The sequence below is a fragment of the Flindersiella endophytica genome, from assembly GCF_054779015.1.
This window is the reverse complement of sequence record NZ_BAAGYY010000027.1, coordinates 150,643-263,437: the sequence shown is the minus strand read 5'-3', so window position 1 is coordinate 263,437 and position 112,795 is coordinate 150,643. Positions and strand designations below refer to the sequence as shown.

111 protein-coding genes, 1 tRNA gene and 1 pseudogene (1 of these 113 cut by a window edge) are annotated in these 112,795 nt (G+C 69.1%); 69 read left to right on the top strand and 44 right to left on the bottom strand.

The window, feature by feature from the left end:
- Positions 1-1,139, bottom strand: the 5' portion of a protein-coding gene (locus ACYVF6_RS33555) for an aldehyde dehydrogenase family protein (protein WP_460527117.1). 295 nt of this gene lie to the left of the window's left edge; 1,139 of the gene's 1,434 nt are visible here — the first part of the coding sequence; it begins with the start codon at positions 1,137-1,139; its stop codon lies off the left edge, out of view.
- Between the two features lie 150 nt (positions 1,140-1,289).
- Here ACYVF6_RS33555 and ACYVF6_RS33550 point away from each other — a divergent pair, with 150 nt between their 5' ends.
- From ACYVF6_RS33550 to ACYVF6_RS33540, 3 genes are read left to right on the top strand one after another with little or no spacing between them, the layout of a single operon-like run.
- Positions 1,290-2,054, top strand: coding sequence for an IclR family transcriptional regulator (locus ACYVF6_RS33550; protein WP_460527115.1), 765 nt, complete (start codon positions 1,290-1,292; stop codon positions 2,052-2,054).
- A complete protein-coding gene (locus ACYVF6_RS33545) occupies positions 2,055-3,215 on the top strand; it encodes a CaiB/BaiF CoA transferase family protein (RefSeq protein WP_460527113.1) in 1,161 nt (386 codons plus the stop codon).
- Entirely contained in the window at positions 3,208-3,951 is a 744-nt protein-coding gene (locus tag ACYVF6_RS33540) for a citryl-CoA lyase (RefSeq protein WP_460527111.1), read from the top strand. The genes ACYVF6_RS33545 and ACYVF6_RS33540 overlap by 8 nt, the downstream gene beginning before the upstream one ends.
- Here the strand turns inward: ACYVF6_RS33540 and ACYVF6_RS33535 are convergent.
- Entirely contained in the window at positions 3,930-6,011 is a 2,082-nt protein-coding gene (locus ACYVF6_RS33535) for an outer membrane protein assembly factor BamB family protein (protein ID WP_460527108.1), read from the bottom strand. The genes ACYVF6_RS33540 and ACYVF6_RS33535 overlap by 22 nt on opposite strands.
- A gap of 144 nt (positions 6,012-6,155) precedes the next feature.
- Here ACYVF6_RS33535 and ACYVF6_RS33530 point away from each other — a divergent pair, with 144 nt between their 5' ends.
- Both ACYVF6_RS33530 and ACYVF6_RS33525 read left to right on the top strand, forming a co-directional pair.
- Complete coding sequence (locus ACYVF6_RS33530; protein ID WP_460527106.1) at positions 6,156-7,097, top strand: ThuA domain-containing protein; 942 nt, start codon at positions 6,156-6,158, stop codon at positions 7,095-7,097.
- 89 nt (positions 7,098-7,186) lie between these two features.
- The gene (locus ACYVF6_RS33525; protein ID WP_460527104.1) at positions 7,187-9,943 is read left to right on the top strand and encodes a TIM barrel protein; all 2,757 of its coding nucleotides are present in this window, start codon (positions 7,187-7,189) and stop codon (positions 9,941-9,943) included.
- A 27-nt stretch (positions 9,944-9,970) separates the two neighbouring features.
- Here the strand turns inward: ACYVF6_RS33525 and ACYVF6_RS33520 are convergent, their stop codons facing one another.
- Positions 9,971-10,321 carry a hypothetical protein gene (locus tag ACYVF6_RS33520; RefSeq protein WP_460527102.1) on the bottom strand — a complete coding sequence of 117 codons (351 nt, stop codon included), beginning with the start codon at positions 10,319-10,321 and terminating at the stop codon, positions 9,971-9,973.
- A gap of 503 nt (positions 10,322-10,824) precedes the next feature.
- On the opposite strand from ACYVF6_RS33520, the gene ACYVF6_RS33515 reads away from it, so the two are divergent.
- Entirely contained in the window at positions 10,825-11,478 is a 654-nt protein-coding gene (locus ACYVF6_RS33515; RefSeq protein WP_460527100.1) for a dihydrofolate reductase family protein, read from the top strand.
- 302 nt (positions 11,479-11,780) lie between these two features.
- Here the strand turns inward: ACYVF6_RS33515 and ACYVF6_RS33510 are convergent, their stop codons facing one another.
- Complete coding sequence (locus tag ACYVF6_RS33510) at positions 11,781-13,079, bottom strand: MFS transporter (protein ID WP_460527209.1); 1,299 nt, start codon at positions 13,077-13,079, stop codon at positions 11,781-11,783.
- A gap of 415 nt (positions 13,080-13,494) precedes the next feature.
- On the opposite strand from ACYVF6_RS33510, the gene ACYVF6_RS33505 reads away from it, so the two are divergent.
- From ACYVF6_RS33505 to ACYVF6_RS33495, 3 genes are read left to right on the top strand one after another with little or no spacing between them, the layout of a single operon-like run.
- Positions 13,495-13,662, top strand: a complete 168-nt coding sequence (locus ACYVF6_RS33505; protein ID WP_460527098.1) for a hypothetical protein — start codon at positions 13,495-13,497, stop codon at positions 13,660-13,662.
- 33 nt (positions 13,663-13,695) lie between these two features.
- The gene (locus ACYVF6_RS33500) at positions 13,696-14,772 is read left to right on the top strand and encodes a nitroreductase family protein (protein ID WP_460527096.1); all 1,077 of its coding nucleotides are present in this window, start codon (positions 13,696-13,698) and stop codon (positions 14,770-14,772) included.
- A 32-nt stretch (positions 14,773-14,804) separates the two neighbouring features.
- Positions 14,805-15,167, top strand: a complete 363-nt coding sequence (locus ACYVF6_RS33495) for a hypothetical protein (protein WP_460527094.1) — start codon at positions 14,805-14,807, stop codon at positions 15,165-15,167.
- A 98-nt stretch (positions 15,168-15,265) separates the two neighbouring features.
- On the opposite strand, the gene ACYVF6_RS33490 is transcribed toward ACYVF6_RS33495, so the two are convergent.
- Positions 15,266-18,130, bottom strand: coding sequence for an AfsR/SARP family transcriptional regulator (locus tag ACYVF6_RS33490; RefSeq protein WP_460527092.1), 2,865 nt, complete (start codon positions 18,128-18,130; stop codon positions 15,266-15,268).
- Positions 18,131-18,550: 420 nt separating this feature from the next.
- Positions 18,551-19,105, bottom strand: coding sequence for a dihydrofolate reductase family protein (locus ACYVF6_RS33485; RefSeq protein ID WP_460527090.1), 555 nt, complete (start codon positions 19,103-19,105; stop codon positions 18,551-18,553).
- 109 nt (positions 19,106-19,214) lie between these two features.
- Here ACYVF6_RS33485 and ACYVF6_RS33480 point away from each other — a divergent pair, with 109 nt between their 5' ends.
- The 7 genes from ACYVF6_RS33480 (at position 19,215) to ACYVF6_RS33450 (ending at position 27,032) form a co-directional block, all read left to right on the top strand.
- Complete coding sequence (locus ACYVF6_RS33480; RefSeq protein WP_460527088.1) at positions 19,215-19,988, top strand: AraC family ligand binding domain-containing protein; 774 nt, start codon at positions 19,215-19,217, stop codon at positions 19,986-19,988.
- A gap of 307 nt (positions 19,989-20,295) precedes the next feature.
- Positions 20,296-20,835, top strand: coding sequence for an RNA polymerase sigma factor (locus ACYVF6_RS33475; protein WP_460527086.1), 540 nt, complete (start codon positions 20,296-20,298; stop codon positions 20,833-20,835).
- Between the two features lie 14 nt (positions 20,836-20,849).
- Positions 20,850-21,671 carry a hypothetical protein gene (locus tag ACYVF6_RS33470; protein ID WP_460527084.1) on the top strand — a complete coding sequence of 274 codons (822 nt, stop codon included), beginning with the start codon at positions 20,850-20,852 and terminating at the stop codon, positions 21,669-21,671.
- On the top strand, positions 21,668-22,528 hold the full coding sequence (locus ACYVF6_RS33465) for an ABC transporter ATP-binding protein (RefSeq protein WP_460527082.1): 861 nt from the start codon (positions 21,668-21,670) through the stop codon (positions 22,526-22,528). Before ACYVF6_RS33470 ends, ACYVF6_RS33465 begins: the two co-directional genes overlap by 4 nt.
- Entirely contained in the window at positions 22,525-23,334 is an 810-nt protein-coding gene (locus tag ACYVF6_RS33460) for a hypothetical protein (protein WP_460527080.1), read from the top strand. The genes ACYVF6_RS33465 and ACYVF6_RS33460 overlap by 4 nt, the downstream gene beginning before the upstream one ends.
- Positions 23,331-23,981, top strand: a complete 651-nt coding sequence (locus ACYVF6_RS33455; RefSeq protein ID WP_460527078.1) for a hypothetical protein — start codon at positions 23,331-23,333, stop codon at positions 23,979-23,981. The genes ACYVF6_RS33460 and ACYVF6_RS33455 overlap by 4 nt, the downstream gene beginning before the upstream one ends.
- Before the next feature lie 441 nt (positions 23,982-24,422).
- Positions 24,423-27,032, top strand: a complete 2,610-nt coding sequence (locus ACYVF6_RS33450; protein WP_460527076.1) for a tetratricopeptide repeat protein — start codon at positions 24,423-24,425, stop codon at positions 27,030-27,032.
- Positions 27,033-27,100: 68 nt separating this feature from the next.
- On the opposite strand, the gene ACYVF6_RS33445 is transcribed toward ACYVF6_RS33450, so the two are convergent.
- Positions 27,101-27,670, bottom strand: coding sequence for an RICIN domain-containing protein (locus ACYVF6_RS33445; protein WP_460527074.1), 570 nt, complete (start codon positions 27,668-27,670; stop codon positions 27,101-27,103).
- Between the two features lie 264 nt (positions 27,671-27,934).
- Between ACYVF6_RS33445 and ACYVF6_RS33440 the strand changes: the two genes are divergently transcribed.
- Entirely contained in the window at positions 27,935-28,963 is a 1,029-nt protein-coding gene (locus ACYVF6_RS33440; RefSeq protein WP_460527072.1) for a calcium-binding protein, read from the top strand.
- A gap of 58 nt (positions 28,964-29,021) precedes the next feature.
- On the opposite strand, the gene ACYVF6_RS33435 is transcribed toward ACYVF6_RS33440, so the two are convergent.
- Both ACYVF6_RS33435 and ACYVF6_RS33430 read right to left on the bottom strand, forming a co-directional pair.
- Positions 29,022-30,008, bottom strand: coding sequence for an NADP-dependent oxidoreductase (locus tag ACYVF6_RS33435; protein WP_460527070.1), 987 nt, complete (start codon positions 30,006-30,008; stop codon positions 29,022-29,024).
- A 41-nt stretch (positions 30,009-30,049) separates the two neighbouring features.
- On the bottom strand, positions 30,050-30,373 hold the full coding sequence (locus tag ACYVF6_RS33430) for an ArsR/SmtB family transcription factor (RefSeq protein ID WP_460527068.1): 324 nt from the start codon (positions 30,371-30,373) through the stop codon (positions 30,050-30,052).
- Positions 30,374-30,443: 70 nt separating this feature from the next.
- On the opposite strand from ACYVF6_RS33430, the gene ACYVF6_RS33425 reads away from it, so the two are divergent.
- Both ACYVF6_RS33425 and ACYVF6_RS33420 read left to right on the top strand, forming a co-directional pair.
- Positions 30,444-32,396: an HAD family hydrolase gene (locus ACYVF6_RS33425; protein WP_460527066.1), complete on the top strand. Its 1,953-nt coding sequence runs from the start codon at positions 30,444-30,446 to the stop codon at positions 32,394-32,396.
- Between the two features lie 138 nt (positions 32,397-32,534).
- A complete protein-coding gene (locus tag ACYVF6_RS33420; RefSeq protein WP_460527064.1) occupies positions 32,535-33,911 on the top strand; it encodes an ankyrin repeat domain-containing protein in 1,377 nt (458 codons plus the stop codon).
- Here ACYVF6_RS33420 and ACYVF6_RS33415 read toward each other — a convergent pair.
- The 4 genes from ACYVF6_RS33415 to ACYVF6_RS33400 are packed head-to-tail and all read right to left on the bottom strand — an operon-like array spanning position 33,908 to position 36,678.
- Positions 33,908-34,714, bottom strand: a complete 807-nt coding sequence (locus tag ACYVF6_RS33415) for a nucleotidyltransferase domain-containing protein (protein ID WP_460527062.1) — start codon at positions 34,712-34,714, stop codon at positions 33,908-33,910. The two genes, ACYVF6_RS33420 and ACYVF6_RS33415, sit on opposite strands and share 4 nt — an antisense overlap.
- Before the next feature lie 9 nt (positions 34,715-34,723).
- On the bottom strand, positions 34,724-35,566 hold the full coding sequence (gene nadE / locus ACYVF6_RS33410) for an ammonia-dependent NAD(+) synthetase (RefSeq protein ID WP_460527060.1): 843 nt from the start codon (positions 35,564-35,566) through the stop codon (positions 34,724-34,726).
- Between the two features lie 9 nt (positions 35,567-35,575).
- Positions 35,576-36,052 (bottom strand): GNAT family N-acetyltransferase, encoded by a 477-nt coding sequence (locus tag ACYVF6_RS33405; protein ID WP_460527058.1) that lies wholly within the window; start codon positions 36,050-36,052, stop codon positions 35,576-35,578.
- An 11-nt stretch (positions 36,053-36,063) separates the two neighbouring features.
- Positions 36,064-36,678, bottom strand: coding sequence for an HAD family hydrolase (locus ACYVF6_RS33400; RefSeq protein WP_460527056.1), 615 nt, complete (start codon positions 36,676-36,678; stop codon positions 36,064-36,066).
- Positions 36,679-36,699: 21 nt separating this feature from the next.
- Here ACYVF6_RS33400 and ACYVF6_RS33395 point away from each other — a divergent pair, with 21 nt between their 5' ends.
- Together ACYVF6_RS33395 and ACYVF6_RS33390 are read left to right on the top strand one after the other, a co-directional pair.
- Positions 36,700-37,296, top strand: a complete 597-nt coding sequence (locus ACYVF6_RS33395; protein WP_460527054.1) for a helix-turn-helix domain-containing protein — start codon at positions 36,700-36,702, stop codon at positions 37,294-37,296.
- Positions 37,293-37,814: a GNAT family N-acetyltransferase gene (locus tag ACYVF6_RS33390; protein ID WP_460527052.1), complete on the top strand. Its 522-nt coding sequence runs from the start codon at positions 37,293-37,295 to the stop codon at positions 37,812-37,814. Before ACYVF6_RS33395 ends, ACYVF6_RS33390 begins: the two co-directional genes overlap by 4 nt.
- Before the next feature lie 58 nt (positions 37,815-37,872).
- Here the strand turns inward: ACYVF6_RS33390 and ACYVF6_RS33385 are convergent, their stop codons facing one another.
- Positions 37,873-38,418, bottom strand: coding sequence for a P-loop NTPase family protein (locus ACYVF6_RS33385; protein ID WP_460527050.1), 546 nt, complete (start codon positions 38,416-38,418; stop codon positions 37,873-37,875).
- A 13-nt stretch (positions 38,419-38,431) separates the two neighbouring features.
- Positions 38,432-39,409 carry an aminoglycoside phosphotransferase family protein gene (locus tag ACYVF6_RS33380; protein WP_460527048.1) on the bottom strand — a complete coding sequence of 326 codons (978 nt, stop codon included), beginning with the start codon at positions 39,407-39,409 and terminating at the stop codon, positions 38,432-38,434.
- A gap of 188 nt (positions 39,410-39,597) precedes the next feature.
- Here ACYVF6_RS33380 and ACYVF6_RS33375 point away from each other — a divergent pair, with 188 nt between their 5' ends.
- From ACYVF6_RS33375 to ACYVF6_RS33345, 7 genes are all read left to right on the top strand, one after another.
- Positions 39,598-40,377: a phosphotransferase gene (locus ACYVF6_RS33375; RefSeq protein ID WP_460527046.1), complete on the top strand. Its 780-nt coding sequence runs from the start codon at positions 39,598-39,600 to the stop codon at positions 40,375-40,377.
- A 251-nt stretch (positions 40,378-40,628) separates the two neighbouring features.
- Positions 40,629-42,257, top strand: a complete 1,629-nt coding sequence (locus ACYVF6_RS33370; RefSeq protein ID WP_460527044.1) for a CYTH and CHAD domain-containing protein — start codon at positions 40,629-40,631, stop codon at positions 42,255-42,257.
- Positions 42,254-43,027 carry a ParA family protein gene (locus tag ACYVF6_RS33365; RefSeq protein WP_460527042.1) on the top strand — a complete coding sequence of 258 codons (774 nt, stop codon included), beginning with the start codon at positions 42,254-42,256 and terminating at the stop codon, positions 43,025-43,027. The genes ACYVF6_RS33370 and ACYVF6_RS33365 overlap by 4 nt, the downstream gene beginning before the upstream one ends.
- Positions 43,028-43,081: 54 nt before the next feature.
- The gene (locus ACYVF6_RS33360) at positions 43,082-43,261 is read left to right on the top strand and encodes a hypothetical protein (RefSeq protein WP_460527040.1); all 180 of its coding nucleotides are present in this window, start codon (positions 43,082-43,084) and stop codon (positions 43,259-43,261) included.
- Between the two features lie 166 nt (positions 43,262-43,427).
- On the top strand, positions 43,428-44,243 hold the full coding sequence (locus ACYVF6_RS33355) for an ANTAR domain-containing protein (RefSeq protein WP_460527038.1): 816 nt from the start codon (positions 43,428-43,430) through the stop codon (positions 44,241-44,243).
- Positions 44,244-44,314: 71 nt separating this feature from the next.
- Entirely contained in the window at positions 44,315-44,731 is a 417-nt protein-coding gene (locus ACYVF6_RS33350) for an ATP-binding protein (RefSeq protein WP_460527036.1), read from the top strand.
- Between the two features lie 39 nt (positions 44,732-44,770).
- Complete coding sequence (locus ACYVF6_RS33345) at positions 44,771-45,250, top strand: STAS domain-containing protein (RefSeq protein WP_460527034.1); 480 nt, start codon at positions 44,771-44,773, stop codon at positions 45,248-45,250.
- A gap of 48 nt (positions 45,251-45,298) precedes the next feature.
- Here the strand turns inward: ACYVF6_RS33345 and ACYVF6_RS33340 are convergent, their stop codons facing one another.
- From ACYVF6_RS33340 to ACYVF6_RS33325, 4 genes are all read right to left on the bottom strand, one after another.
- Positions 45,299-45,679 (bottom strand): STAS domain-containing protein, encoded by a 381-nt coding sequence (locus tag ACYVF6_RS33340; RefSeq protein WP_460527032.1) that lies wholly within the window; start codon positions 45,677-45,679, stop codon positions 45,299-45,301.
- Positions 45,680-45,796: 117 nt separating this feature from the next.
- On the bottom strand, positions 45,797-47,773 hold the full coding sequence (locus tag ACYVF6_RS33335; RefSeq protein ID WP_460527030.1) for a potassium transporter Kup: 1,977 nt from the start codon (positions 47,771-47,773) through the stop codon (positions 45,797-45,799).
- Positions 47,774-47,870: 97 nt separating this feature from the next.
- Positions 47,871-48,272, bottom strand: a complete 402-nt coding sequence (locus ACYVF6_RS33330) for a hypothetical protein (protein WP_460527028.1) — start codon at positions 48,270-48,272, stop codon at positions 47,871-47,873.
- Between the two features lie 13 nt (positions 48,273-48,285).
- Positions 48,286-48,975: a GntR family transcriptional regulator gene (locus ACYVF6_RS33325; protein WP_460527026.1), complete on the bottom strand. Its 690-nt coding sequence runs from the start codon at positions 48,973-48,975 to the stop codon at positions 48,286-48,288.
- Between the two features lie 71 nt (positions 48,976-49,046).
- Here ACYVF6_RS33325 and ACYVF6_RS33320 point away from each other — a divergent pair, with 71 nt between their 5' ends.
- The 6 genes from ACYVF6_RS33320 to ACYVF6_RS33295 all read left to right on the top strand — a co-directional run bounded on the left by ACYVF6_RS33320 (position 49,047) and on the right by ACYVF6_RS33295 (position 55,309).
- Entirely contained in the window at positions 49,047-49,931 is an 885-nt protein-coding gene (locus ACYVF6_RS33320) for a dihydrodipicolinate synthase family protein (RefSeq protein ID WP_460527024.1), read from the top strand.
- Between the two features lie 14 nt (positions 49,932-49,945).
- Positions 49,946-50,821, top strand: a complete 876-nt coding sequence (locus tag ACYVF6_RS33315) for a helix-turn-helix transcriptional regulator (protein WP_460527022.1) — start codon at positions 49,946-49,948, stop codon at positions 50,819-50,821.
- 48 nt (positions 50,822-50,869) lie between these two features.
- Positions 50,870-51,097: a hypothetical protein gene (locus ACYVF6_RS33310; protein WP_460527020.1), complete on the top strand. Its 228-nt coding sequence runs from the start codon at positions 50,870-50,872 to the stop codon at positions 51,095-51,097.
- Positions 51,094-53,799, top strand: a complete 2,706-nt coding sequence (locus ACYVF6_RS33305) for a beta-N-acetylhexosaminidase family protein (protein WP_460527018.1) — start codon at positions 51,094-51,096, stop codon at positions 53,797-53,799. The genes ACYVF6_RS33310 and ACYVF6_RS33305 overlap by 4 nt, the downstream gene beginning before the upstream one ends.
- An 81-nt stretch (positions 53,800-53,880) precedes the next feature.
- Entirely contained in the window at positions 53,881-54,771 is an 891-nt protein-coding gene (locus ACYVF6_RS33300) for a hypothetical protein (protein ID WP_460527016.1), read from the top strand.
- A gap of 43 nt (positions 54,772-54,814) precedes the next feature.
- Positions 54,815-55,309: a YbaB/EbfC family nucleoid-associated protein gene (locus ACYVF6_RS33295; protein WP_460527014.1), complete on the top strand. Its 495-nt coding sequence runs from the start codon at positions 54,815-54,817 to the stop codon at positions 55,307-55,309.
- Between the two features lie 27 nt (positions 55,310-55,336).
- Here the strand turns inward: ACYVF6_RS33295 and ACYVF6_RS33290 are convergent, their stop codons facing one another.
- Positions 55,337-56,026, bottom strand: coding sequence for a hypothetical protein (locus ACYVF6_RS33290; RefSeq protein WP_460527012.1), 690 nt, complete (start codon positions 56,024-56,026; stop codon positions 55,337-55,339).
- A 92-nt stretch (positions 56,027-56,118) separates the two neighbouring features.
- Between ACYVF6_RS33290 and ACYVF6_RS33285 the strand changes: the two genes are divergently transcribed.
- The 6 genes from ACYVF6_RS33285 (at position 56,119) to ACYVF6_RS33260 (ending at position 60,700) form a co-directional block, all read left to right on the top strand.
- The gene (locus ACYVF6_RS33285) at positions 56,119-56,430 is read left to right on the top strand and encodes a hypothetical protein (RefSeq protein ID WP_460527010.1); all 312 of its coding nucleotides are present in this window, start codon (positions 56,119-56,121) and stop codon (positions 56,428-56,430) included.
- Positions 56,431-56,492: 62 nt separating this feature from the next.
- Positions 56,493-57,800, top strand: coding sequence for an aspartate aminotransferase family protein (locus ACYVF6_RS33280; protein WP_460527008.1), 1,308 nt, complete (start codon positions 56,493-56,495; stop codon positions 57,798-57,800).
- A gap of 52 nt (positions 57,801-57,852) precedes the next feature.
- Positions 57,853-58,284 (top strand): MerR family transcriptional regulator, encoded by a 432-nt coding sequence (locus tag ACYVF6_RS33275; RefSeq protein WP_460527006.1) that lies wholly within the window; start codon positions 57,853-57,855, stop codon positions 58,282-58,284.
- A gap of 88 nt (positions 58,285-58,372) precedes the next feature.
- Complete coding sequence (locus ACYVF6_RS33270; protein ID WP_460527004.1) at positions 58,373-59,350, top strand: aldo-keto reductase family protein; 978 nt, start codon at positions 58,373-58,375, stop codon at positions 59,348-59,350.
- A gap of 40 nt (positions 59,351-59,390) precedes the next feature.
- Positions 59,391-59,891 (top strand): MarR family winged helix-turn-helix transcriptional regulator, encoded by a 501-nt coding sequence (locus ACYVF6_RS33265; protein ID WP_460527001.1) that lies wholly within the window; start codon positions 59,391-59,393, stop codon positions 59,889-59,891.
- A gap of 116 nt (positions 59,892-60,007) precedes the next feature.
- A complete protein-coding gene (locus ACYVF6_RS33260; RefSeq protein WP_460526998.1) occupies positions 60,008-60,700 on the top strand; it encodes a hypothetical protein in 693 nt (230 codons plus the stop codon).
- 25 nt (positions 60,701-60,725) lie between these two features.
- Here the strand turns inward: ACYVF6_RS33260 and ACYVF6_RS33255 are convergent, their stop codons facing one another.
- On the bottom strand, positions 60,726-61,298 hold the full coding sequence (locus ACYVF6_RS33255; protein ID WP_460526995.1) for a TetR/AcrR family transcriptional regulator: 573 nt from the start codon (positions 61,296-61,298) through the stop codon (positions 60,726-60,728).
- A gap of 97 nt (positions 61,299-61,395) precedes the next feature.
- Between ACYVF6_RS33255 and ACYVF6_RS33250 the strand changes: the two genes are divergently transcribed.
- Positions 61,396-62,298, top strand: a complete 903-nt coding sequence (locus ACYVF6_RS33250; RefSeq protein WP_460526993.1) for an SDR family oxidoreductase — start codon at positions 61,396-61,398, stop codon at positions 62,296-62,298.
- Here the strand turns inward: ACYVF6_RS33250 and helR are convergent.
- The 3 genes from helR to ACYVF6_RS33235 form a co-directional block, all read right to left on the bottom strand.
- On the bottom strand, positions 62,285-64,465 hold the full coding sequence (gene helR / locus ACYVF6_RS33245) for a HelD family protein (RefSeq protein ID WP_460526991.1): 2,181 nt from the start codon (positions 64,463-64,465) through the stop codon (positions 62,285-62,287). The two genes, ACYVF6_RS33250 and helR, sit on opposite strands and share 14 nt — an antisense overlap.
- Before the next feature lie 178 nt (positions 64,466-64,643).
- The gene (locus tag ACYVF6_RS33240) at positions 64,644-65,681 is read right to left on the bottom strand and encodes a hypothetical protein (protein WP_460526989.1); all 1,038 of its coding nucleotides are present in this window, start codon (positions 65,679-65,681) and stop codon (positions 64,644-64,646) included.
- A gap of 322 nt (positions 65,682-66,003) precedes the next feature.
- Complete coding sequence (locus tag ACYVF6_RS33235; protein ID WP_460526987.1) at positions 66,004-66,705, bottom strand: hypothetical protein; 702 nt, start codon at positions 66,703-66,705, stop codon at positions 66,004-66,006.
- 123 nt (positions 66,706-66,828) lie between these two features.
- Here ACYVF6_RS33235 and ACYVF6_RS33230 point away from each other — a divergent pair, with 123 nt between their 5' ends.
- Positions 66,829-67,404 carry a TetR/AcrR family transcriptional regulator gene (locus tag ACYVF6_RS33230; RefSeq protein WP_460526985.1) on the top strand — a complete coding sequence of 192 codons (576 nt, stop codon included), beginning with the start codon at positions 66,829-66,831 and terminating at the stop codon, positions 67,402-67,404.
- A 78-nt stretch (positions 67,405-67,482) separates the two neighbouring features.
- Here the strand turns inward: ACYVF6_RS33230 and ACYVF6_RS33225 are convergent, their stop codons facing one another.
- Complete coding sequence (locus ACYVF6_RS33225) at positions 67,483-68,538, bottom strand: Rossmann-fold NAD(P)-binding domain-containing protein (RefSeq protein WP_460526983.1); 1,056 nt, start codon at positions 68,536-68,538, stop codon at positions 67,483-67,485.
- Entirely contained in the window at positions 68,535-68,972 is a 438-nt protein-coding gene (locus ACYVF6_RS33220; protein ID WP_460526981.1) for a MerR family transcriptional regulator, read from the bottom strand. Before ACYVF6_RS33220 ends, ACYVF6_RS33225 begins: the two co-directional genes overlap by 4 nt.
- An 84-nt stretch (positions 68,973-69,056) precedes the next feature.
- Here ACYVF6_RS33220 and ACYVF6_RS33215 point away from each other — a divergent pair, with 84 nt between their 5' ends.
- Positions 69,057-69,485 carry a PPOX class F420-dependent oxidoreductase gene (locus tag ACYVF6_RS33215; protein WP_460526979.1) on the top strand — a complete coding sequence of 143 codons (429 nt, stop codon included), beginning with the start codon at positions 69,057-69,059 and terminating at the stop codon, positions 69,483-69,485.
- On the opposite strand, the gene ACYVF6_RS33210 is transcribed toward ACYVF6_RS33215, so the two are convergent.
- Positions 69,482-69,832, bottom strand: coding sequence for a metallopeptidase family protein (locus ACYVF6_RS33210; RefSeq protein WP_460526977.1), 351 nt, complete (start codon positions 69,830-69,832; stop codon positions 69,482-69,484). The two genes, ACYVF6_RS33215 and ACYVF6_RS33210, sit on opposite strands and share 4 nt — an antisense overlap.
- Before the next feature lie 37 nt (positions 69,833-69,869).
- Here ACYVF6_RS33210 and ACYVF6_RS33205 point away from each other — a divergent pair, with 37 nt between their 5' ends.
- The gene (locus ACYVF6_RS33205) at positions 69,870-71,516 is read left to right on the top strand and encodes a metallophosphoesterase family protein (protein WP_460526975.1); all 1,647 of its coding nucleotides are present in this window, start codon (positions 69,870-69,872) and stop codon (positions 71,514-71,516) included.
- Between the two features lie 85 nt (positions 71,517-71,601).
- Positions 71,602-71,674, top strand: a tRNA-Glu gene (locus ACYVF6_RS33200).
- 137 nt (positions 71,675-71,811) lie between these two features.
- Here ACYVF6_RS33200 and ACYVF6_RS33195 read toward each other — a convergent pair.
- A complete protein-coding gene (locus ACYVF6_RS33195) occupies positions 71,812-73,281 on the bottom strand; it encodes an alpha/beta hydrolase (protein WP_460526973.1) in 1,470 nt (489 codons plus the stop codon).
- A 177-nt stretch (positions 73,282-73,458) separates the two neighbouring features.
- Here ACYVF6_RS33195 and ACYVF6_RS33190 point away from each other — a divergent pair, with 177 nt between their 5' ends.
- The 3 genes from ACYVF6_RS33190 (at position 73,459) to ACYVF6_RS33180 (ending at position 76,366) form a co-directional block, all read left to right on the top strand.
- Entirely contained in the window at positions 73,459-74,256 is a 798-nt protein-coding gene (locus tag ACYVF6_RS33190; RefSeq protein ID WP_460526971.1) for an AraC family transcriptional regulator, read from the top strand.
- Between the two features lie 155 nt (positions 74,257-74,411).
- Positions 74,412-75,350, top strand: coding sequence for a Rossmann-fold NAD(P)-binding domain-containing protein (locus tag ACYVF6_RS33185; RefSeq protein WP_460526969.1), 939 nt, complete (start codon positions 74,412-74,414; stop codon positions 75,348-75,350).
- A gap of 284 nt (positions 75,351-75,634) precedes the next feature.
- Positions 75,635-76,366, top strand: coding sequence for a sulfite exporter TauE/SafE family protein (locus ACYVF6_RS33180; RefSeq protein WP_460526967.1), 732 nt, complete (start codon positions 75,635-75,637; stop codon positions 76,364-76,366).
- A 110-nt stretch (positions 76,367-76,476) separates the two neighbouring features.
- Here the strand turns inward: ACYVF6_RS33180 and ACYVF6_RS33175 are convergent, their stop codons facing one another.
- A complete protein-coding gene (locus ACYVF6_RS33175; RefSeq protein WP_460526965.1) occupies positions 76,477-77,418 on the bottom strand; it encodes a phosphotransferase family protein in 942 nt (313 codons plus the stop codon).
- A 117-nt stretch (positions 77,419-77,535) separates the two neighbouring features.
- Positions 77,536-78,444, bottom strand: a complete 909-nt coding sequence (locus ACYVF6_RS33170) for a phosphotransferase family protein (protein ID WP_460526963.1) — start codon at positions 78,442-78,444, stop codon at positions 77,536-77,538.
- Between the two features lie 132 nt (positions 78,445-78,576).
- Between ACYVF6_RS33170 and ACYVF6_RS33165 the strand changes: the two genes are divergently transcribed.
- From ACYVF6_RS33165 to ACYVF6_RS33145, 5 genes are all read left to right on the top strand, one after another.
- On the top strand, positions 78,577-78,915 hold the full coding sequence (locus tag ACYVF6_RS33165) for a PadR family transcriptional regulator (RefSeq protein ID WP_460526961.1): 339 nt from the start codon (positions 78,577-78,579) through the stop codon (positions 78,913-78,915).
- Positions 78,912-79,910, top strand: a complete 999-nt coding sequence (locus ACYVF6_RS33160; protein WP_460526959.1) for a hypothetical protein — start codon at positions 78,912-78,914, stop codon at positions 79,908-79,910. Before ACYVF6_RS33165 ends, ACYVF6_RS33160 begins: the two co-directional genes overlap by 4 nt.
- A gap of 112 nt (positions 79,911-80,022) precedes the next feature.
- Positions 80,023-81,033 carry a DUF1905 domain-containing protein gene (locus ACYVF6_RS33155; RefSeq protein ID WP_460526957.1) on the top strand — a complete coding sequence of 337 codons (1,011 nt, stop codon included), beginning with the start codon at positions 80,023-80,025 and terminating at the stop codon, positions 81,031-81,033.
- A 134-nt stretch (positions 81,034-81,167) separates the two neighbouring features.
- A complete protein-coding gene (locus ACYVF6_RS33150) occupies positions 81,168-81,740 on the top strand; it encodes a DinB family protein (RefSeq protein ID WP_460526955.1) in 573 nt (190 codons plus the stop codon).
- 146 nt (positions 81,741-81,886) lie between these two features.
- Positions 81,887-83,269, top strand: a complete 1,383-nt coding sequence (locus tag ACYVF6_RS33145; protein ID WP_460526953.1) for an FG-GAP and VCBS repeat-containing protein — start codon at positions 81,887-81,889, stop codon at positions 83,267-83,269.
- A 209-nt stretch (positions 83,270-83,478) separates the two neighbouring features.
- Here ACYVF6_RS33145 and ACYVF6_RS33140 read toward each other — a convergent pair whose 3' ends face one another.
- Positions 83,479-83,838 (bottom strand): YciI family protein, encoded by a 360-nt coding sequence (locus tag ACYVF6_RS33140; protein ID WP_460526951.1) that lies wholly within the window; start codon positions 83,836-83,838, stop codon positions 83,479-83,481.
- Between the two features lie 228 nt (positions 83,839-84,066).
- Between ACYVF6_RS33140 and ACYVF6_RS33135 the strand changes: the two genes are divergently transcribed.
- The 8 genes and pseudogenes from ACYVF6_RS33135 (at position 84,067) to ACYVF6_RS33100 (ending at position 90,664) form a co-directional block, all read left to right on the top strand.
- On the top strand, positions 84,067-86,571 hold the full coding sequence (locus ACYVF6_RS33135; protein ID WP_460526949.1) for a multicopper oxidase domain-containing protein: 2,505 nt from the start codon (positions 84,067-84,069) through the stop codon (positions 86,569-86,571).
- Positions 86,568-87,002 carry a hypothetical protein gene (locus ACYVF6_RS33130; protein ID WP_460526947.1) on the top strand — a complete coding sequence of 145 codons (435 nt, stop codon included), beginning with the start codon at positions 86,568-86,570 and terminating at the stop codon, positions 87,000-87,002. The genes ACYVF6_RS33135 and ACYVF6_RS33130 overlap by 4 nt, the downstream gene beginning before the upstream one ends.
- Before the next feature lie 36 nt (positions 87,003-87,038).
- Positions 87,039-87,215, top strand: a complete 177-nt coding sequence (locus ACYVF6_RS33125; RefSeq protein WP_460526945.1) for a DUF6767 domain-containing protein — start codon at positions 87,039-87,041, stop codon at positions 87,213-87,215.
- Positions 87,216-87,545: 330 nt separating this feature from the next.
- Positions 87,546-88,352 (top strand): ABC transporter ATP-binding protein, encoded by an 807-nt coding sequence (locus tag ACYVF6_RS33120; protein ID WP_460526943.1) that lies wholly within the window; start codon positions 87,546-87,548, stop codon positions 88,350-88,352.
- Entirely contained in the window at positions 88,349-89,116 is a 768-nt protein-coding gene (locus ACYVF6_RS33115; protein ID WP_460526941.1) for an ABC transporter permease, read from the top strand. Before ACYVF6_RS33120 ends, ACYVF6_RS33115 begins: the two co-directional genes overlap by 4 nt.
- A 27-nt stretch (positions 89,117-89,143) precedes the next feature.
- Positions 89,144-89,932 carry a MerR family transcriptional regulator gene (locus ACYVF6_RS33110; protein ID WP_460526939.1) on the top strand — a complete coding sequence of 263 codons (789 nt, stop codon included), beginning with the start codon at positions 89,144-89,146 and terminating at the stop codon, positions 89,930-89,932.
- Between the two features lie 157 nt (positions 89,933-90,089).
- Positions 90,090-90,380: pseudogene (locus ACYVF6_RS33105) on the top strand (baeRF11 domain-containing protein); the annotation flags it as partial.
- 74 nt (positions 90,381-90,454) lie between these two features.
- Positions 90,455-90,664, top strand: coding sequence for a hypothetical protein (locus tag ACYVF6_RS33100; RefSeq protein ID WP_460526937.1), 210 nt, complete (start codon positions 90,455-90,457; stop codon positions 90,662-90,664).
- Positions 90,665-90,695: 31 nt separating this feature from the next.
- Here the strand turns inward: ACYVF6_RS33100 and ACYVF6_RS33095 are convergent, their stop codons facing one another.
- From ACYVF6_RS33095 to ACYVF6_RS33080, 4 genes are read right to left on the bottom strand one after another with little or no spacing between them, the layout of a single operon-like run.
- A complete protein-coding gene (locus ACYVF6_RS33095) occupies positions 90,696-91,790 on the bottom strand; it encodes a serine hydrolase domain-containing protein (protein ID WP_460526935.1) in 1,095 nt (364 codons plus the stop codon).
- A gap of 5 nt (positions 91,791-91,795) precedes the next feature.
- On the bottom strand, positions 91,796-92,233 hold the full coding sequence (locus ACYVF6_RS33090) for a YybH family protein (RefSeq protein WP_460526932.1): 438 nt from the start codon (positions 92,231-92,233) through the stop codon (positions 91,796-91,798).
- On the bottom strand, positions 92,233-92,682 hold the full coding sequence (locus ACYVF6_RS33085) for an SRPBCC family protein (protein ID WP_460526930.1): 450 nt from the start codon (positions 92,680-92,682) through the stop codon (positions 92,233-92,235). The genes ACYVF6_RS33090 and ACYVF6_RS33085 overlap by 1 nt, the downstream gene beginning before the upstream one ends.
- Positions 92,679-93,050, bottom strand: a complete 372-nt coding sequence (locus ACYVF6_RS33080; protein WP_460526928.1) for an ArsR/SmtB family transcription factor — start codon at positions 93,048-93,050, stop codon at positions 92,679-92,681. Before ACYVF6_RS33080 ends, ACYVF6_RS33085 begins: the two co-directional genes overlap by 4 nt.
- A gap of 156 nt (positions 93,051-93,206) precedes the next feature.
- Between ACYVF6_RS33080 and ACYVF6_RS33075 the strand changes: the two genes are divergently transcribed.
- The gene (locus tag ACYVF6_RS33075; RefSeq protein WP_460526926.1) at positions 93,207-94,250 is read left to right on the top strand and encodes a DNA polymerase Y subunit UmuC family protein; all 1,044 of its coding nucleotides are present in this window, start codon (positions 93,207-93,209) and stop codon (positions 94,248-94,250) included.
- 38 nt (positions 94,251-94,288) lie between these two features.
- Complete coding sequence (locus tag ACYVF6_RS33070; protein WP_460526924.1) at positions 94,289-94,792, top strand: GNAT family N-acetyltransferase; 504 nt, start codon at positions 94,289-94,291, stop codon at positions 94,790-94,792.
- Positions 94,793-94,804: 12 nt separating this feature from the next.
- Here ACYVF6_RS33070 and ACYVF6_RS33065 read toward each other — a convergent pair whose 3' ends face one another.
- The 3 genes from ACYVF6_RS33065 to ACYVF6_RS33055 all read right to left on the bottom strand — a co-directional run bounded on the left by ACYVF6_RS33065 (position 94,805) and on the right by ACYVF6_RS33055 (position 98,443).
- Entirely contained in the window at positions 94,805-95,992 is a 1,188-nt protein-coding gene (locus ACYVF6_RS33065; protein ID WP_460526922.1) for an MFS transporter, read from the bottom strand.
- Between the two features lie 184 nt (positions 95,993-96,176).
- Positions 96,177-97,388, bottom strand: a complete 1,212-nt coding sequence (locus ACYVF6_RS33060; protein WP_460526920.1) for a helix-turn-helix transcriptional regulator — start codon at positions 97,386-97,388, stop codon at positions 96,177-96,179.
- Positions 97,389-97,966: 578 nt separating this feature from the next.
- Complete coding sequence (locus ACYVF6_RS33055; protein WP_460526918.1) at positions 97,967-98,443, bottom strand: GreA/GreB family elongation factor; 477 nt, start codon at positions 98,441-98,443, stop codon at positions 97,967-97,969.
- Between the two features lie 392 nt (positions 98,444-98,835).
- Here ACYVF6_RS33055 and ACYVF6_RS33050 point away from each other — a divergent pair, with 392 nt between their 5' ends.
- The 4 genes from ACYVF6_RS33050 (at position 98,836) to ACYVF6_RS33035 (ending at position 104,447) form a co-directional block, all read left to right on the top strand.
- Positions 98,836-99,969, top strand: a complete 1,134-nt coding sequence (locus ACYVF6_RS33050) for a glycerophosphodiester phosphodiesterase (RefSeq protein WP_460526916.1) — start codon at positions 98,836-98,838, stop codon at positions 99,967-99,969.
- Positions 99,970-100,065: 96 nt separating this feature from the next.
- Positions 100,066-100,662 (top strand): hypothetical protein, encoded by a 597-nt coding sequence (locus ACYVF6_RS33045; protein ID WP_460526914.1) that lies wholly within the window; start codon positions 100,066-100,068, stop codon positions 100,660-100,662.
- A 4-nt stretch (positions 100,663-100,666) separates the two neighbouring features.
- Entirely contained in the window at positions 100,667-101,188 is a 522-nt protein-coding gene (locus ACYVF6_RS33040; RefSeq protein WP_460526912.1) for a flavin reductase family protein, read from the top strand.
- A gap of 25 nt (positions 101,189-101,213) precedes the next feature.
- Positions 101,214-104,447, top strand: a complete 3,234-nt coding sequence (locus ACYVF6_RS33035; RefSeq protein WP_460526910.1) for a BTAD domain-containing putative transcriptional regulator — start codon at positions 101,214-101,216, stop codon at positions 104,445-104,447.
- Here ACYVF6_RS33035 and ACYVF6_RS33030 read toward each other — a convergent pair.
- The 6 genes from ACYVF6_RS33030 to ACYVF6_RS33005 all read right to left on the bottom strand — a co-directional run bounded on the left by ACYVF6_RS33030 (position 104,392) and on the right by ACYVF6_RS33005 (position 109,217).
- The gene (locus ACYVF6_RS33030; RefSeq protein WP_460526908.1) at positions 104,392-105,249 is read right to left on the bottom strand and encodes an alpha/beta fold hydrolase; all 858 of its coding nucleotides are present in this window, start codon (positions 105,247-105,249) and stop codon (positions 104,392-104,394) included. The genes ACYVF6_RS33035 and ACYVF6_RS33030 overlap by 56 nt on opposite strands.
- A 56-nt stretch (positions 105,250-105,305) precedes the next feature.
- Entirely contained in the window at positions 105,306-106,106 is an 801-nt protein-coding gene (locus ACYVF6_RS33025; RefSeq protein WP_460526906.1) for an ABC transporter permease, read from the bottom strand.
- Entirely contained in the window at positions 106,103-107,071 is a 969-nt protein-coding gene (locus tag ACYVF6_RS33020) for a DrrA family ABC transporter ATP-binding protein (RefSeq protein ID WP_460526904.1), read from the bottom strand. The genes ACYVF6_RS33025 and ACYVF6_RS33020 overlap by 4 nt, the downstream gene beginning before the upstream one ends.
- A gap of 189 nt (positions 107,072-107,260) precedes the next feature.
- Complete coding sequence (locus ACYVF6_RS33015; protein ID WP_460526902.1) at positions 107,261-107,677, bottom strand: DUF4234 domain-containing protein; 417 nt, start codon at positions 107,675-107,677, stop codon at positions 107,261-107,263.
- 86 nt (positions 107,678-107,763) lie between these two features.
- Positions 107,764-108,528: a phosphotransferase gene (locus ACYVF6_RS33010; protein WP_460526900.1), complete on the bottom strand. Its 765-nt coding sequence runs from the start codon at positions 108,526-108,528 to the stop codon at positions 107,764-107,766.
- Positions 108,529-108,572: 44 nt separating this feature from the next.
- Positions 108,573-109,217, bottom strand: a complete 645-nt coding sequence (locus ACYVF6_RS33005; protein ID WP_460526898.1) for a hypothetical protein — start codon at positions 109,215-109,217, stop codon at positions 108,573-108,575.
- Positions 109,218-109,346: 129 nt separating this feature from the next.
- On the opposite strand from ACYVF6_RS33005, the gene ACYVF6_RS33000 reads away from it, so the two are divergent.
- Together ACYVF6_RS33000 and ACYVF6_RS32995 are read left to right on the top strand one after the other, a co-directional pair.
- On the top strand, positions 109,347-111,995 hold the full coding sequence (locus ACYVF6_RS33000) for an MFS transporter (protein ID WP_460526897.1): 2,649 nt from the start codon (positions 109,347-109,349) through the stop codon (positions 111,993-111,995).
- 553 nt (positions 111,996-112,548) lie between these two features.
- Positions 112,549-112,795: hypothetical protein (locus ACYVF6_RS32995; protein WP_460526895.1), on the top strand; the 247-nt coding region annotated here is incomplete at its 3' end.

The window sequence follows — 112,795 nt, the reverse complement described above, 5'->3', positions numbered from 1 at the left end:
GCGACGCAGGCGCCGAACACCTCCTCCTTGACGAGGGTTGCGTCCGGATCCGGTGCGGCGACGACGGTGGGCGCCATGACTGCCCCCGTCCGGCTGCCGCCGGTGGTGACCGTACCGCCGGACGAAGCGCTCCACTGGACCACTCGTTCGGCGGCCGCGTCGTCGACCATCGAGCCGACGTCGGTGCTCTCGTCGAGCGGATCCCCCACGGCCAGGCCCTTCACCTGGGTGGTGAACGCGTCGACGAACGCGTCGAACCGGCCGCGCTGCACGTAGACCCGTTGGACGGAGATGCAGCTCTGGCCGGAGTTGCTGTAGCCCGTACGCGCGCAGATCGCTGCCGCGGCACCGATGTCGGCGTCCTCGCAGACGATGGTCGCGGCGTTCCCGCCCAGCTCCAGCAGCACCCGCTTGGGACCGGCCGCGTGGGCCACAGCCGCGCCGGCCGCGGCGCTTCCGGTGAAGCTCACCACCGCGATCTCCGGCGCGGCACACAGCGCTGCACCGACTTCGCCACCACCGTGCAGCACCTGCACGGCCTCGATCGGCATACCCGCGTCCAGCAGCAGCTTGACGAGCTCAGTCGAGACGGCCGGCGCCTGTGGTGGTGGCTTGACGATGGTCGTGTTGCCCGCGGCGAAACTGGCCGCGAGCTTGTGGGCCAGCAGGTTGGCGGGAGCGTTGAACGGCGTGATCGCCAGCACCGGCCCGGCAGGGGCACGATGGGTGAAAGCCGTGTGGCCCACGCCCCGGTCCCAGCCGGCCGCCGGCAAGGTCTCGCCGCCGATCGCTCTCGCCTCGGCGGCCGCGACCGCGAGCGTGTCGGCCACCCGGACCATCTCACCGCGGCCGTCTTTCAGCGGCTTGCCGAGCTCCAGCGCGATCAGCCGGGCGAAGTCGTGTATCCGTTCGCCGACCAGGGCGGCGGCTCGCTCCAGGATCGCCGCGCGAGAGGCCGGAGCCAGGCGGCCGACCGGCTTGGCGCTCTCACGCGCATAGGCCCGAGCGGCCGCGATGTCCTCGGATTGCGCCGTCCGCGCTCGGCTGACCGTCTGTCCCACGTACGGGCCGAGACGATCGGCCTTCGGGCCATCGGTCACCCACTCACCGGCGACCAGGCATCCGGCTTCGTAAACCACGTCCACCCCACCTTCGCGCGTCTGATGAACGGTCCAGATAGTTCGTAGTCTGGTTCACCTCACCGTAGACGTCCGCCACGGCGGCTGGCAAGGTCCATTTAGTGGCTCATCTGATCCGCTACGTGGATTCCGGTGTTAGGCTTCGTCGGCATGAGAGACGGCTCCGCGGAATCCGGTGTACGCAGCGTCCAGCGGGCGTTCGACATCCTGTCGCTGTTCACCGAGGACCGTCCGAGCCTGACTATCCGCGAGGTGGTCGACGAGACCGGTCTGGCCAAGACGACGGCGCTGCGCCTGCTGCAGACCCTCGAGCAGATGGGGCTGTTGTGGGCCACGTCGAAGGGCTACACCGCCGGTCCCGCGCTCTGGCGGTGGGCGCACCTGGCCAAGCGAGCCTGGGAGTTGCCTCCGGAGGCGACGCAGCTCATGCGCGAGCTGGGCGGCCGACAGCGCGAGACGGTCAATCTCTACGTGGCAAGGGGAATCCACCGGGTCTGCATCGCCCAGCAGGAGAGCACGCTCCCGCTCCGGCACGTCGTACGGGTGGGTGACGAGCTGCCGATGTGGGGTGGGGCTTCGTCGAAGATCCTGCTCAGGGACGCGTCGGAAGCGGTGCTGGCGCGAGTGTGCCGGACCTCTCCGCACGGCAAGGACCACGTGGACGTGCTCCGGCAGCGGATCGCGCAGGCCGCGGCCGACGGCTACGCCGTGAGCCACGGAGAACGCGAGCAGGGCACGTCGGCGGTGGCCGTCCCCGTGACTGGCGGCGCTGGACAGATCGTCGCCGCGCTCACGCTCAGCGGGCCCACGGTGCGGTTCACCGACGACCGCGTACAGGAGTTCGCGGCCGATCTGCGTGACGTCGCCAAGCGGATGTCGGAGCGAGGGCTCGACCATCATCTCTGGAGCGTGTGAATGCAGGAGCCGCCGCAGTTGCCGCTTTCTGGGGTCAGGGTCGTCGACCTGACCAACGTCCTCGCTGGACCGTACTGCAGCTACCAGTTGGGGCTGTTCGGTGCCGAGGTGACCAAGGTGGAGATGCCCGGGGTCGGCGACCTCGCGCGGCACCTCGGTCCCGAGTCGGGGCTCAACGCGGCCGGCCTCGGTGCGTCGTTCCTCGCGCAGAACGCCGGCAAGCAGTCGGTCGAGATCGACCTGAAGTCTGCGTCGGGCAGGCAGGAGTTCGAGGGCCTGGTCAGTGCGGCCGACGTCCTGCTGGAGAACTTCCGGGCGGGCGTGCTCGCCAGGCTCGGCTACGACTGGGAGCGATTGCGCGAGCTGAACCCCCGCCTGATCTGTTGCGCGATCTCCGGCTTCGGTCAGGACGGCCCGATGAGCCAGGCGCCCGCTTATGACCAGATCATCCAAGGGCTGTCCGGCATGATGAGTGTCACGGGCACGCCGGCCACCGCACCGCTGCGTGTCGGCTTCCCGGTGTGCGACACGGTGGGCGGGTTGATGGCCGCGCTGGCCGTCTGCGCTGCCCTTGCGGGCCGGCACCGTACGGGCCGCGGCTGCTTCCTCGACCTGTCGATGCTGGAGGCCTCGATCTCCGCGATGGGCTGGGCGGTCTCCAACTACCTGGTGAGCGGCATCGAACCGGAGCCGATGGGCGACCAGAACGCCACCGCGGCCCCGTCCGGCACGTTCGAGACGGCCGACGGTCCGCTCAACATCGCCGCCAACCAGCAGCAGCAGTTCGAGACCCTGTGCCGTGTCGTCGGCCGCCCGGACCTTTCGTCCGACCCGCGCTTCGCCGCGCGCGAGGCACGCAAGCTGCATCGCGCGGCGCTCAACGTCGAACTCAACGAGGCGCTGAGGACCAGGAGCGCGCGCGAGTGGGAGGAACTGCTCGCGCCGGCCGGAGTACCGGCGGCTCGCATCCTCACCGTTGCGGAGGCGCTTTCACTGGAGCAGCTACACCATCGTGGTTTCCTTACCGACCTGAAGTTCCCAGACGGGTCGGACCGTGTCCTGCGCGTCGCGGGCAACGGCGTACTCCTCGATGGTGCCGCCCTGCGGCCTTCGGACCCGCCACCCCTGTTGGGCCAACACAATGGGACGGCACATGAGTGAGGCTGCCGACTGGTGGGGAACCGCGGTCTCGCGGATCGAACCCAACCGGATCGAGTTGCGTGGCCGGCCGGTTCAGGAGTTGATCGGCCAGGTCGGCTTCGCTCAGATGGTCTGGCTCCTGCTCCGTGGAGACCTTCCTTCCGTGCGGCAGGCGGCGTTGCTGGAGGCGGCGCTCGTCGCGGCCGTGGACCACGGGCCGCACGCCCCGTCGATCGCCGTCGCCAGGATGGCGATCACCTGCGGCGTCGGCCTCAACAACGCCGTCGCCACTGGCGTCAACCTGCTCGGCGACGTTCACGGTGGGGCTGGCGAGCAGTGCGTGCGTCTCCTCGACGACGTGGTCGTGGACGGCGACGAGGCTGTCTCCCGGTGGCGCGCATCCCATCGCTACCTGCCGGGCTTCGGACACCGGTTCCACTCTCACGACCCGCGTCGCGACCCCCTGCTCGCTCTGGTCTCCGAAGCGGTGGCCGACGGCGTCGTAGCCGGCGACCACCTCCGCGCGGCGCTCCGGGTCGAGGAGATGATCCATCCGGTCCCGATGAACATCGACGGCGCGACCGCGGTGGTCTACGCCGAGCTCGGGTTCGCCGCACCACTCGCCAGAGGGCTGTTCGTACTCAGCCGCAGCGTGGGGATCCTCGCGCACGCCTGGGAGGAGTCGGGGCAGGGGCGCCGCAACAAAGGGCCCCTGCCGCCGTCCATCCTGCCGACCTACCTCGAGACCCCGGAGTAGACCTCGACTTTCCCGGCGGGGCGGCCGTCGTTGAAGAAGTACTCGCCCGGCTCGGTGAACGTGCACTGGAAGGACTCGCCCGGTTTCAGCACGACGTCGAAGAGCCCTTCGAAGAACTGCGTCGCCCGGTGGACCTGGAGGTTGTCGGCCGGGTTGACGAACGTGACCGTCGTCCCTACTGGCACTCGCAGGTGGGTCGGCGTCACGGCGTTCACCGCGAAGGACTCCGTGGTCTGGCCCGAGACCCGGCCGAGCAACACAGTGTTGTCGACGGCGCTGCCCTCGACTGGCTCGCCTTGCACAGGGCGCCGGACGACGGGCGCGGACGGGGTGGCCGCAGGTGGTTGCTTGCCGCCCAGCTTGAACGCCCACAGGTGATCGCCCCTGGGTGCCGAGTCGCCGTAAGGGATGCTGGTGCCGCCGGCGTAGACCGCGACGTACTGCTCGCCGTCGACCTCGTAGGCGATCGGACTGCTGCTTACCGCCGCACCGGTCTGCCAGCGCCACACCTCGCGGCCGTCGCGTGCGTCCAGGCAGAGCAGGTTGCCATCAGGCTGGCCGATGAACAGCAGATCCGAGGCGGTGGTGAGGATGCCGTTGCCGTGCGCCAGTGAGTACGGCATGCGTTTCTTCCATCGGACGCGGTTGGTGCGCGGGTCGACGGCGACGATGCCGCCGGTCATGTACTCGCCGGGTGGACGCAGGCCGTTGGACGATTCGGTGAGCGAATGCGCCGCGGCCACGTAGCCGAATCCTGTGTAGACCAGCCCGGTGCTGTGGCTGAAGGACTGGTGGTTCCAGTCCGCGCCGCCACCGTGGCCCGGGATGGTGAGGATCGGCTCGTCCCAGTGCGGCGTGAACAACCGCCCGATGGTGAAGTTGGGTACAGCCCGGTTCGGGTCGCCGGGGATCTCGGTGCCGAGCGGCTGTAGCACGGGGACCTGCTCGGTCCAACCGCCCTGACGCGGGAACGGCTGGGTCGGCCAGGTCTGCTGCCTCGGCTCCTGCGGCACGGGCCGCTCGTCGATGCCCAGCGGCGCCGAGCCGTTCCGCCGGTCGAGGATGTAGTGCATGCCGGACTTGCTGCCATAGACGACGAGCTTGCGCATCCTCCCGTTGATCGGAGCGTCGACCAGGACCGGGGCCATGACGTTGTCCATGTCCCAGATGTCGTGGTGGATCGACTGGAAGTGCCAACGGTAGGTGCCGGTCGCGAGGTCCAGCGCGACGATCGAGTTGGCGAACAGGTTCTGGCCGCCGCGCTCCGAGCCGTCCTGGGAGGAACGGCTGCCCCGGGCGTTGCCGAACGTCCAGTAGACCAGGCCCAGGTCCGGGTCGATCGCGCAGTGCATCCACGGCGTCGCCCCGCCGGTCAGCGCGGACTGACCCTCCCAGGTGTCGCCGCCGAACTCGCCCGCCCCCGCCGCGCCCCAGAAATGCCAGAGCAGGTCACCGGTCTCGGCGTCGAAGCAGAGCGCCGCCCCGCGCGGACCGTCGTTGGTGCCGCAGTGCAGCCGGCCGTCGTGGTGGACGACGGCCACCTTCTCCAGGTTGCCGTAGCCGTTGTGCTGCCGCTCCCACACCACCTGGCCGGTCCGCTGGTCCAACGCGATGACCCAGTTGTCGTTGCCGCAGGTGAAGACCTTGCCCGCGCCGACCGCCACTCCCCGGCGGGTGACTGGCCCTCTGGTCTGGGTGTACTTCCACCTGACCGCGCCGGTGCGGCCGTCGACCGCGGTCACGTTGCCCAGTGCCGACTCGATGTAGAGCACACCGTCGACGGCGATGGCGGTGCCCTGGCTGTTGCCCGCCATCGCCCCGCCTTCGATGTTGTTGACCCAGGCACCCCTGAGCCGTCCGACGTTGCCGCGATGGACCCGGCGCAGCGTGGTGAAGTTCTGGTTGCCGAGGTTGCCGCCCACCTTGGGAAAGTCCCGGCCGGGAAGGTCCGGCCGGTTCCCAGTCGTCGTGGGGGCAGGCGGGGCGGCGCCGGCCGTACCGGCCTGGACGAACGCGGTCGCGGCGACGGCGCTCGCGAGTAGGTCCCGTCGACGGAGCATGACCGTCCTCTCGATTGGTCCACCAGGTGGACTCGAAGAACCAAGCAATGGACGCACGATAGGTCTTGTCCGGACCGCGGTCAACGATTACGTTCAAACCACTGTTCGGATCACATGGTCCATTTAGTGGTTCAGGAGGTCTCCATGCGCCTCGCGCTCGTCACCTTGCTGTTGGGCATCTGCCTCGCTCCCGATCCCGCTGTGGGCACAACGGCGAGTCCAGCCGACCACAGTGCGGCGGGGAATCTGGGCGACCCCGACTACGGCGTCTGCCGCGGCACCGACGTCCGGTGCTACCACGACTGGGGCAACTTCGACCCGGCCGAGGGTTACCGGCTGCTGGTCTACTCGCGAACGGCCGGGCCTCGCCATGCGCACCTCGGTACGCCGCTCGAGCCGGGGCTCAACCCGCCGTTGAACGCCGACAACGTGGCCCAGCGGGCGGTCGTCGAGCTCGGCGAGGAGAACGGCTTCGCCGTCGACTACACCGAGGACGTCACGCAGCTGTCCTCGGCCGGCCGGCTGCTGTCGTACAACGCGGTGATGTTCCTCAGTACCACCCGCGACACGCTCGACGACCCCGCCCAGACCGCGCTGCGCCAGTACATCCGCGCCGGCGGCGCGTTCGTCGGCGTGCACAACGCGTTCGGAACCGAGTACAACTGGCCGTGGTACGAGGGCCTGCTGGGCAACGCCAACTTCTACGACCACGCCGCCAACCAGGCCGGCGTCGTCGAGACCGTGGGCCGGCGCGACGCCTCCACTCGCGGCCTGCCGGAACGCTGGGGTTTCACCGACGAGTGGTACAACCTCATCCCCTATCCCACGCGTGTCCGGGTGCTGCTCGAGGTCGACGAGAGCACGCTCGCGCGCGGTGTGCGCGGCGGTCTCGGCCATCCGGGGCATGGGGAGCATCATCCGGTCAGCTGGTGCCAGTACTACGACGGCGGCAAGGCCTGGGTCACCACGCTCGGCCACGACGTGAAGGCGTGGACCGGCGAGCCGCTGGAAGGCGACCAGTACTTCCGCCAGCACCTGCTCGGCGGGATCAAGTCCGCCCTGGGGATGGCGCCCTTCTGCCGATGAACCCCGGATGCTCTTCCCCCTATCGGCGCGTTGGCGTATAACTAAGTATCTAGTTCGTACATTACGTCGACGCTGGGAGTGAGACGTCCATGCTCACCACCGAACCTGGCACGACAGGATTCGCCGAGAGGCCGTCGCGGAGTCCTCGCCTGGCGATCGCGACGGTCTGCCTGTCCGGCACGCTGGAGGACAAGCTGACCGCTGCCGCCGCGGCGGGCTTCAACGGGGTCGAGATCTTCGAGGACGACCTGATCGTGTCGCCCTGGTCGCCGGCGCGGATCCGGCAGGAGTGCGCCGCCATCGGCCTGTCGATCGACCTCTATCAGCCGTTCCGCGACTTCGAGGCCGTCCCGCCCGGGCTGTTCGAGGCGAACCTGCGCCGTGCCGAGCGGAAGCTCGACGTGCTCGAGCAGCTCGGCGCGGGCACGATGCTGGTCTGCTCGTCCACGGCCGCCGACGCCACGGATGACGACGACCTCGCCGCCGAACACCTGCACACGTTGGCCGATCGAGCCGCTCGACGTGGCCTGCGCATCGCCTACGAAGCCCTCGCCTGGGGGCGGCACGTGAACAGTTACGAGCACGCCTGGCGGATCGTCCAGCGCGGCGACCACCCTGCGCTCGGGCTGTGCCTCGACAGCTTCCACGTGCTGGCCCGTGGCGACGACCCCACCGGGATCCGGCACGTGCCGGGTTCGAAGGTCTTCTACCTCCAGCTCGCCGACGCGCCACGACTCGACACCCACGTACGCGAGTGGAGCCGGCACCACCGGCTGTTCCCCGGCGAGGGTTCGTTCGACCTGGCCGAGTTCGTCAGCCACGTCCTGGCCACCGGATACGACGGCCCGCTCTCCCTCGAGGTGTTCAACGACGTCTACCGGCAGGCAGATCCACGGCACGTCGCCATCGACGCTATGCGCTCGTTGATCGCGCTACAGGAGATGGTCGGTGCGGTCGGCCCAGGACCCGCGCCCGAGCTCAGCGGGCACGTGTTTACCGAGCTGGCTGTGGACGACGTCTCTGGCCCGGCCGTGGCGCGCACACTGACCGCGCTCGGATTCACCCACGCCGGGCAACATCTGTCCAAGCCGGTGCAGCTGTGGCAACAGGGTGCCGCCCGGATCCTGCTGAACTACGCGCCGCAACGGGCGGTGCCGGCCAGCACTGCGGGGATCTGCGCACTGGCCGTGGAGAGCTCTGACCCGTCCGCCTCCGCGCGGCGGGCGGAGCGTCTGCTGGCTCCAGTCCTGCCGCGTACCCGGCAAGGTGGGGAGGCGGACCTGGCATCCGTGGCCGCACCCGACGGAACTGCCGTCTTCTTCTGCCGGACCGGCGGAGACAACAACTGGCTCGACGACTTCGCTCCCACCGGCAACACACCACGCCGCGGCGACCTGGTGACCGGGACGGACCACGTCTCGTTCACTGAGCAGGTCGACGACTTCGACCAGGCGGTGCTCTTCTACCGTTCGGTTCTCGGACTGCGCCCAGACCCCGCCAGCGAGATCCCCGCGCCGTTCGGGCTGATCCGTAGCCGGGCAGCGACCGATCCGGCTCACCATGTCCGGATCACGCTCAACACGGCACCGTTGCGGCGAGGCGACTGGGCTCCGGCCGTACCAAGCCCGCAACACATCGCCTTCACCACCCACGACGCGATCGCGAGCGCGATGGCGATGCGGGCGATCGGCGCGCCGCTGCTGGCGATCCCCGGCAACTACTACGACGACCTCGAAGCCCGGCTGGACTTGTCACCAGACCTGCTCGCGGCGATGCGGGCCTACTCGGTTCTCTACGACCGCGACGCGGGTGGCGAGTTTCTGCACTTCTACACCGAGCTGGCAGGCTCGCGCGTGTTCTTCGAAGTGGTGCAGCGAACTGGCGAGTACGCCGGCTACGGCGCGGCCAACGGCGTCGCTGTACGCATGGCAGCGCACCGCCGGAGCCGGCTGGTCACGCTGAAACATCCGTCGTCAGTGCCGTCTCAGGTGCTGCCCGAGGGCGACCAGCGGCACGACTATTCATTGGCACACCTGACAGCGCTGAGCCTGTCCCCGCCCGAGTTGGTCGGAGCCGCCGCCGACGCCGGCTACCGGTACGTCGGCTTGCGCCTGACCCGGGTCACCCCGCACGAGCCGCACTACCCACTCGCCACCGACCCTGCCCTGATGCGGACGACCAAGGTCCGGCTCGCGGCCACCGGCGTCGAGGTCCTCGACGTCGAGCTGGCCCGGATCGACCCGACTGCCGATCCGCGAAGCTACCTGCGCTTCCTCGAAGCCGGTGCCGAGCTTGGCGCGCGCCACGTCATCGCCCAGCTGCCCGACCCGGACTTCGGCCGCAAGACCGAACGATTCGCGCGGCTGTGTGAGATGGCCAGGCCGCTCGGCCTCACCATCGACCTCGAGTTCCCGTCGTGGACACAGACACCCGACCTCACCGAGGCCACCCGCGTCCTGCGCGCGGCCGGCCAGCCCAACGCCGGCATCCTGGTCGACGCCCTCCACTTCGCGCGCTCCGGATCCAGCCTTGACGACCTGCGTGACCTGCCGTCGGAGTGGTTCCACTTCGCCCACGTGTGTGACGCTCCGGCCGAGGTGCCCACCACCGAAGCCGGGCTCATCTACACCGCCCGCTTCGAGCGCCTGTTTCCCGGCGAGGGAGGAATCGACGTACACGGCATCCTCGCCGCCCTGCCGGCCGGAATCCCGTACGCCCTCGAAATCCCCCACGCGACCAACGTGGCGCAGGTCGGCGCCAAGGAACACGCTCGCCTCGCCGTCGCCGCGGCACGCCGCCATCTCGATTCGGCCCAACTGCGTCCGTATCCAACCGAGGCAGCCTGAACGCGACGTTCGTCGACACTCCGGCCCTCAGAAGGTGCGCTCGACCACCTTCACCCGTCGAGTCGCCTGCAACGCGAGAAGCTCGTCACCGACATCGTCGTCGAGCACGGTGGTGACGGTGAGCTCATCGAGATCGTGTCCGGCCGATTCGGCGTGGCTGTCCTCGTGGTGGTGCTTGCCGGATGCTTCATGGCTGATCCTCTCGGGCCGGCGGTCGGAGTAGGCAGAGATAGCGTTGGCTCTGTGATCCACGTCGGCATGTGCGAGGGCGACGAGCTTGTCGCGGTTCGTGTCTACCGTGTCGAAGACGAGAAGCGGACAAGCCTGCTCTGGTCCGCGCTGGCAAGCCTCGTTCAGAAGCCGTTCGACGCGGGACATTCCACCTTGGAAGCCAACGCGAGTTCGAACGTGTGCAAGGCACGCTGGCGATCGCCTCAACGGACGAGATCGACATAGCGATTGACACTCGGCAGGCCGAAACGGGGATGTCATTCCAGCCGTCGGACATCCCCCGCAACCTTCGCTCTGGCACCTATTGGACCGGTGAAGGACCAGATCCACAATCAGCAAGCGATCTCGATAACGAGACAGACTGTGCGAAACACTAGAAGGTGCTGTAGCTCGACGCATCTGAGCGGTCGTGGTGCGGAGGTTCCGGACAGGTGTCGCGAGCGGTAGGACTCCCGTAAACCATGGTCTTGCCGCCCTTAGGGTGGCCGGTGTCCATTCCACAGCACGACGTCCGCTCTCCGGTCACCAACCCGGACCGAGACCAGACCGGTGCCGATCCGGGCGCCATTGGATGACCGATGACTTTTCGGTGCCTTGGCGGTCTGATCCTGCGGCAGAACCAAGTGCCCACTTGAACAGGAGAGCGTGCGATGCGATTGACGGTGATGTCCCATCTGACGCTGGATGGCGTGATGCAGAGCAACGGAGCGCCCGAGCCAGGGCTGAACGACGGTTTCGAGCAGGGTGGCTGGCAGGTGCCCTACTTCGACCAGGACCTGGACAGCCTCACCGCAGACTGGATCGCCGCGGCTGACGCGTTCCTGCTTGGCCGCAGGACCTATGAGATGTTCGCGGGGTACTGGTCGCAGGTCACCGACCCTGACGATCCGCGGGCGACCCGGCTGAACGGGCTGCCCAAGTACGTCGCGTCCACCAGCCTGGATCGGGTGGAGTGGACCAACTCCAGACTACTGCAAGGGCATGTGGCCGAGGCGGTCGCGGAGCTGAAACATCAACCGGGCAACGAACTTCAGGTCCACGGCAGCGCGGAACTGATTCGGACCCTGATGCGGCACGATCTGGTGGATGAGTACCGACTGCTTATCCACCCCGTCGTCTTGGGCAACGGCAAACGGCTGTTCGCCGAGGGCACGTCCCCGACCGCGCTGCAGCTGGTCGAGACCAAGACCACCAGCCGCGGAGCCGTTGCCCACACCTACCTGCCGGCCGGCAAACCCCAGTACGGCGCGGTCACCGTCGCAGAAGACGACGGCGTCGGAAGGGATCCAGTCACCCAGCGATAGCCAACCCGGACAGTCAGGTTCGATGCGGCATCCTTCTGGACGGTTGGCGTGAGCACCGCAGCCAGACGGTATGACGTGACGCCGTCGTCTTGATAGAGCTCAGCCGGCGCCGTCGAATGCCCATACGGGACCAGTCCCACGGCCCGAGGTCCTCGTCACAACGGCGTACACCTGGGATCAGCAGCTGTGGAGTTGTGCTCCATTGCTCGAGGAGCCCTGGCCGCGCGTGTCGCGGCCAGGGAGACGCACTCCCTCGCACGTGTATCACCAGTGGTTGTCGCGGCGCGGCTTGTACGGCGTCATCATGACTCGTCTCCTCCCTTCTTTGGTTGCCGAATCGGGGTACCGTCCCCGCCGCGTGCTCGGGGGATCGCTCGCAGGCGAGGTATCGGTGATCGGAGGATCGGCAGGATCCCGGCTGCGTAGCCGAGCGCGCCCAACCAGAGGACACTGTGCGGGCCGACCGCGTCAGCCAGCAGGCCGCCCAGGAGGCCGCCGAGTGGGAGTGCGCCGAACACCAGAGTGCGGACACTGGCGTTCATGCGCGCCCGTAACTGGTCCGGAGTGAGCGCCTGGCGGATGCTGACACTCAGGACGTTGATGATGGCGATAGCGGCTTGAACCAGTGCGAAGCTGATCATGCACATCGTCACCACAACGACAACTGGGAACGCGGCGGCCACCGCGAACGGCAACACCAGGGCAGCGGTGCCGCTCACGATCCACGCTCCCACATAGACCCGGCCAAGCGGCCATCGGCTGACGACACGGTTGGCGAGCGCGGCTCCAAGCAGGCCGCCGAAGCCGATCGACGACAAGACGACGCCGAGCAGAGTGGGACTGAGCCCAAGCTCGCCGACGGCGGCGATCAAGAAGACTGTGCTGGTCAGTGTGGCGAAGAAGTTGCCGGTCATGGCCGACACCGCGATCGCCACGATGTGGATCTCGGTGAACGCGAACCGCAGTCCACCCACCAGCTCCCGAACGACTTGCTTGGGCGTCGCTTGACGGCGGGGAGGATCGGGTTCGGGCCATCGGATCCTCAGCAAGGCTGCCGTACCGACCATGTACGACAACGCGTCGACCAACAGGGCGTAGGGCGCGGTGACGAGCTGGACGACGAATCCGCCCAATCCCGGCCCGGCCACATCCGCGGCCGAGTGGCTCGTGGCCACTTTCCCCATCGCGTCGACCAAGCCTTCGTGGGGGACCAATCCCGGCAGGTATGACATCCAGCAGACTTCGAACAAGGCGGCGCCCATGCCGATTCCGAGGGCGATCACCACCAGCACGGGAAACCGGAGCAGTGCGAGTGCTGCGAGCAACGGGACGAGACCGACGAGGACGCAGCGAAGCACATACGAGCCGATCATCAACGGCCGACGCCGGCGCCGGTCCGCCCACACGCCGAACAGGAGCGTGAACAACAGGTACGGAAGGTATTCGGCAAAACGGAGGATGCCCACCTCACTCGCGTCGGCATCCAGGGTGATCATGGCGACCAGCGGCAGCGCGACGAACGTTACCTGAGTGCCGACCTGAGAAGTCGTGTCGCCTATCCAGAAGGTTGTGAACGCGCGACTATGCCACGGCGACGCCATCTGGCGGCTGGACGCTCGCACGTTCCGGCTCCTCGGTGAGATCCATACACAGCATTCCTACGACGGCGAGCACGACTTGACGGAAATGCGGGCGTGCCCGGCTCGGTCACGCATCAACGTAGGCCGGCCGGCTAGCGCCGTTCTGGCGCGAAGCACCGCATGCGCGCTATCGCTTGAGTCCGGGTCAGGTCGGCGCTGGCGCGGTGCGCCAGTACGGCGCTAGAGACGGTCTCTAGTCTGGCCGGAAAGTCGGACAGAGCGACAGGAGGTAGCGGATGAGAAGGCGCGATCGCGATCTCTAGGTGAGGACTGCTGGCCTTTCGAATGCTGTCAGCGGCTCGGTAGGTCGGGTAATGCCGATTTGACTCACAACCACTTCGCAGCCGTTGTGGTTGCCTTCGGACAGGAGCGCACGATGAACATGATGGCCCTGGAAAACGTGATCGTCGAACTGACCGACGAGGAGCCCGACTACAGGCTCGGGGAGCAGCTGCTCAGCTGGGCTCCTCAGACCGCCGAAATACTGGCTGCGTGGTCTTCTCGGAGCGCGGAGACACCTTCAGCTGGGCTGAACGGCCAGTGAACAACGATTAGCCACTACGGAATATGGCTGCACGTGGACGACCCACAATTGAGGATCTCGTCGTGTGGTTTGCTGCTGCGGCAGGCCGACCAGCTGGTCTGGTACGACACACTGGCTCATCGCCGCTTCGCCCTGGGAGCCGACGCTGACACTGTCCTGCGGTGCTTCGCCACCTGGCAGCCACAGAGCCAGCTGCGGTCGCGGGCACGCGATGACGACCACGCCCGGTTCTTGGCCGCGATCGTGGAGCGGCTGCGTGCAGCCAACATCCTTGTAACGCGAGGGTCGCAGCGGCACCGTGTCGAGGACGCCAACGAGGCCGGCTGGGGCCGCTGGGGTCGACTGGCCGCCCTGTTTCATACCGAGACACGTAACCTGCGTGACCAACCGTTCCTCACCACTGAGCAGAACCAGCAGCGGCTGCGGCAACGTCTCGACAACGAACCGCCACCACCGATCTGCCGGGAGGTGCCGACATCGCACCGCGTGCCGCTGGCGTCGGCCGAGACCGCGGTGTGGTCCCATTCTGGCTTCCTGGACGTCCTGTCACGCCGTCGCAGCACCCGGTGGTTCACCGGTGAACCTGTGTCCTTCGAGTCGATCAGCGCGCTGCTGCACTGGGGCGGCGGGATCACCGAACTCGACCAGGTCACCCAGACCGCGTTCAAGACCTCCGCGTCCGGTGGAGGCAGACATCCCACCGAGATCCACCTCCACGCGCACCGAGTCAGCGGGCTCGAGCCCGGGCTGTATCACCTCAACACCCAGCGTGGCGTACTCGAGCTCCTCGGCCCACCACAGCCGATGGAACAGCTCGTGGAGTTGCTGGGCGACCAGGAATGGGTGGCTGGCAGTGGGTGCGTGGTGTTCTTCACCAGCGTGCTTGCGCGCAGCATGTGGAAGTATTCCACCCCCCGCACCTATCGCATGCTCCATGTCGACGTAGGTCACCTCAGCCAGACCGTGTATCTGCTGGCCGCCGCGCTCGGGCTCGGGACCACGTTCACCGCGGCGATCCAGGACGAGAAACTGGAAGATCTACTGCAGATCGATGCCGCACACGAACTGGTGATGGGTTGCTCGGTCATCGGCATGCCAGCACTCACCTGAATGTGGTTTCTCCTGAAGAGAAGGGAATCAAGATGCGTCAACTGATCCGCTCCTCACTGACCGGCCTCGCACTGACTTCACTGGCTCTGCTAACACCGGTTGCTGCTTCATCGGCGAATGCCGCACAGCCGGGAGTGCGAGTATCCGCGACGTCGGTGTCCAGTACGGGCACCTGCCACCCCGGAGCGGAAATTCGCAACAGCCCGTCTTCCAGTGCGCCGCTCAACGGCACTTGTGAGCCACCGCATTCGGTCACCGTCTTCTGCCTGATGGGGATGCCCAACGGCAGTAGCTGGGCCAATTCTCTCGACAACACAACCGGCGTGGCGGGTTGGATCAACCTGACCCAGATCGACGTCAGCCTCCTCAGACAGCCTGCCCTTCCCTGCACGTAGATGCGTGCCTGCGGCGCTGGCGTTCTGGTCGACGCTATCGGTGCGCCAGCGCCGCGGTAGTGACAGCTGCAATCCTTTCGGGTGAGGCGCCTAACTCGTCAGGACGGGTACCTGCGTGATCCGTCTGTCAGCCTTGCCTTGACCTTGTCGGCGTCTGGATGGTCAAGCTCCTTCAGGATGGCGAGGGCATGGCGCCAGTGGTGACGACCGGACTCGACATCATCTGCGGCATGGAGGGTGTCACCAAGCCTGGTGAGCGTATCGGCCTGCCCGTATCGGCGGCCTAGTCTCTCGAACAGATCGAGCGCCTGCCGGTAGCATTCGGTGGCCTGTTGGTAGTCGCCCTGCAAATGGTGAATGTAGCCGAGGCTGTCCCAGGTGTCAGGTTGGGTGAAGACGTCGCCGATTTCTTGCAGCTTCGTCAGTGCCTGCCGGCAGTACGTCAGGGCATTCTGATAGTCGCCCAGCTGAGCCAGACGCCAGCCGATCGCGTTCAGTGCGCTGGATTCGGCCCTTGCCGATCCGGCCTCCCGAAACAGCGCCGCCGCGCGCATGTCGTGGTCGAGCGCCTCCGAATCGCGCTGCTGTCTACCCAGTACCAGGCCGAGATCCTGAAGTGCGGCACCCTGTCCTTCCGAATCCCCCAACGCGATGGCGATCTCCAACGCTCGCCGCAGATGTGTCTCGGCTTCGTCGAAACGGTCCACCATCGCATACACCCTGCCAAGGTCACGGTGCACCCAAGCCTGCGTCTCCTGGTCGTCCAGTCGTCGCGCCAGATCCAGCGCGATGCGAAAGCTGGTCTCCTTGTCGTGCCAGAGACCCCGGCGCTGACAGAAGTCGCTCAGTGCCCAGACCAACTGCAGGACCTGTGCCCTCAGCCCGTTGGAGGCCGCCAGAGACACAACCGCCAAGAGCACAGACCGCTCGGCGTCGAACCATGACATCGCCTGTCCTTCGTCGGTGATCTGCTGCGTCGGGCCATCCGGTTGCAGGAGGCCAGCCAGGTCAGTACGTCGCCGCGGATCCAGGATCATGGCGGCCGCGTAGGCTGTGCCGGCGTAGTGACGGGCGATCCGTTGGATCGCGAGGTGCCGCTCGGCTGCGGTGTGCTGGCTGTGGGCGAGTTCGTACGCATACGTGCGGAGCAGGTCGTGCAGAACGAACCGGCCGGGTCGATGCTCGGTGACGAGCTGGGCGTCGGTGAGCTCGCCTAGCTGGGCTCGAACCTCTTTGGTGGACGTAGATGTGAGGCTCGCCGCTGCCGGCACGGTGATGTCGGGGCCAGGGTGCAGTCCAAGCAGCCGGAACAGCCGGGCACTTTCCGAACGAAGCGCTTGGTAGGACCAGGAGAACACGGTTCGGAGGTTCGTCGCAGGATCGCCACCACCGAACGGATCGAGGTTCGGCGGTGAGTCACGCAGTTGCCGGACCTGTGAGTGCAGTGGAAGCTCGGGGTGTGTGGCGGCTCGTGCCGCCACAATGGCCAAGGCCAACGGGAGTCCCCCGCAGTTGGCGATAATGTCGCGGGTGGCTTGCGGCTCCGCGGTCACCATCCCGCCGCCGAGGCGATGGACCAGGAGATCGTGCGCCTCGATGACGCTGAGCGGACCGAGAGCAAGCGGTTGGGCGGCTTCCGCGGCGACCAGCCCGCCCAGTCGCCTGCGGCTGGTGACCAGGGCCAGACATCCGACCGACGCGGGTAGCAGGGGACGTACCTGTCCCTCGTCCGCGGCGTTGTCGAGTATCACCAGCACCCGCTTACCAGCCAGCAGTGAGCGGTACAGGGCGACCTGCGAGACCGGCTCGCGCGGAATCCGCGCCGGGATGACGCCCAGGGCGTCCAAGAAGAAGCGGACCGCCTCGGACCATCGCATAGCCCCTCCGGACGGGGCGAAGCCGTGGAGGTTCACGTACAACTGTCCGTCTGGGAAACAGTCAGAAACCCGGTGAGCCCAGTGCACGGCGAGGGTCGTCTTTCCGATGCCGGCAGTTCCCGTGATCAGGAAGACCGCCGGCGGTGACAGCGCCGTATCGCCGGCATCGGGGAGCAGGGCGTCAAGAGTCTTCAGCTCCTCGACTCTGCCGGCGAAACCGCGGATGCCCAACGGAAGTGACCGTGGCTCGATGCTCTCTCGCGGGCCCGGTGCCAGCTCCTCCGCCAGATCCTCCGCCAGGTCCTCCACCTGGCTCGGTGCCACAGGCGCGACGGTAGCGCCAGCCGTACCTGAGAGGATCTGCTGATGCAGCTCCCGCGTCGATGGGCTTGGCTCGATGCCGAGGTCGTCGTCGAGCAGCCGGTAGAGCCTTTGGTACGTCTCCAGCGCATCGGCCTGCCTACCAGCCTGGTACTGCGCTCTCATCAGCAGCTCCCAGAACCCTTCTCGGTATGGGTGCGTCGCTGTCAGAGACTCCAGCTGGCGGATCATCGACAGGCGTCCTCCCAGCTGCAGATTGGCTGCCAGGTGCCACTCAGTGGCGTCCAGGCGCATCATCTCCAACCCGTTCGCATATTCCCGGACTGCCGAGACCTCGATACCGGCGAAGGCTTCGCCTCGCCACAGCTCCAGCGCGGTCCCCAACAGCTCGGACGCAGCTCCATAATCTCCACTGTCGAGCGCCTGTTGCCCGGCTGCGACAGACCGTTCGAACCGGTACAGATCAACCGATTGCGGCACGACACGCAGGATGTACCCCTGCGAGCTCCCGCTCAACACCGCCGCGTGCGGATCCGGCGATGTGGCGAGAGTCCGTCGGAGGCGGTAGACCAGCGAATGCAACGTAGCCTTGGCCGTCGCCGGAGCCTCGCCAGACCACAACATGTCGACCAGATGATCCGGCTCGATGACAGTGTTGACCTGAATCAGCAATGCCGCGAGGAGCGCCTGTTGCTTGGCCGCTCTTAGCTCGACTCGCGACCTGTTGTCCCATATTTCCATCGGCCCCAGTACGCGAAACTCCACGATCCTGCCTACGTCGACGCTTGCCAGTGACATTGACCGGGCAATGGGCTCAGTCTGCCATACAGGCGTACGCTTTTGTCCTCCGCCGGATCGCTTCCAGGCTTGTTGTCTACCTAGAGAAATGCCGCCCAGTGGCAAAGGCGGACTGCGGATGAATCCGGCGAGGCCTGAGCCTGGAAAAACGCGCATTCGGCATAACCGCTTCGCACATTCAAGGCGTTCAAGCGGATCGGCCTTACCAACCTGATCAAACGACTCCGACCAGAAACTCTGCACCGTGCCCATTCGGTCACAGGTGAGTGTTGCACGGCGCTTTCGTAGAGCGGCGGCAGCCTGCACGGAGGATGGCGGCCGGACATACCGGCCTCGGCTCCTTGTGTCGGGTTCGGGCACGCTGGCGAGTGTTGGCGGGGGCGGAGTCTAGCTCCGCCGATATCTCAGGTAGACGACCTGTGAGAAGTTCCGGGTCTCGATGAGTTCGAGGTCGAATCGCTTCGGCAGTGGCGGGAAGAACGGTGTGCCGCCGCCCAGCAGCACGGGGTTGACGAACAGCCGGTACTCATCGATGAGGCCCAACTCGGCAAGTGAAGCCGCGAACCTGGCGCCGCCGACGGACACGATGCCGCTGCCGGGTTGACTCTTCAGTTCGTCAACCTCGTCGGCGACATCACGCCGCGCCAGCCGGGCGTTGCCCTCCACCTTTGTCAGCGTGGTCGAGAACACTACCTTCGGGATCGCCGTCCACAAGCGAGCGAACTCGAGGGCCACTGGGTCAGTGTGGATCTGTTCGGCTGTCTCCCAGCCCAGCATGTCCTCGTAGAGCCCTCGCCCGGACAGATGCCCGACGAGCTCTCTGGTCTGCTCGTTGTGGAACCGCATCAGTTCTCCGTCAGGCGCAGCCCAATCGATTGCGCCATCGGGGCCGGCGATGTAACCGTCCAGCGACACGGACATGGAGTAAATCAGCGTACGCATCAGTTTCCCTCTCCTGAGGTGCCTTGCTGCAACACTGTAGGCTCCCCGAGGTATGACCGTCCCTGCTGATTCGGCCAAAGATCGGTTCCAAACGGCCACCACGGGTCTGGTGGATCTGCGGAAGAACGGCCGCTGGTTGGGCGGCAGCACCGTGTACGAAGGTGAGCAGTTGCGCACTGGCTGGCACCTCCACGATGTGCACGAGATCGAGTACGCATGCCGAGGGCTCGTAGAGGTCAATACCGAGGCTGGTCATTACCTCCTGCCACCCCACCAAGCAGCATGGATCCCGGCTGGCTTGCGGCACCAGACGACGTTGAACGCCGATGTGCGTACCATCGCGGTGCTGTTCGAGCCACGGCTTGTTCCGACGGCCGGGGACCGGGTTCGGATCATCGCCGTCTCCGCCCTGCTTCGCGAGATGATGCTCTACTCAGTGCGATGGCCGATCTCACGTACCGAGTCAGGGCTGGAGGCCGATTCCTTCTTCCAGGCTCTCGGGTACGTCGTCGCGGAGGCACTGGACGACGAGCAGCCACTGAGCTTGCCGGTCTCGGCTGATCCGCTTGTCAGAGCGGTTACCGACTACACCCGAGCTCACCTCGCCGACGTCACGGTCGCCGATGTAACTCGGGCAGTCGGGGTTTCGGAACGAACACTGCGCCGGCACTTCCACGCTCGGCTGGGAATGTCATGGCGAAGCTACCTCCTACGTGCCCGCATCCTTCGATCGATGGCCCTGCTGGCCCAGCCGGACGGTTCGATCCTCGAGGTGTCCATCGCCGTGGGATTCGACGACGTCGGAGCGTTCGCCCGATCCTTCGCCAGGCACTGCGGGGAGTCGCCGTCGGCCTACAGGCGTCGAGTCAGCGATGCCCCATGACCAGATCCCCTGCACACAGCGAACAACTAGCTGGTTCTGATCGGGCGGGCCAGCCGAGCCACATTGGCCTTGACAGCTCGGCATCGACTGGATCGTCGCTGCGCGATGGCCTGAGAGAGTCGTCGGTGGGGATGTCCGCGACGCCGACAGCGGGTGTGGCGGTTCGAAACCGGCTGCCGTGAACCGTTTGCCTTGCTCGGTACGACGAACAAGGCGTGGATGGGAGCTACCTCGTTCGGCTGCCTGGCCTCCCCCGGAGGGGCCTGGAGGTACCGTGCGTCATGCGCACGATACCGGGAGGTCATGCATGCTGACGCGACCACCGGATCCGCGGGCGGATTCAGAGCTCCTCGAGGCAATCGCCGATGGCGACAGGGAGGCGTTCGCCGAGTTGTATCGGCGGCACCTGCCGTGGCTGTTGGTGCGCCTCGGGCGGCGGTGCGCGTCGCCGGAGGTTGTCGATGAGGTTGTGCAGGACACGTTCGTGGCGGTCTGGCGGTCGGCTGGGCGGTGGGATCGCCGGGGCGAGGTCGCCGCGTGGATCTGGGGGATCGGCATCCGCCGGCTGGTCGACGCGCTGCGGCGTAGCCGGCCGCCGGCTCATGAGCTGACGACGTTCGACGGCGTAGAGGCGTCCGCCGAGGAGCACGTGCTGCTCGCCGTCCAGTACGGCGACGTGGGGACGGCACTGGCGAGCCTGTCACCGGAGCTACGGGCCGTCGTGCAGGCGACTGTCCTGGACGGCCTGACAACACGGGAGGCCGCCCGGTTGCTGGGCATCCCGCCCGGCACGGTCAAGACACGGATGATGCGCGCCCGCGCCCTGTTGCGGGAGCGGCTGGCATGACCGGGGAGGCTGGCATGACCGATTGGCACCTGGATCCGGAGGCGATCCGCCGGTACGCACAGGGTGCCGCTCCGCCGGACCTGGCCGCGTCCGCCGAGGCGCACCTGATGAAGTGCGCGGCCTGCCGGGGCGTGATCTCGTCCCACGTGGACGCTCGTCGGGCAGAGACGATCTGGGACGAGGTGGCCGACCGGGTGGACACACCCCGGCGGAGCCGGCCGGAACGAATGCTGGTGCGGCTCGGCGTCGGCGAGGCGACGGCACGTCTCGTCGCCGCGACGCCGACCCTGCGAGCGCCGTGGTTGCTGGCCGTCGCGGGTGTACTCGCGCTCGCGGCATGGGCGGCTCAGGTCGATGAGCGCTTCCTCCTGGTGTTCCTCGTGGGCGCCCCACTCGGGCCGCTGGCGGGTGTCGCGGTGGCCTTCGCGGGCGGCCTGGACCCGACCCGGGAGATCGGGCTCGCCGCGCCGTACTCCGGGCTGCGCCTGCTGCTGATCCGTACGGCCGCGGTCCTGGCGGTCACCGTTCCGATCGTGGCCGCGGCCGGGTTCGCGTTGCCCGGCTCGAACTGGCTGGCCGCTGCCTGGCTCCTGCCCGCCGCCGGGCTCACCTGCGCCGCGCTGGCCCTGACCGCCCGTATGACGCCTGTGGTCGCGGTCGGTGTCGTGGCCACGACGTGGGTGCTGGTGACCGCCCCGATCGCCGTCGCCGGCCACCTCGACGTCGCCTTCGGCGTCGGCGCTCAGGTCGGCTGGCTCGCCGGAGCCATCGGCGGCGCCACCTGGCTCGCCGTCACCCGTAACACCGTCACGATCAGGCTGGGGAGAAACGCATGACCACAGTGCGCGTGCATGGCGCGACCAAGTCCTTCGGACGTACGAAGGCGTTGGACAGCGTCGACTTCGAAGCCGGCCCGGGCGTGACCGGACTGCTCGGACCGAACGGCGCGGGAAAGACGACTCTGCTCCGGACGATCGCCACCGTCCTGGCGCCGGATCGGGGCACGGTGACGCTGCTGGACCGCGACCCGTCGCGCCCCGACGACCGTAAGCGGATCCGCGAACGCCTGGGCTACCTGCCCCAGGACGCTGGGTTCCATCGAGGGTTCACGGTCTTCGAGTTCGTCGACTACGTGGCGATCCTGAAGGAGATGACCGACCGGCGGTCCCGGCATGACGAAGTCCGCCGGGTCATCACGCTGACCGGGCTGGCGTCCGTCAGCGCGAAGCGGATCCGCGCCCTGTCCGGCGGAATGCGCCGGCGGGTCGGATTGGCCCAGGCCATGCTGGGAGAACCCGACCTGCTCGTCCTCGACGAGCCGACGGTCGGCCTCGATCCCGAGCAGCGGCTGCGGTTCCGGGAGATGATCTCCCAGGCCGGCGAGGGCCGCACGGTGGTCATGTCCAGTCACCAGACCGAGGACATCACCGCCCTGTGCAGCAGGATCGCCGTGATCCACCGGGGCCGGACCCGATTCTCCGGTACGCCCACCGAGCTGACCGCGCAGGCCGCGGGTCGCGTGTGGACGGACACGCAGCGGTCGCCTGCCGCGCTCGCGGCGTGGCGCACCGGCGACGGCGCCTACCGCAACGTCGGCGAGCCGCCCGAAGGCGCCGATCTGGTCGCACCCACGCTGGAGGACGCGTACCTCCTGCTCATGGGCGAACCCGAGTTGGAGGTCACCCACCCATGACCGCTGCGGCCCCCGTTACCACCGGCCCAGGTGCGACCGGCAAGCTCAACTTGACATCACTGATCGGCCGGGAGGCATGGCGCCTCGCCCGGCATCCCGTGCTGTGGCTGGTACCCGTCGTCGTCGCCGTTACGTCCGCGCTCGACGGAGCCAGCGGCGGCCGCAACGCCGGCTACTGGTACGGCACCATCTTCGTCGCCGTCGCGTTCTTCGGGCCGCTGCTCGTCCTCTTCGCCGCGAACCTGGTCGCCAGCAGCGCCCGCCGCAGCCGGGCCGAGGAGATGCTGAACGTCACGCCGACCTCGGGCACCCGCCGGACCTGGGCGATGAGTCTGGGGATCGGGCTCCCACTGGCCGGAGCCGGCGCCGTCGCTGCTGGTGCCATGGCGCTCATCGCCGTCTTCTACACCATCCCGCCGAACGATCTGCAGGCCGCCGGCGAGCTTGCCCAGCTTCCGTTCATCCTCGCGGGGGCAGGGCTGCTCGGCGTCCTCGCCGCCCGCTGGCTGTCCTTCGCGGGCGGCGTACTGCTCATGTTCGTCGCCGCGACGCTCGGCGGTCTCGTGCTGTTCGGGCGATGGAACGCCGGCTACTGGTGGATGTGGTGGTCGACAGGGTGGCCGGTCGAAGGCCGGGTACCGGTGCCGGGCGAACCGTGGCTGCATGCCGCCTACCTGGCCGGGCTCTGCGCCTGTGCCACCGTCGCCGCCGTCTACCGCGATCGCGCGCAGTGGCCGCGGCTGGCCCTGGTCGGTGGACCGCTTCTGGCCGTCACCCTCGTGCTCGGCTGGCTCCAGCTGCCGTGACACCGTCGGTTGCGTGGGAGCTCGTCCGCAGTGGCCACCTGGTACGCAGCCTGCGCCTGGCGCCGTTCGTGACTGGGATCGCTGCCGGCGCGGCGTTTCTGGCTGCGCGCGGTGGAGCGACGCATGACGTCATCGGAGACTTGCGCGTGCTGGGGCTGCTGTTGGCGTTGGGTTGTGGGTACGTACTCGACGATGGCGCGGCGGTCACGTTGCAGGCCAGCCCGTACAGCCTGGCGCGCCGGCTCTGGTTGCGCATCGGCTGTGCGGTGGCCGTTGTCGGGCCGCTGTGGGCGGCCTTGCTCGGTGGTTTCCTCCGCTCGGCGCCGGCCGGGGAGCGGTGGGCTCTTGGGGTCGGGCTCACGGTCGAGGTGGCCGCCGCGCTCGCCGTCATCTGGGCGGTGGCCGCCTGGGGCCGACGCCACGGATTCGACCATCCCGGCATCAGCACCACGCCCGCCTTCCTGGCCGCGTTGTTGCCGGCCACATCGATCCCGCAGGCGCCCATGCTGGTGGGCCTCGGGACGGAATGGACGCCGGCTCACCTGCGCTGGTTGGGCATTCTGGTTGGAGCGGCCTGTGTACTCGTGGCCGCGATGCGCGATCCGGCTGCGCGCTGGCGTCCTTCGAACCGCGACCGTCCGGGCTGAGAGCGCAACGCCTATTGCTTTGGGGGCCTGTCCCAGGGGCGCGCTGTCTCACGGCGGCGAGCGCATCGTTTTCAGGCCTGTAGTTGTCTGCTGGGGTTCCTGTGCCGCCGTGAGACAGCATCTTGACTTCGGAGCCTCTGCCGCCAAATCGAGAAGCCCTTGGCGGTCAAGCAAGCTTGACCGCCACCAACCCGCCGCCGCCACCAATCCACCGGCCACTCACACCTACGTCGCAACCCCCACCACGGCACGCCTTCATCGGGCTCCACCACGGCCGACTGCCATCGGACCGCGCCACGGTTCGCTTTCGCGGCTTTCACCATGGCTGGCTCTTCATCGGTCTGCGGTGACCTTGCGGGCGTATCGTCGATCGCAGGATCGGATCGCCGGCCTTGGATGCGTTGGTCAGTGCGGATTCTGGTCGGGGGAGGTTTGCTTGTCATGCAGTCGTCGGAGCGGTTGGCGGCGGTGTTCGAGGCGGTACCGGATCCGGGGCGGGCCGGCAATCTGGATGATCTGATTGAGCAGCTGCGGTGGTTGAAGGTGTGGGCGGGTGATCCTTCGTACGAATGGATCACGGCGCGGGTGAACGCGGCCTGGGCGACGGATGGCAGGCAGGCCGGCGAGCTGGTGGGCAAAACCACTGTGGTGGATTGTTTCCGGCCCGGTCGGCGGCGGCTGAATCCCGAGCTGGTGGTGGCTGTGGTGCGGGTACTGCATCCGGACGTCGGGTACGTCGCGCACTGGCGGCAGGCGCTGCAGGTGGTCGGTGGGCTGGCGCGAGCCGCGGCGCAGGTGCGAGTGCAGGAAGGGCTGCCGCCCGATCCGGATGGGTTCACCGGCCGGACCGTGGAGCTGGCCTGCCTCCTGCGGGCGCTCGATGCCGGGCGAGTCGACGGTGAGGTTGTGGTGGTTTCGGCGATCGCCGGCATGGCCGGCGTCGGCAAGACACAGTTGGCCATCCGCGCCGGGCATCTGTATGCCGCGCGGGCGCGCCTGGATCGGGTGTTGTTCGTCAACCTGCGCGGGTTCCATCCCGATCCCGGCCAGCCGCCGGCCGACCCGGCCGCGGTGCTGGAGGGTTTTCTGCGCGTGCTGGGCGTACCCGGCCGGCGGATTCCGCACGACCTGGCGGGCCTGACCGCCGCCTATCGTCGGCGGCTGGCCGGGAGTCGTACGTTGGTCGTTCTGGACAACGCGGCCGACACCGATCAGGTCCAAGCTCTGCTGCCGGAGACCCCGGGTTGTCCGGTGTTGGTGACCAGCCGGCGCAGGCTGTCCGGGCTGGACGCCGCGACACACGTGACGGTGGACGTGTTCAGCCCGGCCGACGCGTCGGCGTTCCTTGCCCGGGCCGCGGCCGGAGTTCCGCGAGGCGCGGACCGGCAGGCCGCGGACCGGATCGCCGGTCGGTGCGGCCACCTGCCGCTCGCCCTGGGCGTGGTCGCCGCCCACATCCGCGGCACACCAGGCTGGACGTTGACCGACCACGCCGACCGGCTCGACGAACGGCTCCAACAGGGGCGCCTGGAAGGCGGGGTCGAGCTCGCGCTCGACGTGTCCTACCGGCAACTGCCGGATGGACGGCGGCGCCTGCTGCGTCTGCTGGCGCTGCATCCGGGCCAGGACTTCGACGTGTACGCCGCCGCGGCCCTGGCCGATCGTGACCTGCCGGCCGCTTCGGCCGAGCTGGACCAGCTGTGCCGCGATCATCTGTCGTACGAGGCCGCACCCGGCCGGTACACCTTCCACGACCTGGTCCGCGCCTACGCCACGGGCCGCGGCAGTGACGAAGACTCCCCATCCGACCGCCGAGCCGCGCTGACTCGCCTGTTCGACTACTACCTGGCCACCACCGCGGCCGCCATGGACGTCCTGCACCCCGCCGAAACGCAACGCCGGCCCCGGATCCCGTCGGCCGGCACCCCAGCCCCGACCCTCACCGACACCGCCCTCGCGTGGCTGGACACCGAACGCCCCAACCTGGTCGTCGTCGCAGCACACACCGCCGACCACGGTTGGCCCACCCATGCCACCCGGCTGTCGGCCATCCTGCATCGCTACCTCGGCGGCGGGCACTACAACGACGCCCTGACCGTTCACGGGCACGCCGTCCACGCCGGTCGCCAAGCCGGCGACCAGAACGGACAAGCCCAGGCACTGGCCAACCTCGGCGGCGTTCACGCGCAGTTGGGCCGGTACGAGCCGGCCGCTGAAAGCCTCCGGCAGGCCCTGGACCTGTTCCAGCGAACCGGCGACCCACTCGGCCAGGCCCGCACACTCAACAACCTCGGCCTCATCGCGGCGGGACTTGGCCGTAGTCGATGGGCTGCCGAACACTATGAGCAGGCCCGGATCCTGTACCGGCAGGCCGGCGACCGTACGGGCGAAGCCCGCGCGTTGAACAACCTCGGCAATATCGAGGAGCGGTTGGGCCGCTTCCGCCCGGCCGTCGAGCACCAGGAGCAGGCCTTGATCTTGTCCCAGGAGGCTGGCGACCGGATCAGCGAAGCCACCGTACTCAACGACCTCGGCGGCATCGAGGTGAAGCTGGGAAAGCACGGGCCGGCAGCTGCGCGCTACGAGCAGGCCTTGATCCTGTTCCGGCAGGCTGGTAGCCGTACGGGCGAAGCCTGGGTGCTGGACAGCCTCGGCACCCTCCACACCCGCCTCGGCCGGCCCGCCCAAGCCACCGAGTGCCACAAACAGGCCCTTGCGATCTACCACGAGACCGGCAACCGTGAGGGCGAAGCGTGGGCCCTCAACGGTCTCGGTGAAGCCGTCCACGCGACCGGCCAACCCGCCGACGCGCTTACGTATCACGCCGACGCCCTCGCGATCGCCTCCGACATCGGTGCCCGCCCCCAGGAAGCCCGCGCACGAACCGGCCTCGGCCACGCCCACCACGCTCTCGACGACCAGGCCGGTGCCCGCCACCACTACGAGCACGCTCTGAACCTCTACACCGACGTTGGCTCGCCCCAGTCCGACCAGATCCGCACCTACCTCGCGGCAGTCAGCGAACCAACGTCGGACCGCGCCGACGGATGAGGGTGCCGCCCGCGGGCGCGCGGGCGGCATGAGCTCTGCCTGACGGGCTTCGCGCATGGGCGAATCGTCTAGGTGAAGCGCCAGAACTGTCCGCTGGTGGTGGCGCATTCGTGGATCACGATCGGCCAGCCGTTGCGGCTGGAGAATCCCCCGCCGAGGGCCATGCACAGATTGCCGAGAGCCGACTGCAGGACCTCGTGCCCCTGGTCGTCCGCGGGCGCGGAGCGCCACCACATCCGCGGCCCGCCGACGGAGCAGAACCACTGATCGACAGGTGTCTCCGGCACCGCGGAACCGTCCTGGACGTCCAGGCACTGGTTGGAGGTGTTGTTGCTCTCGAACATGAGGTAGCCGTTGCCCACGTCGATCGGGAGCCAGACCTGCTCGTCCACCTGATTGCACTTCCACTGCTGCAACTGCGTGCCGGGAATGTTGGACGCGTCCGTCACGTCCAGGCACTTCCTGCTGACGTCGTTGACGAAGTGGAGAAACGGCCCGGCCTGGGCCGAGCTCGTCATACCGATGCTCGCGATCAGGCCCACAACGGCGGCCAGCAGGACCGCCGCCCGTCGCGGGAGCCTCCTGCGTACTCGGCGGCTGGGCTTTGCTTCGTCTCTTGGTGGCGTTGGGTTGTCCACTGCGATCTCCTTCGGAATCGAACGACCGTGGCCGGCATCGATCGTCTGTTGCCTGCAGGTCGCGGCACAGAACTCCGACCGAATCCGAACGCGTGGACAGCCCGCCTGACTTTAGGGTCACTCCCGGACATGCCGCGACCGGCGCCGGTTCCTGCTGATCAGCTCCCGGGACATTCGGGTTCGGTCGGGATCCGTGCGACGAGTCCGCCTGCTGCCGGACGGTCGGTGTCGAGCTCGAACATCAACCGAACTGCAGGAGGAACTATGCGCAAGCGATGGGCAACAGGTGGGCTGCTGGCGTGCGGACTTCTGATGGTCGCCGGCCTGGCCGGACCGTCACCCGCCATGGCAGCGGAAACCTGCCGCTTCCTGACGGTGACGATCACCGGCACGTCCGGCGACGACACCATCGTGGGAACCCCGGGAAACGACGTGATCCTGGCCGGGGCCGGCAACGACACGGTTATGGGGCTGGGTGGCAACGACACGGCGTGCCTGGGCGCCGGCGACGACAGCTTCGACGGCGGACCGGGAGACGACATGTTCGTGGCCGAGAACGTCGCGGACGGCGCCGACACCTTCGTCGGCGGCGACGCCGGCTTCCGAGGCGACCTCGCGACGTACGCCCCCCGCGGTACGGCGGTCAACGTCAGTCTCGACGGGAACGCCAACGACGGGCAGACCGGCGAGGGCGACAACATCGGCCAGGTCAACGTCGAAGGCAGTGCGGCCGACGACGTCCTCACCGGTGACCTCGTGCACAACTTCCTCAACGGAATGGAGGGCGCGGACAGGATCGACGGTCGTGGCGGCGACGACGAGCTGTGGGGCAACGCCGGCAACGACACTCTGATCGGTGGACCGGGTAACGACTTCGTGTTCGGCATGGACGGCAACGACCGCTTCGACGCCGACTCCGGTCCCGACGGCGCGGACGTCTTCGAAGGTGGATTCGGTCTCGACGAAGCCTCGTACCGATTCCGGAGCACCACGGTGTTGGCCGCACTCGACGGTGTCGCCAACGACGGCGCGCTGGGCGAGGGCGACGACATCCGCGTCGACGTGGAGAACCTCACCGGTGGCTCCGCCGGAGACAGGCTCAGCATCTTCGGCATCAACGGCGAGGGCAACGGCAGAATCGCCCGCAACATCCTACGCGGTGGACCCGGTCAGGACATCCTGATCGCCACCGACCTGCCGTTCATCTCCAACGACGCGGTGGACGGCGGCCCCGATGTCGACGTGTGCAGTATCGACGAGCAGTTCGACGTGAAGGTCAACTGCGAACTCTGACCGGAAGACGTGCGGGGGCTGGGCGGAGACCGCCCGGCCCCCGCAACGCAGGCGAGTACTACGGCCGGAGCACGATCTTGCCGTGGGTGTGGCCTTCTTCCAGCTCGCGGAATGCGGCTTGGACCTGTTCCAGTGGGTACGTGCGGGCGATCGGCACCTCGAGCTCGCCCCGTGCCGCGAGCCGGGCCAGTTCGCCGACGACGACCGCGCTCGCGGCAGCGCCCTCGCCGTAGGTACGTGCGCCGACTCTGGCGGCCGCTTCCCAGTCGCGGGTGGTGTTGATGCGGTCGGGCTGGACGCCGATTGCCACGGCGAGGTCCACGTAGCCTTCCCCGAAGGTGTCGATGAACGCGTCGACGGGTCCGCCGGCAGCGTCGCGGATTCGTTCGGCCACGCCATCGCCGTATTCGACCGGGATGACGTCGTGGTCGCTAAGCCAGGCGTGGTTTCGCGTGCCGGCCAACCCGATCACCGTGGCGCCGCGCCGGCGGGCGAGTTGGACGGCAACGGAGCCGACGCCACCCGCGGCGCCGGAGACGACGACCGTGTCGGTCGGTCCGGGGTCGACGGCGAAGACGGCGGCGTACGCGGTCGTGCCCGCCACGTAGAGGGCGCCGGCCGCCTCCCAGGACAGCCCGGCCGGACGGTGGGTCAGGTTCACGTCGTCGGCCACGACGAACTCCGCGTGGCTCGCCCGGTTGTGGGTGAAGCCGAGCACCTCGTCGCCGACCGCGAAGCCGCGGACCTCCGGACCGAGGTCCACCACGACACCGGCCAGGTCGCTGCCCTGCCCGGACGGGAACGTCGCCGGCCAGCGCTTGTGCCGCGCGCCCCTGCGGATCATCACCTCGCCGGGCTGGATTCCGGCGGCGCGGACCTCGACCAGGACCTGCCCGGGCCCTGGCACCGGACGCTCGACGTCCTCCACCCGCAGGACGTCGATGCCGCCGTACTCGTGGAACCGCACCGCCTTCATCGCGTGCTCACCGCTCTCGTCGTTCGGATCGGCCCTGGACGGCCACGCCAACGGACGGGAGGAACTCATCGCTGGCGCGAGAAATTCCACCGCCAGTCGCGCCGCGCCCGCTACGCGCTGTCCAGTTGCCCGGCGTGGTTGAGCGCCTGGTCCAGGAGCCGCTGGACGTGCTCGTTGGCGGCGGAGTAGTAGACGAACGTTCCCTCCCGCCGGCCCTTCACCAGCCCGGCCAGCCGGAGCTTGGCCAGGTGCTGGCTGACCGCGGTCGGTGCGACGCCGGCGAGCTCGGCCAGGCACGCGACGGACGACTCGCCCTGCAGGAGTGCCCACAGCACCTTGATCCGCGTCGGGTCGGCGAGCAGGCGGAACGACTCGGCCGCCAGGTGGACCTGCTCCTCGCTGGGCATCTGGAAGTTCTCGATCGAGGAGTGCATGCCCGCACTCTACCGGCGCTGGCCAGGCTGTCTGCGTACCTGCATGCTTGCGCAGGTACGATCGTGTCCCGTGTCTACTCAGACCGGATGGTGGCGCAGCGCGTGGTCGCTGCCCGAGGTGCGCGGGGCCGTGGCGGCGACGGCGCTGTTCCTGGGCGGCCTGGCCGCGCAGGTGGCGGGCGCGCCCGGCTGGCTGCCCTGGACGTTGTTCCTCGCCTGCTACGCCGCCGGCGGCTGGGAGCCGGCGCTTGCCGGGCTGCAGGCTCTGCGTGAGAAGCGGCTCGACGTCGACCTGCTGATGGTCGTCGCCGCGGTTGGGGCGGCGGCGATCGGCCAGGTGCTCGACGGCGGGCTGCTGATCGTCATCTTCGCGACCTCCGGGGCGCTCGAGGCGGTCGCGACCAAGCGCACGGAGGACTCCGTACGCGGTCTGCTCGATCTCGCCCCGGAGACCGCGACCAGAGTCGACGAGTCCGGCACCGGCACCGAGCATGTGACGAACGTGCAGGACCTCGCGGTCGGCGACGAGATCCTGGTCCGGCCGGGCGAGCGGATCGGCGCCGACGGCATCGTCGTACACGGCGCGAGCGACGTCGACCAGGCCACGATCACCGGCGAGCCGCTGCCCGTCGGCAAGCGCGCCGGAGACGATGTGTTCGCCGGAACGTTGAACGGCACCGGCGCGCTACGGATCCGGGTCGGCCGTCCGGCAGGTGAGTCGGTCGTCGCGCGGATCGCGAAGCTGGTCGAGGAGGCGTCGCGGACCAAGGCCAGGACGCAGCTGTTCATCGAGAAGGTCGAGCAGCGGTACTCCATCGGCATGGTCGCGGCGACCGTGCTGCTGTTCGTCGTCCCCCTGCTGTTCGGCCGGCCGCTGACGCCGACGCTGCTGCGCGCCATGACGTTCATGATCGTCGCGTCGCCGTGCGCGGTCGTCCTCGCGACCATGCCTCCGCTGCTCGCCGCGATCGCGAACGCGGGACGGCACGGCGTGCTGGTGAAGTCCGCGGTCGTGCTGGAGCAGCTCGGCGCGACGACCCGGGTGGCGTTCGACAAGACGGGGACGCTGACCCGAGGGACACCGCGCGTGGTCGACGTACGGCTGCTGCCGGAGGCCTGGCTGGACGAGGATGAGGCGCTCCGGCTCGCCGCGGCGGCCGAGCTGCCGAGCGAGCACCCGCTGGCGGCCGCGATCGTACGGGCGGCGCGGGAACGTGGACTGGCGCCGTTGCCGGCCGCCGAGTCGTTCACCGCGCAGCCGGGGGTCGGCGTGACCGCCCGCGTGAAGGGCCAGACCGTGCACGTCGGTGCCGCAGCGGATGCTTCGCCGTGGGACGGCATGACCGCCGTGCAGGTGACGGTCGAGCACCAGCCGGTCGCCGTACTCGGGATCGTCGACGAGCCGCGGCCCGAGGCGGCCGTCGCGGTCGATCAGCTCGCCGGTCTTACGACGCGCCCGCCCGTACTCCTCACCGGCGACAACCTGGCGGCGGCGCAGCGCCTGGCCGGGCCGCTGGGGATCCGCGAGCTGCGCGCGGGTCTGCTGCCCGAGCAGAAGGTCGCGGCCGTACGGGAGATGCAGGCCGCGGGCGACCGGGTAGCCGTCGTCGGCGACGGCATCAACGACGCACCGGCGCTGGCCGCCGCCAACGCCGGCATCGCGATGGGCGGCGCCGGAGCGGACCTCACGCTGCAGGCCGCCGATGCCGTCGTCGTACGCGACGACCTCTCCACGATCCCCGCGGTGATCGCGCTGGCCCGCCGTGCTCGCCGCGTGGTGATCGCGAACCTCGCGATCGCGGCGACGTTCATCGCCGTGCTCGTCGCCTGGGATCTGATCGGCCACCTGCCGCTGCCCCTGGGCGTCGCCGGCCACGAAGGCTCGACCGTCATCGTCGGCCTCAACGGCCTGCGCCTGTTGCGCAACGCCGCCTGGCCCAAGCCGGCCGGCGGCCGTACGAAAAAGGCGGCAACCTTCCGCCGACCGCCTGATCCGTTGTCGGCGGCCGGCCCGGGTGGCTAGGCTGACCGGAGCGGTCGAGGACGCTGCCAGTCCGCGGGCAGGGACTTTCCCACCTCGAGCACTTCTTTCTGACGCACCGGAACACCACCAGCCTCTTTCCGGCCGGGCAAGCGGACCTCGGCGACGAAGGAGGTCGTGATGTCCGATCGTCATTTCGAGCTGCCTGCCCATCCGAACCTGGAGTACTACCGGAAGCAGGCCAAGCAACTGCTTCACCTCTACGCCGACGGTGCGGCAGAAGCCGTGGCCAGAGTCGCCGACGTCCTCGGCGAGCGAGCAGCCGAGCGGTTCCTCCTCAGCGACGCCCAGTTCGTGCTCGCGCAGGAACACGGATTCCGCACCTGGGCAGAGTTCAAGGCTCATATCGAGCGTCCGAACATCGTCGAAGACCGGCCGGTCTCGCGCCTTCTGGGCCAGAGTGCGAGCCTCTACGCCGGCCAGGTGAAACTCCTCCTCGTCGAGCTGCGCCGCGGCGACCCGACCGCGCTGCGCCGGTTGCGGGCTTACGTACCCCGCCACGCTGATCCGGCCGACCCTGCTGACATCGACGTCGAACGCCGGGACGCGCAGCTGGTCATAGCGCGGGAGAACGGCTTTCCAACCTGGAGGGAGTTGCTCTCCTACGCGGAGAAGGCCAGGCGCGATCTCGACGAACGCCACGAGAGGTGGGAGCGTCTGGAGCCGGCGGCCGAGGCTCTGCTGGCCGGCGACACGGGCCGGCTCGCCGAACTCTCCGCCGAGCAGGCCACCGACCTGCTCCACATGCTCGCAATGCCGGAGCGGATCCCCGGCAGACACCTGGGCCGGGAGCTCGGGGTACCGCGAGCTGCAGTGGACTTGCTGCTGCACAAGGCCGACAGTCTGGACGTCGTACTGAGCTGGGCCGTCCAGTTGGATCGGGTCGAGTACGTCCAGCTGCTGCTCGCAGCCGGTGCTGACCTCGGCAACCGGCAGACAGGTAACACTCCGCTGGAGCACGCGATCTACCACGGCCACACAGAGATGGTGGACGTGCTCGCCGAGCACGCGATCGTGCCCCCGGCTCTCTGGACGTACGCCGCCTGCGGCCGGTTGGACTTGGTGCGGGCCTGTTTCGACGCCGACGGCCGGCTATGCCCCGAGAGCGCGAAGGCGCGCCCCGACGTCGCTCCCATGCCAGGAATGTCACGCCAGCTGCCGCCGACCGGCGCGCCGGAGGAGCTCCTCGCCGAGGCGTTCGTCTACGCCTGCCTGCACGGCCGGACGGAGGTCGTGCGCTGGCTCCTCGACCGCGGCGTCTCACCCGACGTCGCTCCGTCCCAAGGTTGGACCGGGTTGCACTGGGCGATCATGGGAAGCAAGGTCGACGTGGTCCGACTGCTGCTCGAACGCGGCGCGGATCCGTCCCGTCGCGAAAGCCTCTTCCAGGCCGACGCGGACCTCATCCTGCACATCGTCTCCACCAACCGCGCCCACGATCCCACGACCGAGCAGATCCACGCTCTCATCAGGCCGGACCAGAGCGGCAAGCACTAGACGGGCAGTTCGATCGACAGCGCGGTGGCGAGGTGCCGGCGGGCTGCCTCCTCCAGCTCCCGCGGCCAGGCCACGCCACAGCGGGCGTGCAGGTCGCGGGCCAGTGGCAGGAACGCCGTCGCACAGGCGACGTTGGCGGCGATCACCGACTCGCGGGTCGCCTGTAGCGGCGGGAGGTCGGTCAGGGTCCGCAGCCGGTCGGCGGGTAGCAGGTCGTTGAGGTGCAACGCCCCACCTCGGTCCTCGACCGCGACGTCCTGGAGCATCAGGTCGATCAGCATGCCCCGCAGCAGGCCGGCGCCGGACTCGCCGACGACGTACTCCTGGCGCCCGACGGCGACCGGCAGCAGTCCGAGGACGCGCAAGAACTCGTGGGTGATCGACTCGACCCGTTCCGGGTCCGGCTGCAGGGGCGGACGGGGCTCGCCGAGGCCGGCGCTCAGCCCGTTCGGGTCGTGGAGGGGTTTGGTGGTCGACCGCGTGCGCCCGGCGATCTGGTCGGGTGTCGCCACCGAGACGTCGAAGCGGAGCCAGTCCGTGGTGACCTGGTTGAAGATCGGCAGGCTGCCGACCTGCCGTCGAATCACTGTCGGAGCGATCTCGTCGGACGTCTTGGGCCAGTCGGAGCAGAAGCTCTCGACGTCATCCGGGCCGACGACGACCCACAGGTCGACGTCGCTGAACGAGTCGTTCGTACCCCTGGCATGGCTGCCGACGATCCACACGCCGAGCACCCGGTCGTCCGCGCCGAGAACCTGCCGGGCCCGCTCGATCAGGGCCCGTTGTCCCAGGTCTGCTGCCATGGAAGCAGGTCAGCTCCGCCACCAGTCGTCGACCGGCGTGACGGGTACGGCGCGCTTGTGCCGGGTCGCGAGGTAGATGGACTCGACCTTGGCGGAAACCGCCGGCGCGACGTCCGCGGCTTCGAGGTAGGCGTCGATCTCGGCGTAGGTGAGGCCGAGCGCTTCCTCGTCCGGCAGCGCCGGCCGGTCGTCCTCGAGGTCGGCCGTGGGGACCTTCTTCCACACGCTCGGCGGCGCGCCCAGCTCCTGCAGCAGCGCGGCGCCCTGGCGCTTGGTCAGGCCGGTCAGCGGGGTGACGTCGACACCACCGTCGCCGTACTTGGTGAAGAAGCCGGTCACCGCCTCCGCCGCGTGGTCGGTGCCGACGACGATCAGGCCGAGCTGTCCGGCGATGGCGTACTGGAGCACCATGCGCTCGCGGGCCTTGATGTTGCCGCGTACGAAGTCGCGCAGCTTGGGCTCGTCGCCCAGCAGCTCGCCCAGTGCGTGCGCGGCCTCGGCGGCTGCGGCGTCGGCGCTCGGCTTGACGTTGGCCGTGATGGTCTGGTCGGGCTGGATGAACTTCAACGCGATCTGCGCGTCTTCCTCATCGGCCTGAACGCCGTAGGGCATGCGTACGGCGACGAAGGTGGCCTCGTGGCCGTCGGCGCGCAACTCCTCGCACGCGAGCTGGCACAGCCTGCCGGTGAGGGTGCTGTCCTGGCCTCCGCTGACCGCGAGCACGAAGCCCTTGGCGTGGGTGGATCGCAGGTAGGCCTTGAGGAAGTCGACCCGCTGCCGGATCTCGGCATCGGGAGCAATCTTCGGCTTGACAGCGAGTTCGGCGATGATCTGGTCGCGTAGGTTCGTCACTCAGAAACCCTACCGGCCGAAATCCGGGCCCTGGAGCGCGAACCTGAAGCCTTCGTGGCTTCGCGCGTAGCCCAGCGCGGCGTAGAAGCGGTGTGCGGCCTCGCGTTGCTTGTTGCTGGTCAGCTGGACAACCGCGCACCCACGCTCGCGTGCGCGAGCGGCCACCCGCTCCATCAGGATCCGGCCGAGCCCGCCGCCGCGGCGGTCCGCGCGGATGCGTACCGCCTCGATCAGTGCCCGCTCGGCGCCGCCCCTGCCGAGGCCGGGGATGTACGTCGCCTGCAGGCAACCGACGATTGCGCCGTCGGCATCGGCCAGCACCAGCAGTTCGTTGCGCGGGTCGGCCTCGATCGCCGCGAACGCGCGCTCATGCGCTTCGGAGACGACCACGGTCGCCGGGTCTATCACGCTGTCCTCGCCGGCGATCAGGGCGAGCACAGAGGGTAGGTCGGAACGGGCCGCGGGCCGGAACGTGAGTGTGGGCACGGACATCGACCCTAACCCGCGCGGGCCGCGGTGAGTGCCTGCTCGACCGTTTCCGGGCCCTGGAACGGGTACGCGGTCCAGCCCAGGCTGCGTGCCACGTCGCAGTTGGCATGGCTGTCGTCGACGAAGCGGATCTCCCCGGCCGTCGCGCCGACGCCCAGCCGGGACGACACGGCCCCGAACGCCGCCGGGTCGGGCTTGCGATGTCCGAGGCGATAGCTGAACAGCAGCTGCCCGAAGCCCTCGAACATCGCGGGATAGCAGCGCAGCAGCACCTCTTCCTCCAGCGGGCCGTTGTTGGTGAACAGCGTCAGCGACCCGCGATGCGCGTTCAGCACTTCCCGTACCCGCCAGTCCGGCCGGAAGGCGCTGCACCAGGCGAGATCGAGGTCGTCGTCGGCGCCTGTGAAGCCGGTCGACGCACGTACACGGGCCCGGAAGTCCTCCGCGCTCGGGAACCGGCCCGCGTCGGCGTCGGCGCTGAGTCCGGACGTCCACAGCAGGGCGTGCAGCCGATCCGGTGGAAGCGAGCAGGTGGCCGACAGTTCCCGGAGCCGGCGAGCATGGTCGAACGTGAACAGCACGCCACCGAGGTCGAGAACCAGATGCCAGTCCGCGCGTTTCATATGTGGGATAGTATCCCAGATATGAAATCGACGGAGGAGGCTCCGCCCCAGGTCTCCGGCGCGGATCAGCTGGACACGCGGCTGGCCGGCCACCTGGCGGAGTTGCGGGTCGAACGCGACTGGTCGCTCGAGGACCTGGCCCGCCGGACGGGCGTCAGCCGTTCCACCCTCTCCCGGCTGGAACGTGCCGAGATCAGCCCGACAGCGAGCCTGCTGGGCAAGCTGTGCGCGGCATACGGCAAGACGCTCTCCCGGCTGCTGGCCGAGGTCGAGTCGGAGTCGCCGCAGTTGATGCGCGCGGACCAGCAGCTGGTCTGGCGCGACGAGGAGTCCGGCTTCACCCGGCGGGCCGTGTCACCGCCCCATCCCGGCCTGCGCGGCGAGATCGTCGAGGGCCAGCTGCGGCCGGGCGCCGACATCTCCTACGACCGGCCACCGGTCGCCGGCCAGGAGCAGCACATCTGGGTGCTCGCCGGCGAGCTGGAGTTCAGCCTCGACGACGACGTGCACGAGCTGCGGGCCGGTGACGTGCTGCGGTTTCGGCTGTGGGGGCGTGCGCGGTTCCGCAACCTGGGCCGCAAGCCGGTCCGGTATGCCGTGGTGGTGGTCCTCCCATGAGCAAGGTGCGAGACGCCTCCGTGGTCGACGCCGCCGCGTGCGCGGCGATCTACGCCCCGTATGTCGAGCAGACCGCGATCACGTTCGAGAGCGACCCGCCGTCGCCGGAGGAGATGGCGCGGCGGATCGCTTCCGCGCAACGCACCCACGCCTGGCTCGTCCTCGAGGACGACGGCCGGGTCGTGGGGTACGCGTACGGCGGGCCGTTCAAGACCCGGGCTGCCTACCGCTGGGCGTGTGAGGTCAGCGTCTACCTGGAGCTCGGGCGGCGGCGTACGGGCGGTGGCCGGGCGCTCTACGAGACGCTGCTGGCCCGCCTCGCCGAGCGCGGCTTCCATACGGCGGTCGCCGGAATGACGCTGCCGAACGACGCGAGCGTCGGCCTGCATCGGGCGATGGGCTTCGAACTCATCGGCACCAACCGGCGGATCGGCTGGAAGCACGGCGCCTGGCACGACGTCGCCTGGGTCCAGACCACGATCGCCGCCGGCGACGATCCGCCCGCCGAGCCCCACTGACCCGAGCCCGTCGGACGGACGACCGCGTGGGGCCAGCCCGGGCCGATGGCCGCAGGCGCTAGCTGAGATCGGCGGCCCAGCCGGCCAGGGCGACGATCTCTCGCGCGACCTCGGCCGGCGGACGGTCGTTGGTCACCGTGAAGTCCTCGATCGCGGCGGCGGCCAGGTGGCCGGCCTGGTCGGGCAGCGTGGCGAGGTGGCGGTCCAGCTTCTCGCCGCTGTCCCTGGCGCGCAGCCGCCGGCGTACGGTCTCGAGCGGCGCGGTGACGCCGACCAGCCGGACCTCGCAGCCGGCCAGAGCAGTCTCGTAGCGATGGCGCAGCTCCGCGGTCTCGATGCCGCCGGCGACGACGGCGTACTCCGCACCGGAAGCCGCGAAGTTCGCCCAGACCGCCGCCAGGTTCGCGCACTTCAACCGGTCGTAGAAGTCGCGCCGCTCGCCGCCACCGGCGCCTGCGACCGGCGGAGGACCGAACTGGGCCAGCGCGTCGGTGTCGACCACGGCCGTGCGATGTCCGCCGGCTGTGAGCAAGACACCGACCGCCTGCGCGACCGTGGTCTTGCCGACGCCGATCACGCCGCTCAGGAGCAGGGCTTCGGGCATGCGATCGAATCGCTCAGACGGCTTCGGTGGCGGGTCCGATCTGCCGCCGGAGCCTGGCCAGCCGCGCGGCGCCCCACTCGTCGATCGGGCCGGCGGCGTTGCTCTCCTCGAAGTACGCCAGCTCCTTCAGTGTGAACAGCAGGTGCACCTCGTCCGCGCTCGGCAGGTCGGGCCCGAGCGCACCGTCGAGCTCGGCGGTGTACGCGGTCCACATCGCCCGGCGGAGACGGGCGAACTCCTCCTCCCAGCCGAAGATCGCGAAGCCCCACTCGCCGAAGTCGAAGTCCAGCAACGGGTTGCCGACGCCCGCCTCGTCCCAGTCGAGGACGGTACGCACCTGGAGGCCGGCGTCGACGAGGAGCTGGTTCTCGCACACGTCGCCGTGCAGGAGGACGGGCGGCAGGCCGGCCATCCGGCGGGCGGTCCGCCGCCACCGCTCCGCCCAAGCGGGCTTGGGCTCCAGTCGCTGTACGACCTCCTCGCACGCGAGGTCCACACGATCCGGATCCAGCAGGCGGGTCAGCATGGGCCGGTCCTGCACCAGCGGCCGCTGGACCTCCGGCGGCAGCCGGGGGACGTCCAGCCGGTGCCAGCGCGCGATCTGCCCGCCGAGACTCGCCAGCATCCGTTCGTAGTCGTCGAGGCCGGCGGACTCCTCGAGCGACGGCCAGCGCGTCCCGCCCCGCCGCTCCAGCGCGACGAACGGCCCGGCGTCCAGCACACCCGCCGGCCAGCGCCCGAGCACGGGCGGCACACAGTCCAGCCCGAGCCCCACAAGGACGTCCGACACGTACGCACCGTGCAGCAGCCGCTCGTCGCGCCCTCGCCGTGGAAACAGGAACACCTTGTCCGCGGACAGGATCGCGAGCTTCGACCAGCCGTCGAAGCTCACGTCCAGCTCCTCGTCGCCGACGCCGGTGATCTCCCGGAACTTCCACAGGTCCGGCGGCGGCAGGATCGCGTGTACGAGCTCGCCAACCACACCCGGCATTCTCGCCCGTACACCGCGATCCCCTCAAAGCGTTTCCGCCCCTACGGCCGGAACGCCTTCCACCTGTGCGTATATCCGAGCTCGGTTCTGGCTACCGATGCTGTACGAGTCGCTCGCCGCGGACGGCTCCGGACGGAAGCTGCCGCCGGTAGCCAGAGCAAACCACCGGGACCGGGACAATGGTGGCGATGGAAATGGACAGAGGCCGGTTCGCCCGGCCGGAGCGGGTGGGTTCGGAGATTCGCCGCAGCGGCCAGGGCGCGTCGGGCGTACGGGCGCTGCTCGAGCACTACGCGGCGGTCGGGTGTGAGCTCACGCCCCGCTTCCTCGGCTTCGCCGGCGACGGGCGTGAGCGGCTGTCGTACCTTCCGGGCTCGACCGGGTACCCGCCGTTGCGGTCCGAACTGCGTACCGACGAGGCGCTGGCGAACGTCGCCCGCGCGATCCGCCGCGTCCACGACGCGAGCCTGCCGCTCGCGGAGGTGTCGGCCGCCGGCCTGGTCTGGGCGCCGAACGAGCTCGCCCGGCCGGCGGCGCCCGACATCATCGGCCACCACGACCTCGCGCCCTGGAACATCGTGTTCGACGGCGCCGAGGTCGTCGGCATCATCGACTGGGACTCCGCGGGGCCGACGACGCGGGCGTGGGACCTGGCCTACGCGGCGTACCAGTTCGTGCCGCTGCACCCCACGCGCGACCTGGCCGCGTTCGGCTGGCCGTCGGAGCCGGACCGCCGCGAGCGGCTGCGGCTGTTCGCCTCCGCGTACGGCGGTGGGGTGAGCGTGGAACAGCTGGTGGACAACGCGATCCTGCGGATCGCGAGCATCGGCGCGGAGATCGCCGAGCAGGTGGCGACGCACAACCCGTTGTTCGCGGTGCATGCCGAGGAAGCCCACGCGCCGGGCTACTTTCGTGCAGTCGCCGAGCTCGCGGCGATGCGCGAAAGACTGGTCGCGGAAACCGGCTAGGTCGGGCAACCTGATCTGGTGTTGCTGACCTGGATCCGCGCGCTCGGCACTCCGGGGTCGCGACGTTCTACGTCTGGCACGACGAGCAGGCGGGGCAGCCCAACAGAGACACGGGTTTCGGCCGGTCATTACGGAGCTTCGGACCGAGCGCCAAAGGTGAGCAAAAGTTGAACGGGGATGTTCACCAGGGTGAACTACACTGACCGCCGCCCGCCCCCGTATGCCTTTCCCTTACACCTGGAGCTCCACCCATGCCGAACCCGACCTGCCCGCACACGTTGCGGTGGCGCGGCCGGCCGACCCGCGGTGATGGGGCCGCGGTGTTGGCCGGGCTCGAGCCGCTGAACGAGCACTACGACCTGTCCGCCGGCGCTCGCCGGACGCGGACGGCGAGTTATCTCGACACCGTTGACGGGCGGTTGCGCAAGCGCGGGCAGTTGCTCAGCCACGAACGGGCCACCGGTCCGGGCCGTCTGGTGCTGGTTGACGGCGAGGCGATCGTCACCACCGGGTTGACCGAGGTGCCCGAGTGGCCGGCGCGCGTCGAGGAGTTCCCGCCGGGTGACGTGCTCGACCGGGTGGCGTCGGCGATGTGGGTACGCGCGGTGTTGCCGATCGCCCGCAGCCGTACGACTTCGCGCGAGGTCGCGGTGCTCAACGAGGACGGCAAGACCGTCGTACGCCTCGACTGGGTGGAGGTCACCGGCTCCGAGCCCGTGCGGACGGAGCCGCTCGCGCAGGTGGTGGTCCGGCCCGTGCTCGGCTACCAGCGAGACGCCGACAGGGTACGCAAGGCGCTGCTGGCCGCCGACGGGTTCGAGGAGTCCGGCACGACGGCCGAGGACGAGCTCGTCCGGACGGCGACAGCGGCGATCGAGCCGCCCGGCCGGCCGGCGATCACCGCCGACCAGCCGGCCGGGCTGGCGATCGCCCTTGCGCTGCTGGGATTCGCCGACGCGATCGCCGCCAACGTCGACGGCGTGGTCGACGACATCGACACCGAGTTCCTCCACGACCTGCGCGTCGCCGTCCGCCGCACGCGCTCGCTGCTCAAGCTCGCCGGCGACGTCCTGCCGCTCACCGAGGCACAGCTCGCGCGTTATGCCGCCTCGTTCAAGTGGCTCGGCGACGTCACCACGCCGACCAGAGACCTCGATGTATACCTCCTCGAGATCGACCAGCTGGCCGGCAAGCTCGTCGTGGGCGAGCCCGGCGACCTCGAGCCGTTCGCCGCGCACCTGCTCTGGCAACGGCAACGCGAACAACGCAAGCTCGCGCGTACGCTGCGATCGCAGCGGTTCGCCAGGCTGCTCGACGGCTGGACCGCCTTCCTTACCGAGGTTGTCGAAACCGAACATCCGGTAAGCGCGGAAGACACCGAAAACACCGAAGGCGCCGAAACCGCGCAGCCCACCGAGCCCACCGAGCCGGCCACCACCGCCGCCGGGCAGCTAGCGGCCCAGCGGATCCGTCACATGGTCAAGCGCGTCGGACGCCGCGGCCGCGTCCTCACACCCGGCTCGCCCGCCGAGCACATCCACGCGCTTCGCAAGCGGTGCAAGGAGTTGCGCTACCTCCTCGAGGTCTTCCGGCCGTTGTGCGACCATGCCGCCCACCAGGCCGTCGTCAAGGAGCTCAAGCAGCTGCAGGACGTCCTCGGCTCGTTCCAGGACGGCGAGGTGCAAAGCGAAGGCCTGCGCATGTTCGCCGAGCAGATGCTGCAGAGCGGCCGCCCACCGGCCGCGACCCTGCTGGCGATGGGCGAGCTCGCAGGCCGCTTCGGCGACCAGCAGAAGCAGGCGCGCCAAGCCTTGACCGATCGGGTGGAACGGTTCGTCAGCGCCAGGAACCGGCAACGAATCGAGGCGCTGCTCCCATGACGAAGGCAATGAAGACGATCGCCTCGTACAACATCAAGGGCGGGGTGGGCAAGACCACCGCGGCCGTCAACCTCGCCTATCTCTCGGCACAGAGCGGCCGCCGCACGCTGCTGTGGGACCTCGACCCGCAAGGCGCGGCGACCTACCTCTTCCGCGTCAAGCCGCGGGTCAAGGGCGGCAGCACGCGCCTCGTCCACGGCAAGCGCCCGATCGACGCCGCGCTCAAGGGCACCGACTTCGAGGGCCTCGACCTGCTGCCCGCCGACTTCACCTACCGCAACATGGACCTCGACCTCGCGGCGTCCGGCTCGAAGGGCGAGCAGGCCGCGCGCACGCTGGGCCGCCTGCTCGCCGGCCTGGCCGGCGACTACGACGTGGTGTTCCTCGACACACCGCCCAGCCTGTCGCTGGTGTCCGAGAACGTCCTGCACGCAGCCGACCTCGTGGTGGTGCCGATCATCCCGACGGTGCTCGCCTTGCGTACGTTCGACCAGCTGACGGGGTTCCTGGACGGCTTCGACGGCCGCCGCCCGGACGTATACGCGTTCTTCTCGATGGCCGATCGGCGAAAGCGCCTGCACCGGCAGATCATCGCCGAGTTGCCCGCACAACGGGAAGGGATCAGCGGCACCGCCATCCCGGCGCTGGCCGTGATCGAGCAGATGGCCGTCGAGCGCGCGCCGCTGCCCGCGTACGCCCCGAACAGCCCGGCGGCAAAGGCGTATCGCACGCTGTGGAACGAGATTGCCGGCCTCATCAACGCCACGTGACCGACTAAGGTTGCACGCCGAGAAAGCCATCTCATTGGGAGGATCGGAACACCCGTGCAGCAGTCCATCACGTTCGACACGCAGGTCGATGACAGCCTCGACGTCGCCCTGGCCGTCGCGTACGCCTATGGCTACGACTCCGTCGAAGAGCTCGTCGCGGCATCCGCCGAAGAAGCCGAGGAGGCCGACGAGGCTGACGAGGTTGACGAGGAGGAAGAGGCCGAGGTCGCCTAGCGGCGAGGTCTGGGGCTTGAACCGGCGAGCAGGCCAACCGGTGTGTCCGGGTTGGCCTGCTCCTTCACGTCCGCCGCCGTGTGGTGACGTGAACGGCGGGTACTTTGGTGTTCCGATGGGCTGGCAAGTCGGCTGGTTCGCGGGAAACCCGAGAGGACGAGCCGGCATGAGCGATGGCTCTTTTCGACGTGCGAACGGTGATCCCGCGGAGATCCTGAGTGAGCTTTCGCGTGCTCTGTCCGATACGCACGACATCGCCCGTCTTCTGCAGAACCTCACCGACCTGGCCGTGCACGTCCTGCCCGGCGAGTTCGAGGCGAGTATCACGATCCTCGGCGAGGACAAGCCTCGAACGGCCGCCTACACCTCCGAGGCACTGCTGCCGATCGACGAGATGCAGTACTCCTTCGGCGGTGGGCCGTGCGTCGAGGCGGCGCGCACCCGGATGCCCCAGCGAGTCGACGTGGAGAAGGCCGCGGACCAGTGGCCCGACTTCGCCGAAGCGGCCAAACAGGCCGGACTGCTGGGATATCTCACCTCTCCGCTGATCGTCGGTACGGAGTGCGTGGGGGCGTTCAACCTCTACAGCGCCCGCACCGACGAGTTCGACCGGCTCGACGAGGCGTTGCTGTCCTTGTTCGTGACCGCCGCACTGGCCGCCGTCGTGAGCACGCATCGTTCGGCGCGGGCCAAGGCGCTGGCCGGGCAGTTCGAGGAGGCGATGCTCACCCGCCAGTACATCGGCGAGGCCACCGGTGTGCTCGCCGAACGGCACGGAGTCGGTCTGGACGCTGCCTTTGACCTGCTGGTCCAGCAGTCACAGCACAGCAACGTCCGGCTCCGCGAGGTGGCGTTGCAGGTGAGCGGACGGGAGATCCCGCCGCCTGCAGCCCATGACGGGCGACCGGCTGCTGACGGTCAACCGAGCGGTGACGGGTCGGTGACTGTCCGGCACCGGTCAGGCTCAGGCCCACGTGCGTAAGCCGCCGGTCCGGGGGTATGCACCGATTCTTGCTGTCCACCCAAGGGGGAACGGGACAGATGTACCACGCCATGGCGGTTCGGGAGATAAACACGAACGAGGCTGCGAAGGTCGAGTCCGCGACGGAGCTGGAGCCGGAGTCTGGCGCTCCGCGCAACGGGCGACGTTTCCTGCGCGCCCTGCTGTCGAAGCGGGCAACGGCCGAGCAACTGGAGGCCGCGGAGCTGGTGGTGTCCGAGCTTGTGACGAACGCCGTCCGGCACGTCAGCACTCCCGGCCGGATCCGACTCGAGATCGGCTTGCTGCTGGACCGGTCCGTCTATGTCGCAGTCACCGACAGCTCGCAGCGGCTTCCCAGCCTGCGGTGGGTCGATCCACACAAGGATGCCGGCGGCTGGGGCCTGCATCTGGTTGCCCAGCTCAGCCGGCGATGGGGTGCGGATACCCTGGCTGCTGGCAAACGGGTCTGGTCCGTCATCGCTGCATAGCGTGACGGGCACGGTCTCGCCGGCTCCCGCGGAGATGAGATGAGACGGTTCGAGGTGCAGGTCGAGCAGTTGGCCGGCGCGCTCGTGATCAGGCCGGTGGGCGAAGCCGACTTCGCCACCGCGTCGATCTGGCGATCCCAGATGCTCGCCGCCATCGACGGACTGTTCCATGACGTGTCCGCCGGCGTCGAACTCCCCGGAGCCCAGGCTTCGGGCGCGGGATACACCGGCGCCGGGTTCGCCCGAACCGACCTTCCCAGCACCGGCCGCTCGGGCGACGGCAACTCCGGCGCGAGCTGGCGCCAGTTCCGGGTGATCCTCGACCTGACCGAGTTGAGCTTCATGGACTCCTCGGGCCTGCAGGTCCTCATCATCGGCTACCGCCATGCCGTACGCGCGGGCGCGTACTGCTGCGTGGCCGGCGCCACGCCTGCGATCGCCTCCCGGATGAGCGTTGCCGGGCTGACGCCCTACATCCCCGGCTACCCGACCGTCGCCGAGGCGCTCGATCACAGGTGAGGCGCACGCCTCGACCGCCGGCAGATTCGTCATCCCGGCCGCCCCGGCTCATCCGGATGCGCGATCGGGGTTGCGCCGCGCCTTGCAGGCGGTCAGTGCGGTGTCGAGGTCCGGATGCGAGACGAACGCCTCGGCGGTTCCGGTCAACGCGAGCACCCGTTTGGGCGTACCCGAGACGCCGACCAGCACGAACTCGACGCCCAGCAACTTGGCGCGGCGGTTGCTCACGAGCAACGAGCCCAGAGCGGCGCAGTCGAGGAACGAGACCTCGGTCAAGTCGACAACCACGCAGTCCGGGCGCCGGGCCACCTCGACCAGCAACCGTTCCTTCAACTGTGGCGCGACGGCGAGGTCGAGCTCACCGCACGCCACGACAACCCTGACCGATCCCGCGTCGTACGCGGAAATCCAAGCCCCATGATCGTCCACGAGGTCCTCGCCCTCCCAGCAGGCACACCCGACCAAAGCGGCCGCGCTGCTGGACCTCTACCGGACTATTGTCGCCATGGATCGCCGTCAAACCAACCTGGCCGGTCTCGGCAAGAGTCAGACCTCGATGTGCGAGCCCATGATGACGGTGCTGCCGCGGGGCAGGTTGAAGAACTCCGCGGCGTCGGCGGTGACGTACGACGTCGCGATGAACAGGCGTTTCCGCCACGGCGCCATGGTGTGCGCGGATCCGCGGCGGAGCTCGATCTTCGACAGGAAGTACGACGCCTGGTCGAGCTGCAGCTGACCTTCGGTCGTGTCGGGATCGAGCCTGGCCAGCGCGCCGGGAATGTCGGGGGTCTCCATGTACCCGAACCGCGCCGTGACGTGGATGATCCCGTCGTCGGCGTAGCCGAGGTCGTTGACCGCGATCTGCTGGTCCACGGGCACGCGGGGCACGGGCTCGGTCTCGATCGACAGGATGATGACGTGCTCGTGGCGTACATGGTTGTGCTCGACGTTGGCCCGCAGTGCCAGCGGCGCCGTCCGCATGCCGCGGTTGAGGAAGACCGCCGTGCCCGGCACCTGCTGGACCTCGATCTCCCGGCCGCGTAGCTCGTCGATGAACTCGTTCAGCGTTCCTTCGTGCCGTTCGCGTTCGGCCGTGACGATCTCGCGGCCCTTCTGCCACGTGATCATGACGGTGAACGCCGTGAGGCCGATCAGCAGCGGGAGCCACGCGCCGTGGACGAGCTTGGTGAGGTTGGCGGCGACGAACAGCAGGTCGATCGCCAGCAGGAAGCCGGCACCGATGCCGAGCAGCCACAGCGGCGTGCCCCACTTGCGGCGGGCGACGAAGAAGAACAGCGTGGTCATGATCGTGATCGTTCCGGTCACCGTCATGCCGTAGGCGTACGCGAGCGCGGCCGAGCTGCGGAACGCGAACACCAGCGTGAGCACCGAGACCAGCAGCAGCCAGTTGATCCACGGCACGTAGATCTGCCCGATCGTCGACTCCGACGTGTGCGCGATCCGCAGCCGCGGCAGGTAGCCGAGCTGCGCGGCCTGGGACGCGACGGAGTAGGCGCCGGTGATCACGGCCTGCGCGGCGATCACGGTGGCCGCGGTGGCCAGGACGACCAGCGGGATGCGGGCCCATTCCGGCGCGAGCAGGAAGAACGGGCTGGAGATGTGGGCGTTGTCCTGCAGGACCAGTGCGCCCTGACCGAAGTAGCTGAGCGTCAGCGCCGGAAGCACCAGGCCCAGCCAGCCGCGCGTGATCGCCCGCCGCCCGAAGTGCCCCATGTCGGCGTACAGCGCCTCGGCGCCGGTGACGGAGAGCACGACGGCGGCGAGCGCGAAGAACGCGATGCCGGGATGGCCGGCGACGAAACCGACGGCGTACGTCGGCGACAGCGCGGCGAGGATCCCTGGGTGGTGGGTGATGCCCCCGATGCCGAGGACACCGATCGTCACGAACCAGACGATCATCACCGGGCCGAAGATGCGCCCGACCGCGGCCGTTCCGTGCTTCTGCACGAAGAACAGGACGATGATGATCACCGCGGTGATGGGCACGACCAGCGGCTCCAGCGAGGGGGCGGCGACCTTGAGGCCCTCGACCGCCGACAACACCGAGATCGCCGGTGTGATCATGCTGTCGCCGAAGAACAACGCCGCGCCGAAGATCCCGACGCCCGCGAGGATCAGCGCGGACCGCGAACGCCGGCCGTTCTGGGTGCCCCATCGGCGCAGCAGCGTGATCAGCGCCATGATGCCGCCCTCACCGTCGTTGTCGGCGCGCAGGGCCAGCAGGATGTAGGTGAGGGTGACGATGATCATCACCGACCAGAAGATCAGCGAGACCACGCCGAACACGTTGTTCTCGCTGACGGGCACGGGATGCGGATCGGCGGGGTTGAACACCGTCTGGATGGTGTAGATGGGGCTCGTACCGATGTCGCCGAACACCACACCCAGCGCCGCCACGACGACAGCGAGCCGTACCGTGTCGCGCGCCCGGGACCGGTCAGGGTCCCCCGCCTTGATATGCGCTTCGTCGTCGGACGTCGTCATCGGCTGCTCATCACCCACGAAGATCCTCCTCAGCCGCCCGCGGCGGAACCAGGCACCCCCGCGCGCTGCTGTCGGAGATTACGCCAACCCGCCATCAACACCGCAGGTCGGGACGTCAAGGTTGGGTAAGGAACGGACCGAAAGCGCCGCTACAGGCCTTCTTCGGACGGTTGGCAGGCCTGGGCGCTGAGCCCGCCGTCGACGGCGAGGGTGTGGGCGAGGGTGTGGGCGGCGATGTCGGCGCCCGGCGCCACCGCGTTGACCCGGATGCCCTGCGGCGCCAGCTCCAGCGCCGCCGCTCGACCTCGTCCGCGCCCTCGATGCCGGCCGGCAGGCCGACGAGCAGCTCCGACAGCGTGCGTTCCAGCTCCGGCACCTCGACGTGATAGCGCGGCAGGTGCTGGAAGTCCGACATCTCGCCGAGCCCCACCAGCCCGTCCGAGGTCGACAGCTCCACGATCACGTGCCCGCAGACCAGTCCGGTCGTACGCGGAGTCGCCACCGGCGTCAGCCGCACCCCGTGAGTACGGTCACGAAGGATCACCGGCCGCGAGCGACCGCAGTGCCCCCTCCGCCGACCGCTCGATGTGCTCCCGCAGCAATCGCGCCGCGAGCGCAGCGTCACCGGCTTCGTACGCCGACAGGATCGCGGAGTGCTCCTGCCACTCCGAGTCGTACGTCGCGGACGCCCGCCAGCCCGCCGTTGCGATGAATGCGTTCAATCCCTGCAGCTTGTCGAGGAAATCGACCAACAGTTCGTTGCCACACCCGGTATACAACTCATGATGAAACCGCCGGTTGACCAACCCGAGCTGCGCCGGCTGCCCGGTCTCGAGCAGCGCCGCAGCCTCTTCGAGCGCCTGCCGGGCGCCAGGCGAAGGCCGGGCGCCTCGCGCAACGACAGCCTGCCGCACCGCCTCCGGCTCGACGACCGAACGCGCGCCCGACACGTCGCGCACCGTGGCGGCGTCGAGCGTGCGCACGCTCATGCCCTGGTAGGAGTTGGCGACGACCAGCCCGCTCGACCGCAGCTGCTTCAGTGCCTCCCGGATCGGCGTCTTCGACACGCCGAGCCACGCCGAGAGTTCTCGCTCGACCAGCGGCGCACCCTGTCGCAGCCGGCCGTCGAGGATCGCCTCCTGCAGCGCGTCGCGCACCCGGTCGCCGCGCGAGATCGGCTGCTCCAGCGAGAGCCGTTCTTGGCCACCCACTACTGCCATAGTGCGATGCTAGCATCGTGGTATACCACTATCGCACGGCCGCCACTGAGGAGACTCGAGGAGATGAGCCAGTGATCGACGGCGTGGTCGCGGTCCTCGTGACGCCCTATCTCGACGGGACGAACGCCGTCGATGCCACCGCCCTGATCGACCTCACCGGCCGGCTCGAGCAGGCGGGCATCCGTGTGCTCACAGCTCTGGGCAACACCGCCGAGGTCCACCAGCTGACGTCTGCCGAACGCGAGATCGTGCTGTGCGCGGTCGCGGCCGGCCGGCGGGACGCGGCCCTGATCGCCGGCCTGGCCGGCAGCCTCGGCAGTGCCCTCGACGACGCCGAACGCGCCCACGACCTCGGCTACGACGCCGTCATGGTCCACGAGCCCGCGGAGCCGTTCGGCGACGGCGGCGGTGTCGCGGCCTATTTCCAGCAGATCTGTGAGCGCGTCGAGCTGCCCGTCGTTCTCTACGTTCGCACCACGAGGCTCAGCAAGGCCGCCCTGGCAGAGTTCGCCGCGCGCAAGGAGGTCGTCGCGGTGAAGTACGCCCGCCCTGACCTCACCACGCTGGCCGAGCTGCTCGACGAGGGCGCGGCAGACCACTGCACCTGGATCAACGGCTCGGCCGAGGCGAAGGTCCCGGCGTTCGCCGATCTCGGCCTCACGGCCTTCACCTCCGGCATCGCCAACGTACGCCCGGACCTCGCGCTGGCCGTGCGGCAGGCGGTCCTGGCCGGCGACCGGCCGCTGCTCAACAAGCTGATGGAGCTGATCACGCCGGTCGAGGCCCTGCGCACCGAGGAGCACGGACGTTACAACGTCGCCGTCCTCAAGGAGCTGCTGAGAACGACCGGCTTCGAGGCCGGCGGAGTCCGCCCACCGCACTCGCCGTTGACCCCCGCCGCCACCGAAAGCCTGCGCGCCGCGCTGGTCGCCTGGCCCGTGGAAGGGCTCCGGTAACCATGCCCGGCTCGGTGACGAAGGACCGCCCGAGAGCACCGGCACCGGCCGCCGGGGCCCACGGCGACGAGCTCTGGTCCGACGTCACCCTGGTCGCGTTGCGTGCGAACCTCCACCACCACGAGCCCACCTGGCGGCTCGACCCTCGCGTGCTGCCGAACCACCAGGTCTGGATCATCCTGGCCGGCACCGGCCGGGTGTCCGTCGCCGGCGCCGAACACCCGTTGCGGGCCGGCGCCGTCGCGCTGGTGCCGCAAGCGGTGCCGCACTGGGCGGAGCACGACCCGCGAGATCCGCTCCGCAGCTACGTCCTCCACTTCGAGGCCCGGATTCTCGGCGAGCACGCGCCACAGGCGCTCGCGGCGTTGCCCGTGCTGCTGTGGCCGGAACCAGAGATCATGCGGGAGCTCCAGGCGGCCGCGGCCATCATGAGCCGCGAGGTGGGCGACCGCTCACCGGAGCACGTCCTGCTGGCGAACGCGGCGATCACCCGCCTGTTCGGCCTGCTCTGGTCGGTCGACCGGGCCGGCGACTCCTCGACCGTGTCGCCGGCACACGCGAGGCTGGCTCCGGTGCTCGCCTACGTCGCGGATCACTTCGCCGGCCCGCTCACCCTGGCCGAGCTCGCGATGGTGGCCGGGGTGAGCCCGACCCATCTCTGCCACTTGTTCAGTGACGCTGTTGGGCTGTCACCGCTCCAATACCTCCAGCGCTTCCGGATGCGGCGAGCCAGGGCCCTGCTGGAGACCACCGATCTCGTCGTGGCCGACATCGGCAGGCGCGTGGGCTTTGCCGACCCGGCCTACTTCAGCCGTGCGTTCCGCCGGCTCGAGGGCATGACGCCCAGCCGATATCGCGAGCTGCGAACGCAAGATCGTCCTGGCGGATAGCAAGGCAGTCTCTGGCCGGCGTCTCCGCGGCTTCCTAACGTGACAGCCATGGAGTCACCGGTTCAACCGTCTGGGCGGGCCTTCGTCCTGTCGGCCGGCGTGCTGCTCACAGCCTCGGCAATGGCGGGTTACCGCTTCCTCGAGACCAGCCCGACGACGAAGCGCACGCCGAAGGGCAGCGGCGCCGGCGCCGGCCAAGCCCACCCACGTGACCTGGCTCGACCGGCCGGCCGGACCGGACGCTCGGAGGCGATGAAGAACGTGGAGACTTCGTGACAGACGTACGCATCGCCCACCACTCCGACGCCTCCGCGCGGGTCCGTCACGGCGTGGACCTGCTCGCCCAGGCGTTGCGCGAGCAGGGCCTGGAGGTGGGTTCGGCCGATCCGCCGGCCGGTCCTGGCGACCGCCCCGAAGGCCCGACGGTCTACGTCGGCAGCCGGTCGAGCTCGACGCTGGTCGCCGAGCTCGAGCAGGCCGAGGTGTTGCTCTACACCACACCCGAGCCGGGGGCGGACGGGTTCTACCTGTCGAGCCTCCCGGGTGGGCTGACCGTCGTGACCGGTGGCAACGACACCGGTGTGCTGTACGGCTGCCAGGAGCTGGCCCGGCAGGTCCGCCGGGCGGGTGGGCTGCCGCGCGACCTCGACCACGGCGAGACGCCTGACCTCGCACTCCGCGGTCCGGCGATCGGCCTGCAGAAGACGACGGTCGAGCCGCCGCGGCAGACCTACGAGTACCCGATCACGCCGGACCGCTTCCCGTGGTTCTACGACCGCGAGCACTGGCTGAGTCTCCTGGAGACGCTGCTCGAGCAGCGGGCGAACGTGGTCTACCTGTGGAGCGGGCACCCGTTCGCCTCGTTCGTCCGGCTGGACGAGTATCCGGAGGCGCAGGAGGTCACCGACGAGGAGCTGGCACTGAACCGCGAGGTGCTGCACTGGCTCACGATCGAGGCCGACCGGCGTGGCATCTGGGTGGTGCTGAAGTTCTACAACATCCACATCCCGCTGCCGTTCGCCGAGTACCACGGCATCCCGCTGCGACAGCCGAAGCCGACGCCGCTGGTGGCTGCGTACACCCGGGCGGCGATCGCGGCGTTCGTCGCGGAGTACACCGCGATCGGGCTGTACGTCTGCCTGGGCGAGGCGCTGCAGGCCGATATCTACGGCGCCGACTGGTTCGCCGATGTGATCCTGGCCGGCGTGTCCGACGCCGTGGCGGCGGCCGGACTCGCGGAGCCGCCGCCGGTGATCGTCCGGAACCACGCGGTCGACCTGCGGCCCGTACTGGAGAAGGCGTTGCCGCGCTATCCGCGGCTGTTCACCGAGGCGAAGTACAACGGTGAGTCGCTGACGACGCGCAGCCCGCGCGGCAAATGGCAGGCCACGCACAGGTTTCTGGCGTCGCAAGGCAGCGCTCACATCGTCAACGTCCACATCCTGGCGAACCTGGAGCCGTTCCGGTATGGCGCCGTGTCGTTCGTCCAGCGGTGTGCGCAGGCGATCAAGCACCGGCTCGGAGCGGGCGGACTGCACCTGTATCCCTTGTTCTACTGGGAATGGCCCTACTCACCGGATCGTGCGGAGCCGCGGCTGCGGCAGCTGGACCGGGACTGGATCTGGTACGAGGCCTGGCATCGCTATGCCTGGCAGGCGGACCGGCCACCGGAGGCGGAACGGGCGTACTGGGTGGACCGGCTGGCGGCTCGGTTCGGCGGCGCGCGGGCCGGCGCGGCGGCGCTGGACGCGTACGAGGCGATGGGGCGGATCGCGCCACAGCTGGTGCGGCGGTTCGGTATCACCGAGGGCAACCGGCAGACGCTGAGCCTTGGCATGCTGATGGCGCAGCTGACGAACGCCGCGAGGTTCCGCCCGTGGGCCGACCTGTGGGACTCGCATGCGCCGCAGGGCGAGCGGCTGGAGCTCTATGTCGCCCGCGAGATCGCGGGGGAGCCGCACGTCGGCGAGACACCGCTGGACGTGATCGCGGACGTGCGGCGGCTGGCGGACGAGGCGTCGGCCGCGATCGCACGTGGGGCGGACGGGGTGTCGGCGAACGCCCCGGAGTACGAGCGGCTGCGTACCGACGTCGAGGCACTCGCGCTGCTGGCCCGGTTCTACGCGGAGCGGGTGTCGGCGGCGGTTGACATCATGACGTACCGGGAAACCGGCCACGGCGATCTCGGCTTGCTGCGGGCGGCCGTGGCGAAGGTCTCGGCGAGCGTGGAGGCGTATCGCGAGCTGGCGGACCTCACGGACCGGACCTACCACTACGCCAACTCGATGCAGACGCCGCAACGCAAGGTGCCGTTCCCGGACGGCTCGGCGTACAGGCACTGGCGACAGTGCCTGCCGGAGTACGAAGCGGAGCTGTCCAACCTGCGGCGGAACGTCTCGTTGCTCGAACGTGGTGAGCTGCCGCCTGCCCTGCGGGCTGTGGACGGGCGTCCGGAGCCGTACCAAGCGGCGGAGTTCGAGCTGCACACGCCGTCGGCGGAGACGTTCACCGTCCGGAAGGGAACGTCGGTGTTCGCCGACAGCGACGGCAACATCCGCCGGCTGGCCGAGGAGCTCGACGGCCTGCGCGGGGTCCGGATCCCGCGCCGTGCGGGATACGCCGGGGAGGTGGCGCTCGAGATCTCGCTCCCCGCGCCGGCCACGATCCTGGTCGGCTACTTCAACGATCCGGAGCCGGTCTGGCTGCAGGTCCCCGACCTCGAGACCGACACTCACGCCGACGCCCGCGGCGGCCTGGAGCCCGTTCTCCGCAACGCGATCGGCGTCGACTTCCTGCCGCCGGTCGACATCCACGCGTTCCGCTACGAGGCCGGCCACCACACCCTGACCCTCGGCCGCGGCGCCTACGTCCTGGCCGGCGTGGTCGCCGCGAATCAGCTTCTGCCACCACGCGTGGTCGTCCACGCCGAAACCACCGCCGACACCCTCGACTGGCTCTACGAGGATCCGGAGGAATGACGTACGGAGCTCGGCGCACCGTTGTCCACAGGCCGGGCTTTGGCCCGCTGAGCAGGCAAATCAGGCTGCTACTCTCGTCGAATGGGCAACAACTACGACTCGATGGCCAGTGGCCTGTCCAGTGGCAAGGCGCTCGGCGAAACCGCGTTCTACACCTGCCTCGTCGCCTGCACTGTGTGGCCCGAGCTGTTGCAGCCGATTCCGGCTGCCAAGAGCGGCATGCTGATGAAGCAGATCGAGTCGATGGCCGGCAAGATCCCGAGGGCCAAGAACACCATGAACCTCCCCGGCGGCAGCTACCTCGGCGGCCTGTCCGGCCACGCGTCGTTCCAGGACATCGCGACCAGCGTGCCGATCCGGCTTCGGCTCATCGTCACCGACACCGGCCAGATGCTGCGCGCGTGTTCAGAGATCGACCAGTCGGCTGAGGAAGGCCGCCGTTACGTCGAGGCGCTCAACCATCACTACTACAGCATCTCGCCCGACGTCTGGAACCAGAACGACCAGAAGGCCTACTCCGAGCGGCTCCGCAAGGACCGCGACGCCGCCGTCAACACCGCCTGCCTCGCTGAGGAAGCCGCGATGATGACGGCGATCATCGCGACGCTGCGGTTCGCCCAGCACGCGATCTCCGCCGCCCTGTGCGGCGTTCTCGCAGCCGGCGCGGCGGCGTTCTGGGTCGCGATGTGCATCCCGTTCGGCCAGGGCGTGGCCGCCAGCATCCGCAGTGCGCTGACGCCCGTCGCCAACATGCTCCCGAGGATCATCCAGATCATGGACGAGGCGATGACCATGGCCGGGCTGGCCCACGCGAGCCTGCTCGGCGTACGCACGCTCCAGGCCGGCATCAGCGACGAGATCCGGCTCGACGACGGCGGCGGCCTGAAGGACCTCCTTGGTGCCGGCGGCGACACGATCGGTGACATCGCCGACAAGTACCTCGACAAAATCAAGATCTGGGAGAAGATCTGACGCGTACGTCCGCCAGGGACGTACGTGCTGATAGGAAAAGGCTATGTCGCAAGATTTCAGTTTCCTCGACCTTTCGCGAACCTCCGACGAGGTCAGGCAGGACCAGGAGCAGCGCCTGGCCAAGATCCGGGAGATCCAGGAAGCCACCGTCTCGGCCGTCGGCCAGGCGGCCAGCGAGGACGAACGGATCAAGGTCAGCTTCACCGAGGCCGAGGGCGTACAAAAGATCGAGCTCGACCCGCGCGCGCTGCGGTTGCCGTCGGACGAGCTCGCCACCGAGATCGCGCGGTTGGTCAACGACGCCCGCAAGGACGCCCAGCAGCAGATTCAGCGGCTGATGCAGGATTCCGCGCAGGACACCGCGGTCGACCCGCAGGAGTTCCTGCAGAAGATGCCCGAGATCGAGCGGTCCATCGGCGATCTCATGCAGGAGACGCAGACGATGACCACCCAGCTGATGGACATGGTCGAACGCATGCGGATCAACGGCGAGTCGATGACCAGCACGCGCCGGCCCGACGACGAGCGCGACCGCTGAGCCGCGAGCCGGCCGCTCGCTTCCGCGTCAAGACCTGCTTGGCGGGTTCTTCACCTTGCGCCACAGCAGGATGAGGACGATGCCGTTGACCACGAAGACGGCCAGGGCGGGCACGACCAGGATGCTCGGCTCCAGGAACCAGAAGTAGTCGACGGCGAGGAACGCGACGAACTCCAGCACGCCCAGCGCGCCGAAGATCCGCCGCAACCGGCGCCGGCTGCGAAACCGCGACGTCTCCGACCGCAGTTGCGACGGCTGGATGGTCTGCTGGGCCTCGAACGGCTGCTGGTGACTGGCCTGCACCGGCAGCGGCAGCATGAGCAGCTCGGCGGCCTCCGCGTGCCGCTGGGCCGGAGGCGCCGGGCTGCGCAGGATGCCGCGCAGTGCGTCTGTGTCCTTGCCGAACGCCGCTGCCAGATCCTTCACCGCCGAGTCATCGCTGCCGTCGGCGCGGAGCTCGGGCGAGCCGGGCCGATAGTACGACAGGCCGAACCCGTCGCCTGCGACGTTCGCCGTCACCACCCGGGCATCGAGGAACTCGCTGAGCAACGGCGCCACGCTCGACGCGGTCCGTCCGGTGACCACCACGGTCGACCAGACCTCGGCAAGATGGGCTTGCGGCGCGATCACCTGGCCGTTCCAGCCGGCGGCGATCGTCCGCAGGGCGTCGTCGACATTGTCCGCCGTCGCGCGTACGTGAAGCAGCGAGTAGTCCACGGGCTCACATCGTAGTCAGGACCGGCGAGGTTATCCACAGGGCGGCGTCGGCGGCCGACGTCGATCTGCCGAGAAAGCGGTACGCTCCCAACGTGGGTGAGACGAAACTTATCGACCGGGACTTCGTCCGGAATCTCGGTAAAGGCATTCAGCGCTCGGCCGACGAGAGCCTGCCGCAGGCATCCAGGCTGGCCGGACAGGCCGCCGACTCGATGCAGTCCGCCGGGCAGGGCGGCGGTATCGCCGTCGCGGCCGTGTTCTTCTTCGCCTGCGAATACACCGCCAACGCCTGGGCGCGGAAGCAAGAAGACGCCGAGACCGTCAACGACGCGGCGCAGCGAATCGCCGACAACTGGCAGGCGACCGAGGAGCACTACGGCCGCATGCCGGGGTCCGGCGAGTGACGTTCGGCTGACGAGCACGCTGTCCGCCTGGACGGAAAGCTCGGCCTCTACAGTCGTCGGGTGTGGACAGCTTCTGGGATGACGTCGACCGGCACATAGTCCGTTACGGCGCGGCGTTCACGCCGCGGGTGATCGAGCGAGCCGCGGGCTCCTACGTCTACGACAGTGACGGTACGGCCATCCTCGACTTCACCTCCGGCCAGATGAGCGCGGTGCTGGGGCACTCGCATCCCGACATCGTGCGCGCGGTCTCGGAGTCGGTCGCCACGCTGGACCACCTGTTCAGCGGGATGCTGAGCCGGCCGGTCGTCGAGCTGGCCAAGCGGCTGGCGGCGACGTTGCCCGCCGGTCTGGACAAGACGCTGCTGCTGACGACCGGAGCGGAGTCCAACGAGGCGGCGATCAAGCTGGCGAAGCTCTACACCGGCAAGTACGAAGTCGTCTCGTTCGACCGGTCGTGGCACGGCATGACGTCCGGCGCCGCGGCGGCAACCTTCTCCGCCGGGCGGCGAGGCTACGGGCCGACGCTGCCCGGCAACCTGACCTTGCCGACGCCGAACGCGTACCGCTCGCCGTTCCGGCGCGCCGACGGCTCCTACGACTGGGAAGCCGAGCTGGAGTACGGCTTCGCGCTGGTCGACCAGCAGTCGACGGGTGCCCTGGCGGCCTGCCTGGTCGAGCCGATCCTGTCGTCCGGCGGGATCATCGAGCTGCCGCTGGGCTATCTCGCGCGGCTCTCCGAACTGTGCGCCGCGCGCGGCATGCTGCTGATCGTCGACGAGGCCCAGACCGGCCTCGGCCGTACGGGCACGTTGTACGCCTTCGAACGCGACGGGGTGGCGCCCGACATCCTCACGCTCTCCAAGACGCTCGGCGCGGGCCTGCCGGTGGCGGCCGTGGTGACCAGCGCGGAGATCGAACAGGTCTGCCGGGACCGCGGCTTCCTGTTCTTCACCACCCACGTCTCCGACCCGTTGGCGGCGACCGTGGGGCTGACCGTCCTCGAGGTCATCGAGCGCGACGACCTCGTCAAGCGCGCGGGCGTGCTGGGCGAGCAGCTCCGCTCGCGCCTGCTGGACCTGCGCGATCGGTACGACGTGGTCGGTGACGTGCGGGGCCGTGGGCTCCTGCAGGGGATCGAGCTGGTGGCCGACCAGGCGTCCAAGGCGCCGGCGGACGCTCTCGGCCAGGCGGTGACGGCCGCCTGCCTGGAGCGCGGGCTGCACCTCAACATCGTCCAGCTGCCGGGCATGGGCGGGATCTTCCGGATCGCGCCGCCGCTCACCACCAGTGACTCCGAGCTCCACGCCGGTGTCGACATCCTGGAGGCCTCCCTTCGGGCGGTCCTGGCCGGCGGGCCCGGAAAATAGTTGGGCTCAGCGGCTTGCCTTAGAGCGCACTCAAAGGTGCATGCTGAAGTGCGTGACGAGCAAACCGGACACCAAGACCTGCGCCGTCGACGAGATCACTCCTGACGTCGAGGGGCCGCTCACCGTCGGCCAGGTCGCGGCGCTGACCGGCCTGTCCACTCACACGCTGCGCTGGTACGAGCGCGTCGGCCTGCTGCACGTAGGGCGTGACGGGTCCGGCTACCGCCAGTACACCGAGGTCGACCTGCGGCGGCTCGTGATGCTGATGCGCCTACGCGCGACCGGCATGCCGGTCAGCGAGATGCAGCGCTATGCCGAGCTGTTGCGGTCCGGCGAGGCGAGCGTGGAGGAACGTCGCGAGCTCCTGGAAGCCCACCGCGACAGGGTTCTCGACCACATCGCCGGCCTCTACCGCGATCTCGACGTGATCAACAGCAAGATCGCCGGCTACCAGCGCGCCCCGGTGACGACGGTTCCAGCCTGAGCTTCCGCCGCCTCGCGGCGAATCCGCTGCCCTGGTAGGGAAACCGCCCCCCGGCAGCCGCTCAACCCACGATACGAGAGGTCCTGTTGTGCTGTACCGAACCATTGGTGGACGACGGAAAGTAAGCGCGCTGTGCCTGGGTGCGATGAACTTCGGCGCCTCCACAGATCCCGAGACCTCCACCGCGATCCTCGACCGGTTCGTCGAGGCCGGCGGCACGTTCATCGACACGTCGAACAACTACGGTCAGTGGCACGGCAGCGCTGGCACCAGTGAGAAGCTGCTGGGCCGCTGGATGCGAGAGCGTGACATCCGTGACCAGGTGGTCGTCGCCACGAAGTGTGGCGCCAAGACGACCGTTCCCGGCGACCCGGGCGACGAGCACTGGGACGGGCTCGCCGCGTCCACCATCCAGGCTTCCGTCGAGGACAGCCTGGCGAACCTGGGCGTCGAGCGGATCGACCTGTACTACGCGCACATCGACAACCGCGCCACACCGCTGGAGGAGACGGTCGCGACGTTCGGGCAGCTGGCCGCCGACGGCGTGGTCGACGTGATCGGCTGCAGCAACACGGCCGCCTGGCGGCTGGAACGCGCCCGCCACCTGGCCGACGACCAGGGCGTCGCGAAGTACGCCGTGATCCAGCAGCACTACACCTACCTGTGGCCGAAGCCCTTGGCGCCGGACAGCATTCGCCGGATGGGCACGACGCACGTCCAGACCGTCAACGTCGAGCACCTCGACTACCTCAACGAGCATCGCGACCTGACGCTGGTGTCGCACACGCCGTTGCTGTCCGGCTCGTACAGTCGTCCGGAGCGCCCGTTCCCCGCCGCCCGCGGCTACTCCCACCCGTCCGCGTACGCGCGGTACGAGACGTTGCGCCAGGTCGCTTCCGAGCTCGGCGTGACCGTGAACCAGCTCGTGCTGGCCTGGATGCTGCATCAGGATCCGGTCGTCATCCCGTTGTTCGGAGCATCGTCGATCGCCCAGCTCGACGAAGCCCTGGAGGCTGTCGACATCACCCTGGGCGCCGAGCTGCTGGAGCGGCTCGACAACGCCTAGTTTCGGGCCGCGCTCGGCCGCCTCTGTCACGATGGGGTGCATGCCGAAACGCGAGGAGCTGTACGCGAGCTTGCTGCAGGAGATGCCGTGGTACATCTCGTCGGCCGTGCGCTTCCAGATCGCGATCGCGAACCAGCTGGAGATGCCGGTCACCGACGTCCACGCGATCGGCGCGCTGCTGGAGTTCGGGCCGATCGGCGTGGTCCGGCTGGCCGAGCTGATGGGCATGACCACGGGCGCGGCGACCCGGCTGGTCGACCGGCTGGAGGGACGCGGGTACGTCGTCCGCGAGCGCGACTCCTCCGACCGGCGGCAGGTCGTCGTGCGGGTCGTACCCGAGCGAGTGGCGGAGATCGGCCGCTACTACGAGCCGATGGGCGAGCGCTGGGGCCGGCAGCTGGCCGGCTGTACGGACGAGCAGCTCAGCTTCCTCCTGACCTTCCTGCGCGACGGGCGCTCGTACGCACAGGCCGAGACCGAGCGGCTGCGCGCGGGTGGGCGCTCGCACGGCAGCCGCCGGCCGCGACCGGCCGACGGTTAGGTCGGGGATCGCCCGGGCCTTTCCCTGATAGTTGCTTGAAGCGGTAGCTGCGCAAAGCAGCGATCTGCTGGACTGTGTGCGCCAATCGCACGCAGAGCCCAGGGAGGCCTGAAAACATGCGCACCTCGCCGCCGATCGCCCGTGTTCCGATCCTGCTGGTCATCGCCTTCGCAGCGGTGATCACGGGCTGGTTCAACCTGTCCGAAGCCCTGCCGACACCGCTCGCCGTCCTCGCCGGTGCTGCCTGGGGAGCGGTGATCGGCTGGCTCGGGCTGTGGATCCAGGCGCGCCGGCCCATGCTGGGTGCCTGGCTCGAGGACGGGTTCGTCTACCTCGGCGCCATCGGGTTCGCGTTCGCCGGCTGCGGCGGCCTGATGGCGATCCTGCTCCTCACCGGAACGCTGGACAGCGCCTCGGTCACCGGCGAGACGCTGGAGCAGACCTTCCTGCCGTCGATCCCGTACTACATAGTGGTCAACAGCATCCTGGAGGTGCTGATCATCCCGGCCGTCATCGTGCTCGGCTGGCGCCCGGGCCCACGCCGCGTCCTGATCCTGGCGACGGCGGCCACCTACTTCGCGATGCGGGTGTGGACGTACCTGGCCTTCGTTCCGGCTCGCCTCGGCTGGGCCGACGCCGAGCACTCGACGCAGGTGTTGACCGCCGCCCAACGCCACCAAGCCGCCGACGACCTCATGCTCGACGACCCGCGCTGGATTCCCCTGCTCGTCATGTTCGCGGTCTTCCTGGTCGCCGCCCACTGGTCGCGAGTCCGCTCGCTGCACGGCGCCGCCAAAGCGCCGGCCTAGGGCGAGAACGTAGATCGGAGAAGCGTCAGCCGAGGGCGGCGGTGGCTGTGCGCAGGCTCTCGAGCTCTTGACGGGCGATCGCGGGAAGCTCGGGCTCGCTCGCCGGGTCGGTCCAGCGGGTGAAGGCTCGTTTGAACGCGAGCACCCCGATCTCGGCCGCGATGCTCGCCGTCGGATCCGGTACGCCACGGGCGTGGAGGGCGTCGGTCATCGCGGCGGCGAGGCCGGCGCTCTTCATCGCGTTCCGCTCCTGGAGTTCGCTGTTGCCTGCGATGACGGCCTGCAGGCGCGGTCCGTACTCCCGTTGCTCCTCGGTAAAGACACCCGTCGCGGCGTCGAGGGCCGCGGCGACCGCCTCGAGCGGGGTGGCGGAGCTCGGCGCGCCGGCGATCGCGTCGGCGAGGAGCTGGCTCAGGATGTCCTGGCCCGCGAACAGCACCTCCCGCTTGTCGGGGAAGTGCCGGAAGAACGTGCTCTTGGTCAGGCCGGCCCGCTCGGCGATCTCGGCCACGGTCGTCTGGTCGTAGCCCTGCTCGCCGAACAGGTCCAGCGCGGCGCCGATCAGTCGCCGGCGGGCGTCGGGGAGCCATCGAGCCATGGCGTACAGCCTATGTGATGGGACTCAGTCTCGTCACATGCGCTACAGTGACGGCACTAAGTCCCATCACCCGCTACCCGCAGACAGGAACAAGAACATGCGCGTTTTCGTCACCGGCGCCTCCGGTCACATCGGCTCCGCCGTGGTCCCCGAGCTCATCCAGGCCGGCCACGAGGTCGTCGGTCTGGCCAGGTCGGAGGCCTCCGCCGCCAAGCTCGAAGCCCTCGGCGCCACCCCACGAAACGGCGACCTCGAAGACCTGGACGGACTCCGCAAGGCCGCGTCCGAAGCCGACGGCGTGATCCACCTGGCCTTCCGGCACGACCTCATGACCACGGGCGACTTCGCCGGCGCGGCCGCCGTCGACCTCGCCGCGATCCGAGCCCTGGCCGACGCCCTGACCGGCACCGGCAAAGTCCTGCTGGGCGTCTCCGGCACGCTGTCCCTCGCCGGCATCGGCCGCACCGCCGTCGAGGAAGACGACGTACGGGAGGAAAGCCTCCGGGGCGCCGCCCGCAACACCGTCCTCCGCCTCGCCGACGCCGGCGTCCGCGCCTCGGTCGTCGTGATACCGCCGGTCGTGCACAGCGACCTGGACAAGACCGGCTTCGTCCCGACCCTGATCCGGATCGCCCGCGACACCAAGGTTTCCGGCTACGTCGGCGACGGCGCCAACCGCTGGCCCGCCGCCCACACGCGCGACCTCGCCCACCTCTACCGGCTGGCCCTGGAGAACGCCCCGGCCGGCTCCCGCCTCCACGCCGTCGGCGACGAGGGCGTACCCACCCGCCGGATCGCCGAGGCCATCGGCCGTCACCTGAACGTGCCGGCGCGGAGCTTCCCGGCCGAGCAGGCGGAGCGCTTCCGTTTCCTCGCGCCGTTCATGACGCTCGACAACCCGACATCGAGCGCCCGCACCCAGCACCTGTTCGGCTGGAAACCAGCCCACCCCGGCCTGCTCGAAGACCTCGACGCCGGCCATTACTTCACGGGCTCGTGAGGATGACCAGCTGCTGCGTCGCCCGCGTCATCGCCACATAACGGTCGACCGCACCCTCGATGCCGTCGCCGTACGTGTCGGGGTCGATGAGTACGACCAGGTCGAACTCCAGTCCCTTCGACAGCACCGGAGTCAACGACCGTACCTGCGACGTCTCCTCATGGTCGGCACCGTAAGCACCGGAAGCGCTGACCACACAGGCGATCCCGTCCGCGTGCGAAGCGAGCCAGCTGTCGAGGATCGCGTCGAGCTCGGCGACCGACCCGTGGACGACGGGCACGCCACTGCCGCGGATCGACGTCGGCACGTTGGCGTCCGGAAGCGCGGCCAGGATGACCGGCTCGGCCTCCGCCATGACCTCCTCCGGCGTCCGGTAGTTGATGCTCAGCGACGCCAGCTCGATCCGATCGAGTCCGATCCGCTGGAGCCGCTCCTCCCACGACTCCGTGAAGCCATGGCGAGCCTGGGCCCGGTCACCGACGATCGTGAAGCTGCGGGACGGGCAGCGCAGCAGCAGCATCTGCCACTCCGCGTCGGTCAGCTCCTGCGCCTCGTCGACGACGATGTGGGCGAACGGCCCGGCCAGCAGGTCCGGGTCGGAGACCGGCACGGCATCGGAGTCGACGAGGGCCTTGCGGATGCCGTACTGACGCAGTTGGGCGAACATGCCGTCGCCGTCGGACTGGATCAGCTCGTCGACCACCTGGTCCATGCGTTCCCGTTCGGCGGCGATGGTGGCCTCCTCGCGACGACGACGCCGCGCCGCCTCCGGGTCGCCGATCCGCTGCCGGGCCGCGTCCAGCAGCGGCAGGTCAGCCATCGTCCAGGCCGCGGGGTCCGCCCGCTGCAGCGTCTGTACGTCCGGGGGCTCGAGCCAGGGCGCGCACTTGCGCAGGTACGCGGGCACCGACCACAGGTCGCCCACGATGTCGGCCGGCTCGAGCAGTGGCCAGGCCCGGCTGAACGTGGTGCGCAGTTCCTCGTTCTGCTGCAGCGACCTGCGGATGACCTCGGGTTCGAGCTCCTCCTCGTCGTACTCCGACTCGTGCTTGTCGACCAGGATGTTGAGCAGTTCCTCCCAGATCTCGTCGCGCGCCTCGTTGTGCGGCGTGCCGGCATCCCTTGCCCGGAAGGCTTCCGCCCACTCGGCGGGGCTGAGCCAGACGTCCGTCCAGTGGGTGTCGACAGTGATCCCCTTGGCCGGCGGCTCCTCGTAGAGCGCGACGGCCGGCTCGATCGCCCGTACCAGCTCGGCCGATGACTTCAGCCGGGCCACCTCCGGGTCGGTCTCGGGCGGCAGCGCCGCGCCCTCGGGTACGAAGTCGCGCAGCGTGCAGATCTGCACGCCCTCCTCGCCCAGGCTGGGCAGCACATCGGAGACGTACGCCAGGTAGGGCTGGTGCGGCCCGACGAACAGCACGCCGCCCCGGCGGTGCTCGAGCCGGGGATCGGAGTAGAGGAGGTACGCCGTGCGGTGCAGCGCGACCACGGTCTTGCCCGTACCCGGGCCGCCGTCCACGACCAGCGCTCCGCGGGAGCCCGCGCGGATGATGGCGTCCTGGTCGGCCTGGATGGTGCCGAGCACGTCCCGCATCCGCGGCGATCGGCTGCTGCCGAGGCTGGCGATGAACGCGGACTGGTCGTCGAGCGACGCGTGATGGCCCTCGAACCCGTCCGGGTTGAACACCTCGTCCCAGTAGTCGCTGATCCGGCCGTTCGTCCAGCGGTACCGCCGCCGGCTGGCCAGCCCCATCGGGTTGGCATGCGTCGCGCCGAAGAACGGTTCGGCCGCGGGTGAACGCCAGTCGATCAGCAGCCGGCGGCCGTCGCCGTCGGTGAGCCCGAGGCGTCCGACGTACACCGGCTCGCCGTCCGGGTCGTCGGCGCTGACCATGTGCCCGAGGCAGAGGTCCAGGCCGAAGCGGCGCAGGGCACGCAGCCGAGCGGTCAGGCGGTGGACCTCCAGGTCGCGGTCCAGGGCTGCCTGGCCGGTGCCGCCGGGCGCCTTGCGGGTGTCGTCGAGCCGGTCGGACAGCTCGGCGATCGAGTGCTCGAGGCTCTCCGCGATCGCCGCGAAGTGCCTCTCGTCGGCGGCGATCAGCTTGGGGTCGGCCTTGGCCGCGAGATTGCCGGGAAGGTCGAATGCGCTGGTGTTCAAGGGGTTCACGTCATCAGCTCCGGGAAGAGGAGTACGGCCTCGGCCGGAAATTCTGCAACATGGCGTTGGGCGTGATGACCACCCCGGTTGTGCCTCGCACGGGCCGGTGCGTTATATAGATTGATAGTGGAGGAGAAGCGTTCTCCCGTCTTCGGCAGTCTGCCGGCCCAGGGAATCTCGCGAGTTGTCAGCTCGGCTGATAGCGGTAGGTCCAGCACCCTGTCCAGACCACCGGGATGCCGGTGAACGGATCGGTGTTGCCCGCCGCGGTGTCGCGGTCGGTGACGACCAGCGGCCTGGCGGTGCGGCCGAGCGGAACCATCTGGCCGTTCGAGCGGACGAGCGCGCCGACGATGCCGACGGTGCCCCAGCGGTTGAGCGCGAGCGCGCCACCGTAGCTTGCCGACACGACCTGCACGCTACGACTGGCCAGGTTCCACCGTAGGCCGACCGGGGTGGATCCCCGCTGCGCGCCGCCGACGACCAGGCCGTTGCTGATCAGCTTGGCGTGGACCTCGGTGAGGCCCGCCGGCGCGGTCAGCTGATACGGCGAGCCGCTCGCCGGCCAGACGTACGGCGTTCCGCCGGGAACGCTGCCGAGCTGGCCGAGCACAGTGCCGTCCTCGTCGATGTCGAAGGCGAACGTCCAGCCGTACTTGCCTGGCACGGTCAGTTCCCGGACCGTGCCCGGACGATCGGCCGGCCACACGACCGCGTGCCACCCGGTGTCGTCCGACTGCGACGTGCCGGCGACGTCTCCGCGCGAGTTGACGGCGACGGGTTCGGTCGAGTCGGACGCGCTGAGTCCGGGAAGCAGCGTGAACCGGCCGTCGCGGTAGGACCAGGCGTCAGTGTGGAAGCTGTTGTTGTCGGTCATCCGGAAGCCGACGACCGTTCCGCTCTGGTTGACGCCCGTTGGACGGACGTCGACGTACGGTCGCACCGGTTCGGTGTCGAGCAGGCGTGGCACGCCGCGGTCCCAGATCAGGCTGTGGAGGATGGGTTCGGCGTTGGGTACGGGGTCGGATGCCCGTCCGACGAGATACCGGCCGCTGGGCTCGCCCGCGGTCACCTCGGTGTGCGCGTTGCCGAGCGTCGGCAACGGGGTGGCGCGGCAGGTGTTCACGGCCGCCGAGACCGGCGCCGCCGGCGCCGACAACGCCGCCGTCGCCGCCACGCACAGCGGAACGATCAATGCGGGCAAAGCCCTGCGCAGTGGATGCATGGCGCACATCCCTTTCAGAGTGGGCCGGATGACCCCGGCCTTTCGGTATGTACGCCAGACGCCCATGCTGACCTGGAGGTTGCTGGATTCGCCCGAGTCACCGTGAAAACAGGTCCAAAGTCCCGTTCGCCGGACGGCTCGGGCGAATCCCGATGTGCTCTAGACGATCTGTTCCAAGGGGGTCGCCTGACGCGCGACGCCTGGCATCCACGCTGGCTGCGTTGTCGTCGATCGCCGGAGGCCCCTCCTGGCTCCTCCTCCGCCTTGCCAGCGCGGCGCCATGCGCCGCGCGCTTGACCGGCGACCCCCTGGAATAGATCGTCTAGTGGTTGAGGGCGTACTGGCCCGCATCCGCGCCTGGCGCCTGGCGAACCGCCGCCCGGCGGCCGCGGGCGCTGCGGAGGAAGCTCAGGCTGACAGCCAACGTCCACAGGCTCCACAGGGCGCCCATGCTGGCGGTCGTGCCCCAGCCCTGCGCGCTGTAGAAGTCGGCCGCGTTGTCGCCGAAGTACACCGCGGGTACGAACGCGAGGTTGATCGCGGCCAGGATGTACGCCGAGTGCCCCACCCACTTGGGCAGCAGCTTCAGGCGGAACACCGCGACGCTGAACGTGATCAGGAACAAGCCCATCAGCAGCCGCGAAATGCCGCCTTGCATGAGGTACTGCGCCGCCGCGAACGGCCCTTCGGTCGTCGTGTCGATGTCACGCGAGACCGAGATCGCGGCTCCGACCTCCATCGACTGCGGTACGAACACCATCGCCACCCAGAGCAGGCCGGCCATCTGGACGATGCTCGCGATCCAGTCCGAGCCAGGGTCGATCGTACGGATCAGCTGGCGCAGGCCGATGAAGTAGACGACGTAGAGCGTGCAGCCGATGATGCCGATCAGGCTCCTGGTGAGGATGTTCCAGTCCGGCGGTGCGGCGTCGTAGATGAAGTAGAGCGGTACCTGAACGATGATGCAGGCGCTGGCCAGCAGCCCGAACAGGCCAAGTCGTTTCCGTGTGGTCGCCTCGCTCACAGCAAGACCCTCCCTGCGATTCGGTATAGACGAGACGTCTCGTCTCGTCACAACGAGACGGTAGGACAACTGTCCAAGGGTTGTCAAGACGAGACGTATCGTCTTGTTGGTAAACTTCTGGTCGTGCCGGAGCCGAACCCAGAACGACGCAGCGAACGTGCCCGCCACGCGATCCTGTCCGCGGCCATGGATCTGTGCCTGCACCAGGGCTTTGCGAAGGTGACGATGGAGGGGATCGCGAAGCACGCGGGGGTCGGCAAGCAGACGATCTACCGCTGGTGGCCGTCGAAGGGCGCAGTCGTCCAGGAGGCGCTGAACGAGCAGGTCGGCTCCGAGACCGACTTCCCCGACACCGGCGACATCCGGCGAGATCTGCGGACCCAGATGAATGGCGTGGCGAGGCTGTTCGCCAGCGACGCGTCCGTGCCGTACGTCGGGCTGATCGCGGCCGCGCAGAGCGATCCGGAGCTGGCGAGGTCGCTGCTCGCCACCGTGGTCGAGCCGCGCGTACGAGCCTGCCGGCAGCGGCTTTCGAAGGCTCAGGAACAGGGCGAGATCAGGCAGGGCGTCGATCTCGAGGTCGCGGTCGAGATCTTGTACGGGCCGCTGTACTACCGGCTGCTGCTACACACCCGCCCGCCCAGCCCCGCCCAGGTGAAGGCGATTCTCGAGCTCGCGTTGCACGGCCTCGGCCTGTAGGCAGGCCGGCGCGCGCTCGGCGCGACCACGACGAACACTGCGACGACGGCCGCGGTGCGCCGCCGAAGGCTAGACGATCTATTCCAAGGGGTCGCCTGACGCGCGACGCCTGGCATCCACGCTGGCTGCGTTGTCGTCGATCGCCGGAGGCCCCTCCTGGTTTGCGAGAGGAACGAGTCCGAGCTCGCGCAAGCTCTCCACCGTTTCCACGATCGTCGTCTCGGCGTCGCGCGGCCGCCAGCCGAGCTCGTCGCGGGCCCGGTCGTTGTGGATGATCGGCCGCGGCGGGTCCTCGCCGGGTGCCTCCTGCGTGGGTACGTTCGCGGCGAGTGGGCCGAACAGCCGGCGCAGGGTCTCGGCGAGTTCCAGGAAGCTCATCGGCGGAGTGTCGGACACCGCCAGGAACCGTTTGCCGGCGGCTTCGGGTGTGGCCATGGCACGCAGGTGCAGGTCGGCGACGTCACGTACGTCGACGATGCCGAACCGCTGCCGGGGGAGGACTTGCATCGCACCCTCGAGCATCGCCTTGACCAGCAGCGTCGAAGAGCGCAGCTCGGTGGTGAGCGCCGGCCCGGCGATGAACGTCGGGTTCACGACGACCAGCTCTGTGCCGCCACCGTCCCGCCGCATCAGCTCCCACGCCGCCCGCTCGGCAATCGCCTTCGAGCGTGGGTAGGGCGCCAGGCCGGGAGTGTCGGGGTCGGTCCAGTCGTCCTCGGTGAACTCCGCGCCAGGCTTCGGCGTATAGCCGACGGCGGCGAACGATGACGTGAGAACGACCCGCCGGGCGCCTGCGGCCCGCGCGGCGCGCAGGACCCGCAACGTACCCTCGCGGGCGGGCACGATCAGGTCGTCCGGATCCTCCGGCTGCGTGAACGGAATCGGCGAGGCGACGTGGTGAACCTCCTCGCACCCGTCCACTGCCTCGGGCCACCCGTCGTCGGCCAGCAGGTCGGCGGCCACGACCTCCAAGCCGGCCGGATCGGCGCCGCCACGGCGTACGGCCGCACGGATGTCGGCCTCGCGAGCAGTCGAACGCGCGGTGGACCGCACCTGCCGGCCGCTTCGGAGCAACGCGGCGATCAGGTGCGTGGCGAGGTAACCGGACCCACCGGTGACCAGAACGGGGCTCATCGCAGACCCGCCAAACCGGCCACCGCGCCGGCGATCTGCTCGATCGCCTTCGCCTCGGCGCTTTCGTCCCCGCGGTCGCGGGCGTCCCACATCGCCGCCTTGACCCGCAGGTAGTCCAGCCGCGCCCGCTGCGCGACGATCTCCGCCTCGATCCGTTCGGCGTGCCGCAGCAACAGATCCCGCTGCTCACCGGCCGCCGCCAGCCCTCGGCGGCGGTTGGCGAGGTAAGTCCGCATGTCGGCGATGCCGACGCCGACGGCCCGCAGGCAGGCCAGTGCCTCCAGCGTCTCGAGATCCTCGTCCCCGTACCGCCGGTGCCCGCTGCTCTCGTCGCGCTCGACCGGCCCGACCAGGCCGGCCTCCTCGTAGTACCGCAGCGTCGGCTCGCTCAGCCCGCTTCGCTGCGACACCTCCTGAATGGTGAAAACCGTCATGCGGGCAGCAAACCAAACCTCAAGCGCTTGAAGTCAACCTCGCGTACGGACTGGGTTTCGATCTGCGTGAGTACGCTCGACGACGTGACGACACTTCCGCCCCACCTACGCGACCTGATCGAGTCCGGCCCGCTGACCCACCTCAGCACGATCAACGCCGACGGGAGTCCGCAGGTCACCGTCATCTGGATCGGCCTGGACGGCGACGACATCGTGAGCGGTCACATGCACCGGCACCTGAAGCTTCGCAACATCGAACGCGACCCGCGAGTCGTCCTGTCGTTCGACGCGCCGCGCGACCCGAGCGTCGTCCTGAACGAGTACGCCACGTTGCGCGCCCGCGCCACCGTCGAGCCGAGCGACGGCGCCTGGGACCTCCTCAACCGCCTCACCAAGGTCTACATGTCGCCCGACGACGAGTTCCCCGCGCCGAAGGGCCCGGGCTTCATCGTGCGTTACGCCGTCGAACGGATCGGCGGCGTCGGCCCCTGGGTGGCGACCGCCACGCACTAGCCATAGCCGAGCTCGTGCAGCCGCTCGTCGTCGATGCCGAAGTGGTGGGCGATCTCGTGGACGACGGTGACGTGCACCTCGTCGACCACGTCGTCCATGGTTTCGCAGATCCGCAGGATCGGGTTCATAAAGATCGAGATGCGGTCGGGCAACACGCCCGCGTACCACTGGCCACGTTCGGTCAGCGGGATGCCCGTGTAGAGGCCGAGGAGGTGCGGCTCACCCGGCGGCGGCTCGTCCTCGACGAACAGTGCGACGTTGTCCATCAGCGCGGCGAGCTCCGGCGGTATCTCGTCCAGCGCCTCGGCGACCAGCGCCTCGAACTGCTCGCGGGAAATCTCCAACACGTGATCATTGTCGCGTTCATCGGGTAGAACGGTGGGGATGCGGACGACGGCGGACCTGCTACGCCGAGCCTGGGAGCTGCTTCGCGCCGGTTGGCGGCGGCTGCCAGGGCTGTCGCGACGCCTGCGTAAGCCCGCGAAGATCGTCGTGTTGGTGCTGATCGCGTTCGGTGGCGCGTGGCTCGGCATCAGCGTCGCCGCGTCCACGAAACACCAGCTCGGCCCGGTCGAGACGACGATGCGGCTGGTGCCGTCGCTGCGCGGCGACTCGGTCGTGGCGCTGCCGCCGCTCGGCACGCTCGCCGTCGACAGCCACGACGGCCCGCTGCGGCTGGACCTCTCGGTCGACGGCATCAACCAGGACGACGCGCGGCGGATCTTCTCGCATCCCGAGACGTTGAACGGCCTGGAAGCCGAGATCACGAGCGACCTGCGCAGTGCGGTCTACGAGCTCGCGATCAAGAGCCTGATCGCCGGCACGCTGGGCGCCGGGCTGGCCGTTCTCCTGGTGATCCGCCGCTGGCGCCCGACCCTGATCACCACCGGCGCGGCGGCGGCCGTCATCCTGGCGTCGTTCGGCACGGCCGGCGCGACCTGGAACCCGCGGTCCGTGACCGAGCCGAAGTTCAACGGGCTGCTGACCAGCGCGCCGTCGCTGATCGGATCCGCGCGGGACATCGCCGAGAACATGGACGCGTACTCCGACTCCCTGGTCAAGCTCGTCACGAACGTCACCAAGCTCTACGACGTGACCTCGACGCTGCCGGCGTACGAGCCAGGGTCCGACGTGATCCGCGTACTCCACGTGTCCGACATGCACCTCGGCGAGCAGGCCTGGGACGTGGTGGCGTCGGTCGTCGACCAGTACTCCATCGACCTGATCGTCGACTCCGGCGACATCACCGACCACGGGACGGCGGCGGAGAACCAGTTCCTGCAGCGCATCCCGTACCTCGGCGTGCCGTACGTCTGGGTCCGCGGCAACCACGACTCGACGATCACGCAGAAGGCCATGTCGTCGCTGGCCAACGTGGTGGTGCTGGACGGCAAGGTGCGTACGGTCAAGGGCATCCGCTTCCTCGGCGCCGGCGACCCCCGCTTCACCCCGGACCGCGAACACCGCGACGAACCCCGCGAGATCGCCGCAGTGGGCGCGCAGGCAGAGGCCGTGGCCAGGGTGGCAGATCAGCAGACGTCCCCGGTCGACGTCTTCGTCGTCCACGACGGCTCCGCGTCCGCCGCCGCGTTGGACGGCCACGCGCCACTCATCCTGGCTGGTCACCGGCACGTACGCATCCGCCAGTGGCTGCCGGGCGGCACCTTCCTGATGCACGAAGGCTCAACGGGCGGCTCGGGCCTGCGGGCTACGGAGAGTACCGAGAAGGCCGCGCAGATCCAGATGTCTGTGCTCTATTTCGGGCGCGACACCAAGAAACTCGAGGCCTGGGACGAGATCACGCTGGGCGGCCTCGGCCTGCGATCGGCCAAAATCGAGCGCCGCCAACTCAACCCAGCCGACGAGGAGATCACCACCCCTTCCCCGGTGCCGACCCAGACTGGCCCACCGCTGAAGTCACCCCTCCCAACGCCGACCATCTCCCTCTCCCCAACAGACGGCGCCACACCACCACCCACGTCCTCGGACGTTCGCAGCCCGCCAACCCGCACCTCCCCACCCGGCGACTGACGGGTCACGCCGAGGCGCCCGGCGCACGTCGAGGGGGTATCCGGTTTGTCTCGCGGCCACTCCGCCCCTAAACTTGCCCCGGCTTGCCCTCATCGTCTAGAGGCCTAGGACGCCGCCCTTTCAAGGCGGTAGCACGGGTTCGAATCCCGTTGGGGGCACCCAACAGAACCGTGCGTCCCGTTCTCATTAGCGGCACAGAGCGATGGCTCTGGTCACGCTGGCTGCGGATTCATCGAGATCGAACACGTCTCGGTGGCGATGAACGGCAATCTCGCCGGCAGGTTCGCGAAGGCGGTCACCGCAGCCCGGTGTCGTCGCTGGTGGTGGGGCAGAGGCGGTCGGTCGCTGGTCGTTCGCCGCCGGCGAGGTAGGTGGTGATGATCTGGTTGGCGCAGGTGTTGTGGTTGAACAGGTAGACCTGGTGTCCGCCTGCGTCGACGGTGACCATGCGGGCGCTGCGGCCCTGTGCGTGCCGGAACTCCAGGGCGCCTGCGTAGGGGGTGCCGGGGTCGCGCAGGTTGTTGACGAGCAGGAGGTTGGCGGGGCCGTCGGCGTCGATGCGGATGTGTTCTTCGGTGGGTGCGGGCCAGTACGCGCACGGCCACACGTTGGCTCCCGCGGCGCCGAACATGGGGTAGCGGACGCGGTCATGGGCGACGTTGCGCTGGTAGGTCGCGATGCTGTGGGACCAACCGGGTTTGTTGCAGACCAGGTGCAGCATCCCGGAGAAGTCGCCGCCCGGGCCTGCGGGTATCGGGGGCAGTTGCCCGCCCTGGTCGATGGCCTGCCAGGTCTGCGCGAGCGGCTCGAACGTCGCGTCGTTGAACAGCAGCCCGAACGTCAGCGCCCGGAAGGCAGCGCCGTCGACGCCCGAGTAGGGGGTGGCGTCCAGCCGTTCGACCAGTTCGAAGTACTTCGCACGTACGGCCGACGGCGTGGCGCCGAGCCCGTAGGTCGCGTTCTTGCCGGCGGCCCACGTAGCGAAGTCGGGGAAGCGGTCTTCGACCCCGCGGGCGAACTGCCGCGAGGTGGTGGAGTTCAGCCCGTACTGGCTGAGGCTGTCCAGCACGAACCGGTCGGTGTGTGCGGGGAACAGCTCGTGGTAGAACGCGCCGAGCTGGGTGCCGTTGGAGTAGCCGAGGTAGGAGATCCGCGTTTCGCCCAGCGCTGTGCGGATCTCGTCCATGTCACGTGCGACGTTGGACATCGTGATGTACGGAAGCAGCCGCGCGGTCGAGGAGTGCGTGCACTGTCCGGCGACCTGCCTGGAGTACGCGGCCCGGCGTTCGACGTCGGCGGCGTCGCGTGCGTAGCTCGGCGGGATCAGCGTGGCGGCCTGGTCGGGGCTCAGGTCGCAGCGCACCGGCGTGCTGCGGCCGATGCCGCGGGGGTCGAACATGACGATGTCGTAGCGCTCGCGTACGACCGTGGGGAGTCCCAGGTTGACCAGCGTCACTGGCAGGTCCAGCATCGAGGCGCCCTGGCCGCCGGGGTTGACCAGCAGGACACCGCGCCGCTTGGCCGGGTCGGTGCTTCGCAGTCGTGACACCGCGAGCTCGATCGTCTGGCCGTTTCGATGCTTGTAGTCCAGCGGCACGTCCAAAGTCGTGCACTCCAGCCCGTATGCCGGTTCGGAGACACCCGGACAGGGCGCCCACGACAAGGACTCCGCACGCACCGGCTGTGCTGCCGCGAGTGCTGGTGTCATGGTCGCCGCGACCAGCAGCGCCGACGACACGATTGGCTTGGCGAGAGCTGTGAACATCCGTTGCTCCGTCCCGGGCCCACGGATTGCGGGCCCACACACCGGCTAGAGACATCCACGGCGACCAGAACTCATCGGTCGGGCCAGGATCTGGCCGCGAAGCCGCCTATCGGTGCGTTGTGCTCACGTCCCGAACTTGTCCGCTCGAGTGCCCTACCACCGTTAAACTGACGCTCGATGCGGGAAACCGGCCAACCTACCCCGACGCCCTTGGCAATGGCCTCGGCGACGCTGCTGGGTGGCGCCTGGCTTCCGCACGGCTACCACCTCGACAACCACTCCCACCCCGATGGCCAGCTGGTGTACGCGGCCGCCGGCGTCCTGGCCACGACAACGGAGCGTGGAACCTGGATGGCGCCCGCGAACCGGGTGACGTGGACTCCGCCGGGATTCGAGCACTCCCACCGCTTCTACGGGGACACCGATGCCCGCGTTCTCACCATCCCCGCCGACGAGTGCCATGACGTGGTGGCGTGGCCGAGCGTGTTCGCCGTCAGTCCGCTGGCACGCGAGGCGATTCTCGCGCTGACCAGCCACAGAGGCAGAACACCCGAAGCGGAGAACCGGTTGCGCGCAGTGGTGATCGACGAACTCGTCGAGACCCCCGAACAGTCGTTGCACCTGCCCGAGCCGCACGACGGTCGCCTGCGGATCGTCACCGACCTGCTGCGCGCCGACCCTGGGCAGAACACCACGCTGACCGAACTGGGCCGCGCCGCCGGGGCCAGCGAACGCACCCTGAGCCGGCTGTTCAATGCCGAACTCGGCATGAGCTTCCATCGATGGCGCACCATCCTCCGGGTCCATCACGCGGTCCTGCACCTGACCGACGGCCGATCGGTGACCGACACCGCGATCGCCTGCGGGTGGTCCAACCCGTCCACCTTCATCGAGGCCTTCACCGCCGTCGTCGGGCAGACCCCTGGGCGGTACCAGGTCGAATCGCACCTACGAGACCGCTTGTACACCTCCTGACGGGTCAGCCCGCCGAAAGTTGGCGGGTTTCCTTCATCCGGCGTCTTCTTATCGGTGGGTTGCGCTTGGCTCGACGGCCCACAGTGGGGATCGACAGCGGTCCGACTGCTCCTGGCGCCGATCGTGAGACTCCCTCCGAGAAGGTGGAAACGCAGATGACACAGGAATCCGAAACGACCGCCGTAGTGATCGTGGGCGGCGGAGTGGCCGGGCTCGCGTTGGGCACTTTCCTGCTCCGCAGCGGGATCCAGTGCACAATCCTGGAAAAGCGCAGCCGCCAGTACGTCGAAAACCGGCAGCGTGCCGGATCACTGGACGCCAGCGGCGTGCGCATGCTGCGCCAGTGGGGAATTGAAGAGGTCGTGGAAGATGCCGTCGAATCCCCCCACGACGATCCCACCGAATCGGAAATGCCGCTGCTGATCGACGGGGAGAAGCGGCTGTGGAAGCTGGGCGACAGCGGTGACGACGTTCTCCAGTGCGACACCGACGAGTTCGGCTACGCCTGGCTGACCATCCTCGCGGAAGTTCCCGCCGATCCCCTGGCGACGATGGCCGTGCACACCCGTGGCTTCGCGGCGCAGATCACCCGCGGCCCCAAGGCGAGCCGACTTTACCTGCAGTGCCCGGTGACCGATTCCATCGAGCAGTGGCCGGACGAGCGCATCCGGACCGAGCTGGAAACGCGGTTCGGTTACACGATCGAGGTCAAGGGGCCGATCGTGAGCAAGCAGGTCGTGCCGCTGCGCGGGGTGGTGTTCAGCCCGATGAGCTACGGCCGGCTCTACCTCGTCGGCGATGCCGCCCACCTCATCTCCCCGATGAGCGCCGAGGGGATGAGCCTGGCCCTGCATGACGCCGAGGTGCTGGCCCGCGCGGTCATCACGTACATCGACAAGGACGACGCGAGCCTCCTCGAGAAGTACTCCGACACCTGCCTGGACCACACCTGGCAGCGGCAGGCAGCGGCGGTCTGGATGACCCAGACGATGCACGACGCCGGAGACTCGTCCTATGCAGGCGAATTCCGCAAGCAGATCGCCAGGGCGAACCTGGAAACCCTCGTCCAGCCGAGCACTACCGAAGGGAGCTGACCGAAACATCGAGACGACGTCATGATCGAGATCGCAACGCTCGACCAGGAACCGACCCGGCCTCGGCAGGCATTCGGCCACTTCTCGACAGCCGACATACCGTCGACGGCTCTGGTCACGCTGGCTGCGGATCCATCGGTGGTGATCGCTTCGAGTGTCGCCTCGTGTCGTTCTCCACGTGCGCGGCTGCGTTGTTGAGCTGATTGGCCCGGTCGGCGAAGCGCTTCTGGAGCCGCGTCGGCGAGTCGAACCTCCGGCATCAGCCGGTGGGGCAGGCTGGGGCCGTGGGCGTGGATCTGGTGCTGGTGATGCTGGCCGCCTCTGCCGCGGCGTTCGCGTTGGCGGTGGTCTCGGCGGTGGCGGGGTTCGGCGGCGGAGTGCTGTTGCTGCCGGTGTTCACCGCGCTGTTCGGGTTGCGGTTCGCCGTCCCCATGCTCACCCTGACCCAGCTGGCCAGTAACGCCGGCCGGGTCTGGTTCAACCGCCGCGACCTGCACTGGCCCATCCTGGGCTGGTTCGCCCTCGGTGCGGTGCCCACCGCGACGGCCGGGGCGCTCCTGCTCGCCCACGCGCCGCTCGAGCCGCTGCAACACGTGCTCGGCGTGTTCCTGATCGCCGTCGTGGTCTGGCGTCGTCTGCGCCCGCACCCGGCCAAACCCGCCGATCCGGTCTTTGCCGCCGTCGGCGCCGGGTCCGGTCTCGGGTCCGCCCTGCTCGGCTCGGTCGGGCCCCTGACCGCACCGTTCTTCCTTGCGTACGGCCTGACCCGCGCCGCCTACATCGGTACTGAAGCCGCCGCCGCCCTGAGCATGCACGTCACCAAACTCGCCGCCTACGGCGCGGGCGACCTCCTCACCACGCGCGTCCTGCTCTACGGCGCCGCGCTCACCCCCACCACCCTGCTCGGCGCGTGGGCCGGCAAGAAGCTCCTCACCCGAATCAGCGACCGCCTCTTCGTCGCCCTCGTCGAGCTCGGCCTGCTCGCGGCCGGGGCGCTCTTCCTCGTCGGCTTCTAGCCCAACCGGCAGGGTCCGAACGTGTCTTCCTCGATTGGATCGCTTCGCATGGGAGGGAGCCACAGGCGGAAGCGAGCCGACCAAGGGCCGCAGCGGGGTCGTTGGGGCGTCTATGGTTTCGGCGAGCCGGTGCCGGTACGACGGAGGCGTTCGCGGGCCTCGTTCTCTGACAGTGAGGTGATGGGCTGTCCGACCGCGTGCTGATACTTGGCGTCGCAGGCTCTGGTCCAGACGCCGGCGGCCCACGTCTGTTGACGTTCGTCGGGGCTGAACTCCCGGCCACGCGCATGGCAGTACGCGTCGAGGAACCGCGCGCTGTCCTCCACGGTCGCCAGCTGGTCGGCGTTGTCGGTCGAATACAGCGCGGCGGCAAAGCCGACCAGGACGGCGTCGCTGTCAGCGATCACGCTGTCCCAGTCGTGCACCGCCAGCAGCGTGTCTCCGTTCCAGCGCAGGTTGCCGGCAAGCCAGTCGCAGTGTCCGATCACAGCTTCGGACTGGCCGGCTCGCAGCCGGTCACGGGCACGGCGCCCGGCATCGTCGATCCACTCGGCGCCGGCCACCTCGTTGAGATTGACATCGGAATCCTCCGGGCACGGCCACAGTCCGTCCCCGCCGTGGTTCCAGGCCGCCCACGAGGGTGCCGGGTCGAGCGTGGACACCTCGGCCGGCCGGGGCGCCAGCCGGATCAGCCGCGCGAACGCCTCGGCGAAGGCCAAGGCGGCGTGGTCGGCGCTCGGGAGGATCGCGCCGCCGGGGACATAGGCTTCGGCGGTTGCCACGTCGCTGCCGAAAGGGGCAGCGCCGGTGAGCGGCCGGGGGCACGGATAGCCGGCCTGGAACATGCGGCGCTGGACTTCGACGCATGCCGCTATCCGCGGCGAGTCCGGACGAACCTTGACCACGACCTCACGGTCGTCAGCCAGCCGGAGGCCTATAACAGTAGACAGGTGACCGGATCTGAACAGCTCCTCCGCCGGCGGGCTGCCCAGATGCTCCACGCACCAGCGGGCAAGGCGGCCAGGATCGACGGCACGCGCGCGAGGTGACATCTGAACATCCTCACATGTGCCGGATGGGCAGCTGCGACCCAACTGTGCTGCGCGTTCAAGGCTACGGTTCGACCTGCTTGTGGCACCCAGCCTGAATGCGCCGGCCTGCGATCACCGTTACACAGTTCGGAGCCAGGTTGCGGCAGCAGCTACCAGCCCGTCGATCCAGGGCACCACGTTCTCCCGGCGACTCCACTCGGCGTTGAAGATCGCGTTGTGCGCTTGGTACAGCGGAAGGATGCGGTCGATCGTTGTGCGGTCCATGCCGGTCTCACTGGCATAACGATCCAACAGTGTGGGCAAGACCCGCTTGGGTCCTGGATCATCGGCGGGACCGCCGGCCGCCACCTTCGCGAACTCGTAGATCGGATCGGCTACGACCGCCCCGCCCCAGTCCACGATCCCGGTTACCAAGCCGCGTTCGGGATCCACGAACGTTTCGCATCCAGTGAGATCACCGTGCACCAGGCTGCCCCGCTCGATCGGTGGTGTGGCCCGTTCGAACACCTTGAGAGCAGCCGTACGAAAGGCGTCATTGGCATAACCGCCGTCGACCAGGCCGTCCAAGTCCTTGCGTGCGGACTGCAGGATCCAGGCAGGCCAGGAGTCGTACGTACCGTTCCCGGTCGCGTCCAGTGGACCAAAACCCTTTGGCTGAACGCTGTGCAGCCTCGCCAAGCAGTGCGCGAGGTCGGGCAAGGTGTACGGCGCCAGCTCCTGGTTCTCGGTCGCCCAGTTCACGCCTTCGACCTTCGCCATGGCAAACCATTGCCCGCCTGGAACCTGGGCGTCCGCACCCGTCGCCAGCACCTGGGGCACCGGGAGGCCGGCCTCGCGAGCAAGAGCGAGTGTCGCCACCTCCGCGCGGACATCCGCATCACCGGCCGCCTTGGCGAACACCACGCCTCCGGGCGTCGATGCCTCAACCACTACTCGCGGTCCCCATACCTCAGGAAAGTCGAGGCTCGCCGGCGGGCCGAACGTTCTGCGTACGACGTCGACAAGGGCTCGCTGATACGGCGTCATGCCCGCGACGCTAAGTGGCCAGAGGACAGACCGCAAACGTATTTCTCCGATGGGCAGGAGTTGCCCGCGCCTGCCGCGTCGGCATGTGTCCGCCTCTGTACAATAGTACGTTCATCGGCATATGCTGATGACATGAGTACGCGTCCGATGCAGGAGCCCACGTTCCTGATCCTCACCGCGCTGGCGGCCGGGCCGCAGCATGGCTACGGCGTGATCACCGACGTTCAACGCATCTCGGACGGGCTCGTCCGGTTGCGCGCCGGCACCCTGTATGCCGCCCTGGAGCGGCTCGGCGATGAAGGACTGATCGAACGGGACCGCGAGGAGATCCACGAGGGCCGGGTCAGGCGCTACTACCGGCTCACCGGACACGGCGCCACGCGGTTGGAGACAGCGGCTGAGCGACTTGCCCGGCACGCCAAAGTGGCCAGGGGCAGGCTTCGCCTCGGACCCGCGGGAGGACACGCATGAGCACACTGGAGATCCGTTATCGCCGGCTGCTGGCCTGGTATCCCCAGGACCACCGCGACGTCCACGAAGACGACATGCTCGGCGTTCTCCTTGCCGCCGCTCGTCCCGGTCAGCGCAGGCCCACGCTCGGCGAACGGGCTGACCTCATCCGCGGCGCGTTTCGCCTGCACGCCCGCCGTGCGTTCGGGCGAGGAACGACGGCTCGTTGGCGGGACTCCGCCGCCGTGGTGTGCGTGGTCAGCACCCTGCTGTTCCTGCTGCGCGTCGGATCCGACGCGGTCGTACGCGGTGTCCAGGGCCCGACCTGGATCCGCGCGGTGGCCTCGCTCGTCCTGTCCGCCGTCCTGCTCCTCGCCATCCTGGCCGGCATCCGCTTGCTCGCCGTGCCGATCGCGGTGCTGCTCAGCGCTTACGTCGTAACCTCGTACCTGCCCTGGCTGACTCTCTCCGCGCAGCCCGGCTCGGACCTCAGCCACGGATTCGGCATCATCTCCTACAGCTTCTATATGCCGATGCGGCCGATCGACTACCTCCTGACCGACGCCTGGGCGCTCCTGCCCTTGGTCGCGGCAGTGGCGGGAGCTGTCGCCTCCAATCCCCGCCGCGGCATCATCACCATCGGCCTCCGCAGGCTGGCGATCTGGACCGCTCTCGTGGCCGGCACGATGGCTTGGGGACAAGCACTTCCGCTTCTCGCCGGGCCCGGCCACATCGCCGTTCAGATCCTCCCGTTCATCGCCGTCTGCGCCACGGCCTGCGGCCTCTCACTGAGCTCGGCACGCGGCCGGCGTTGCGTGGTCGTCTTCGTCCCCCTGCTCGCCCTCTTCACCGCGGTGTGCGTCGATCTCGCGAGCATCGAGTCACCCTGGTGGTTGGCGGCCCTGCCGGCTGCCGTCGCGGTGCTGACCATCAGCATCCTGGCCTGGATACAGCTCCGCCACCGCGTCCACTCAGCGGACGACGTCCGCACACCGGAGTCCGGAGTGATCGGGTAGAAGACTGGGCGACGCGCGCCTGGTCGGTCCCCGCGCGTTCGTGGCGCAGAAAGCGCTTGAATGGTGAGTACGACACTTCAACTGGTACGCCGGGGTTTTGGGAGCTGCCAAGATGCCGAAGAAGCAAACAACCAGGGCCCGGAACGCCCGCGTTGCAGCAGGTGAGGGGAATGACCGCCTGCAGGTCGAGTTCAGCGGCGAACTCTTTCAGTGGCGCGGTCCGGCGCCGTACTACTTCGTCACCGTCCCAGAGAAGCCGAGCCTCGAGCTGAAGGCGGTGTCTTCTGGCGTCAGCTATTACCGGGGAATGATCCGGGTTCAGGCTCGGATCGGTGACACCGAGTGGACGACGTCGCTGTGGCCCAGGGACGGGCAGTACGTCGTCCCGGTGAAGGACCAGGTGCGCAAGCCCATGGGTCTGGCCGACGGTGACACCGTCACGATCCACCTCACCGTGGCTCTACCGGCACCGGCGGAGGGACAGCACCACACACAGGCTCGACGCCAGCCTCGTGGCAGGGAAGGTAAACCGGTTGAACGCGCCGGAGCAGTCGTCGTCAAGGGTCGCGGAGGGGGCCCGGTCACCGACGAGCAGCTCAGGATCGTCCCGGCGAACGAGGCGACCTGGGACGACCTGCAGGCCGTCTTCGGCGTACGCGGCGCTTCGTCCATCTGCTGGTGCCAGCGGTACAAGATGCAGCCCAAGGAGCGTTGTGTGAGCACGGTTGGAGCGGCCGAGCTCGCGCCCCGGCTCCGGGAGCAGACCGCCTGCGGACAGCCCGAGTCGGGGGTGACGACCGGCCTGGTCGCCTACCTCGACGGTGAGCCGGTCGGCTGGTGCGCGGTGAACCCGCGATCTGCCAACCCGCGCTTGCTGAGCCAGTGTCCCACCCCGTGGGTCGGCCGGACCGAGGACAAGGCCGATGCCAGCGTCTGGGCTGTGACGTGCATCCTTACCCGGGCGGGTTTCGGCGCCGCGGCATCAGCCGGGCCCTCGCCCGGGCCGCCGTCGGCTTCGCCCGGGAACGCGGCGCCCGTGCCCTGGAGGGCTATCCCCACACCACCGAGATCGCGCATTTCGGCACTCCCGGCGTCTTCGCCGCCGCCGGCTTGGTCGAGGTGAGCAGGCCCACCCTCAGGCGCGTCGTCATGCGCATCGATTTCTAGCGGCGCCCGGCAACGTCATGCGGCGGGAGCTCGGCGGAGAGTCGAACGAAGGGCGGCTGGGGTGTCGGTGCCCGTTTGTAGGGTGCGGCAATGGCAACGATCTGGCTCACCTCGATCGCAGCGCAGTATGGAGCGATCCTCGACGACCTGGCCATCGCGATCCGGACCTGTCCGGACGAGCTGTGGGAGGAGAGCTTGTATCCGATCGATCCAGCCGATCCGGCTGCGTGGACACCGATCGACCCGGACGGGCGGCCGTTCGAGGACGAGGCGGTGGCTGAGGGCAAGCGGCGTGCCCAGGGTGCGGTGTGGCGTACCGCGTCGCACATCCTGTTCTTCACCGACGCCGACCTGTCGGCGATGGAACAAGACTGGGTGCCGCGACCACCGTTGTCGCCGCACGACGAGGACGTGGACGTGGTGCCGCCGACCTACTCCCGCGAGCAGTTGCTGGAGTACGTCGCCCACTGCCGGCGCAAGGTCGACGAGGTCTTCGCCGACCTGACCGACGACCGAGCAGCCGAGCCCGTCGCCGACTCGCACCGCCACCGGGGAACGCCGGTCGGGGAGATGCTCGTGACTGGCCTGGTCCATCTCCAGATGCACGCAGCCCAGATCCGCACCTACCTCGCGACCCGTGGTGTTCCCTGGGAGAGCGGGTAGCGGACGGCCTCGGCGTACAGCGTCCAGGCGGGAAAAGCGAGGCTCTTCAGCCACGAGGTGATGGTCTGCCGACTCTGGGCTCGGTGACCCCCGCGGCACAGGATTGCCTGTATACCGAGCCGAAAGCACTCGGTCAGGGAGGGAGGATGTTCAACTGGTCTGGCCGGATCCTCGTCGCCGGTGCGGGGATCGTGGCGTTGCTGGGCGCGACATTCGCATCGTCTGCGAGCGCCGCGCCGTTTGGCTCAGCCGGCGGCTTCGACGGCGACGGGTTCGGTGACCTGGCGATCGGGGCGCCCGGTGCCTTCGTCATGGAGGAGGACTCCGCGGGCGCGGTCGGCGTGCTCTACGGCGCTGCCAACGGGCCCACCCTCGGACGCCTGCAGCACTTCGATCGTTCGACGGCATGGGTTCCGCCTGGCCCGCGAGGCGGAGAAGAGCTCGGTCGGCAACTCGTCAGCGGCGACTTCGACGCCGACAGCTACGCCGACCTCGCGCTGACCACGGCCGGAGGGCAACGGGTGGTACTGCTCTTCGGCAGCCCGGCCGGTCTGGCTCGTGGCTTCGAGGTGGTCATGCGTGGGCTGACGTCGACCTTGGCCTCGGCGGACTTCAATGCCGACGGCGCGGCCGACCTCGTTCTGGGCACGCTCGGGTACGAGGGCGAAGCACCAGCGGTGCTGTACGGCAGGCGTGGGCTCACCGCGGACAACGCGCGATACGTCGAGCTCGAAGGAGAGATGGGCGGCTGGGGCCCGGTGGCCACGGGCAACCTCAACGGGGATGGCTACCCGGACCTCGTCGTACGGACGTTCGTGTGGGACGAATTCCACGCGCTGCCGTCGCTCGTGACCTACTTCGGTGGGCCGCGTGGCCTGTTTCCGCAGCCAGCTCAGGTCGAACGTGGTGTCGCCGGCTACTGGGAGACCGAGGGCCCGGTGGCCATCGCCGACCTGAACGGTAACGGGTTCGGCGAGGTGGTCCTGGGCACTCCTGTCGCCTACGGCATTGTCACCGTCGTCTGGGGCGACAAGGGAGGCCTGGTCGCGATGTCGCGAATCGACCAGGACACACCGGGTATGCCCGGCACTCGTGAGGAGGGCGACGACTTCGGCATGGCGATCGCCACCGGCGACGTCAACGGCGATGGCATCCCCGACCTGGTGATCGGGTCGCCTGGAGAGGATGTCGGGAAGCTTGTCGACGCGGGCATGGTCACCGTCGTGCGTGGCGGAAGCGGCATGTTCGACCCAGCCCGAGCCGTCAGCTTCACCCAGAACACCGCTGGCGTTCCGGCGACCGGCGAGGCCGGTGACCGGTTCGGCAGCACGCTCGCCGTTACCGACCTGAACCGGGACCGCCGAGCCGAAGTGGCCATCGGCAGCGTCGGTGAGAACGCCGGCGAAGGCCTGGTTCACATACTGAAGGGCGCCAACAGCGGTGTCACGACAGCCGGAGCAATCGCCTTCGGCCCGCGCACCCTCGGCATAGCGCCCACGAAAGCGAAGATTGGTGCCAGCTTGAACTGAGCAAGCGCACAACGTCGCCCGCGCCAGAACGCGGCTGGCGGGCGATCCGCAAGGAGCCCAGCTCGAAGCGAGTGGCTCGTGTGACATGGCCGCCGGGGGACGCCTCACCCCAGGCAGTGGAGAGCCGAGGAGCGACGGCTGTTCTGCCGTCGCTCCTCGGCACCGCCGGTTGCTGGTCCGCCTGGGTTCGGTGACGGGTTACCGCCTCGTCACTGGGTTTTGGGCTGGGGCTTGAATCGGCGGACCTCCTGAGGCCAGCCGCACGCTTCGGCGACTTTGCCGGCCCACAGCTTGGCGGCCTCGTCGTCGGGTACGTCGATTACGGTGATTCCGCCCAGGAACTCCTTGGTCTCGACGTACGGGCCGTCGGTGAACAGCAAGGTGCCGCTGGTCGCGTCGGCGGCGATGGCGGTGTCGAGCTCCTCCTCCAGCCCTCCGGCGAACACGTACACACCTGCGGCCTTCATCTCGTTCACGACCGCCATGGCGAGCGGCGCGCGGCTGCCGTACCACTCCGCGGGGTGGTCGCCCACCCACTGCTGGTTGAAGTAGATGGCGTACTCCGTCATGTCTTCTCCTTTGCCGGGTCGCCCGTTGGCGGACACCCTCCACCTTCCCTACGAACGGCACCAGCCCGATCCGACACCGCCTCACGATTTTCCTACCCCGCCCTCCGAGGGTCCCAGCCGCGATAGGGGAAGGCCGCACTATCGCGAAGGACCACCGGACCCTTTCCGCGGGCGGACGGAGTCCGGAGGGTGGTTGACGTGCTACCGACCTCCTCCTCGATGCCGGCCATGCCCGCTGATCCTGCCCGCTCCTGGTCCGCCCGTGCCCGTTGGCACGTCGCCGCCAATGGGGTGGTTGTCGCCTGGTTGGGCTTGGCCGGGCTCGCGGCCGCCCTCCATGGCAGGCTGGGGTTGCCTGGCTGGCTCGCGCTGCACCTTTTCCTGCTCGGCGCCGTTACCAGCGCGATCGTGGTCTGGAGCGACCACTTCACCCGTGCCCTGTCGCATGCTCCCGATCCGGATCTCCGGTACGCCTACGCCAGGCTCGGGCTGCTCACCGTCGGCACCGTCGGCGTCCTGGCCGGGACGGCCGCAGGCGGGCGAGCGCTGGCAGGCGGCGGGGCGGTGCTCGTTGTCGCGGCGATCGGCTGGCATACGGGCGGGTTGGTCCGGACGATCCGCCGCGCGCTGCCGACCCGCTTCGGCCGGCTGGCGTGGTGGTACGTCGCGGCGTGCGTGGCAGTGCTGGCCGGGGGCTCGCTCGGTGGCCTGCTGGCGACCGGACTCGTGCCGCCGGCCTGGCACGACGGCGTTCATCTGGCGCACGCTCACCTGAACCTGCTCGGCTGGGTCGGGCTCAGTGTCCTGGGAACGTTGTACGTGCTGGGCCCGACCGTGCTCGGCACCACGATGCGGCCCATCCGGTTCACGAGGTGGAAGCTCGCGGCGACGGGTGGCTCTCTTGCGGTCGCGGTCGCGGGCCTGCTCGCCGGCAGCTCGCTGGTCGCGGCGGCCGGGGTGCTGTCGTACGGCGCAGGTGCGATCTGGTCGCTGTCCGGCCTGCTCCGCGACGCCGTCGAGCGGTTGCCGAAGAGCGCTGCCGGCTCGGCGTTCGTCGCCGCGGCATGCTGGCTGCTGATCGCGCTGGCGCTGGACGCGGTACTCCTCTTGACCGGCGCGGCCGCGCGCTTCTCGCTGGTATACGCGCCGCTGCTCGCCGGCTTCGTCGGCCAGGTCCTGGTCGGCTCACTGACCCATCTGCTCCCTGTCGTGCTCGGCGGCGGGCCGGCGGAGGCGAAACGGCTGCACGCGCGGTTCGGCCGGGCCTGGCGGCTCCGGTTCGCCGCCGTCAACGTCGGCATCGTGCTGGCTCTGCTGCCGTTGCCCGAGCCCGTGCCGACCGTCGGCTGGGTGCTCCTGCTGGCGGCGCTGGCCACGTTCGCCGGGCTGGCCGGGCTGACCCTGGTGGAGCGCGTGGCCGGCAACTCCGCTCCCGCGGTGGCCGGTGCGCTGATCGGCGTTGTGGCCATCCTCGTGGCCGCCGCCCTGACCGTTCCACCGACCGATGCGGTGAGCAGCGGTGGTGCGGCCCGGCCGGTCGACATCACGCTACGCGGCATGCGGGTCGAACCCGCCACCATCGCCGCACCCGCCGGCAGCCGGCTGCTGCTGCGAATCGTCAACCAGGACGCGCAACGGCACGACCTGCGGCTCGCGACCGGACAGCGCACTCGCCTGCTCGGGACCGGTGAGACCGCGACGGTACGTACCGACGTGCTCGAGGACAAAGTGCAGGGCTGGTGCACCGTCGCCGGGCACCGCGCGGCCGGAATGACGCTCACCATCCAGGTCACGGCAGCGGCCGCCGCGGCCGAGGAGCCAGGCCAGCCAGAGCACAGCCACTCGCACGGATCCACCGAGGCCGGTCGGGACGCCGAGCCGGGCCGGACACCCGCCCGTAACCCCGTCCTGCCGCCCGCAACCACCGCGCGGACGCACCGGGTGGAGATCCGCGTGCGGGAAACGACGCTGGAGGTCGCGCCAGGCGTGACCCAGCGGATGTGGATGTACAACGGAACGCTGCCCGGTCCGACCCTGCGCGGCCGGATCGGCGACACGTTCGTCGTCACGCTCGTCAACGCTGGCAGCATCGGGCACGGCATCGACTTCCACGCCGGGGCGCTCGCCCCCGACCAGCCGATGCGCACCATCGACCCGGGCGAGCGGCTCACCTACACCTTCCGCGCCACCCGAGCCGGCGCCTGGCTGTACCACTGCTCGACCGCGCCGATCTCGCAGCACCTGGCCAACGGCATGTACGGCGCCGTCATCATCGACCCGCCTGGACTGGCGAAGGTGGACCGGGAGTACGTCATGGTCGCCGGCGAGCTCTACCGCGGGGTGCCCGGCAGCCCGGGCCAGGTGGCGAAGATCCGCTCCGGACAGCCCGACGGCTGGATGTTCAACGGCCGAACGGGCCAGTACGACGAAACGCCTCTGACCGCTCGCGCCGGTGAGCGCGTGCGGTTCTGGGTGGTCGACGCGGGACCTGGCTCCACGACCGCGTTCCACGTCGTCGGAACCGTCTTCGACACCGTGTACAAGGAGGGCGCCTACCTGCTGCGCCCGGCTGGAGACGATGGCGGTGGCGGAGCGCAGGTCCTCGATCTCGCGCCCGCACAGGGAGGCTTCGTCGAGGCCGAGTTCCCGGAGGCAGGGCACTACCCGTTCGTCGACCACGACCTGCGGCACGCCGAAGCGGGTGCTCACGGCCTGGTGACGGTGGGGCCATGACCGGCTGGGCACTGGTCCGCTTCCTGCACGTGGCCGGAGCGACGTTCTGGATCGGCGGGCAGGTCACGGTCTCGTTCGTCCTGCTCCCGATCGCCCGGCGGACGCTGGCCGCCGAGCCCTTGAAGGCACTGATCGGTGCCGTCGGCCGCCGGTTCGCCAAGGCCACCATGGCGGTCTTCCTGCCGGTTCAGATCGCCACCGGCATCGCGCTCGCCTGGCGGGAGGGCGTGACCTGGCCGGCGCTCACCCAGCCCGGCTACGGACGCTTACTGGCGCTGAAGCTGTCACTGTTCGCAGCCGTGATGGCCGCCTCGGCAGTGCACGGACTGGCCAGCAGCAAGGGACGTACCGGACTCTCGCGCGGCGCCGCCATGTTCGCGCTGGTGGGGTCGCTCGGCATCGTCCTGTTCGCGACCGCGTTGGCCGGTTAGCCGGACGTTCGGCAACCGATGTTCGAGAGGATCCAGATGGCTGAGGCCCGCAAGGCTCCCGAGCCGAAGTGCCCGATCCGGCCTGGCGACGCGTGCACCTTGTGCCAGCCGGGCGCGACCGGGCCGCAGGACTGCGGGCTGGTCTATCTGGTGATGTCGGATCCGGAACTACGTGCAGAACTGCACGGGCTCTCCCAGGAGCCGCGGAGGTGATACCTCGCCGAGTTGCTTCCAGCTCACCCCTCCTGCTCAAAAGCTGGACGTCGGCTCGGCGAGGACCGTTCCTGGTGTGGGCTTGACCAGTCCCAGGACCGAGGAGAGATCCGACCCGGCCGTGGTGGCGACCATCAAGCCCACACCAGGAACGGTATTCCTGCCGGGACCCGGGCCCCTATGGACTTTCGGTCCGGCCTGCTCGGTCCAACGTCGCTCGCACTGGCTTGACCTTGACGCAGGGTCAACGCCTCATCCTTACCGCAGGAGGAGGCAGGTGACTGTGTTGACCGAGAAATCAAGCAGCGATCCCGACGGGCAGGTCCGCTCATGACGGCCCAGTCGATGGCGGAACCGGCGATTCGCGTACAGGGTCTCGAGAAGTCGTACGGAAAGCTCGACGTGTTGCGCGGCGTGGACTTCGACGTGGCACGCGGCAGCATCTTCGCCCTGCTGGGCTCGAACGGCGCGGGCAAGACCACGGTCGTGAGGATCCTGGCCACGCTGCTCAAGCCGGACGCCGGCACCGCCGGCGTCAACGGGTTCGACGTCGCGGCGCAGGCGGCGAACGTGCGGGAATCGATCAGCCTGACCGGGCAGTTCACCGCAGTCGACGAGATCCTGAGTGGGCGGGAGAACCTCGTGCTCGTCGCCCGGCTGCGGCATCTCGCAGGCCCTGGCCGGATCGCCGGCGAGCTGCTGGAACGGTTCGCGCTGACTGACGCCGGCTCGCGGAAGGTGTCGACGTACTCAGGTGGAATGCGCCGCCGCCTCGACATCGCGATGAGCCTGATCGGGAACCCGCCGGTGGTCTTCCTGGACGAGCCGACGGCCGGGCTCGATCCCGAGGCACGGCTCGAGGTCTGGCAGACAATCAGACAGCTCGCCGGGCAGGGAACGACGGTGCTGCTCACCACGCAGTACCTCGACGAGGCCGAGCAGCTCGCCGACCGGATCGCGATCCTGCACGAGGGCCGGATCCTGGTGAACGGCACGCTCGACGAGCTCAAGCAGCTCCTTCCGCCCGCCAAGGTCGAGTACGTCGAGAAGCAGCCGACGCTGGAGGAGATCTTCCTGGCGCTCGTCGGTCGCAAGGCCACGAGCCAGGCCGGGAGCCAGGAGGGGAACCGACGATGACCACGCATCTCCTCAGCGACACCGCCGTACTCACCGGCCGGACCCTCCGCCACGTCACCCGCAGCATCGACACCATCCTCACCACCGTGATCACGCCGATCGCCATGATGCTGATGTTCGTCTACGTGTTCGGCGGCGCGATCGACACCGGCGCGGGCACAGGGTCGTACGTGAACTACATGCTGCCCGGCATCCTGCTGATCACGATCGCGTCGGGCATCGCCTACACAGCGCTGCGGCTGTTCACGGACCTGAACAGCGGGATCTTCGAGCGGTTCCATTCGATGCCGATCGCCCGGTCGGGCGTGCTGTGGGCGCACGTGCTGACCTCGCTGGTGGCCAACCTGCTCTCGCTCGTGCTCGTGGTGGGCGTCGCCCTGCTGATGGGCTTCCGCTCGGGAGCCGGCGTGCTGGCATGGCTCGCGATCGCGGGCATCCTGCTGCTGTTCACGCTGGCTCTGACCTGGATCGCCGTGATCGCCGGGTTGTCGGCGAAGACGGCGGAAGGCGGAGGCGCGTTCGCGTACCCGCTCATCTTCCTGCCGTTCCTGAGCTCCGCGTTCGTGCCCACCGCGACCATGCCGGGGCCGGTGCGCTGGTTCGCCGAGAACCAGCCGGTGACATCGATCGTCGACACGATCCGTGACCTGTTCGCCGAGCAGCCGGCAGGCGACGACAGCTGGATCGCGCTCGCGTGGTGCGCCGCGATCCTCGTTGTGGCGTACGTCTTCGCGATGATCCGCTACCGCCGGAAGGTCGCCTGAGGCAGCCAGAGATCCATACTGAGATCCATGCTCACCATCAGCCAGCTGGCCAGGCACGCCGGGGTGACGGTTCGGGCAGTACGCCACTACCACCACATCGGGCTGCTGCCGGAGCCCGACCGCGACCGCTCCGGCTACCGCACCTACAACGCAGCCGCCGTCGTTCGGCTGATCCGGATTCACACCCTCGCCGAGGCCGGCGTGCCGCTGGGCAGAGTGCAGGAGCTCCTCGACGCCGGCCCGGAGGAGTTCGCCCGTGCCGTCCAGGAGATCGACAAGAAGCTGCGCGTGGAGATCCGGCGGCTGCAGGGCAACCGGAAACGGATCGCCCGGCTCGCCGCCGGAGAGCAGCTGGCGCTCCCGCAGTACGTCGTGGACTACCTCGACCGGCTGCGCGGGCTCGGCATCGACGAGCGGCTGATCGAGCTGGAACGCGACGCCTGGATCATGGTCGCCGCCCAGTCGTCACAAGGGCTCGAGGCGATCATCGCCCAGAAGCACAGGGACCTGGCCGATCCGGACATCCTGACGCTCTATCGCCTGGCCAGCCAGGCGTTCGACTGGCCGGTCGACGATCCGCGAGTCGTCGAGATCGTCGACGTCGTGGAACGCCTGGCGATCCGCGCCGTGGAGGCCGGCGAGGCGGGTGCCGAGGACGGTCTCGACGACCAGTTCGTCGACCTGCTGGACAAGACCATGGTCGAGTCCTCCCCGCTCGCCGAACGGCTCGTGGCGATCCTGGAGGAACGGGGCTGGAAAGGCTGGACGCGGATCGAGCGCGTGCCTGACGGCCTGCTCGGTCCGCAAGCCCGGTAGGCGTACAGATTCGTGCGACCCACGGCTGGGTAGCAGCCTTCGTAGGAACGGTGCGTGCCGTGGTCATGCTGTCGAGGAGGTCGGATGACTGGGCAACACACGGACATTCCGACCACCGATCAGGTCGACCGGCTGATGCGACTCCGTACGCCGGCGGCTGCAGGGGAGCGAAGGTCAGAAGGTACGGATCCGCCAGTACGCCAGGAAGATCGAGCAGGCGTTGCGAGGCGTACTCCCGCCCGCGCACGTGCCGCTCGTCCTGGCCGGGTCGAGGCCGCTGGTGAGTACGTTCCGTGCGCTCAGCACGTATCCGGACCTGGCGGAGCAGATTGTCGCCGGGAGTCCGGAAGCGCTCAGCGACCGCGAGCTGGCGTCGGCCGCGCGGGAGGTCATCGATCAGGTCAACGCCGATCGCGTGCGCGGGCTGCACGAGCTGTTCGAGCAGCGGGCGGCGCAGGGCAGGACGGCGACGGACATCGCGGAGATCGCCCGGCTCGCCACGCAAGGCGCTGTTGACACGGTGTGCGTCGACATCGACAGCGCCGTCCCGGAATCGTCGACGACGACACCGGTGCGGTTCGGCTCGCCAAGGCGCACGACGCGTCCACGTACGGCGTTGTCGACGAGATCGCCCGGCGGGTATGGCTTGCCGGAGGCACTGTCGCCGCCGTCCGCCGCGACGACGTTCCCGGCCAGGGCGACGCGGCGGCAGTGCTGCGCTACGCCGCCTGAACGCGGCTGTCGGAGCTCGCGACCAGACGGGTCATGTGTCACTCGTTCTGGGCGAGGTGAACTCCGCTGTGGTCAGGTCTGCGAGTTGTTGTGCTGTGTCGAAGTGGGTCGTGAGACGGCTCTTGGTCATCGCGAAGGAGGTGCCGGTGGTGGTGTCGGCATAGACGTAGCTGCCGCCACCGCCGACCCAGCCGAAGGCGGTGGGTGTTTCGTCCGGCGGAGCGCCGATCCGGCCGAGTGGGTAGCCCAGGGCCAGCCGCGCATGGTTTCCGAAGACCTGGTCGGTGCCTTCGAAGGCCACCGCTGTCATCTCCGCGAGCTGGTGCGAGTCGATGAGCCGGCCGTCGAGTACCGCGGCGTTCATGGCGGCGATTCCCCGCGCGGTGAACGTGCCGACCGACGGGATGTCGGCCTGCAGGATGTCGGGGCTGTTGCCGATGGCAGCGGTTGGCCCCATTTCCCAGGGCGCGAGCATGGCGTCGCTGTCAAGTGGGGCGGCCGGTGGCGGTGCGGCGTCTTCGAGTCGCGCCAGTCGGGGCAGGTCGGCTCGGGGCACGCCGAAGTACAGCTCACCGTCGATGCCCAGGGGCACGCCGACCCACTCGTGGAGGAGTTGCCGCATCGGCTTGCCGGTGGCCCGGCGTGCGATCTCGCCGACGAGGAAACCGAAGGTGTAGGAGTGGTATCCCGTCTTGGTGCCGGGTCGCCACCGTGGTTCGGCGTCGGCGATCGCGGCGCATACCCGCGACCAGTCGCTCAGGTCGGCGGGGCCGATGCCGCGAGGCATCGCCGGTACGCCGACCGTGTGCGTGAGCACGTGTCGAAGCGTCGCTGCCGCCTTGCCGTGGGCACCGAACTCCGGCCACAGATCGACCACAGGCGTGTCGTATCCGACCGCTCCGGTCCTGACAAGAAGGTGAGCGATCAGCGACGTCATCGCCTTGCCCGTGGAGAAGCTGAAGAACGGGGTCTCCGGGGTCGCGCGGCGCCCGGTCTGACGGTCGGCGACGCCGGCAACGGCGTCGACGACAAGTGCACCCTGGTGGTAGACGGCAACCTGCAAGGCGGCTTCGGCTCCGGTGTCGACGAGCTCGTCGAGGACACCTTGGACCTGGGTCAGTCCCACCTGGATCACAGGTCGCCGGTCAGCACTGCTTTGCCGGTCTCGGCGTCGAAGGGCACGGAGGCGTGCTCGTGGACGATCCTCCAGCCGTCGCCGAGCTTGCGGAGACAGCTGGTCGCGCGCACCCACATGCCGACGACGGTGCCGTCGAGCATGGTGCCGCTGATCCGTACCAGGAAGTGGCAGAACGCGAGGTCGTCGGCCGCGGTGACCTCGAGGTCGCGGATCTCGTGGCCGATGCCGGTGCGGTACGCCGCGAACCACTCCTGCTTTCGAGCCGCCGTCTCCGCGCCACGATGAACGAACGGGGCGACGGCGTCGAACACCACGATGTTCGCGTCGTTCGCGGCGGTCAGCGTGGCGGCGTCCTTGGCGGCGACCGCCCGGGTGCGGGCCTCGAACAGCTCGCGGATCTCGGCTTCGGCGTTCGGGTTCGGCGTGGTCATCAGGACCGCCCGAGCTCGCGGCCGAGCGCGTCCAGCCAGTCGCCGGTGCCTTGCCGGCGCCACTCGGGCTGTTCCTGGTCGTCGAGGAAGGTGTCCTGCTCGGTGAGGACCAGGCGCGTGCCGGTGCCGTCGGGGACGAGCTCGACGGTGGTCGCCGACACGGTCGACAGGATGCCGCGGCCGGTCAGCAGGGTGGTGTAGACGATGCGCTCGTCCTTGACGATGTCGTGGTAGACCGACTCGGCGACGATTTCGGCCCCGTCGTCGGTGCGTCCGTGGGCGGCCTCGGTGCCGCCGACGCGGAAGTCGAGGGTGTAGGCGGCGTCGTTGGCCGCGAACCACTTCGCCTTCGTATCGCGATCGGCCCACGCCGCGAACACCTGCGCGGGGGAGGCGGCGTAGGTGCGCTCGAGGGTGAACGTGCTGTGTTTCACCGAACGGTCGGTCATGATCTGGGCTCCTCTTGGTCTGAAGGTGTGGTGTGGTCGCCCGCGCTCTCGCCGAGGACGTCGCCGAGGCGATCGAGCCGGTGCTCCCACGTCGTTCGCTGGAGATGCAGCCACTGCTCGGCGCGCCGCAGGCCGGCTGGATCGATCTGGCAGGTACGAACGCGCCCGGCCTTCTCCGACCGGACCAGCTCGCTCGCCTGCAGCACCTGCAGGTGCTGCACCGTGGCCGCGACCGTCACGCCGAGCAGGCGCGCCAGCTCGCTCACCGTGGCCGGCCCGCGGGTCAGGCGTTCGATGATCGCCCGCCGATTGGCTTCGGCAAGCGCGTGAAACACCCGATCCGCGGCGGCCGACTCATGGTTAAGCATGCACTTAACCATAGGCATGGCTCGGCAAAAGGTCAAGTGATGGCTTAACTTTCTGCTCGAGTCGGGAAACTGGCGGGTTGCGTCCGTGGGTGGGTGCCCCAAAGGAAGGCCTGGTGTGGCCGATTGGGCGTAGTCGAACATGTGTACGATAGGATCATGTCGGCGGGTCCAGTGATTCATGCCGATGCGGACGCCTTCTTCGCCTCGGTCGCGGCGCGGCAGTGTCCGGAGCTGGCTGGGCTGCCGTTCGCCGTGGCGGCGCACGTTGTGGTGGCGTGTCCGAGCTATCCGGCGCGGGCCTACGGCGTTCACGGCGGGATGTATGTCGAGGAGGCGTTGGCCCGGTGTCCCGGGCTGCGGCTGGTCGAGGTGCCGCAGGCGGCCGTGGAGCAGGCGAGTGAAGAGCTGTTCGACTTGTTCGAGAGCCTCGCGGCCGCTGTCGAGCCGGGGTCGATGGAGGAGGCGTTCCTCGACGTCTCGGCCATGAGCTGGGGCGAGGCCGAGCAGGCTGCCCGGGAGCTGCGCCGCCGGGCTCACGACGAGCTCGCGCTCGCGGTGACGGTTGGCGTAGGCAGGACGAAGCTGATGGCCAAGCTCGGCTCCCGCGGTGCCAAGCCCGATGGCCTGGCCGTGATCGACACCGAGCGCGAGCACCACCTGCGCCGTACCACTCCCATCGGCGACCTGTGGGGCGTCGGCGGGCGTACGTCGGAGCGGCTGCGACGCTACGGCGTCTCGCACCTCGCCGACCTGGAAACGCTCTCCGATACCGAGTTGCGGTTGTTGTGCGGCACCACCATGGCCCGGCGGCTCAGGCAGATGGCCGCGGGCACCGACGACGCGACCGTACGCGCCGTCGCCCGGCGCACCACGTTTCGCGCCGAAGGCTCCGTCTCCGGCTATGCCCGCGACGACCGGACGCCCCTGCAACTCGTCCACAGCTGCGTGGAACGCGTGTGCACCCGGGCCCAGCACGCCGGCCTGGCCGCCGGAACGCTCGCCCTCGTACTCACTCCCGTCACCGGAACCGAGCGCACCAGGCGGCGCCGGCTGCTGGATCCGACCAACGATCGGGCCGAGTGCCTGGCCGTGGCTGAGGAGCTGCTCGAGGCCGAGCCGGTTCCGCAGGAGCTCGATCGGCTGGGCGTCACGCTCGGCTCGTTGGTCAGAAGCGACCGCGTGCAGCTGACCTTGTTCTAAGCCGTCCCAGCCCGCCGATCGGCTGCCAGCATGGGCGAATGGACTACCGAGGACTCGTCAAGCGCATCCCCCTGCCGCCCGGATGGAGCGCGCCGGCATCGCTGTCGTACGAGGACATCCGCGCGCACGCGCTCACCCGCCACCACCTCCACGACGACGTGACGGGCATCAACGCCAGCCTCGAGCTGATCCGCCGTACGCGCGGCGGCCGCTGGCCGACCGAGCCCGTGACCGAGGACTTCAACTACGTCGATCTCGTCTGGCACGAGTGCGAGTTCCGCGAAGGCGACTCCTTCACCTACGCCGTCTACGACGACGCCGGCCAGTACCTCGGCTGCTGCTACCTCTATCCCATGGGCAGGCGCCAGCCGCTCACCGAGGACCTCGTGAAGTACGACGTCGACGCCAGCTGGTGGGTAACGCCCGACGCGTACGCCCGCGGCCATTACGCCACGCTCTACAACGCCCTCCGCCACTGGACGACCACCGAGTTCCCGTTCTCCAACGTCTACTACTCCAACGCCGAGATCCCAACGGAGTAAGGCGCGCTGAGGTCAGCGTGAGCGCAGCGGTGACAGCTCGCGGATCGGGGTGCGGAGGGAGACGGCGATCGGCACCGCGGTGGCGGTGGCCAGCGCCATCAACCCGAACGCGACCGCCGGCAGGCCGACCAGGAAGCCGACCACGGTGGTCAGCAGGACGCCGCCGAGTTGGCCGGCGAGCCAGATCAGGGCCGCGGCCGTGCCTTCGGCGACTTCGGTACGGCGTTCGGCCAGTTCCAGCACGATCGGCAGGGCGGGCAGCAGGGCCAGGCCCACCACCGTCAGCGCGACGAAGCCGGTGCCGACGCCCGGTGCCACGGCCAGCAACGCGCAGCAGAGCGCGCTCAGCGAGCCGGCCAGCAACAGGAAGACGACCTCGCGGCGCAGGCGGCTCGCCCACACCGGCACGATCAGGCAGCCGAGCACGCCGGCGACCACCTGGAAGACCAGCATCAACGACGCCGTGTCGACGCCGACGCCGGCGGGGGAGAGCAGCGGCTGGCTGTAGGTCATCATCGCGACCGACACGCCGAACGGCATGAACACCAACGCGCACAGGCGCCGCAGGAACGGGTCGCTCCAGGCCGAACGCAGCGCGCCGAGCCCGGTCGCCGGCGCGGCATGGGGCTGCGCACCCGGCCGGCGGAGCGCCACGAGGAGTACGGCGAAGGCCAGCACGGCATACCACGCGCTCACCGCGTTCAGCGTTCCGAGTGAGCGCTCGGTCGAGAAGACCGCCGCCAGCCCGAACGCGCCCACCATCCCCGCGAACGTGCTGGCGGTGGCCACCGAGATCCCCACCGGCCGGTTCTCCGCGCGAAGGTAGCGTCCCGTCACGCCTGTGATCGCGTTCAGGACAAGCGGCTGGCCCACCGCGACGATCGTCTGGCCGGCGAGCAGCCACAGGTACGAGTCCCCGGCCAGTCGCAGCAGGCCGCCGAACGCAGTCAGCCCGGCGCCAAGGATCAGGGCCACCCGGAACCAGCGGTCGAGGAACAGTCCGGCGGGTATGGACAGCACGACCGCCACGAGCGGGAAGACGTTCGCCAGCCAGCCGATCGCGTTCTCGGTGACGCCGTAGTGCCGGGCGGCGACCGTCGTCACCGGAGCGAACGTCAGCCACAGCAGCTGCGTCGCCGCGCCGACCAGGGCGAAGGCGACGATCACCAGCCAGCGGCTGGGTGGCCTGGAAGCGTCCACAGGCCGGAGCCTAGCGCCCTCAAGGCGCCGGCTCCCTTGGAACGAAGCGAAGAGCAAGAAACGTCAGGTGGAGCTTGCGGGCTCGCAGCCCACGGGTAGAGGCCACGCACAAGCTCGCCGTCCCGAAGCGGCGGCGAGCCCGCGCGCCCGCGCCGCCGCCGCGCGGAAGAGAGAGACCTCGTGCCTAGCCAGCGACCAATCTTCGGCGGCCCGGACCAGGCGGCAGCTTGCCCGCCGTCATGCCGGACCCGTTGGCCAGTTGCCGGGCCGCGCCGACCCAGCCGTGCTCGGCGGCCCGGATGCCGGCCTCGAAACGGCTACGCGCGTCGAGCCGTCCCATCAGTTCGGCCATCATCCGGCGTACGGTCCGCAACGAAACCCCGAGGTGCCGCGCCGCGGACGCGTCGGTCATGCCCTTGCCGAGCAGGCGAAGCAGGTCGAGCTCGGCGGGGGAGGGCTCGCGTTCGACTATCTGTGCCTCGGCCAGCGGCGTCGCGCTGGCGGCCGGCATCGTGCTCGCCGCCCGCGCATGCCCCCAGACGTGTTCGAACAAGGAGGACAACGCCCGGGCCATCGCCCGGTTGCGTACGACCAGCGCGGTCGCGGTCTGGCCGTCAGCAGGCACCAGCGCGATCGTGCCGTCGACCACCATCATCGGCGGCGGCATCAACGTAGCCGTGCGGGCCAGACCACCCACCGACTGCAGCCAACGAATCTGGTTGAGCACAACGGGATCCGACACCAGCCCGCGAGCCATCAACAACTTCACCGCAACACCGCGATCCAAGGTCTGCTGAATGGCCTCCGCCCGGATGTCGAGCGCGACCCCTCTGGTGCCTTCGGCGAGGACGCACACCACTGTGCTGGTCGCCGAGGCGAAAAGTTCCTCAACCCGTGAACGCACGGCGCTCATGCCACGGGACACGTCTGGTTTGCCTGGGCGTTCGTCGGGTTCATCGCGTACCTGGGTCGAATAAGCCGATGCCAACGCTTGTACCGCCTCGTGCGCACGAGCGAGCTCCTGCTGCTGGGCGGCGATCTGTGCTTGTTTCCGGGCGAGCAGGGGACCCAGGGTCCGGCGTGGATCGACAGGGGTGAGCGCCACAACGTCGTGGGTCGAGCCGTTGGTGTTGCCCGGGCTGATGGAGGTAACAGGGTTGCTCGTGGTGGTGCTATGGCTGCCGTTGCTGGCGGCGTTGCCGGCAGGGCTGATGGTGCCGCTCGGTCGCGCAGGAGTCACCAGGCCCGCAGCCGCCAATCGCTGCAGGGTCTGCTCGGCGACCGGCCGGGAGATTCCAAGCCGGTCGGCTACCTCGGCAGTCGTGCATTCCCGCTGGTCCAGTAGTACGCGGTAGGCCTCGTGCATTTGCCGATCGAGGCCGAGCACATCGGACATGCGCTGGCTCCTTCGGGTATAGCCGGTGGGTCACACCCCCGCATCTGTACGTGATTCTGCTTCTTTTTGGTGCCGCTTAACAGCGGAAGTGCGCCAAGCTGTGGAAAACTTCCGCCGAACGTACGAATATGCAGGGGATTTGGCCGTTTTTGCTATGGATTCGTGGCCAGATTTGGACTTGATCGTACGGCGCGGCAACCAAAACCGGATTGTTGTCCACAGCGCTCTGTGGGGAACCGGCGGCTGTACGGAGCAGTAGGTGAACTCGGGGGAAAGATCACGTGCGTTCGACGTTCCCGTGAAGCCAGCTGGATCCGGTGATCATTCCGGCGAACCAGGCCAATGCGGTGCAAGCCGCCGGACATTTTCGGCCGGCTGGGCCGTGGCAGCATGAAGGCGCGCGAAAAGACGCGGTGTGGAAGGCGCGGATCTGTGGACAGCGCGCGGAGAATCAGCGAGCGCCAGGCCGGCGCGTGATCGCTCCGGTGTCCAGAGAATACGGTCGGGCGCGCGCCCAAGTGAGGCACGCGCCCGAGACCCGTGTCGAGCTCCGGCCACTCGGGCCGGAAAGAGGTCTGTTATGCAGCCGCCACGTTCACGATCTCGACCGTCAGCTCGCCCGCCGGCGCGGCGTAGGTGATCGCCTCGCCCTTGCGGTGGCCGATCAGCGCCTGCCCCAGCGGGCTGGTCGGCGTCAGCGCCACGACGTCGGCGTCCTGTTCCTCGATCAAGCCGACTTGGTAGGTCTCCGTGCTTCCGTCGTTGAACCGGAGAGTCACGACCGAGCCGACCGCCACGGAACCGTCGGCTGCGCCACAGGCGACGGTCGTCGACGCGAGGAGCTCGCGGATGTGGGCCAGCTTGTTGTCGACCTTCTCGATTTCGATCTGCTGAGCGAACACCGATGCCTGGTCGATCAGGTCGCCCCCTGTCTCGGCCTGGCTCTGCTCGACGATAAGTTCGGCACGGCGCTGGACGAGGGACAGTTCCTCGTGTTCCAAGCGCGTACGAGCCGAAGCGGAGAGCTGTCGAGTCGGTTGATCGAGGATACTCATGGCAGCCTCACTCCCTCAGTAGCCCCAAAAAACGCACGACGACCGGTCCGCACACATAGCCCCAATGCGATATGTCTAAGACCCGGCCGCCGACGTCGACGAAGGACCTCATCTTCTCATGCCTACGCCATTTTTGGGATGGCGTTTCAAGCATTGGACGTCACGACGTGAACATGCGGTGACTCCCTGCATGTTTACCTGCCGGACCGAGGTCCGTCAAGATCCCGCGAAGGAGTCTGAAAGCCGCCTGTCACCTGGACGCCGCTTGCTGTTTGAACGGAGGATCACAGCATCCGGTTCCCTCGGCGAAGGTCTTTTCAACACTCCGAACCACAGGGAGGGACGCGATGCCCAGGCAGCGTTCCCGCTTCATACGTTCACTCTCCTTGGCCGTGCTGGGCGCGACAATGGGCACGATGGCGTTCGCGATCGGTCCCGTCACAGGCACGTCCGCCGGCAACGCGGCACCACAACCGCACACGCCAAGGACGGGCCACGACCGTGCGCGGCCCGATCCGATCGTCATCGCCCACCGCGGCGCCAGCGGCTACCGGCCCGAGCACACTCTCGCGGCGTACCAGCTCGCCATTGAGCAGGGTGCCGACTACATCGAGCCCGACCTGGTGTCGACCAAGGACGGAGTGCTCGTCGCCCGGCACGAGAACGAGATCTCGGGTACGACCGACGTGGCCGACCACCCGGAGTTCGCGAGCCGCCGTACGACCAAGTCGATCGACGGCAACGCGGTCACCGGCTGGTTCACCGAGGATTTCACCCTGGCCGAGCTGAAGACGCTGCGCGCCAAGGAGCGTCTACCCCAACTGCGCCCGGCCAACACGGCCTATGACGGACAGTTCGAGGTCCCGACCTTCCAGCAGGTCATCGACCTGGCCAAGCGTGAGTCGAAGCGGCGGCACCGCGCGATCGGCGTCGCGCCGGAGACCAAGCACCCGACCTACTTCGACTCGATCGGCAAGTCGCTCGAGGAGCCGCTGATCGCGACGCTTCGGCGCAACCACCTCGACCAGAAGAACTCCAAGGTCGTCGTCCAGTCGTTCGAGGTCGGCAACCTGCAGGAGGTCAACCGGAAGCTCCAGGTGCCGATCGCGCTGAACATCGACGCGGCCGGCGCGCCGTACGACTTCGTAGCCAAGGGCGACCCGCGTACCTACGACGATCTCGTCCGGCCGGACGGGCTGCGCTTCGTCGCGAGCTTCGCCGACTACGCCTCGGTGGAGAAGAGCCGGATCATCCCGCGCGACTCCGCGGGCAGGCTGCTCGCTCCGACCACGCTCGTCCGCGACGCGCACCGGGCCGGCCTCTCGGTCGTGTCCTGGACGTTCCGGACGGAGAACAGCTTCCTTCCCGTCGACTTCCGGACGGGCACGGACCCGGCGGCGCATGGTGACGGAGTGGGTGAAATTCAGCTGTTCATCCGACAAGGACTGGACGCCTTCTTCACCGACTTCCCGGACCTCGGCGTAGCGGCGCGCGACGGCTTGCGCGACGGTCGCGGCAGGCTGTAGAACCTCTTCCCGACACCGGGCGGCAGGGCGCGGCGAAGCCTTGCCCGCCCCAGTGACGGAGCTGCGACGGAGCCTGAGCGGGAGGACGGATCACGGATGGATTGGTCGGAGCTGGTGGGCACGAAGGTCCAGCTGCCGCCGCCGGGCAACGAGCTGAGCCAGAGCAACGGGCAGCCGCCCGCCGCGGAACCGCCGGCGGCGGTTCCGCCTCCGGCTCCCGTTCCGGCCCCGGCTGCCAAGACCAGCCGGAGCGCCAAGGCCACCGCAGCGAACCGGGAGAACCCGCTGTTCGCGGGCTCGGCGGCCGATCCGGCCAAGGCACAGGCACAGGCACAAACACAGACACAGGCACAACCGCAGCCGTCCGCCGTTCCGCAGGCACCGGCGTACCTGCCGCGGCCGAAGACCGTCAGCAGCCTGCTGACCGTCCCCACGCTGATGAACCTCACGTTCGCGACGACGGTCATCACGCTGTTGTGGAAGCTGCTGCAACGCTGGTTCGGCGCGGCGGCCGGCCAGTGGGTGCCGCTGGTGTGCTGCCTGGTGTTCGCCGGCATCTCGTGGATCGCGTCGTACGCCACCGCGCGCACCAACGCCGTCACCAAGGTGGTCACGCTGCTGGTCGCCGTGCTGACCGCGTTCATCCTCACCGCCGCCGTGATCGGGATCGACGTCGCCGTCCTGCAAGACTGACGGGGTGATTTCTGGACAGCATCCGTTCCTGCCGCCCGAGAACGAGCGCAGCCCGGTCCGACGGTTGCGCGGCCGGCTGACCGCGCCGGTCACGCTGTGGACCGCGCTGTCAACCGGCCCAGCCGGAACCCAGCGGGCCGGGCTCCCGATCTCGGCGGTCGTGGTCGCCGACGGTGAGCCGGGGCACGTGCTCGGCCTGGTCGACGCCGACACCGAGCTCTGGGAGCTGATCGAGGAGTCCGGGCGGTTCGCCGTGTCCGTGCTGCGCTGGGAGCATCGCGACCTGCCCGAGGTCTTCGCCGGGCTGATGCCGTCACCGGGCGGTCCGTTCCGTACGGGCACCTGGCGCGACACCGAGTGGGGCCCGGTTCCGGCCGGGGTCTCGACGTGGGCCGGCTGCCGGCTGCTGGACGCACGTGAGATCGGCTGGTCACTCGCGGTGGACGGAGAGCTCGAGCACGTCGAGCTCGGAGACGACGCCGACCCGCTGCTGCATCGCAGAGGGCGTTACTTGACTCTCTCTTGAGTATCCACGTGGGAAGCTTGGGGTCGTGCGTATCGGGGTGCTGGGCCCATTGGAGGTCTGGGATGACCAGAGCCGGCCGGTGGAGGTCGGCGGCTTCCGGCTGCGCGCCCTGCTCGCCCGCCTCGCCCTCGATCCCGGCCGGATCGTCACCACCGACGCGCTGATCGACGGGCTGTGGGGCGAGGAGCCTCCGGCCGGTGCGGTCAACGCGCTGCAGTCGCTGATGTCCCGGCTCCGCCGCGTACTCCAGGCACCCGACCTGATCGAGTCCCAGCCCAGCGGTTACCGCCTCGCGCTCGACACCGAAGCGGTCGACGTCCATCGCTTCGAGCGCCTCGCGGGCGAGGGCCGCGCGGCCCTGACCGCCAAACAGCCCGAGCGAGCGGCCGACCGGCTGCGTGCGGCCGGGCAACTCTGGCGCGGACCCGCGCTGAGCGACGTACTCGAGGCGCCGTTCGCCACGGCGCCCGCGGCCAGACTCGAGGAGCTCCGGCTCGCTGCCACCGAGGACTGGATCTCGGCCGAGCTCGAGCTCGGCCGGCATGCCGAGGTGGTCGCCGACCTCGAGCCGCTCGCGGCCGCGCATCCGTTACGCGAACGCCTGCAGGGCCTGCTGATGCGAGCGTTGTACGCCGTCGGCCGGCAGTCCGAGGCGCTCGCGGTGTACGAGAGGGTTCGCGCGGCGCTGGCCGACGAGCTCGGTACGGACCCGGGTGAGGTGCTCGCCGCGATCCACCTCGCCGTACTGCGGCAGGAGCCCGAGGCCGGGCCTCGCCGCCGGCGGCAGCGCATCCAGGTTCCGCTGACCAGTTTCGTCGGACGCGAGACCGAGCTGGTCCGGCTCGGCAGGCTGGTCGAGGAGTCCAGGCTGGTCACGGTCATCGGCCCCGGAGGTGCGGGCAAGACCAGGTTGACAGTGCAGCTGCTGGCCAAACGGGCCGACGAGGAAGGCGATCAGGCCTGGTTCGTCGAGCTCGCGTCCGTGGCCGACCCGATCGACGTCGTGCAGGCGGTCGCGACCGCGGTCGGCGTCCGCGAGGCCGGCATCCTCGACCGGCCGAGCTTCGGCCACATCCCGACCGTACGCGACGCGACGACGAGCCTGATCGACGCGCTCGCACACCGGCAGGCGCTGCTCGTACTCGACAACTGCGAGCACGTCGTCGAGGCGGCCGCGCAGCTCGCCGACCGTTTGCTCACCGACTGCCCGGACCTTCGCATCCTCACCACGAGCCGCGAATCCCTCGGCGTGGCAGGGGAGATGCAGTACCCCATCCCGCCGCTCGGCCAGCCCGCGGACGGCACCCCGGCGTCCGAGGCGATGACCTATCCGGCGGTCCGGCTGTTCGCCGACCGCGCTCGCGGCGTCGTCCCCGACTTCGCCGTCACCGAGGCCAACGTCGGCGCGGTCGCGGAGATCTGCCGCCGGCTCGACGGCATGCCGCTGGCGATCGAGCTCGCGGCCGCCCGCCTTCGCGTCCTCTCACCGGCTCAGATCGCAAGCCGGCTGGACGATCGGTTCCGCCTGCTGACCGGCGGCAGCCGCACGGCGTTGCCCCGGCACCAGACCCTGCGGGCCGTCGTCGAGTGGAGCTGGGACCTGCTCGACGAGCGCGAACGTACCCTGGCCCGGCGGCTCGCCGTCTTCCCCAGCGGCGCGACGCTCGACGCCGCGGAAGCGGTGTGCGCGGGCGACGGCCTGCCGCGCGAGCAGGTGCTCGACGTACTCGACGCGCTGGTCGACAAGTCGTTGCTGGAGAGCTCGCCCGACGAGACGACGAGCGAGACCCGCTACCGGATGCTCGAAACCGTCCGCGCGTACGCCGCCGACCACCTTGCCGAGGCCGGCGAGACCGACGCGGTCCGGCACGCCCACGCGCGCTACTACACCGAGTTCGTCGAGGCGGTCGAGCCGTCGCTGCGTACCAAAGAGCAGCTGCGGGGAATCGCGCGGATGCGTGCCGACTACGGCAACGTGATCGCGGGCGTCCGCTGGGCAGTCGACCACCAGGATGCCGATCTCGCTGTTCGCTTCGGCGCGGCGTTGATGTGGTACTGGTTCATGCAGGGCCTGCGTGCCGAGAGCTCAACCATGCTGGCAGAGCTCGCGAACGTGCCGGGGGAGGCGCCGCCGACCGAACGCGCGGTGGTCTGGATGTTCCACGGCATCAGCGTGATCACCGAAGGCTCCATGGACGAGGGCCAGGAGTGGATCGCGAAGGCGCAACGCCTTTCGGAGCAGGCCGATCTCGCCGACTATCCCATGCTGATGCTGCTGGAAGCCGCGATGGCGATGTTCCAGCAGACCGACCGGAAGGTCGCGCGCGAACGGCTGACCAAGGTGCTGCCGCGGCTCGACCCGTGGAGCTACGGACTCGGCCTGTTCTTCCGTGGCGCGATCTCCGACAACGAAGGCGAAGTGGAGGCGAGCCGCACGGACTTCCGGGCCGCGAAGGAGGTGTTCCGCGAGCTCGGCGACCGCTGGGGCCTGGCGATGACGATGCGGGTCGACGCGTCCACGCTTTCCCTGGAAGGCGATCACGCCGGCGCGATCGCCGCGTTCGAGGATGCGTTACGGCTGATCCGTGAGCTCGGCTCGGTCGACGACGAGGCCGAGACGATGATCCGGATCGCGAGCGAACGTGCGAGGGCCGGCGAGGTCGAACGGGCCCGCCGGGAGATCCGGGAGGCGCTGGCACTCGCCGAGTACTACGGCCAGAGCGAGTCCATGGTGTGGGCACACTGTGCGCTCGCCGAGATCGCCGTGGCCGTGGGCGATCTGGCCGAGGGCCGGGCGGAGCTGGAGCTCGCGCGCACCGTGCAGGTCGGCAAGAACTCCGGGCCGCCCCAGATCCGTACGATCGTGCTCAGCCAGCTCGCCGACGTCGAGATCCTCGAGGGCAACGCCGAAGCCGCCGCCGCCACCATCGGGGAGGCGGTCGCCTGCGCGATGGCGGTCGCCGACCTGCCGATGCTGGCGATCGCCATCCAACGTCAGGCCGGACTCGCCTTGCTGGAGGGCCACCCCGAGCAGGCGGCGTTCCTGCTCGGGGTCGAGACGAAGGTGCGTGGCGTGGCCGACCGCAGCGGCACCGACCCGTTGCGAACGGAGGAACGGGTGCGCGAGCTGCTGGGGCCGGCCGCGTTCTCCGAGGCGTACGACAGCGGCCTCCGGATGCCTCGCGATGAGGCCGTGCGGCTGGTCAGCGACGGTGCAGAACCTCGCGAAGCTTGGCGGCGAAGCGCGCCGGCTGAGTGAGGTAGCCCGCGTGGTCGCCGGGGAACACCACGAACTCCGTCTCCAGCCGTTCGCTGACCGCGAGTCCGCAGCGGAACGCCGGGCTCGTGTCGCCGGACTTGTCGCCGCCACCCAAGATGACCTGCCTGCCGCTGCGCTTGAGGGCCGCGAAGTCCGGCGTGTAGCGCGTGAACGGCAGCATCTCCCGTCCCAGCAGGACGTCGAAGTTGCCGGCCAGCCGCTGCTCGATCTCGGGGTCCCACGGGTTGTCGGCCTCGAGGTCCGGCTCGCGCTGCGGCTCGCTGTCGAACGTCTCGCCGAACTTCGCCATGGCGGGGTAGGCGCCTTCGCTCAGGTAGGTCGCGTAGATCTCCTCGGTGGCCGTGGCCAGTTGCCCGGCGTCCGCCACCAACGTGACGAGCGGCGGCTCGTGGGCGATCGCCGTACGTACCAGCTCCGGGAAGCGGGCGGCGAAGTCGAGCGTGACGATCGCGCCGCCGCTCCCGCCGAACACGTACGCCGGCGCCTCGCCGAACGCCTCGAGCACGCGCCTGGCATCCTCGGCCTGCTCGGCGACGCCGAACGGCGCGTCCGGGTCGGTCTGCCTGCTGCGCGAGTTGCCGCGCCGGTCGTAGGTCAGCACGAGGTACTCGTCGGACAGGATCTCGGCCACCCGGCTGTAGAAGCCGCAGTCGCCCAGGCCGGGCGAGATCATCAGCAGCGTGTCAGGGGTGGTGGTCGAGGGTTGCGCCGGGGCGCCGTGGACCTCGTAGTAGAGGCTCGCACCCGGAACGTCCAGCGTCCCGGTCTTCTTCTCGGACATGCTTGATCTTCCTTTCGTACGTGGATGGAGAGCGTGGTCAGCCGGGCCGGCGGCTGTCAGGTCCGTCGCCGGTAGGCGCGCAGGGCCAGCGGGACGAACACCACGAGCAGGCCGACGGCCCACAGGGCGCTGTACAGCAAGGGCTTCGCGACCGGGCCGCCGAGCATCAGGCCGCGGGACGCGTCGACCAGGAAGTGCACCGGGTTGACGCTGACGAACGCCTGTAGCCATCCCGGCATGGTGTTGGCCGGCACGAACACGTTGCTGCCGAACGTCAGCAGCATCATCACCGGGAAGCCGGCGGCCTGGACGCCCTGTGGCTTCTTCATCGTGAGCCCGAGCCAGACCCACACCCAGCACAGCGCGAGGGCGAATCCCAGCACCACCAGGGCCGCGGCGACCGTGCCGAGGAACCCGTTGGTGAAGTCGAACCCGAGGATGGCGGCGAAACCGATCAGGATCACGATCGACAAGGCGTACCGCAACGCGTCGCCGAGTACGGCGCCGATCAACGGGCTCGACCTCGCGATCGGCAACGATCTGAACCGGTCGAACACGCCCTTGTCGATGTCGTTGTTCAACGTGAGGCCGGTGCCGATCGTCAGGAAGATGGTGTTCTGGACGAGCATGCCGGCCAGCAGGAACTGCAGATAGTCGCGCCAGTTGCCGCTGATCGCACCGCCGAAGATGAACACGAACAACACCGTGAAGATGATCGGCTGCACCGTCACGTCGAAGAACGACTCCGGGTTGCGCCTGGCCTTGACCAGGAAGCGCCAGGTCAACGTCATGGAGTGGCGCAACGCGTGGACGGGGTTCATGCGGGTCGGGGTCTGGGTGTCTACGAGCGTGGTCATGACGCTTTCCCTTCTGAGCTTGCCTCGTCCGCGGCCTTGTGGCCGGTGAGCGTGAGGAACACGTCGTCCAGGCTGGGCAGCCGGATCGCGAACTCGTGTACGCCGATGCTCTGCTCCTCGAGCCGGCGGACGGCGGCAGACATCACCGCCGGGTCGTCGACCGGCACTGTCAACAACGTCTTGTCGGCCAGCGGAGTCGGCGTGCGGCCGGTGACCTCCCGCATCAGCTGTGCGACGGCGTGGAGGTCGCGTGGGTCGGCCGGGCGGATCTCCAGCGTCTGCGCGCCCGCCTTGGCCTTCAGCTCGGCCGGCGTACCGTTCGCGACGACCCGGCCGTGGTCGATCACCGTGATCTCGCCGGCCAGCTGGTCGGCCTCGTCGAGGTACTGCGTGGTGAGCAGCACGCTCACGCCGTCGGCGACCAGGCCGCGGATGATGCCCCAGACCTCACCGCGTGCGTGCGGGTCGAGTCCGGTGGTGGGCTCGTCGAGGTAGAGCAGGGCCGGCCGTCCGACCAGGCTCGCGGCCAGGTCGAGGCGCCGGCGCATGCCGCCGGAGTACGTACTGGCCGGGCGCTTGGCGGCGTCGGCGAGCTCGAAGCTCTCGAGTAGCTCAGTGGCGCGTTGCTTGGCCTGCTTACGCGGCAGGTCGAGCAGGCGGCCGATCAGCACGAGGTTCTCGAAGCCGGTCAGCTCCTCGTCGACCGAGGCGTACTGGCCGGTGAGGCCGACCAGCTGGCGGACCTTGTGCGCGTCCTTGACGACGTCGTAGCCGCCGACTTCGGCGCGGCCCTCGTCGGGGCGGATGAGCGTGGAAAGGATGCGGACAGCGGTGGTCTTGCCGGCGCCGTTCGGGCCGAGCATGCCCTGCACGCTGCCGCTGCGTACGGCCAGGTCGACACCGGCCAGAGCCGTCGTCTTCCCGAACCGCTTCACCAGGCCTTCAGCCTGGATCGCGTACGACATTGTGGACACCTCCGGGTGCGGGGTTCGTCGTTTGGTGCGGACACCGGTGAGTGTTCCGGCGGCCGCTGACAAACCCCGCACACGGCGCTGAGAAGCGCTGAGAGGTGCTGGGAGGTGCTGTCAGGCGCCGGCGTGGATGCCGGCGCCCGTGGTTGCCGCGGGGTCCGCGGCAGGCTTGCTGAGCTGGGCTTATTCAGCCGCAGCCGTGGCGGTCGGAGCCGCCTTGGCGGCCTCGCCCTGGCCGCCGTGCCGCTCCCAGATCTGGTTGAGCGCGGACTGGTAGTAGAGCGTGTGCAGCCCGGCGACGAAGACCAGAATCAGGCCGACGACGGGGCTGCACTGGCTGTCCAGACCGGCGGTCTTCTGGGCCTGCGCGATCCGCTTGCCCGTGTTGTAGACCGAGATGAACGGCGGGACGACGAGGATCCAGCCGAACAGCATCGTCAGCACGGCCTTGGCCGGGCTGACCTTGATCTCGCTGTCGTACTCCTTCACTTCCCGGTTCACCTTGTAGTACCAGACGAGGGAGTAGATGCCGAGGGTGACGATTGGTAAGAGCAACCAAACGGCGGCGACATTCCTGCGCTTGCCGATGGTTCCTGCCATAGAAGTAGCTCCTTTGCTACGCGTTACGTGGAATCGGGAGCCACACATTATGGGGGAAGCGGAGGTGTCGTGGGGGCGGAAAGCCCTTACGAGTTTTCGCCCTCGGCGTCCCAGAGGCGGCGGTAGTAGCCGATGCGATCCTCGTCGCGGTCGATTCCGTACGCGTCCAGCAGCTCGTTCTCGTAGGTGGGCTCGTAGTTCCAGGTCAGGGCGTACGTGGCGACGGCGAGATCGGCCCAGCGGTCCGCGACGCCCAGACTGCCGAGGTCGACGTGTCCGGCGCAGCTGCCGTCGTCGGCGACGAGGGTGTTGGGGGAGCAGGCGTCGCCGTGGCAGACGACCAGATCGTCCTCTGGTGGAGCATCGTCGACCAGTTCGTTGCCGGTGAGGCCCTTCATGCTGGCACGATCGGCGATCCGCCAGGACCAGGGACATTCGCGTACCGGAAGCCGATCGTGCATCGCTCGCAGCCCGGCGCCGATGGCCCGGGCCGCGCGCCGCGGTTCCGCCTTCCATCGGTTCGCGATGGCGGACTCCGCTGGGATCCCTCTGGTGTGCATCCAGGCCGACGTGTCACTGTCGCGGCCGTGGTCCAGCACCTCTGGGACCGATATGAACCGCCCGGCCCAGGTGAGCTTCCGCGCCTCGATCTCGAGATCGATCTCAGGATCGTCGGGTGACCACTTGACGTACTCCGTGCCGGCGCCGCGATGCACCCGATACGTTCGCCCGTCGAGGTCGTTGTGCCAGACCAGCTGGATCGGATCGCCGCCGGCGATCCGGGCGACGATCGGCGGCACTTCCGCGTCGGTGAGGAGCCGCTCGGACTCGGGAGGGCCTGATGGGCTCATCCTCTGAAGCCTGGCCAAGCGCTCCGTTGAGCCGTCCGCGGCTGTCACTGCGGTGCCGCGGCGCCTTCGCAGGCCGTGGCAGACGGAACGCAGAGGTTGATCGTGGTGTAGGCGTCGACCACCTCGACGTCGCCGCCCTTGTCATAGCTCAGGCGCACCCGCGTCCAGCGCTGGCTCATCGAGAACGCCTCGTTCTCCGACTGCGCCACCGCCGGCAGGCGTACGACGAACAACAGCCGGACCGACTCGTCCGGCGGCAGGGAGAAGCCGGCCAGCTTGGGCGCCGACAGCGCGCCGCCCGCGTCGTCGGGCCAGACGCCGCTCGCGGCCTTGGCGTTGATGCCGCCGGGCAGGACGCGGACGTCGGAGACGGTGGCCCAGTGCGGGCCGGCGGAGGCTGGATCGGGAAGCAATTCGGCCTTGACGAGCTTCAGCGGATCGCCGCTGGTGTTGCGTACCGGCTGCAGGTCGAGGCTGACGAAGATCTGCTGGTCGCCGGCGCCGCGGTAGCCGAGCGAGACACCGGTGGGTTGCTCGACGACGAGCGGCTCCTCGCGGGTGAGGATCCAACGACCGCCCAGCGCGATGGCGACCAGAACGGCCAGCGCGACGAGCAGCACGATCGCCCGCTTACCGCGGGGAGGCGGCTGCTCCACGTCCGTTCGTACGGTCGAAAGTTCCTCGAGCATCGGTCCGAGATTGGCAGCGCCGGACCGGGACGTCAAGCAGGCGCACGGCCGGTGGCTCTCCGCATTCTGTCGGACCCCTAGAGTAAGGTCTTTTCCCAGCAAAGCAGCACCAAACCGCGGGGTGAGATCGTGACCACGACCGAGCTGCCGGCACCGTCCTACCGCACGACGTCAGCCGGGCCGGACGCCGAATCGCACGGCCCGGATGCCGGGCCGGTGACCGGCGAGCCGACCGGATCCGCCGACCGGCCTGGCACCGGCCGCACCATGGTCGTGTTCGGCGCGCTGATGCTCGCGGTGCTGCTCGCCGCGCTCGACCAGACGATCGTCGCCACCGCTTTGCCAACGATCGTTGGCGAGTTGAACGGTCTGGAGCACCTGTCGTGGGTGGTCACGGCCTACCTCCTGGCCTCCACCGTGGTGCTGCCGGTCTACGGCAAGCTCGGCGACCTGCTCGGGCGCAAGGGCGTGTTCCAGTTCGCGATCGTGGTGTTCCTGGTCGGGTCGGCGCTGGCCGGCTGGGCCGGCTCGATGGAGCAGCTGATCATCTTCCGGGCGATCCAGGGCATCGGCGCCGGCGGTCTGATGATCGGAGCGCAAGCGATCATCGCCGACATGGTGCCGAGCCGGGAGCGCGGGCGCTACATGGGCCTGATCGGCGCGGTGTTCGGGCTGGCGTCGGTCGCCGGACCGTTGCTCGGCGGGCTGTTCACCGAGCACGCGAGTTGGCGCTGGTGCTTCTACGTCAACCTCCCGCTCGGCGTCGTCGCGCTGCTGGTCACCGGAATCGTGCTGAAGCTGCCCAAGCCGGATGTCCAGCCTCGCTTCGACTTTCTCGGCACGCTGCTGCTCGCCGCGTTCTCCACCTGCCTGGTGCTGGCCACCAGCTGGGGTGGCACGCGCTACGACTGGACGTCGCCGATCGTGCTCGAGCTGATCGGCGGCGGCGTGCTCGCACTCGGGCTGTTCGTTCTGGTGGAGCGGTTCGCGCGCGAACCGCTCGTACCCCTGCGGTTGTTCGGCAGCAGCATCTTCAACCTCGCCGGGCTGATCGCGATCGCGCTGGGCGTGGCGATGTTCGGCACGCTGGTCTATCTGCCGATCTTCCTGCAGATGGTCGACAGCGCCTCGCCCACGGAGTCCGGGCTGCTGATGCTGCCCATGGTGCTCGGGCTGCTCGTGGGCTCGATGACGGCCGGCCGGCTGATGACGAGGACCGGGCGCTACAAGGCGTTCCCGATCCTCGGCACGGTGATCGCCGGCGTGGGCATGGCGTTGCTCTCGCTGCTCGACCAGCAGACCGGTCGGGTCCAGTTCGGCATCTTCACCGCGGTCGTGGGCCTTGGCATCGGGCTGGTCCTGCCGACGTTGATCGTCGCCACGCAGAACGCCGTACGCCAGAGCGACCTGGGCGCGGCCACCGCGACGGCGACCTACCTGCGGCAGCTCGGCGGCTGCGTCGGCGCGGCGCTGTTCGGTGCGATCTTCACCGACCGGCTGATCGAACGGCTCGCCGCCGACCTGCCGGCGGGGTCGCAGGCCGTGCTGCCGCCGATCTCCGCGCTGACGCCTGCCCTGCTGCCCGACCTGCCGGACGCCGTGGTGCGCGGCATCGAGCAGGCCTACGCCGAGGCGCTGCCGCCGACGTTCCTGCTCGGCCTGCCGGTGCTCGCGTTCGGATTCCTGCTCGCCCTGTTCCTGAAGGAGAAGCCCTTGCGTTCCGGCTCGCCCGCCGACTCGTCCAAGCCGACCGTCGTGGAGGTTTCCGTGCACGCCGTCCCACAGCCCCCACCCACCACCCGTCCGATCAACCTGCCGTCCCAGCTCGACGCCGAGCCGGAGCTCGCAGGCGACGTGCCTCGGATGGGGGCCGGGGCGATGGGTGGGCGGGGGTTCGAGTCCGACGTGGAGCCGGAGCTCGAGCAGCCGTACGACGCGGTGCCGGCTCCGGTCGCGGTGGCCGAGGCGGTTCCGGCGGCTGAGGCACCGGCGATCGAGGACGGCCCGCAGCCGCTGCGGGTCGCCGTCCGCCAGAGCGACGGCGAGCCGGTCGAGGCCGCCGCACTCACGCTGACCAGCCTGGCCGGTCAGCAGGTCGCGCGCGGCCGGGCTGCTTCCGGCGGTGACCAGCCGGGGGGCTACCTCGTCGACCCGGTGGAGCCCGGCACGTACATCCTGATCGTCAGCGCCCACGGCTTCCACCCCCACGCGACCGTCGTCGAGCTCGACGACGCGGGTGACCGGCTCGAGGTCGTGCTGAGCGGGGAGAGCGGCCTGATCGGCCGAGTCCGCCGCACTGGTGGCGGTCCGGTCGAGTCGGCCACGGTCACGCTGACCAACCTCCACGGCGAGGTGGTCGCCACCTCGTCGACCGACAGCGACGGCGAATACTCCTTCGGCGACCTGGTGGCCGGCAGCTACACCATGGCGGTGAGCGCCCGCGCCTACCGCCCGGTGGCCCTGGTCGTGCACGTACCCGACACCGGCAAGATCCACCAGGACGTCGAGCTCGTCGGCGGCGCCCGCCTGCACGGCACGATCCGCACCAAGCTCGGCCGCCGCCCCCTCCCGGACTCCCGCGTCACCCTGATCGACTCGACGGGCCGCGTCCTCAACGTCGCCGCCGCCGGCCCGGACGGCGCCTACCGCTTCGTCGACGTTCCGGAAGGCGAATACACCCTGGTCGCGACCGCCCAGCCCCCGGCGGCCTGCACCCTCCGCATCACCGGCGGCGAAGACCACGAACACGACGTCGAGCTCTCCTTCCCCGACGCATAAGGACAGCCTTGCCCCGGCGGGTATTCGCCAAGCTCGAGCCGGGCGCCGTGGCCATCGCCGGCGTGGCCGGAGCGGGCCGCGGCGTGACGATGCAGCACGCAGGTGTGGCGCCTGCCCGCACTGCTGGATGTGCGGCTTTGGCGCGGGCTGCCGCCACCGGCAGGGCGGGAACCGCCGATGAGCTGCGCGCCGGACGCGCTGATGGAGAGCGTCTGTGGCGGATGGCTCGAATCCGTGAGCTCACCGCACCCGGCGCCGCGACTCCCGATCGGACACGCGGCACGGGTTCGCGGCATCGGTCCCGGCAGCGCGACTGTGCTCCGATGGCGTCCGCGGCGCCGTGCCCGATGCGCACTCTCCCTATCCTGCTCGAGAATCGGGCCGAAGGGCGTGTCGGGCATACGGGTGAGGTTCGCGGTGCCGTCAGCGTGGATGCGGGCCACGCGCCGGAGGCGCACATTCAATAGAGCGCGTCCGACGACGGTGCGCATTTGCGGCTCCGCCGCGTGGCGAGTCCGGCGATACTTCTGAAACACGGCCTGGGCCCGGACGGGTGCTCGGCTCCGACACCGCCGCCCGAACGGAACTGCACGAGCTGGCTGACAGTCTGGTCAACGACACCCTGTCCGCGCCGCTACTCCAGGCGCGCATGGCACTGGTCGTCGTGACCGGGCTGGCCGCCGTACTCGCGTGGGTGCTGGACGGGTTGCTGCTGCTGGCCCGCAGCCAGGCCGGCACCCGTCAGCGGCGAACCTGTCGGCGGGCTCGGCCAGCATCCGGCCTATCCCCTGCTGGAGCGT

Coding starts and splice junctions, on each gene's coding strand:
- ACYVF6_RS33550 (WP_460527115.1), top strand. CDS start 1,290: ATGAGAGACGGCTCCGCGGAATCCGGTGTACGCAGCGTCCAGCGGGCG.
- ACYVF6_RS33545 (WP_460527113.1), top strand. CDS start 2,055: ATGCAGGAGCCGCCGCAGTTGCCGCTTTCTGGGGTCAGGGTCGTCGAC.
- ACYVF6_RS33540 (WP_460527111.1), top strand. CDS start 3,208: ATGAGTGAGGCTGCCGACTGGTGGGGAACCGCGGTCTCGCGGATCGAA.
- ACYVF6_RS33535 (WP_460527108.1), bottom strand. CDS start 6,011: ATGCTCCGTCGACGGGACCTACTCGCGAGCGCCGTCGCCGCGACCGCG.
- ACYVF6_RS33530 (WP_460527106.1), top strand. CDS start 6,156: ATGCGCCTCGCGCTCGTCACCTTGCTGTTGGGCATCTGCCTCGCTCCC.
- ACYVF6_RS33525 (WP_460527104.1), top strand. CDS start 7,187: ATGCTCACCACCGAACCTGGCACGACAGGATTCGCCGAGAGGCCGTCG.
- ACYVF6_RS33520 (WP_460527102.1), bottom strand. CDS start 10,321: ATGTCCCGCGTCGAACGGCTTCTGAACGAGGCTTGCCAGCGCGGACCA.
- ACYVF6_RS33515 (WP_460527100.1), top strand. CDS start 10,825: ATGCGATTGACGGTGATGTCCCATCTGACGCTGGATGGCGTGATGCAG.
- ACYVF6_RS33510 (WP_460527209.1), bottom strand. CDS start 13,079: ATGGCGTCGCCGTGGCATAGTCGCGCGTTCACAACCTTCTGGATAGGC.
- ACYVF6_RS33505 (WP_460527098.1), top strand. CDS start 13,495: ATGAACATGATGGCCCTGGAAAACGTGATCGTCGAACTGACCGACGAG.
- ACYVF6_RS33495 (WP_460527094.1), top strand. CDS start 14,805: ATGCGTCAACTGATCCGCTCCTCACTGACCGGCCTCGCACTGACTTCA.
- ACYVF6_RS33485 (WP_460527090.1), bottom strand. CDS start 19,105: ATGCGTACGCTGATTTACTCCATGTCCGTGTCGCTGGACGGTTACATC.
- ACYVF6_RS33475 (WP_460527086.1), top strand. CDS start 20,296: ATGCTGACGCGACCACCGGATCCGCGGGCGGATTCAGAGCTCCTCGAG.
- ACYVF6_RS33470 (WP_460527084.1), top strand. CDS start 20,850: ATGACCGATTGGCACCTGGATCCGGAGGCGATCCGCCGGTACGCACAG.
- ACYVF6_RS33465 (WP_460527082.1), top strand. CDS start 21,668: ATGACCACAGTGCGCGTGCATGGCGCGACCAAGTCCTTCGGACGTACG.
- ACYVF6_RS33460 (WP_460527080.1), top strand. CDS start 22,525: ATGACCGCTGCGGCCCCCGTTACCACCGGCCCAGGTGCGACCGGCAAG.
- ACYVF6_RS33450 (WP_460527076.1), top strand. CDS start 24,423: ATGCAGTCGTCGGAGCGGTTGGCGGCGGTGTTCGAGGCGGTACCGGAT.
- ACYVF6_RS33440 (WP_460527072.1), top strand. CDS start 27,935: ATGCGCAAGCGATGGGCAACAGGTGGGCTGCTGGCGTGCGGACTTCTG.
- ACYVF6_RS33435 (WP_460527070.1), bottom strand. CDS start 30,008: ATGAGTTCCTCCCGTCCGTTGGCGTGGCCGTCCAGGGCCGATCCGAAC.
- ACYVF6_RS33430 (WP_460527068.1), bottom strand. CDS start 30,373: ATGCACTCCTCGATCGAGAACTTCCAGATGCCCAGCGAGGAGCAGGTC.
- ACYVF6_RS33420 (WP_460527064.1), top strand. CDS start 32,535: ATGTCCGATCGTCATTTCGAGCTGCCTGCCCATCCGAACCTGGAGTAC.
- ACYVF6_RS33415 (WP_460527062.1), bottom strand. CDS start 34,714: ATGGCAGCAGACCTGGGACAACGGGCCCTGATCGAGCGGGCCCGGCAG.
- ACYVF6_RS33400 (WP_460527056.1), bottom strand. CDS start 36,678: ATGAAACGCGCGGACTGGCATCTGGTTCTCGACCTCGGTGGCGTGCTG.
- ACYVF6_RS33395 (WP_460527054.1), top strand. CDS start 36,700: ATGAAATCGACGGAGGAGGCTCCGCCCCAGGTCTCCGGCGCGGATCAG.
- ACYVF6_RS33390 (WP_460527052.1), top strand. CDS start 37,293: ATGAGCAAGGTGCGAGACGCCTCCGTGGTCGACGCCGCCGCGTGCGCG.
- ACYVF6_RS33385 (WP_460527050.1), bottom strand. CDS start 38,418: ATGCCCGAAGCCCTGCTCCTGAGCGGCGTGATCGGCGTCGGCAAGACC.
- ACYVF6_RS33380 (WP_460527048.1), bottom strand. CDS start 39,409: ATGCCGGGTGTGGTTGGCGAGCTCGTACACGCGATCCTGCCGCCGCCG.
- ACYVF6_RS33375 (WP_460527046.1), top strand. CDS start 39,598: ATGGAAATGGACAGAGGCCGGTTCGCCCGGCCGGAGCGGGTGGGTTCG.
- ACYVF6_RS33370 (WP_460527044.1), top strand. CDS start 40,629: ATGCCGAACCCGACCTGCCCGCACACGTTGCGGTGGCGCGGCCGGCCG.
- ACYVF6_RS33365 (WP_460527042.1), top strand. CDS start 42,254: ATGACGAAGGCAATGAAGACGATCGCCTCGTACAACATCAAGGGCGGG.
- ACYVF6_RS33355 (WP_460527038.1), top strand. CDS start 43,428: ATGAGCGATGGCTCTTTTCGACGTGCGAACGGTGATCCCGCGGAGATC.
- ACYVF6_RS33350 (WP_460527036.1), top strand. CDS start 44,315: ATGGCGGTTCGGGAGATAAACACGAACGAGGCTGCGAAGGTCGAGTCC.
- ACYVF6_RS33345 (WP_460527034.1), top strand. CDS start 44,771: ATGAGACGGTTCGAGGTGCAGGTCGAGCAGTTGGCCGGCGCGCTCGTG.
- ACYVF6_RS33325 (WP_460527026.1), bottom strand. CDS start 48,975: ATGGCAGTAGTGGGTGGCCAAGAACGGCTCTCGCTGGAGCAGCCGATC.
- ACYVF6_RS33310 (WP_460527020.1), top strand. CDS start 50,870: ATGGAGTCACCGGTTCAACCGTCTGGGCGGGCCTTCGTCCTGTCGGCC.
- ACYVF6_RS33300 (WP_460527016.1), top strand. CDS start 53,881: ATGGGCAACAACTACGACTCGATGGCCAGTGGCCTGTCCAGTGGCAAG.
- ACYVF6_RS33295 (WP_460527014.1), top strand. CDS start 54,815: ATGTCGCAAGATTTCAGTTTCCTCGACCTTTCGCGAACCTCCGACGAG.
- ACYVF6_RS33265 (WP_460527001.1), top strand. CDS start 59,391: ATGCCGAAACGCGAGGAGCTGTACGCGAGCTTGCTGCAGGAGATGCCG.
- ACYVF6_RS33260 (WP_460526998.1), top strand. CDS start 60,008: ATGCGCACCTCGCCGCCGATCGCCCGTGTTCCGATCCTGCTGGTCATC.
- ACYVF6_RS33255 (WP_460526995.1), bottom strand. CDS start 61,298: ATGGCTCGATGGCTCCCCGACGCCCGCCGGCGACTGATCGGCGCCGCG.
- ACYVF6_RS33250 (WP_460526993.1), top strand. CDS start 61,396: ATGCGCGTTTTCGTCACCGGCGCCTCCGGTCACATCGGCTCCGCCGTG.
- ACYVF6_RS33240 (WP_460526989.1), bottom strand. CDS start 65,681: ATGCATCCACTGCGCAGGGCTTTGCCCGCATTGATCGTTCCGCTGTGC.
- ACYVF6_RS33225 (WP_460526983.1), bottom strand. CDS start 68,538: ATGAGCCCCGTTCTGGTCACCGGTGGGTCCGGTTACCTCGCCACGCAC.
- ACYVF6_RS33220 (WP_460526981.1), bottom strand. CDS start 68,972: ATGACGGTTTTCACCATTCAGGAGGTGTCGCAGCGAAGCGGGCTGAGC.
- ACYVF6_RS33205 (WP_460526975.1), top strand. CDS start 69,870: ATGCGGACGACGGCGGACCTGCTACGCCGAGCCTGGGAGCTGCTTCGC.
- ACYVF6_RS33195 (WP_460526973.1), bottom strand. CDS start 73,281: ATGTTCACAGCTCTCGCCAAGCCAATCGTGTCGTCGGCGCTGCTGGTC.
- ACYVF6_RS33190 (WP_460526971.1), top strand. CDS start 73,459: ATGCGGGAAACCGGCCAACCTACCCCGACGCCCTTGGCAATGGCCTCG.
- ACYVF6_RS33185 (WP_460526969.1), top strand. CDS start 74,412: ATGACACAGGAATCCGAAACGACCGCCGTAGTGATCGTGGGCGGCGGA.
- ACYVF6_RS33175 (WP_460526965.1), bottom strand. CDS start 77,418: ATGTCACCTCGCGCGCGTGCCGTCGATCCTGGCCGCCTTGCCCGCTGG.
- ACYVF6_RS33170 (WP_460526963.1), bottom strand. CDS start 78,444: ATGACGCCGTATCAGCGAGCCCTTGTCGACGTCGTACGCAGAACGTTC.
- ACYVF6_RS33165 (WP_460526961.1), top strand. CDS start 78,577: ATGAGTACGCGTCCGATGCAGGAGCCCACGTTCCTGATCCTCACCGCG.
- ACYVF6_RS33160 (WP_460526959.1), top strand. CDS start 78,912: ATGAGCACACTGGAGATCCGTTATCGCCGGCTGCTGGCCTGGTATCCC.
- ACYVF6_RS33155 (WP_460526957.1), top strand. CDS start 80,023: ATGCCGAAGAAGCAAACAACCAGGGCCCGGAACGCCCGCGTTGCAGCA.
- ACYVF6_RS33150 (WP_460526955.1), top strand. CDS start 81,168: ATGGCAACGATCTGGCTCACCTCGATCGCAGCGCAGTATGGAGCGATC.
- ACYVF6_RS33145 (WP_460526953.1), top strand. CDS start 81,887: ATGTTCAACTGGTCTGGCCGGATCCTCGTCGCCGGTGCGGGGATCGTG.
- ACYVF6_RS33140 (WP_460526951.1), bottom strand. CDS start 83,838: ATGACGGAGTACGCCATCTACTTCAACCAGCAGTGGGTGGGCGACCAC.
- ACYVF6_RS33135 (WP_460526949.1), top strand. CDS start 84,067: ATGCCCGCTGATCCTGCCCGCTCCTGGTCCGCCCGTGCCCGTTGGCAC.
- ACYVF6_RS33130 (WP_460526947.1), top strand. CDS start 86,568: ATGACCGGCTGGGCACTGGTCCGCTTCCTGCACGTGGCCGGAGCGACG.
- ACYVF6_RS33125 (WP_460526945.1), top strand. CDS start 87,039: ATGGCTGAGGCCCGCAAGGCTCCCGAGCCGAAGTGCCCGATCCGGCCT.
- ACYVF6_RS33120 (WP_460526943.1), top strand. CDS start 87,546: ATGACGGCCCAGTCGATGGCGGAACCGGCGATTCGCGTACAGGGTCTC.
- ACYVF6_RS33115 (WP_460526941.1), top strand. CDS start 88,349: ATGACCACGCATCTCCTCAGCGACACCGCCGTACTCACCGGCCGGACC.
- ACYVF6_RS33110 (WP_460526939.1), top strand. CDS start 89,144: ATGCTCACCATCAGCCAGCTGGCCAGGCACGCCGGGGTGACGGTTCGG.
- ACYVF6_RS33090 (WP_460526932.1), bottom strand. CDS start 92,233: ATGACCACGCCGAACCCGAACGCCGAAGCCGAGATCCGCGAGCTGTTC.
- ACYVF6_RS33085 (WP_460526930.1), bottom strand. CDS start 92,682: ATGACCGACCGTTCGGTGAAACACAGCACGTTCACCCTCGAGCGCACC.
- ACYVF6_RS33080 (WP_460526928.1), bottom strand. CDS start 93,050: ATGCTTAACCATGAGTCGGCCGCCGCGGATCGGGTGTTTCACGCGCTT.
- ACYVF6_RS33075 (WP_460526926.1), top strand. CDS start 93,207: ATGTCGGCGGGTCCAGTGATTCATGCCGATGCGGACGCCTTCTTCGCC.
- ACYVF6_RS33070 (WP_460526924.1), top strand. CDS start 94,289: ATGGACTACCGAGGACTCGTCAAGCGCATCCCCCTGCCGCCCGGATGG.
- ACYVF6_RS33060 (WP_460526920.1), bottom strand. CDS start 97,388: ATGTCCGATGTGCTCGGCCTCGATCGGCAAATGCACGAGGCCTACCGC.
- ACYVF6_RS33055 (WP_460526918.1), bottom strand. CDS start 98,443: ATGAGTATCCTCGATCAACCGACTCGACAGCTCTCCGCTTCGGCTCGT.
- ACYVF6_RS33045 (WP_460526914.1), top strand. CDS start 100,066: ATGGATTGGTCGGAGCTGGTGGGCACGAAGGTCCAGCTGCCGCCGCCG.
- ACYVF6_RS33030 (WP_460526908.1), bottom strand. CDS start 105,249: ATGTCCGAGAAGAAGACCGGGACGCTGGACGTTCCGGGTGCGAGCCTC.
- ACYVF6_RS33025 (WP_460526906.1), bottom strand. CDS start 106,106: ATGACCACGCTCGTAGACACCCAGACCCCGACCCGCATGAACCCCGTC.
- ACYVF6_RS33020 (WP_460526904.1), bottom strand. CDS start 107,071: ATGTCGTACGCGATCCAGGCTGAAGGCCTGGTGAAGCGGTTCGGGAAG.
- ACYVF6_RS33015 (WP_460526902.1), bottom strand. CDS start 107,677: ATGGCAGGAACCATCGGCAAGCGCAGGAATGTCGCCGCCGTTTGGTTG.
- ACYVF6_RS33010 (WP_460526900.1), bottom strand. CDS start 108,528: ATGAGCCCATCAGGCCCTCCCGAGTCCGAGCGGCTCCTCACCGACGCG.
- ACYVF6_RS33005 (WP_460526898.1), bottom strand. CDS start 109,217: ATGCTCGAGGAACTTTCGACCGTACGAACGGACGTGGAGCAGCCGCCT.